Here is a 115,343-nt window from a genome sequence, read left to right on the forward strand (position 1 = left end):
GAGGCCGGCCGGCGGGAAGGCGCACGCGCACTTTGGTGAGGACGGGGACGAACTGCGGGCTGTCGCCGGCCTGTCCCGCGGTCAGGACGAGCACCGGTGGACGGCACCTGCGGTCGGCGGCGAGATGGACCTTGCTGGTCAGCCCACCCCGTGACCTGCCGAGCAGGGCCTGCTTCAGACGAAGCTTGCGTCGCAATCGGACCCGTCTGCGTTCGCCCTGTCCGTTCTGTTCCTGCGACTCGCCCCCTTTTGCCGGGCCGCCTCCTGCTCGCGCGCGGCCTCCTCCAGGGCCTGCATGAGCTCCTCGTCCACGAGCATCCCGGCGGCGTCGTGGTGGGCGCGGACGGTCGTGGAGTCGACGCTGACCAGCGACAGGTCAGTCTTTCCCTCGCGCTCGGCCTCGGCGATCAGGCCTTCGAGCAGGGCGCTGAACACGCCGGCGTCCCGCCAGACCCGAAACCGGCCGAACACCGTGGACCAGGGACCCTCCCCGAGGACACCCATGCGCCCTGCCCGTTTCCAGCGGCTGCTCCTCGACGCGGCGGCCGGTGCCTGGTGCGGCGGCTCGGGCTCACTGCCGAAGGTTCCTCGACCAGTCACCCCGAAAGCGATAGGCACGGCCGTCATCGACCTGCTTGATCGCGCCGGGAACGACGTCCCCGTGGTAGGGATACTGTTCCGTCACCGCCGCCAGCAGGAACTCCAGGAACCCGCCCTCGAAGAGGTCCCACTCCCGCATCGAGTGGAACTTGGCGGCGACCGGCCACCGGTCCGGGTCCGGGCCCCGCATCAGCCAGAAGAAGTGGTCGGAGTTGTAGTTGTTGCCCCACTTCAGCAACCCTCCCTCGGCCGGGAACAGCGGATACGGGCACTCGTCGTAGTCCCCCTCCCGGTAGGCCTGGGCCAGCCAGGCACAGTAGCCGTAGGGGTCCGTCGTGCCGTACAGGAATCCGGCGAAGCCGGGTGGCTCCCCGGTCTTGGGACTGGGCGCTGCCGATGGCGTGTAGATGTGCAGCTCGTCGCTGATGCTGATCATCCCGTACCGGTCAGCGAACGCCCGGTAGTCCGCGGGCAGTTGAAAACCGAGCACCTCGGGTCCGAGCTCCCACGGGACGGGGACCACCCCGTCCGGAGGCGGCCCGATCACCGAGCCGAGCCGGTCCAGCATCTTCTCAATGCTCACGTCCACTCCCATCAGTCGTCCGTGCTCGCCCGAGGCTAGTTGCCCAGGTACACCAATCCGTTCGGGCCGTACCTGCGGTTGTCCACGAATGTCCGGGCGGAGTCCGTGGTCGACCCGGTGGTGGCGTCCCAGGCGTAGAGCGACATCGCCCACCCGTTCGGAACAGTGCTGCTGAGGCCGTTGTACTGCGGAAACACGTTGTACAGCACAGGGCCCCGGCCCATGACCTTCTCGGCTCTGGTCTCGAAGGTCCGCATGCTGTTGGTGATCGTGCCGCCGGTTCGCTGGTTGGTGTTGGCCCCCTGCTGGAAGCACGGCGTCAGGTTCCGCTGATCCGCTGTTCCGCCGGCCATGCGCGGTACGGAGTGGCAGCGGGCGATGTCAGAATCCGAAGTGAACCCGAGGGCGGCCGCCCGCGCCTTGGCATCGTTCCAGCCCGGGATGTCGCCTGCCGCGGCTTGCCCCCTGCTGGAGGCGGGCGTGCCTTTGAGACAGGCGTTGACTCCCTGGTTGCGGCCCTGACCGTCCGCCGGCACGTAGCTGACCCACCCGCCGCCGCTCAGGGATACAGCCCCCGGCGGCTCCAGATCCTCGCAGGTGGGGACGCGCCGGTTGGCGTCCTCCCCGGAGCCCGGGTTGCTGGGTACCGGAGCGGGCTCCGGGGAGGCGGGTACTTCCTGAACCGTCGTGATCCCGTCGAGGGTGACCGGTTCACCGTCGCGGTACGCGACGACCCCGCCGGATTCGAAGACCTCCGGGGCCAGAACGGGAGCCGGTACCGGGGCGGGAGCCGGAGCCGGAGCGGGAGCCGGGGCCGGTGCCGGGGTCGGTGCCGGGGATGCGGTAGTGGTGGGTGCCGGTGCCGGTGCCGGTGCCGGGGGTGCGGGCGCCTGGACCCGTAGTGCCGTGTAGTGCCCGCTGGGCTTGCGGGCCAGCCCGTCGAAGGTGACTGCGGGGCTCGTGAGCATGGCCGCCTGCGCGGCCGGCAGCCGCCTGACGGCTTCGGGCGTCAGGTACGCCGTCCCCGGCCGCGTGTCGACGGTCGTACCGGTCTGCCGGCCGTACTGCTTCATGGCGGAGGTCTGCGGCTGCCGATAGGGGCTGTCGGCAATGTCAGTACCCAGGCCCCGGGCCTCGTCATTGCGCTCCAGCGGCGCGGGCGCGTCGCCGCCCTGATCCATCGCCACCGCCGGATCGGGCGGGGTCCGGGCCAAGCTCTGGAAGACCTCCGCCATTTCCTGGAGCAGTTGCTGGGTCTGGAGCTGGAGCTGCTGGGTCCTGGCCCTGGCCGTGGAGGCCTTCTCTGCGTTGGTCCTGGAAGCGGCGTTGACCTGGGACTTACGCGAGTTGAGCTGCTCCTCCTGCTGCCTGACCTCGCCCTCCTGGCCCTGTAACTTGGCCTCCTCGGCCTGCACCTGGCTCTGTTCGGCCTCCAGCTGGGCAGCTTCGGCGTTGTAGCGGCCGACCGCAGCAGCCTGATCGGCAGGAGGCTTGGCCGCGTTGTGGGCGTCGATCTTGCCGCTCAGCGTCCTCGCGCGCGCGTTGTGGGCGTCGATCTCCCTGTTCACCGCAGCGGCCTTGGCCGAGAGCGCGGCATCGGCGCTCTCCACCTCGGCGGATTCCTTGGTGATCCGCTCGGCCTCGGCAACCACCTCCCTCACCATCTGCTCGATTTCGGCTTCCGTCCGCTTCTGTGCCTCGACCTTCTGGGCGAGTGCCGGGGCGACGGCCGCGACGTCCCTGGACTGGGACAGGGCGGCCACGGTGTCGGGCGGGGCCATGACCGGCGTGTCGGCGGCAGCCCTCGTCGCTGCCGCCGTGCCGACGACCGGCAGCAGGAGCGCCAGCACCAGGGCGACGGCACGCCCCACAGCCCGCCGGGGGCGGGCAGCCGGCCTGAACGGGTGCGCGGTCATCCGGTCACCTTCTTGGTGAGCTCGTCGGCCACCTTCCAACTGGTCGCCTCGCCGTCACCCGCCTGGCACACGGAGACCTGCACCAGGCTCGTGCCTTTCACCCACGCCTGGTGATAGCAGGCCCAGCCCGCGCTACCGTCCTGCGCCGCGGTCCACGCCACGGCGACCTCAGTGGTGGGGCGCACCGTGTAGACCCACTTCGAGCTGCGGCCGGCCTGACCGGTGACCGTGGCCGACGGGCACTTGGCCAGGCCCTCGGTGAGCGTCTGGAAAGCGGCGCCGGCCTTCTCAGCCTCCGGGAAGACGCCGAGCACCTGGTTCACGGTGTACCCGCCGGTGCGCGCGGAGTCCTGGTCGGTCGCCGACAGGAACGCCTTCCACGCCTGCCCGTAGACCGCCTGCGTCGTCGGCCCCGCCGCGACGGCGCACTCCGACGGCGCCGCGTCGAGCGGGGCGTGGGGCCGGTCCGACCGGGGGCCGGCGACCACCGTCGTCCCGGCCAGCCGGCTGACGCTGTCAGCGCTGAGGAGCTGCGCCTGGACCGTCCCAGCGGCCACGTGCGGCGCAAGTCCCGTGGGCTGCTGCGGCCACACCCACCACCCGATGCCGGCCAGCACGAGGCAGGGGAGGAACGCGGCCACGAGCAGCGGCCAGTGGCGCAGCACCCCGCCTCCCCGACGTGCTGCCCGCACCCCGGACGGCGCCGCCGCCCCCGATGGAGGCTGCGCGCCCGGCCCGGCACCCGGTTGCGCAGCAGCCGACGGGGGTTGCGGTGTGCCCCGGCCCGGCGGTTGCGCCGGCGGCGCGAGGGCGGACGGCGCCACGGCAGAGGACGTGGCGGACGCCGATCCGACCGGGGCTGATGGCGCGGCACCGCTGTGGCCGGGCCGTGGCGGCACCGCGCGTGGCGTCTGCGACCAGTCGGGCGGTGTCGGCGTAGCGGGGTCCTGGTTCCCGTCGTGGTCCGTCATGGTGTCCTTTTCGTCACGGGGTTCGGGTCGGCGCTGTTCATCGGTGGCACGAGACGGGGAGGGGAGCACCGCGACCATCACGGCGGTAGCGCTCGGACCGGATGCCCGGCACGGCCGGCCGGAGCTCGGCCGCGACCATCGGCTCCGCCCGCGGTCCCTCGCACAGCGACGCCACCTTGTCCCCCAGCTGTCGCCGGTCCGGCGCAAGCCCGACTCGTCGGCCACCACGTCGCCCGGCAGCAGGACCGCCATCGGACTTCCCCTCCCTCACGTCCGCGCACGGAGGTCGCGAACGGGGCAGCCCGGCCGACCGCGCACAGCGACGCCGGGGCTGCGGAACCGGTCGTCCGCTGTCGATGCTGACGTGCCGCGGGACAACTGCACAGGTCAGAGCACCGGCCATGTATGGCCGGTTGTCAGGGCGTGGTCGCCGCCTTTCACGGGCACGACCACCGGCTAGCCCTCCGCGACTGCCGCGCGCAGGGCGACGGCCCTGCACCGCGCCGTGCAGGCCGTCGACCATCTGCACGACCTCACCCGAGCGACGCGAACCGGCAGGTCGGACCAGACTCCGGCCTGCCCACCCACAAGGCCTCCTGCGCGTGCTTCAGGCCCGGATCCTCCCCGCCAGGGGAAGGTGGTCGCTGGCCGTGGCAGGCAGGGTCCAGGTGGTGGCGGACAGATCGCGGGTCAGGACGTGGTCGATGCGGGCGAGCGGGAGGGCAGCGGGCCAGGTGAAGCCGAAGCCGCCGCGGGCAAGGGTCAGCCGGTCGGTGAGCGGGGCCAGGGCGTGGTCGTCGGTGGCGGCGTTGAGGTCTCCCAGCAGCAGCACCCGGCGCAGGGGCTCCGCGTCCAGGGCACTGCCGAGCGCCGCGAGGTTGCGGTCGCGGTGGGAGGTGGCGAAACCCGTGAAGGTCGGCCGGACCGACCCGAGGTGGGCCACGTAGACCGCCAACGGGCCGATCGGGGAGAGGACTTCGGCCCGCAGTGAGCGGTTCCAGCCCGGGTCGATGACCAGCCGCCCGGCCTCCGCCAGCGGGTAGCGGCTCCACAGGCCGACGGTGCCGGAGCGGATGTGGTGGGGCAGCTCGGCGCCGAGCACGTCCTGGTACGCGGACCACGCCGTCGTGCTCACCTCCTCCAGCGCGACCAGGTCCGGGTGGGCGGCCAGCAGGGCGCGGGCGGTACCGGCCGGATCCCGGTTGTCGGCGTGCACGTTGTGGGTCACCACCGTCAGGCCGTCCCCGGCCTGCCGGCCCTCACCCGCCATCAGCAGCGGGCCGAACAGTACCGCCCAGACCGCCACCAGCACCCCGCCGGCGCAGGCCGCCACCGGGGCCCGGCGCACGGCCGACCAGAGCAGCAGGCCCGCCGCCGGCACCGCGCTCCACGGCAGCAGGCTCTCCCACAGGCTCCGCAGGCCGATGCCCAGGTCGGGCAGCTGCCGGTGCCCGGCGAGGGCGAGCGCGGCCAGGAGTCCGAGCCCGGCCGGACCCCGTCCCCGCCGCCAACCGGCCTTCGGCGTCGTGGGTTTGGGCATGCCGGCCTCAGGGGCGTCGGTGTCAGGGGCGTCGGTGTCAGGGGCGTCGGCCTCAGGGGCGTCGGCGTCAGGGGCTCCAGCCCCGGAGACGTCGGCCTCAGGGACGTCGACCCCAGGGGCGTCGACCCCGGGGACGTCGGCCGTCCGGGTGAGCACCGGGACCGGGTCCGCCGTCATCCGGCCGCGTCCGGCAGCTGCGCCGGGCAGGTCCCGCCCGGGGTGGTGAGCAGCTCGTAGTGCCAGACCTCGTTGGAGTACACCTGACACAGCCCGTACCGGGGGCCGTACTGAGCCATCCAGTACGCCGCGTCCGTCGGGCCTACGTCCACCGCCTTGCCCGCCACGTGGGTGGAGGCGTCCGGCACGTTGACGAACCGCCGGGCCCGCTCCAGAGTCCCGTGCTCGACCACCGCGCGGTCCAGCAGCTCCTGTTGGTAGTCCCGGCTGCGCCAGCCGGAGGTGACGGTGATCTCGATGCCCTTGGCGCGGGCGTCGACGGTGGCCTGCTGCAGGGCCGCCAGAAGCTGAGCGTCGAGCTTGCGGACGGCCGGGGCGTCGGTGTCGAAGGGGCTCAGCCTCGTCCCCCCGGGGATCGCCCCGTCCTCCGCCCCCGGCCCCTCACCGTTGATCATCGCCGTGATCCCGCGCAGACCGGCCGTCCCCGAGCCGGCCGCCCACACCGCCGCCGGGACCAGCACCGCGACCGCGACGGCGCCCGTGACCAGCCGCCCGCGGCGCCGCCGCCGGCCGACCGCCGGCCCCTCCGTGCGCTCCGCCAGCTCCCTGAGCTCCCTGAGCTCCGCGTCCATCCCAGCCTCCCGTTGTCGTCGGTGCGTTGCCGGGAGCCATTCGAAGGGGGGCGATGTTGCGAGCGTGTTCGCGCGGGCCGATACGTTTTCGATACGCCCGATGGGGTCCAATGGGGGACGAACGACCGCCGTCGGCGGACGTGAGGGGGCACAGACGGGAGAACGGCACGTGCGGGTCCTGGTGGTGGAGGACGAGATCTACCTCGCCGAGGCGGTCCAGGCCGGACTGCGGCTGGAGGCGATCGCCGCCGACGTGGTGGGCGACGGCGATGCCGCGCTCGAGCGGCTCGCCGTCCACACGTACGACGTCGTCGTCCTCGACCGGGACATCCCCGGCACGCACGGGGACGAGGTCTGCCGGACCATCGTCGAGCGCGGGCTCGGCTGCCGGGTCCTGATGCTCACCGCCGCCGCCCGCCTGGGCGACAAGGTCGACGGCTTCGAGCTCGGCGCCGACGACTACCTGACCAAGCCCTTCGACCTCGCCGAACTCGTCGTCCGGCTGCGCGCCCTGGCCCGCCGCCCGGCGCAGTCCGCCCCGCCGGTCCTGGAGCAGGCCGGCCTGCGACTGGACCCGTTCCGCCGCGAGGTCTACCGCGACGGGCGCTACGTGGCGCTCTCCCGCAAGCAGTTCGCCGTCCTGGAGGTCCTGATGGCCGCGCGCGGCGGCGTCATCAGCGCCGAGGAGCTGCTGGAACGGGCCTGGGACGAGAACGCCGACCCCTTCACCAACGCCGTCCGGATCACCATCTCCAGCCTGCGCAAACGCCTCGGCGACCCGTGGGTCATCCACACCGTCCCCGGCGTCGGCTACCGCTTCGGCGAGCCGGCCCCCGAAGACGGGGGCACCCGGTGAACCCGCCCGCCGGCGGCCGGCCCCGGCCGCGGCGCCTGACGGCCCGGATGCGGCTGACGCTCAGCTACACGCTCTTCACGCTGGCCGCCGGGGCGCTGTCGCTGGCCGTGATCTACGTCGCCATGAAATACGTCCCCAACTACCCGCTGACCTCCTCCAACCCGCGCTACCGCTCGGACGCACCGTCGCGCCAGGAGATCCTCGACTCCCTCCTCCGGGCGGGTGGCTTCGCCCTGGCCCTGATGACGGCCGTCGGCCTCACCGGCGGCTGGTTCATCGCCGGGCGCGTCCTGCAGCCGCTCCAGGACCTCACCGGTGCCGCGCGGCGGGCCGCCGACGGGGCCCTGGAGCACCGGGTCGCGCTGCGCGGGCCCCGGGACGAGTTCACCGAGCTCTCCGACGCCTTCGACGACATGCTGGAACGCCTCCAGCGCTCCTTCGAGGCGCAGCAGCGGTTCGCCGCCAACGCCTCCCACGAGCTGCGCACCCCGCTGGCCATCACCCGCACCATGCTCCAGGTCGCCGCCGCCGACCCGGCCGGCCAGGACTGGGGCCGCCTGGTCACCCGCCTCCAGGACACCAACCAGCGCGGCATCGAGATCAGCGAGGCCCTGCTCCAACTCGCCGCCCTCGACCAGACCCCGCCCGAGCTCGTCCCGACCGACCTGGCCGCCGCCACCCGGGAGGCCCTGGCCACCGTCCGGGACGAGGCCCGCACCCACGGCACCACCGTCACCGCCTCGCTCGGCCCCGCGCCCACCACCGGCAATCCGGTCCTCCTCCGCCAGGCCGCGCTCAACCTCCTCCACAACGCCCTCCGCCACAACCACCCCACCGGCGGCACCGTCACCGTCACCACCGGCCCCCACCCCGACCGCCCCGACCGCGTCCGGCTCACCGTCACCAACACCGGCCCCCTGCTCACCCCCGGGACCGTCGCCACCCTCACCGAGCCCTTCCTCCGCGCCCGGGGCCGCACCGCCAGCACCGACCCCACCCGCCGCGGCCACGGTCTCGGCCTCACCATCGTCACCGCCGTCACCACCGCCCACCACGGCGAACTCCGGCTCTCCCCCGGCCCGGACGGCGGCCTCACCGTGACCCTCGACCTCCCCGGAGGCCGGAGCGTGACACCACAGACCCGCACCCGGTGAGGTGATCCGACACCGTGTCGCCGACCTGCGGAGCCTGCGGGGCCTGCGGAAGCCGACCTCCGGCTCCTGCTCGCTATCGGCGGCCGGGCGCCACGGCGCGGGCGGATGCGCCCGCACCCCGTCGCCCGCACCCCGTTGACCACCCCCAGCTCGGCACGCGGCCGTGGTCACCGCCCGCCCGGCGGGGGTGCGCCCCTGACGGCAACTGAACTCGTCCGCCTGCCGGTGGCGCGGGCACTCCTCGGCCGCCACTCCGAGGCCCGCCGGCCGCGCTCCGCACGCGGGTGCCTGTGCGGCCTGTTCCCGTATCCGCTCGGCGCGCGGGCGGGTCCGCGTACCCTCGCGTCCGCGGACCCTCGCGCCTGCGGACCCTCGCGCCTGCGGGCCCGGGTCACCGCGCGGTGGCCCGGGCCCGGGTGCCTGCGTCAGGTGCCGGCCGGCTCAGCCCTCCCAGGGGCCGTCGGAACCCTCCCCGTGCTGCGGGTCGCAGTCGATGAGGATCTCCAGGCAGTGCTCCTGCTCAACGTTCTGGGCGTGGTCGTCCGAGCGGTACCCGACCTCGTGGCGGCCGTCGCCGCTGACCGTGAACGGCCCGGTGTAGCGGGTCCATTCGCCGCCGTCGACGCGGTAGTCGGTCATCGCGACACCGCTGATGTCGTCGGTGGCGTCGAGGGTGACCAGGACGTCCGAGTGGTAGACGCCGTGCCGGTCGGGGCGCGGTCGGGTGCTCGCGGTGGTGACCGGCGGCAGGACGTCGAGCGGCAGTTCCATCTCGGCCTCCTCGGCGGTGATCTCGTTCTCCTCGGTGGGCGCCGGAACCCCGGCCGCGCCCGAGTGGGCGATCGAGCCGCCGCGCAGCTGGATGCTGCCCCAGTCGTCGTGGCCGTTCAGCGCGGTCTGCAGCCCGTCGTTGTTGGTGTCGAACGCGACGTTGTTCGGGGCGATCATGCCGTCACAGTTCCAGTCGACCTGGCCGGCGCCCGCCTGGACGGTGACGAAGCGGGATCCCTGCTTGGTGTTCGGGCACCAGTGCATGACGTCGTAGCCGGCGCTGCTGGCCGGGAACCGGCGCTCGTTCAGCGCCGGCTCGTTCAGCGAGCCCGCCGCCCGCGAGTAGTCCAGGACTCCGGTGGTGGTGCCGATCGACAGACCGCCGAGCTGGTAGGAGTAGTTCATCACGCTGAAGTACTGGGGCTGGTGGTTGGGCGTGTCGGCGTTGCCGGCGTGCTTCAGCCCCAGGTCGTGCCCCAGCTCGTGCATCAGCGTGCCGGCCTGCTGGTTGGTGTTGCCGACCCGGTTGTCGAAGCTCCCCAGGCTGATGATGAAGTCGCTGCCCGGCACCCCGGCCGCGATGCCGCTGTACGTGACGCCGGGCTGGAGGTTGTGCGCCGCGATCGCGTAGTGGAAGATCGAGCTCCGCCCGGTGCTGACGAAGCCGCCCTTGGCCGTCTTGATCTTGTTGAAGTCGTTCCACAGGTAGCGCCCGGCGGCGTCCACCGTGCCGAGGTTGGCGGCCTCGGTCTGCTTCTTCGCCTTGCTGAGCGCCCCCCAAGTGGTGTTCTTGGTGAAGTCGAGGAGGCTGTCCGGCCCGGCGTCGACGTGCAGGTTGATGCCGGTGGTGGGGCTGTGGCGGTTGAACGGGGAGTTCTTGAAGGCGTCGACGACCTTCCTGATCGCGTCGTTGGTGATCGCGTGGCTGTGGGTGTCGTCGGCCATCCAGTCGACCTGGACGAAGATGTCCGGCTTGTTCACGTCGGCGCCCATCGCCTTGAGGTCGATGAACTGGTCGGGGCTGCCGTCGCCGGGCTTGATCGTGACGCCGTTGCGCTTCCAGTCGTCCGGAATCCCGTCGCAGGTGGTGGAGTTGCAGTCGACCGTGAAGGTGACGGGGTCGAAGCTGCTGGCGCCGCCGGTGTGGCTCGCCACATAGCCGGTGGGCGCGGTCTCGGTGAAGGTGTTCGGCTGGTCGAGCGGGGCCGGGACGTTCCAGCCGAACGTGATCACGGTGCCCTGGCTCTCACCCCCCACCTGGTAGCTGACGGTTCCCGACGCGCCGTTGGATCCCTCGCACACGCCGACGTTGAACTGTCCGGTCCCGCCGAGGGCGCCGAGCCTGGTCGGCGGATCGGTGTAGGCACACCCGTCGGTGACCTGGAGCCCATTCAAGGTCAGGTCACGGTCGCTGCTGTTGACGAGGTTCACTCCGAGCAGGCCACCTGCCCGGCGCGCGGCCGCGGCGGGGGTGATGGCGGCGACGAGGGTGAGCAGGGCGAGGGCCAGCACGAACAGTGGCGCCAGGCCGCGGTGCCGGTCGAGCCGCGGGGGCGCGGCGACATCGGGAGAACGATGTGTGGTCATCCGATCACGCTACGTGTCGCCTCGCCGCGAACCTGTCATGACCCGTCGAACAGTCACCCCGTCGGAGGCGCGCCACTGGAGCCACACCGCCGGAGCAGCACCGTATCGGGGGGTCCTGTCCTGGATCCGCCGTCGGCACCGGACGGGGGCGGCCGCGACGGACTGTTGCAGGCCGAGGGAACCGGTCCGATGCGGATCACCCCGCGGGTGTCCGGGGCGAGGCCTGCGCGATCACCGAGCGCACCGTGGCGACGCGGTGCGCCAGGTCGCCGGCAGGGATGTCGATGAGCTCGTAGGTGCGGATCCGCTGGTCGGCAGCGCGATTGGTGGCGCCGAGCAGCGGCGGGATCCGCTGCCACCCCTGACACCGGCCGCCCTGCCCAATGGCCCGCCCCTGACCGGGTGTCTGCCCGCGGCTCCCGTCCGGGGCCGCGGGCAGACCCGTGGTGCGTCAGGTCAGACGGCGACCGCGATGGCCTCCATCGGGCGAGCCTGGCCCGTGGTGCCGACCTGGATGTACGAGCTGGTCACCGTGCCCTGCCAACCGATGTCGCGCAGGTGCGCGTTGGCCGACACCGTGCCGGTACCGATCTTGATCTCGATCGCCTCGATCGGCGCGTTCCGGCCGGTGGTGCCGATGTACACGTCGACGCCGTCCGGCTTGCAGTCCCAGCCCATCCAGCCGATGTTCCGCACATGGGCACGGGCGCACAGGCCGCCCGTGCCGGAAGTCGCGAGGTTCAGCGCTTCGAGGTTCTTCGCCAGACCGGTGGTCCCGGCGACCCCGCCGTTGCAGGCCACGAAGTTCTGCCAGCCGATGTCCTGGACATGGGCCCGGTAACAGATCGAGCGGCCGCTCACGCTCTGCGCGGCCCGTGCGACGTCGGTGCCGGAGGTGGTGGCGGCGGCCGCCGAGCCCACGCCGGCCAGCGATCCGCCGACGGCCAGCGCCGTAGCGGCCAGGGTCATGGACAGTGCCTTGCGCATGAAGAGTTCCCCTCCCGGATCGACCAAGGTCCCCCGCCCGCACGGACGGGCCGCGCGGGCGGTTCATCGTGCGGACCCGGCTCCGGGAGCGTCAACAGCCCGTGCACCGCTCCGCACCGGGCCGGTACGGACATCTCCCGGTAAATCCGGGTGCCCGGCCGCCCGTCTCGGCCACCCCCGACACGGGATTGGCCCGATCGGACCGGGGTCACGCACCGGCGGGCAGCCGCGGCTCTGTGAGCGCGTGCCCGCTGCCGGGCCGGTGGGGCTCGGGCCTCGGTCCATTTCGCCCCCCTGGTCGGTCTGGCCGGCGGTGGGCCGGGCCGGGCCCGCGCGCGTGGGCCCGGCGCGGGGTGCCGGTGGGGCGATGTGTGTGCCGGCCGTTCGGGTGTCGGGCGGTCGGACGGTCGGGCCGTAGGTCACTCCCGGTACATGACGGCCGCCAGGGCGCGCTCGCGGACGTCCGCCGAGGGGTGGCGGCGCAGGTCGCGCAGGAGGGACCGCCACTCCTGGGGCCAGCCGAGGCGGTCCCCGAACGCCTCCGTCAGCGCCGTGGCGAACAGCCCGGCGGCCGGGCCGGTGTCACCGTCCCGGCGGGCAGTGCGCGCCAGCGCGTCAGGCGTCCCCGGTGGCGGCAGCGGGCCGGAGGCGTGCTCGTGCAGCAGTGCGAGCGCGGTGAGCGCGGCGGCCGCCGGCCGGCCCCGGTGGACGTCGGCGAGCGCGCCGAGCGCGGCCGTCAGTGCCTGGGGCCCGGCCGTCGGGTCCACCAGCCGGCGCAGTGCGGCCGTCCTGATGCCCGCCAGGTCGGGTTCGTCCGCGAGCAGGTCGGCGGCGGCGGCGAGCAGCGGCCGGTGGCGGTCGTCGGCGGGGAGGTCGGTGAGGTGGGCCAGCCTGCGGCGGGCGGGCAGGTCCCGGTCGGGCCCGGCGTCGGGGTCGTCCGTCCTTGTGGCGGCGGCGAGTTCGGCGAGGGTGCGGTGCAGCAGGCTGCCGGGGGCGGCGCCGCCGAGCGGGTGCGCCAGCCCGGAGGCGGCGAGGGCGCGGACGGCGTCCGCGGCCTCCCGCCAGGCGCCGCGGTTCGCCGGGTCGGTGACGGCCCGTCGGGCCACGTCGGCGGTCTCCGGGGCCCAGGCGGCCCACCGCGGCAACGCGGCGAGGGCGGGCGCGGCGACCTCCGGGTCCGGCGAGGCGGCGACGGTGGCCACCAGGTGGGCGTAGCGGGCCCGGTGGGCCTTGGGAAGGTGCACCGGGTCGGCCCGCAGTACGGCGCGGCGTACGGAGGGCGGAGCCTCCCCGGCGGCCTCGGTGAGCAGGTCCCAGACGGGTTCGGCGTCCAGCAGGGCGGTCGCGGAGGCGACGACCGCGGCGCGTACGTCGTGGTGCTGGCCTTCGACGCGGTACGCGGCGACCAGCAGGTCGGCGGCGGTCCGCGGCGGCAGGTGCTCGGCGGCCAGCCGGACGGCCTCCTTGCGGCTGGTCACCTTGCTGCCCTGTGCGCGGGACAGCAGCTCGCCGAGCCGTTCGGCGAGCTCGTCCGGCGGGGCGAACCGGGCGGCGCGGGTGGCCGCGTACACCGCGACGCGGGCGCGGTCGCCGCCCGCGTGGGCCAGCAGGTCGCCCAGCGCGTCGGCGGGCCGGTCCGTCCGGGCCGAGGCGGCGAGCGCCGCCTCGGCGAGCACCACCTCGGCGCAGTCCAGCTGGGCGCGGACGACCGCCCGGCCGTGCTCCGGGATCGCGGCGGCGGCGTGGACGGCCGCGGCACGCCCGTGCAGCGGCAGGGTGGGGTCGCTCGCCGTCGCGGCGGCCAGGCGGGCGGCGGCCCGCCACTGGCGCGGCGTCCAGCGGCTCGCCGACCAGGTGGGCGGCAGGGGCGCGCGCTGCGGCCGCTTGAGGAACCGTCCGTAGGGCGGGGTGGGGGCGAGCAGCGGGTCGAGCAGGTCGGTGCGCCGCTCGGCCAGGACGGCCCGCACCGGCACCAGGACGGCGGCGGAGGGTTCGAGTTCGAGGATCTCGGCGACCCGGGCGCCGCGGGTGCGCGGGTCGTCCAGCCACAGGGCGGCGGCCGTCGTGAACGCGTCGTCCGGTCCGAACCGGAGGGCGTGCAGGAGGAGTTCCTGCAGTTCGGGGACGCCGCGGGCCCGTCGGCCGAGCGAACGGGCGAGGGTGAACAGCAGCCAGTACTGCGCGGTGTCGGCCATGGTGTCCAGCCACGGCCGCAGGGTCGCGAACACGGCGTGCTCCTGGCCCCGCCGCAGCCGGTGCTCCAGCCCGCCGAGCTCGACCGTGCCGGTCTGCCCGGCGATCTTCCGCAGGCTCCGCAGTGCCCACTCGACCAGGTCGGCGCCGCCGGCGACGGCGTGCTCGCGCAGCACCTCGGCGACCAGCCGCTGGAGGGCGGCGCGGGTCGCGTACGAGCAGTCCCGGGCGTCGACCGCGTCCTGCACGGCGGCGTCCAGGACGGGCACCGCCGCCGGGGTCAGCAGCCGGGCGGGCACCTGGGCGAGCGCGGTCAGCGCCGCGAAGCGGACCGGGTCCTGCTCGTTGCGCAGCCTCGGCAGCAGCGCGAGCGCGTCCTGGACGGCGGCCCGGTCGTCGGAGGCGGCCGCGTTGGCGAACAGGGCCGCCCAGGCGGCGCAGCGGTCGTCGGTGTCCGGGCGGGCGAGCGCGGCCCGCAGCTGCGGCTGGGCCTCCTCGGTCGGCAGGTACGCCAGGGCGGGGGCGGTCTGCACCCAGGGGCGGCCCTCCGCCCGGCGTGCGGCGACCAGGCGCCGGGCCTCGCCGTGGCGGCGCGCGTGCGGGAACAGCGGCAACAGGAGAGACAGTTCGCCCTCTCTCGGGAGGGCGTCGGCGTACACGAGGTCGAGGAACGCGTGGCGCCGACCGGGAGGAAGGGCGCGCAGCAGGGCGGCGAGGCAGCGGGGCGCGGCCAGCCAGTGACGGCCGAGGGCGGGGAGCGAGGGCGGGTCGGCGTGCACCAGCCGGCGCAGCGTGCCGCCGGTGGGCGGCACGGTGTACGGCCCTGCCGCGCCGCGTCGCGGGTCGGCGAGGAGGCGGACGGTGCGTTCGGCGTCCGCGGCGGCCAGCGACGGCAGCTGATCACGGCGCAGCGGGAGGTCCGGGCCGAATCGCTCCAGCAGGTCGAGGACCCGTTCGGGGCGGGTCCGCGCGAGGGTGCCGAGGGCGTCGGCGAGGGCGGGCCACTGCCCGAGCCGCAGCGTCTCGGGGTGCTTGGCGAGGACCCGCTCCAGGTGGTCCAGGACCTCGTCCGGGAAGCGCGCGGCGAGGGGTGCGAGCGGCGCGGCGTGCGCGAGGTCGGGCAGGGGCCGGCCGACGAACGCGGGGCTGCAGGCGGACAGCAGCCGGGCGGCCTCGGCGTCGCCCCATTCGGCGCGCAGACGGCCCACCAGTCGCTCGGCGAGCCGCTGCCGGCGGCCGTGCCGGACGACCCGGGCGAGCTGTCGGCGCAGGGTGCAGGAGGCGCCGGTGAAGGCCGCCTCGATCGCCTCGTCCGGGAAGCCCTGGGTGCGGGCGGCGCGCAGGGCGTACCCGCGGACCACCGGGTCGGGGTCGGTCAGCCGCTCGGTGAGGTAGCCGGTGGCGCGGCCGACCGAGGCGGCGAGCGCGGCCAGCCGTCGGCCGTACACACCGGAGCGCTCCAGATCGACCAGGAGCCCGGGGAGCCCGCCGTCGACGGCACGTTCCCGGGCCCGGCGGGCGACGAACCGTAGCCGCTCCGGGTGGGAGAGCGGGTCGAGGTCGGCGAGCAACTGATCGGCTTCGTGTGGCATGCGGCCATTGTGGCCGGGCGCAGCGGGTGCCTCCCACTGGATTTCCGCCGGCGGGCGTGGGGCTCCCGGTCGGAAGGCGCATGCCACCGGGACACCGTCCCCGGTGGCATGCGCCGACGGCACGTACTCCGCGCCGTTGCCCCGAAACCGCTCCGGGCCGTTGCCCGGGGTCAGCGAGGGCTGAGGAGGCAGAACTCGTTGCCCTCCGGGTCGGCCAGGATCGTCCAGGAGATCGCGGACTGGTCGATACCGGGGTCCGTGGCGCCCAGGGCGCGCAGTCGGGCTTCCTCTTCCGCCGGGTCGTCACCGCGGTAGGGACTGACGTCGAGGTGGACGCGGTTCCACACGCTCTTGGTGTCGGGCGTGCGGAGGAACTTCAGGTAGGGGCCGACGCCCTTGGCGGACCGCATGGTCGCGTGGTCGTCGGTGACCTCGTGCAGCGTCCAGTCCATCGCCTCGTCCCAGAACCGGGCCATCTCCCGTGGGTCGGTGCAGTCGACCACCACCGCGGCGATCGGCCCGGTGTCCTGGTGGACCGGACGGGGCTCCAGGACGCAGAACTCGTTGCCCTCCGGGTCGGCCATGACCGTCCAGGGGACGTCACCCTGACCCACGTCGGCGAGCGTCGCGCCGAGGTCCTTCAGGCGCGCGACCAACTCCGCCTGATGGGCGGTCGAGGTGGTGGCCAGATCGATGTGCACCCGGTTCTTCACCGTTTTGGGTTCCGGGCGGGTGATGATGTCGATGCAGACGGCCACGGGGTCGGGGTAGGAGAAGCCCACGGGTTCGAGGTTGGTGACGCCCGGTCCCTCGCTGTCGATACCCCAGCCGAGCACCTCCGCCCAGAACCGGCCGAGCACGGAGTCGTCCTGGGCCTTCATATTGATCTGCACAAGTCGTGTTGCCATACCGCACATCCTAGAAGCCGCCGCCGACCCGTCCCACCCCGATCCGACATGCGCTCACCGGCCCTGACCACGGCCGCAGTGGAACGGAGTCCTGGCTCCGACGTCTCGCTGACGCCCGCTCACCGGTCGAATCCCGCTCAAGCCCCGTGCCGGCCGCCTCGGCCCGCGACTTCGGTCGTGCAGGAGTACTTGGACAGGATCCCTCCGGAAGGATCGGACACCTGGTGGTCATGGCCCGAAGGGGTTGTGCCGTCCTGCTCTTCGAGCCCAACGCGATCAGCGGCCAGGACGTGTCCAGGGCGTGGTTCGTCGACGCAGGCAGCCTCGCCGAGTGGCTCGGGACGTGGCTGGACGGCCGAGGCTGGTACGAAGAAGACGCCGTCAATGGAGGCTTTCCCCGGGCCCGCTGGGCGGGCGTGGCCTCGCGACTGCAGTCGGCCCGGCTCAGGGACGGGTGAGGATCCGGATCCTCAGCAGCCGGCACGAGGCGCGACCGTACCCGGCTCGCCTGGGCGCCCTGACGCGGTTGGCGTGGCTTCGACGATGCCGGAGCTCCGTTCGAGGGTGAGGCCGGCGGCAACCGCGTCGAGGTCCTGGCGGCGGAGGCCGGCAGAGCTGCGGACCCGACAGGGCCACCGGCCCTGATCTGCTTGGATACCCTGGTGACCAACCTGACCGCGACCTCTCCGTGCCCCTGTCTGCTCTGCGATCCCGCCGCCTCCGCGACCCTCCGCGCCCGGCGGCAACGGACGAAGCACTGGGCCTCCGAGATGGCGCACGTCCGCGAGCACGGCTGGCACGTGGTGGGCGTGGGTGGCGGCGGGGAAGTCCCCGACTGGGCCTTCACCGTCGGCCTGTGGCACTCGTACCGGATTCCGGAGGTCGCCATGTTCGGCCTGGAGGTACACGGGCTGATGCACTGGATCGGCGCTGCCGCCGCCCGGCTGCGCGACGGCGCGTCCACGGAACCGGGCACCCTGCTCCCCGACGTCATCGAGGGGTACGAGCTCCGGCTCCAGCCGGTGGACGCCGGCTGGCACCGTCCCCTGTTCGGTACGGCGGTCGGCTTCTACCGGCAGACCCCGGTCCCGTTCGTCCAGTTGGTCTGGCCCGACCGGGAGCACCGCTGGCCCTCGGACGAGCGGGCCAGCCCGGGCTGCCGCGCCCAGCCCAGCCTGCGACTCTCCGTCGACGAGCACCCGAAGGGCATCTGGACCGAGGAAGCCGCCGCCTGAGTGGCGGACACCGGAGCGTTCGGGATCCGTCGCCCGGCGCGGCTTGTCGTGCGTGATCTCCGACGGAGGGTGCTGTGTTCCCGTCCCCGCCGGGCGTCCCGGGGATGACGGTGCGTGGGTTGTGACGCCCGGCTCCGGGTGTGGTGGGAAGACGTGTGGGGCTGTGCGGGACGGGATCGTCGGAGGGCGACGAGGCCCGTCGACCGGCCGGGAGCACAGGAGGGTGTGCCGTCCGGCCGGCCCCCGCCGGCCGGACGGCGTCGCCGCCGTGGTGCCGCCCGAGGCGCCGCGGCACAGGCCCGGCACGCCCGGCCGCCACCTCCTCGGCGAGTCGGGGGCGGGCCGCCCTACCCTGCGGCGACGGGCCCGGAAGCCGCAGCCGCGCTCGGCGCGTGGGTGAGGTCGTAGGCGCTCTCCGCGTGCAGGTGGACGTCGACGCCCTCCTGCTCCACCTCGGGGCGGACCCGCAGGCCCATCGTCTTGTCGAGGGCCTTGGCGATCAGCCAGGTCACGCCGAAGGAGTACGCCAGTACGGCCAGGGCTCCGACCGCCTGCTTCCCGAGGAGTCCGAGGCCGCCGCCGTAGAGCAGGCCGTCGACGGCGTTGGGGGCGTCGGCCGTGGCCAGGACGCCGACCAGCAGGGTGCCGGTGAGACCGCCGACGAGGTGGATGCCGACGACGTCGAGCGAGTCGTCGTAGCCGAACGTGTACTTCAGGCCCACCGCGAGGGCGCACACCGCGCCGCCGACGGCGCCGAGGGCGAGGGCGCCGAGCGGGGAGACCGCGCCGCAGGACGGTGTGATCGCGACGAGGCCGGCGATCGCTCCGGACGCGGCGCCGAGGCTGGTGGGGTGGCCGTAGCGGAGCTTCTCGACGAGGAGCCAGCCGAGCATCGCGGAGCAGGTGGCGATGAAGGTGTTCAGCACGGCGACGGAGGCGGTGTTGCCGGAGGTCAGCGCGGAGCCGCCGTTGAAGCCGAACCAGCCGAACCACAGCAGGCCCGCGCCGAGCATCACCAGGGGGAGGTTGTGCGGCCGCGTCTGACCTCCCTTCTTCTGCCAGCCGATGCGTCTACCGAGGACGAGGATCACGGCCAGGGCCGCGGCGCCCGAATTGATGTGGACGGCCGTACCGCCCGCGAAGTCGACGGCGCCGAGCCTGTTGACGATCCAGCCGCCCACGACGTCCTTCCCGTCGAAGGCGAAGACCCAGTGGGCGACGGGCAGGTAGACCAGCGTCACCCAGATGCCGGCGAAGACCATCCAGGCGCCGAACTTGATGCGGTCGGCGATCGCGCCGCAGATCAGGGCGGCGGTGAGGGCCGCGAAGAGGGCCTGGAAGGCGGCGAAGACCGACAGCGGGACGGCGGCGTCCGGGTCGTCCGCCGTCACTCCGCTCAGGCCGGCGTACTCGGTGACGTCGCCGAGGATCCCGGCGCCGGCGACCGAGTCGCCGAAGGAGGCCGAGAAGCCGTAGAGCACCCAGATGCAGCCCACCAGGGCGACGGACCCGAAGGTCATCATGATCATGTTCAGGATGCTCTTGGCGGCGACCATGCCCCCGTAGAAGAGCGCGAGGCCAGGCACCATCAGACAGACGAGTGCCGTGCTCGCGAGCATCCAGGCGGTACTTCCGGTGTCCATGCGCACGCTCCCCAGAGAGGTCCAGCGGAAAGAAACTATGTTTCACCGCAGTAGACACACCGTGCGTTACGAATCCCCCCGCGGCCGATTAAGGCCGGGTTTCAGTGCTGGGGGCTGTCCCCGAAGGCCGTCACCGTCAGGAACCGGATCGGGAGCTCGACCAGCCGTTCCGGGCCGTGCGGGGCCTCGCCGTCGAACTGGAGGGCGTCGCCGGGGCGCAGGGTGTAGCTGGACTTCCCGTGGCCGTAGACCATGACGCCTTCGAGCATGTAGATGATCTCGGTCCCGGCGTGCTGGAAGAGCGGGAAGACCTCGCTGGACTCCGTGAGGGTGACCAGCAGGGCGTCCATCCGCTTGTGCGCGCCCCGCAGGGAGCCGAGTTGGGCGTACTCGTGGCCGATGCGGGTGCCGCGCCGGACGATGCGGGCTCCGTGCCCGGCGGGGACGAAGACGGCCTCGCGTTCGTCGTCCATGCCGCGGAAGAGGGCGGTGACCGGGACGTCGAGACCGCGCGCGAGCCGGGAGAGGGTGGTGAGGCTGCACGCGGTCTGAGCGTTCTCGATCTTCGACAGCATGGCCTTGGAGATGCCGACCCGCTGCGCCATCTCGGCGACCGACAGCCCGGCCGCCTGCCGGTACCCGCGGGCCCGGACCGCGATGATGCGTTCCAGGGCCGTGTCGTCGGAGTCCGCTGCGGGTTCGGAGTCCGCTGCGGGTTCGGCGTGTTCGGGGTGTTCGGGGTGTTCGGGGTGTTCGGCGCGCTCGGTCACCGAGGCATCCTATGCCGCGCGGTCCATCCGGAAGCGGGGGTGGGGCCGGGTGCGGCCGGTGGCCAGGTCGGCGGCCATCGCGCCGATCAGCGGGGCGAACTTCGCGCCGTGACCGGAGCACGCGGAGACGATGACGAGGGGGCCGTGCCGGTCCAGCACGAAGTCCTCGTCCTCGGTGGTGGTGTAGAGGCAGGTCGCCCCGGCCACCGGCTCGGGGTCCAGCCCGGGCAGCCGGTCACGGACGAACCCGCTCACCCGGGCGCGCGAGGACCGGTCGACGACGCCGGTGCGGGTGGTCGCCGTGGTGCGGGTGCCGCGGTCGTGCTCGGCGACCTTGAACGCGGGCACCGGTCCGCCGTCGCCACCGGAGGGCAGGCCGAACACCTGCATCGACGCGTCCTTGGCGACCAGGACCGGCCAGGCCGCGGACGGCTCCCGCTGCCGGAAGTGGAAGACCTGCTGCTGGGTCACCTTGAGCGGCGGCAGCCTGACGGGCAGTCCGAGGCCGGGCAGCCACGCACCGGCGGCGATCACGGCGGTGTCGGCGGTGAGTTCACGTCCGTCGTCCGTGTGCAGCACCACCGCGTCCCGTACGTCGACGCCCGTGACGCGCACACCGGGCCGGATGTCCGCGCCGTGCTCGCCCGCCCTGCGCACACAGGCCGCGACGCTCCGGTCGGCGTCGATGACCCCCGCGTCCGGGTGGTGGAGCACCGGACCCGTGAAGCGGATGTGGGGCCAGCGCTCGGCTGCGGCCGGCGCGCCGAGGAGTTCGCAGCGCACCCCGGCCGCGCCCAGCACGGCGGCCAGGCCCTGCGGGTCACGCCCCGGCCCGAAGTCGAGACCGCCCGTGCGGCGCAGCAGCGCGGTCGCGCTGTCGTGTTCCAGTTCGCGCCACTGGTCGGCCGCCCTGCCGGTCAGGCCGACGTAGAAGGGGTCGGCGTAGGCGCGTCGGAAGATCCGGGAAGTGCCGTGCGAACTGCCGTGCTGGTGGCCGATGTGGTAGGCCTCGATCAGGGTGACCCGGTGGCCGCGGCGGGCCAGGTGCCAGGCCGTGGCGGCGCCCATCAGGCCCGCGCCGACGACGGCGATCACAGGCCCTCCCCGGGGATCCACCCGGTGCCCGCGAGTGGCACGCGGGCCATTGCGGCGGCTTCGACGGTGAGGGCGACCAGGTCCTCGGGTTCGAGGTGGAGCAGGTGTGACTTGCCGCAGGCGCGGGCGAGGACCTGGGCCTCCATCGTCATCACGCGCAGGTAGTTGGCGAGTCGGCGGCCGGCCTCCACCGGGTCCAGGCGGGCGGCGAGTTCCTCGTCCTGGGTGGAGATGCCGGCGGGGTCGCGACCGTCCTGGTAGTCGTCGTAGTAGCCGGCGGCGGAGCCGAGCCGGCGGTACTCGGCGTCGTACTTCGGATGGTTGTCGCCCAGGGCGATCAGGGCGGCCGTGCCGATGGCGACGGCGTCCGCGCCCAGGGCGAGCGCCTTGGCGAGGTCGGCGCCGCTGCGGATGCCGCCGGAGACGATCAGCTGGACCTCGCGGTGCACGCCCATCTCCTGGAGGGCCCGGACGGCTTGGGGCAGGGCGGCCAGGACGGGGATGCCGACGTGTTCGATGAAGACGTCCTGGGTGGCGGCCGTGCCGCCCTGCATGCCGTCGACGACCACCACGTCGGCGCCGGCCTGGACGGCGAGCCTGACGTCGTAGTACGTCCGGGTCGCGCCGATCTTCACATAGACCGGCTTCTCCCAGTCGGTGATCTCGCGCAGTTCGAGGATCTTGATGGCGAGGTCGTCGGGGCCGGTCCAGTCGGGGTGGCGGCAGGCGCTGCGCTGGTCGACGCCGACGGGCAGCGTCCGCATGCCGGCGACCCGTTCGGTGATCTTCTGGCCGAGCAGCATGCCCCCGCCGCCGGGCTTGGCGCCCTGGCCGAGGACGACCTCGATGGCGTCGGCGGCGCGCAGGTCGTCGGGGTTCATGCCGTAGCGGGAGGGCAGGTACTGGTACACCAGGTGTTCGGAGTGGCCGCGTTCCTCCGGGGTCATGCCGCCGTCGCCGGTGGTCGTCGAGGTGCCCACCTCGCTGGCACCGCGGCCGAGGGCCTCCTTGGCCTGGGCGGACAACGCCCCGAAGCTCATGCCGGCGATGGTGACGGGCGTCCTCAGTCGCAACGGGGACGCGGCGTGCCGGCCGCCGAGGGCGACGTCCGTGCCACAGCGTTCGCGGTATCCCTCCAGCGGATAGCGGGACATGGACGCGCCGAGCAGCAGCAGGTCGTCGAAGTGCGGGAGCCTGCGCTTGGCGCCCCCGCCGCGGATGTCGTAGACGCCGGTCTCGGCGGCTCGCTGGATGGCGTGGATGGTGGCGCGGTCGAAGGTCGCGGACTCGCGCAGGGCGTGCGGTGCGGGTTCCATGATTCCTCGAACTCCCTCAGTACGCTGCCGTGTTGTCGACCTTGAAGTGGTACAGCTCGCGGGCCGACCCGTAGCGGCGGAAGTCGGCCGGGTCCTCCTCCCGCTCGGCCGCGATGAGCAACTCGGCCAGTTCGGCGTGGTGTTCGGGCCGCATCTCCTTCTCCCGGCAGTCCGCGCCCAGCGACTTGACCGTCCCGCGGACGTAGATGCGCGCCTCGTAGAGGGAGTCCCCCAGGGAGTCGCCCGCGTCGCCGCAGACCACCAACCGCCCGGCCTGGCCCATGAACGCGCTCATGTGGCCGACGTTTCCGCCCACCACGATGTCCACGCCCTTCATGGAGATCCCGCACCGGGCGGCGGCGTCCTGGTCGATCACCAGGAGGCCCCCGTGGGCGGTCGCGCCGGCGGACTGGGAGGCGTTGCCGCGCACGCGCACCGTGCCGGACATCATGTTCTCGGCGACTCCGGTCCCGGCGTTCCCGTGGACGGTGACCCTGGCACGCTGGTTCATTCCCGCGCAGTAGTAGCCGACGTGGCCTTCGACGTCCACGCCGAGCTCCTCCCGGATGCCGCAGGCCACGGCGTGGGCGCCACGCGGGTTGAGGATGCGCCAGGCCGTGGTCGTGGGGGTGTGCAGGGCCCGGTTGAGCTCGCGCACCGGGGTCTCGGCCAGGTCGATCAGCGTCGCCACAGGTACACCTCTTCCGGTTCGGGTTCGAAGATGCGGGCGTTCTCGATACCGGGAAGGACGTCCAGCGCCCGGTACTCGGAGGCCATCGCGACCCACCCGTCGGTCTCGGCGACGAGGGCCGGCTTGCAGGCGATGGCGTCACGGACGACGGCGAAGGAGTCGCTCGTGGACACCAGCAGGGTGTAGAAGCCGTCGAACCGCTCGCACAGCCGCCGCAGCGCCCGCTCCAGGTCGACGCCTTCGGAGAGCTGGTGCGCGATGAAGCGGGCACCCACCTCGGAGTCGTTCTCGCTGTCGAACACCATGCCGTGGGCGCGCAGTTCACGGCGGATGGTGGCGTGGTTGGCGAACGAGCCGTTGTGCACCAGGCACTGGCCGGGGCCGACCGAGAACGGGAGCGCGCCCTCGGGCGTCACGGCGGACTCGGTGGCCATCCGGGTGTGACCGACGCCCTGCCGGCCGGTGACCGACGCGAGCCCGAAGGACTCGGCCAGCCGCACCGGATCCCCGGTGCCCTTGAGCACGGCCATGCCGGTGCCGGAGCCGATGACGGTCGCCCGCGGCAGCGCGTCCGCGACGGACGCGAGCAGCCCGGCGACGGAGAGGTCCGCGTGGACCACCGTGGTGGCGTCGGCCGCGAGGGCCACCGCGTCCGGCAGCGCGGCCCGTGCCTCGGCCGGTGTGACACCGAGCAGCGAGACGACGGCCCGCCCGGGCGGGGACAGGCGCGGGTCACCGTAGACCGCGACACCGGCCGAGTCCGGCCCGCGCTCGACGACCTGCCCCAGCATCGCGGTCAGCAGCTCGCCGAGCCGGGGTTCGAGTGAGGGCTCGCGCAGATGGAGCCCCACGATTCCGCACATCTCAGGTCCCTTCAGGGGGCGGCAGAAACGGAGGACGGACAGAAGACGGACAGAAGACGGTTCGAACGCGGTCAGAAGGCGGTCAGGTAGCGGTCGAGCTCCCAGGGGCCGACCGTGGCGTGCCAGTCGAAGAACTCCTCCCGCTTGAGATCGGCGAAGTACCGGCTCACCCCGGCGCCGGCCGCGTCCAGGGCGCCGCTCACCACGTCGTCCGCCTGCAGGGCCTCCACGGCGTGCAGCAGGGTCGGCGGGAGCTCGGGCCCCTTCGCGGCCGCTCCCGGCTCGCCCGGCTCGCCGGGGTCGAGGCCGCGCTCGATGCCGTCGAGGCCGGCGGCCAGGGCGACGGCGGCGGCGAGGTACGGGTTGGCGGCGCCGTCCCCGCCGCGCAGCTCGATGCGGTTGCCGTCGGGCACGCGGACGAAGCGGGTCCGGTCGTTGCCGCCGTACCCCGCCAGGCGCGGTGTCCAGGTGGCGCCGGAACGGCTGGACAGCGCACCGGTGCGCTTGTAGGAGTTGACCGTCGGCGCGATGACGGCCTGGAGCGCCCGCGCGTGCTCGACGATCCCGGCGACGAAGGAGTAGGCGAGCGGGGAGAGGCCGAGGCCGCGCCGGTCGGTGGCGTCGGGGAACGCGGGGTCCCCGCCCCGCCACAGCGACAGGTGCAGGTGCATGCCGGTGCCGGTGCGGTCGGCGAAGGGCTTCGGCATGAACGTGGCGGTCATGCCGCGCCGTTCGGCCAGGACCGACACCAGGTACCGCAGGGTGACGACCCGGTCGGCGGTGACGAGGGCGTCGGCATGGCGGAAGTTCTGCTCGAACTGGCCGTTGCCGTCCTCGTGGTCGTTGGCATAGTTGCCCCAGCCGAGGGCGTTCATGGCCGTGGACACCGCGGTGAGATGGTCGTACATCCGGGTCAGCCCGTGTGCGTCGTAGCAGGGCCGGGTGGCCGTGTCCCGCGCATCGGCGACGTGCAGCACGCCGTGCGCGTCCCGGTTCACCAGGAAGTACTCGACCTCCGCACCCACCGAGAGGGTCAGCCCCCGCCCCGCGGCCCGCTCCAGCAGCCTGCGCAGAATGACCCGCGGAGCGTACGGCCAGGGCTCCCCCTCCACATGGGGATCGCAGTGGACCAGCGCGAGACCGGGCTTCACGAACGGAATCGGCGTGTACGAGGAGGCGTCCGGCCGCGCGACGACGTCCGGATCACCGGGCTGCTGGCCGAGCGCACCGGCCGCGTACCCGGCGAAGCCGACACCCACGTCACGCAGTTCCTCCACGGCCTGGGCCGGGACGAGTTTGGCGCACGGCTTCCCGGTCAGGTCGACGAAGACGGCGAGCACGAATTCGACGCCGTCGGCGCGGACACGCTCGGCGAGATCGGGGGCGGCGGGCGCCATGGGTCCTCCCGGGGGGTCTACTGCGGTGAATCACCGTTGCCTGCTAGTAGACGCCCTTGGTATTACGGGGGGATTTCCCCCAGGAAAGCTCCCGGTAAGCCCGAAGCCGGGCGTTGCGGCCCTGCGCGGGCGGCCGTCCCGGTCACCAGACGGCCGACGCTGCGGTCCTCGTTCAGAGCACCTCGGCCAGGAAGGCCCGGGTGCACTCGTACTGCGGGTCGGTCAGCACCTCACGCGGGTCACCGGACTCGACGGCCACGCCGTCGTCCATGAAGACCAGCGCGTCGCCGACCTCGCGGGCGAAGCCCATCTCGTGAGTGACCACGACCATGGTCATGCCGTCCTCGGCCAGGCCGCGCATGACGTCGAGAACGTCACCGACCAGCTCCGGGTCGAGCGCCGAGATCGGCTCGTCGAAGAGCATCGGCTTCGGCTCCATCGCCAGCGCGCGGGCGATCGCCACCCGCTGCTGCCGGCCGCCGGAGAGCTGCGAGGGGCAGGTGCCGGCCTTCCCCTGGTGGCCGACCGGCTCGCCGTCGACGTACAGACGCCCGGCGTCGATCTTCCTCAGGTGGTTGATGCGGCGCGGGACGGTCGACCAGCACCGAGACGGTCCCGTTGCCCGGCGTTCGGGGCGGTTTCGGCCGTGCCGGTGACCCGGGGGTCCGGTCACGGGAGGGTCCTCATCCGGTGGGGGTGACTACGCGCAGGTTCCGCACCTGGGGGTCGCAGGCTCCGCGGACGTGACCGCCGGGGGTACGGGCGGTGTTCTGCAGGAAGGAGACGAGCTCGGCGGTGATGACCTCGCCGGGCAGGACGTTGGGGATGCCGGGCGGGTAGGCGGCCAAGGTACTCGCCGACACCCGGCCGACGGCCTCGTCGGCCGGGATGCTGCGGCTGGGAGCGAAGAAGGCCTCCCGCGCCGTCATCCGCACCTCGCCCGGGGCGGGGAGCTTGGGACGCCCGGGGTCCGGGCCCGGTGACACCGTGACGGGGAGGGCGTGCAGGGCGTCCACGAAGCGTGCCACGTCCGGGGCGGAGCCCGCGCCGACGACCGCGACGACGGCCGAGTCCGTCGCGACCTCGACCAGCACCTGATGATCGGCCATCAGCCGCCGGCGGGCCTCGTGGCCGCTGATGCCGCCGGCGCGGGTGTCGACGGGGATCCTCAGCGGGTCGGCGGCGACGATGTCGGGGAACTCCCCGAACCCGTCGCCGACCACGGCGAAGCGTCCACGGGCGCGGATCCGTTCGCGCATCAGGTCGGCCGCGCGCAGCGAGTGCCCGAGGGCGTCCGCCCCGGTGGCCAGGCGACGCCGGGTGAGGTCGAGGGAGCCGAGCAGCAGCGCGCTCTCGCTGGTGGACTGGGTGAGCTGGAACACCCGCTCCACCACGGGTTCGAGCCGGTCGGCGAAGGGTCCGTCGCCGAGGTGCAGCATGGCCGACTGGGTGAGGCTGCCCCCCAGCTTGTGCGTACTGGAGACCACCACGTCCGCACCGAGTGCGAGGGCGTTCCGCGGGAGCCCGGGATGGAAGCCGAAGTGGGCGCCCCACGCCTCGTCCACGACCAGCGGGACCCCGGCGGCGTGGGCGGTGTCGGCCAGGGCCCGGACGTCGGCGACCGCGCCGAAGTAGCTGGGCGTCACCACGTAGGCGGCTGCGGCGTCCGGGTTCTCGGCCAGGGCGACGGCGAGGTCGTGGGCGGTGACACCGTGCGCGATCCCGAGCGTGTAGTCCACACCCGGCTGCACGAACGCGGCCCGCAGACCGGACAGCACCAGGCCGTCGACCACGCTGGAGTGCACACTGCGCTGCACGACCAGGCACTCGCCCAGCGACCGCAGCGCCATCACGGCGAGGCGGTTGCCCTGGGACGCGCCGTTGGTGAGGAACCACGTGCGCCGCGCGCCCCACGCCTCGGCGGCGAGCCGCAGCGCCGTCGCCCGCGCACTGTCCGGCCCCAGGTCGATGCCGTCGAGCAGCGGCGGGACGTCCAGGCGCAGCTGGGCGTCGCCGGTGAAGGCAGCCAGGTCGGCGAAGGCGTCCGGGTCCGCGGCGTGGCCGGGAACGTTCAGCCGCAGCCAGGGTTCCCGCGCGTGGGCGGCCAGCGCGTCGGCGTAGGGGGCACAGGACTGGGACAGGGAGGGGTTTCGAGTGAGCACGGTTCGAGGATGACGCCGGGCGATGACAAGAGGAATACTGGAATCCTCTTGTGGTCTCCATAGAAAGTATGGTGATGGGCGTGCTGGAGCTCCGCCAGTTCCAGGTGCTGCGGGCAATCGCCCGCGAGGGCTCGCTGGCGGCGGCCGCACGGTCGCTGCACCACAGCCAGCCGACCATCGCGCACCACCTCGCCGCGATCGAGTCGCACTTCGGCGCGCCCCTGGTGCACCGCGGGCCGCGCGGCGTCCACCTCACCGAGGTCGGGCGGCTGGTGCTGCCCCACGCCGAAGCCGTCCTGGGCCGGGTGGGCCTGGTCGAGCAGGAGGTCCGCGCTCTGATCGAACAGGGCGCCAAATCACTTCGCGCCGCCACGTTCCCCACCGCCGGCGCGCTCCTGCTCCCGCCGGCCCTGCGGCAGTTGGCCCGGGAGGGAGTCAAGGTCTCGCTCGTGGAGGGCGAGCTTCCCACCGTGGTGGAGGCCCTCCGCACCGGGAGCGTGCAGATCGCCCTGGTCTACTCCCAGCCGGGAGAACCCCTCGACCTGGACGAGGAGTTCGTCCTGCACCCCCTGCTCGACGACCCGCTGCTCCTCGCGCTCCCCGCCGACCACCCGCTGGCCGGCCTGGACCGCGTCCCCCTCGGCCGGCTCCGTGACGCCGGCTGGATCATGGGCGCCAGCGACTGGGACCCCTGCGACCGCGTGCTCACCTGGGCCTGCGCGCGGGAGGGCTTCGAACCCGTCCGGGTCATGCGCACCGACGACTACGGCATGCTCAAGGGTTTCGTGGCCGCCGGCATCGCGGTCGCGCTCATCCCGCGCCTCGCCCTCACCGGCCACGAGTCCGAACTCGACATCGCCGTCCGCCCCGTCGACGGCCCTCCCCTGGCCCGGCGGATCAGCGTGGCCACGCTCCGCTCCACCGTCTCCGACTCCGCCGACACCCTGCGCGAAGCGCTCGCTGCGCAGGCGCGGAGGATCACCGAGGCCTGGAGCGAAAGCCCCTCCTGAGGACGCCCCGGGCGCCGCGGGCCCGACTGCCGCGAGATCGCCATACCCGGTATGGACACCGGCAGAGGATCTCGGCATTCCTCTTCGCCGGGACCGCTGCCACGCTGTGGACATGAACCCGCGCTCCTCCTCCCTCACCGTCTACCGCGGCCCCGCCGGGGACCACAACGACCGCGCCATGAGCGCCGTCGCCCTGCTCGGCGAGGCACTCACCCGTCGTCTCGGCATCTCCCCGGTCTCCGTCGGCTCCCCGGAGCCGGCGCGGCCGACCGGCTGGGACGGGGAGTTGCGTCGCGCCCTGCCCACCCTGCGGCGCATGGCCGGGCGCGTAGACCAGGTCATGTCCGCCGGACAGCGTCCGATCAGCGCCATCACCCGGTGCGCCGTCGCCCTGGCCACCCAGCCGGTCGTGCTCCGTCACCGTCCCGACGCGGTCGTGGTGTGGTTCGACGCCCACGGGGACATCAACGTCCCCGCCGACACCACCACCGGATACCTCGGCGGCCTGGCCCTCGCCGGCCCGCTGGGCTGGTGGGACTCCGGTCTCGGCGCCGGCCTCCCCGAGCAGCAGGCCGTCCTGGTCGGCGCCCGCGACCTCGACCCCGCCGAGGTCCGGCACGTCACCGCCGGCCGGGTGGCCCTCGTGCCCCCGGGCCACGGCCTCGCCGAGCGCCTCGCGGACGTCCTCCAGGGCCGCCCCGCCTACCTGCACATCGACTGCGACGTCATGGAACCGGGGCTGTTCACGACCGACTACAGCGTCCCGGGCGGCCTCGGCCTGGAAGACCTCCACGCCTGCGCGAAGGTCCTCGCCGCCAGCGCGCCCGTCGGCGCCGAGATCGCCGAGTTCGAGGGCGACGGCTCCGCGACGGCCGACGACCTCGTCGCCGCGCTCGAACCCCTCCTCACCGAACTCCACCGCTGAGCGCGGCCATACGTCCACCCCGGTTGACGCTCTGCGCCACCCCGTGCCCCAGCAGGCGCTGACAAGCCTCTGCCGGCCCGAACAGAGCGGTCCGCGCCCCGCAGCCGTGAGGACACCGACCCCACGGCTGGGGTGTGGAGGCCGACGCGGGCAAGGAGCGGCCAGGAGGTGGGGTACGAGGGACGACGGCGTTGGGGCATCGGTGCCGCCGTGCGTACCGGATGAGGCCCGGGGCGACACGAACGACGGCATCGGGGTCGCGGACCTTGCGGCGCCCCAGCCCGGTCGTCAGCCGCTTGACGCCGATCCTCCGCAGGGCGGCCGGGGTCTGGTACTCGGTCAGCATGACGACAGGCCCTTGGCCGTGGAGTGGTCGAAGGCCCGCTCCCGGGGCCGGGCAGCTGCCGACCAGCAGGTCAGGCAGCCGGTTGATCAACGGGACCCGGTCGGCGATCAAGTCGGCCCGGTCGTCGGTCAGGATCCGGGGTGTGCTGACCAGCGCGGGTGGAGTGTCCAGCCGGCGATGAACCCGAAGAAGCAGGCCGCACAACCCTTGCGAGCCAGTTCGTATATCAGATACGTTCACCTCATCGCTGAAGCCCTTTCGGCGGCGCTCCCACCCGCGCCGCCGGCCAGCCGCGCGAGCACCGGAACGCCGAGCCGCGGCATGTCGCGCTCACCCCTTCACATCGCCGTCGCCGGCCGACGCCGGCCCCAGGACCGAACCCGCCCGGCAACGGCGCGCATCCGCTCCCGTGCCGACGGACCGACCGGGTGCCGCCCCACCCGAACGTCGTCCCGCCACCCCCGGGCCCGATCACTCCCCCGGTGATCCCGGAGCCGGACGCGGGTTCGGCTCCGACCACCTCCAGCCCCACCGCCGCCCCCACGGAGGCAGAACATGACCAGACCCGAGCCGCACGGCATCAGCCGCCGCGCCATCCTGCGCGGCGCGGCCGTCGCGGGCGCCGGAGCGGCGATCTCGCCGCTGCTCAACCTCTCCACCGCCCGTGCCGCCACCACCGGCAACTACACCATCCGCTTCGACAAGGCCGCCAAGCAGACCATCCTCGGCCTCGGCTTCGAGATCCAGTCCGACTCGATCGGCTCGGGCAACAACGGCCTGCCCGCCACGGTCTCCGGCGTGCCCTACGACCTGACGCCCGCCGAACGGACCCGCTTCTACCAGCAGATGCTCATGGGCGGCCGCAGCGACCGGGGCTTCCGCTACTGCCGGCTCGCACTCGGCCTCTACCACCGCGGCCTGGACTCCACCCGCAAGCACGTCATCGACCGCTACGACGGGCAGACCGCCCTGCTCGCCGACATGATCCAGCGGGCCCGCATCGAGGGCGTGTCGGCCGAGTACTGGTCTCCCGCCCCGGGCTGGAAGAGCAACAACTCCTACATCGCGGGCAAGCTCGCGTCCTTCGAGCCCGCCTTCCTCGACCAGCTGGGCGACGCCATGGTCGGCGACCTCGACTACCTCGCCACACGCGGCGTCCCGATCTCCATGTGGGGCCTGCAGAACGAGCCGTCCGAGAAGACCTCGTACTCCTCCTGCCAGTACACGGCCGACGAGTACCTCAAGACCTTCAAGGCGGTGGCGCCCAAGGTCAAGGCCCGCTACCCGGGCACCATGATCCACGCCGACAGCCTGGACGGCTGGAGGGGTGTCTGGGGCCAGGCCATCACCGCCGACCCGACGGCCCTGTCCTACGTGGACGCCTGGACCTTCCACCGTGTCGGAAAGACCAGCAACGAGCAGATCAACACGAACTTCCGTGCCGGCGCATCGGGAAAGCCCGTCTTCAACAACGAGTTCGAGTACCTCGACAACTCGACCAGCGACCTGAAGACGCTCAACACCGCCCAGTCCATCATGAACTGGATGACGTTCCAGGACTCCCCCACCTGGTTCTGGCTGCACGCCCTCAAGCCCACCACCAACGCCGAGTCCCCCGGCTACTCCCTCGGCTTCTGGCGGCCCCCGAGCGACACCGACTTCAGCCCCAACCACTTCCCCAACCTCCCGGTCGGCCACTGGACCTGGAACCCCCAGAACTGGAACGCCATCGCCGGCTTCGTCAAGTACCTGCCGTGGAACTCCGTGCGCTACCACGTCGACGAGTCCGCGGTCCAGAACGACCAGCGGATCATGGCGTGGAAGACCCCGGACGGCAAGCCCATCTTCGCCATCACCAACCGCTCCACCACCGAATCGTTCACCTACACCATCGACACCCAGACAACCGCCTCCTTCCAGGGCCACCGCTACGGACCGGCCACCACCAACCAGAGCATCGCCGCCCGCACCGGACCCGCCCTCACCCTCACCGTCCCACCGCTGTCGATCGAGTTCTGGGTCCGCACGCCCTGAGCCCGCCGTATCACGGAAGGCACACCCGGGAACGTCTCCCGACTCGCAGGCCGACGGACCGCGGGCCCGACCGGGATACGTTCACGAATCCAGCGGTGCCGTCCGGGCGGGTGGCGATCCGCGCCAACTGAACCGCCGCGACACGAACCGGCCGGTCGCCCTCCTCCCCTCCCGGCGGGATGAGGGCGACCCGCCGCGCGACCAAGGCCTTCAGCACAACAGCGCCCCCGCGGGTGACGGACCCGGCGGCAAGGCCACCGGCCCAGGGAGGATCCACCGCCCTCGGGCGGGTGTCCGCTCAGCGCCGGGGTACGACGGCGGGCCGGGGTACGACGGCGGGCCGGGGTACGGCGGCGGCCACCGCCACCGCCAGCGCGCCGGCGAGAGCGGCGTCCCGGGCCACCGTGGCCACCACCCAGGGCGGCGCGTGCGGCCGGGACCCCTTCTGCGGCCGGACCTCGTTCACGGGGTCGACGGTGAGGGTCACCGGTGCGCCGACGGCCGGCCGCTGTTCGGCGGCCGCCGTCCAGAAGTCCCAGCGCGAGCCGTCGGGCCCGACCACGTCGTAGTAGTAGAACGGCCCCGGATCGAGGCCGGCGCCGTCCCCGACCCGCCAGTGCCGACCCACGGCGCCGGCCACCGTCACCCCCCGGTCGTGAAGCACCTGCTGGTCCCACCAGACCAAGGTCAGCACGCCGAAGGTCGGACCGCCGAGGAGCACCGCGGCCCCTGCGAGATTCAGGGCCATGCCCACCGTGGCCGGCATCACCACGTCGCGAACGGCCCAGACCACGCTCCAGAGGAGCGCGCCCAGGAACGCCACCGTGACCATGAACAGCACCGGCGGGTTCCCGCCGCTCAGCCGGTCGGCCTCCACCAGCGCCCACGCCCCGCCCAGCACCAACCCGACCTGCACGCCAAGGCTCAGCACGAAGCGAACCACGGTGCCGAGCACTCCGCCGCCCCGGACATCGAACTCCCCCGCCATGGCACCAACGGTGACCAGAACACCACGAACGGTCAAGACCTCCGCGGCCTTGACTAATGGTCAAGAAGTGTTGACCATTAGCGGCATGCCTACCGACGATCTTCCCGAGACGTTCCACGTCACCACGGACGAGCAGCTGCGCGCCGTTTCCAATCTCACGCGTCACCGGATCATGGCCGTGCTCCGCTTCGAGCCCGCGACGATCACGCAGATCGCCGAGCGGGTCGGCCTCGCGAAGGGGAGTTCCAGCTACCACGTGCGACTGCTGGAGCGGGCGGGCCTGGTGACGGTGGTACGAACGCGGAAGGTCCGGGGGGTCACCGAGCGGTACTACGCCATGGCCGCGCAAGCGATCGTGCTGCCGGATCCCGGCGAGGGAGGTCCCGACGTGCTGATGCGGCACGCGGTGGCCGACCTGGAGGCCTCACCGGCGGACGGCGAACGGCACGTACGGATGGCGCACCTGCGGCTCACCGACGAGCAGTTCGCGGAGCTCGGGGCGCGGCTGCAGGCGCTGGCGGACGAGTACCGGGAGCTGTCCGATCCGTCGCTGCCGGACGCGTCACTCGTCTTCGCACTGTTCCACCCGACCCAGCGCGCGCAGGCCGAAGGGGATGCCAAGTGACCTCGGACGTTCGGAAGTTGCCGACCGGGTTCGGACGGCTGTGGACCGCGCAGACGGTCTCCTCGCTCGGTGACGGGGTGTCGCACGCCGCGCTGCCCCTGCTGGCGCTGACGTTGACGCGGGATCCGATGGCGCTCGCCGTCGTCACGGCCACCGGAACGCTGCCGTGGCTGCTCTTCGGCGTGCTCGGCGGTGCGCTGGTGGACCGCTGGGACCGTCGGCGCACGATGTGGGTCACGGACGCGGCACGGGCGGTGCTGCTCGCGATACCTGCGGCGGCGGCCGCGCTCGACCTGCTGAGCATCCCCCTGCTCGCGACCGTCGCCTTCCTGCTCGGCCTCGGCGGACTCTTCTTCGACACGGCCGCCACGGCCTACCTGCCGGATCTGCTCGGCCGCGACCCCGCGCTCCTGGAGCGCGCCAACTCCCGCCTGCGCGGCGCCCAGACCGCCGCGTCCGGCTTCGCGGGGCCGCCCGCCGGCAGCGCCCTGCTCGCGCTCGGACGGGCGGTTCCGCTGCTCGCCGACGCGGTGTCGTTCGCGCTCTCCGCACTGCTCGTACGGTCGCTGCCCGCCGCGCCCAAGCCCGTACCGCAGGCCCGTGAGTCACTGCTGCGACAGGCGCGGGCCGGCGCCTCGTACGTATTCCGGGACCGGTTGCTGCTCGGGCTCGCGCTGCGGCCGGCGGTCGGGAACATCGCCTTCCTCGCCGTGGAGACCGTCCTCGCCCTCTTCGCGCACGACCGCCTCGGCACCGGCACCTACGGCTTCGGCCTGCTCCTCACGGCGGAGGCCACCGGCGGTCTGCTCGGCGCGGGCATCGCCTCCTTCCTCGGCCGACGACTCGGCACCGGCACCGCGCTGACCTGCACGGCCGCCGTCGAGGGACTCGCCGTCCTCGGTCTTGCCGCAGCCCCGAACGCGTATCTCGCCGGCCTCGCGCTCGCCGTCTGCGGAGCGGGCATGGGCGCCACGATGGTGCTCGGCCCCTCCCTCCGACAGGCGATCGTCCCCGCCCACCTGATGGGCCGGGTCGCCTCCACCTCCCGCATGCTCTCCATGTGCGCTGCCCCGTTCGGCGCCTTCCTCGGCGGCTGGCTGGCCACCACCTACGACGTCCGCGCCCCCCTCTACGCCGCCGCCGGCCTGCTCCTGACCATGACGGCCGTCACCGCGACCATGACCAGCAACCGCCGCGTCGAGGCGGCGCTGCTCGCCGCCGCCCCGGCCTTCGAACCGGAGCACCCCGAATCCCGGGACCTCGTTCAGGAAGGTGCCCGGTAGGCGCTGAGGGCTTCGCCGCGGGCGGGCTCCTGGTGACGGCGCGACTCGGCAGGCCGCTGGGTGCCGACGGTGTCCTGACCCGGAGCCTGTTCGACCACCACGGTGTGGCCGTTGCCGACCATCGAGAGCGAGAGCGGCGACGCTCCGACATCCGTGCCACCCTGCGCGTGCGACCACGTCCGAACGGCGCCGCAGTCGTCGACGGCGGGAAGTTCCGCCGGCTTGACGGCGCTGGGGATGACCGCGGTGGCGCCCGGATCTCCACGCTCGGGGTCGTAGCGGGCGCTGAGTTCCGGCCCGCCGCTCCCCCCTGCCCCCTGCAGTGCCCAGTACGTGGTGCCGGCGCCCACCAGGGCCATCACGCACACCACGGCCACCAGCAGGCGCAGAGGCCGTTTCGGCCCCGCCAGGAGCGAGACGATGCCCCCGTGATCACGTTGCCGTAGACGGTGCTGTCGATGATCTCGTTCTGCGTATCGCGCTGATCGCCCGAACCACCCACCCCGCCTGACGGATCCGCGCCGACCACAGTGCGGCTCCGCACCGGAAAAGGGAAGCCCTCCGGGTCGCCGGAGGGCAAGGATCACCGCCTCTCCGGGTAACCCTGCGGTCGGGTCACGGATCGCGACGGCCCGGTTGTTCAGCGGCGTGGCGGACGCGGGTGGGTGGGTCCCCGCAGGCGCAGCGGTCAGCCGGGGCTCGCGCTCGACCGTGCGGGGTGGGGACAGCCCCCGTGTCACCGCGGGCGCCAGCAGGATGGGCAGCCGGTCTGGCGGCCCGGCAGGCTGGGACTCGAACAGCACAGGCATCAGAGAACAGGAGTACCCGGGTGAAGGCACGCATGGGGGCCGCAGCAGTGTGGGTGGGGATCTGCGCGGTGGCGGTATCAGGGATCGTCCCGGCGGCCGCGGCGGAGCGGGCGCCGGCCTCGCCGCCCGCCGGCCTCAGGGAGGCGATCGAGCAGACGGTCGCGGACGGATTCCCGGGTGTCGTGGCGTACGCCAGGCGCGGGGAGCGGGAGTCACGGCTGGCGGCCGGGGTCGCCGACACCGCGACCGGGGAGCGGGCCCGGCCGGACCACCGGTTCCGGATTGCCAGTAACACCAAGTCGTTCGTGTCGACGGTGCTGCTGCAGTTGGAGGGCGAAGGACGGCTCTCGCTCGACGACAGTGTGGAGAAGTGGCTGCCCGGCGTGGTCCAGGGCGACGGCAACGACGGCAGCGCCGTCACCGTCCGGCAACTCCTCAACCACACCTCGGGCATCTACGACCCCACCAACGAGCCGGAGTTCTTCGCCCCCTACCTGGAGCGCCACGACTGGGCCTACGTCTACACCCCGCGGGAGGTGATCGCCCGCGCCGTCCGGCACCGGCCGCTGTTCGCGCCCGGCACCGGCTGGAACTACTCCAACACCAACTACCTCCTCGCCGGCCTGGTCATCGAAGCGGCCACCCATCGCAGCGCGCCCTCCGAGATCCAACGGCGCATCCTCACTCCCCTCGGGCTCAAGGACACCTCCTTTCCGGTGACCGACCCGGCCGTCCACGGTCCCCACCTGCACGGCTACGACCTCACGGGACGCGACGTGACCCGATTCAGCCCGTCCTACGACTGGACTGCCGGCGCCATGATCTCCACCGTCGACGACCTCGCCCGATTCCACCGCGCCCTGTTCACCGGCGAACTGCTGCGCCCCGCCCAGCAGCGCGAACTCCTGACCACGGTGCAGTTCCCCGACGAGCCGGCCTACGGACTCGGCGTGCAGCGCGAGGACGTGTCCTGCGGCTCGGGGCCGGACGCCGGCCGGATCAGTACCTGGTCGACCGACGGGGCCGGACCCGGGTACACCAGCGTGTCCCTCACCACCGCCGACGGTGAGCGGCAGCTGGTCCTCGCCGTCAACGTCTACGACCTCGGCGCGGAACTGAGGAAGGAGAGGCCCGTCCCTCGCAGCACCGGGCTGTCGAAGGCACAGACGGCAGCCCTGTGCGGCTGATCCGCGCGCCGCGCTGTCCGAGCGAGCCGCCGAGACCGGACAGGAACAGCCCGCCGCCGGTGCGGTAGCGGCGGCGGGCTGACTTCGCGCCGTGGTCCGGCGACCTCGCAGCAGGGGAAGGCCGCCATCAGTCGGCAGCACGCCGGAAGGTGGCGCGGTAGTCCCTCGGGCGCCGTCCGGTGTGCTTGGCGAAGAGAGCGGCGAAGGTTCCGGAGTCCGTGTACCCGACCGCGGTGGAGATGCTGGCGACGGTTCGGTCCGTGGTCTCAAGGAGGTGGCGGGCGCGACGGACACGCGACGACTGCAGGTACTCCAGCGGACTCTGCCCGGTCTCGTCCGCGAAGCGCCGCAGCAGCGTCCGAGTGCTCACCCTGAAGGCGTCCGCCAACGCGGCGAGGTCGTACCGGGCGGCGAGGTTCTGGTCGAGGCGCCGCATGACCCTGCGGGAGAACCCGTTTCCGGGCTGCGGAAGAAGTCGCACGTCGACGTAGGGACTCTGGGACGACCGGGCATCGTCGACGAGCGCCATCCTCGCGGTTGTCCGCGCCACGGCGGCACTGCTGTGTCGGCGGATCAGTTCCAGCGCGAAGTCGTACATGGCACTGAAGGCCGCCGTCGTCGTGACCCCCTTGTCGGTGACGACCAGACATTCGGGTCGGACCTCGGTCTCCGGACAGCGTCGAGCCAGTTCGTCGGCGAAGAGCCAGGCCGTCGTAGCCCGGCGTCGATTGAGAAGCCCTGCCTCGGCGAGCAGGAACGCACCGACACAGATCGAGACGACGGCGCCACCCGCAACGGCGTGTGAGCGGATCGCCGCAATCTCAGGGGCGAGGGCCGCAAGCCTCGCGTCCACGTCGAGGCCCGGCACAAGCTCGAACCCCGGCACGACAAGAACGTCGACCTCGCGCAGCGGGGACACGGCCAACACCACGCCACCCGATGCGGCGACGCGACGACGGGGCGAGACAACCGACACCTCGTAGCCGGCGCGGTCCGGACCGGCAACGTGCGTGGCCATCGTCAACAGATCGGGTACGCCGAACACCTCGGACGCGAAGCAGCCCGGATAGGCCAGGACACCGACCCGCAGTGCGCTCACGCTCGCCTCCTGAGCACCCATGCCCATGGCGACATCACCCCTCTACATGGCGATCCAGCCTATCGCCTCGTGCGGGTGCATCAGGCCACTCTGTCGTCATGAGCACTCCCAGCGGACGTCTTGACGACCCGATCACGGACTTCTCCCGCCGGCTGGTGGAGGTGGACGGGGTGGTGAAGACGGTGCATGTCGCGGGTTCCGGGCCGGCCGTCGTGTTGATGCCGGAGATGCCCGGCATCAGTCCTGACGTCCTTCGGCTGGCGCGGTGGGTGCGGGATGCGGGCTTCACCGTCCACGTCCCCTCACTCTTCGGTGTCGACGGCGCCTGTCCGACGGTCGAGGGCGGTGAGGAGGTCATCCGTCGGGTGTGTGTCAGTGCCGAGTTTCGCGCCCTCGCCGGGGGCGGTACCAGCCCCGTCGTGGCGTGGCTGCGCGGACTGGCACGCCAAGCCCACGCCGAGTGCGGCGGTCCGGGAGTCGGTGCGATCGGCCTGTGCTTCACCGGCAACTTCGCACTCACCATGGCGATCGAGCCGGCTGTCATCGCGCCAGTGGTCAACCACCCGTCACTGCCGCTGGACGATCCCGCCGGACTCGAGATGGGCGAGGAGGACGCGCTCGCGGTCCGGAACCGCATCGCGCGCGACGGGCTGAAGATCCTCGCCTACCGCTTCGACAACGACCGCTGGTGCACCGGGCAGCGCTTCGCCGCGTACCGGGCACTCCTCGGCGACGCCTTCGACGGCCGCGTCCTTTCGGGCGGTTCCGCGAACACGAACCCGCCCCCGTTCTTCCGCGACCTGGTCGGGTCGCCGCACAGCGTTGTCACCGCCCACCTCATCGACGAGGACGGACATCCCACGCTCAAGGCCAAGGACGAGATCCTCGCCTTCCTGACCGACCGCTTGAGCCGGTCCGGCCCCGGTGGGGGCAGTTGCACCAACGACCCGGCCCGGTGAGACGCCACCGGACGACACGACGGTGCGAGCGGTGACCCGCGGACCAGCTGATGAACTCCCAGGCGAGCCCACCATTCAATCGTGCACGGCCGGATCTGGTGGGCGAACAATGGTTCGGTCACCATCGGAGTTTCGGCCGCTGACGTTCGCCGTCGAACAAGCCGCCACTCCGGCCGACCCCTGGCGCCCCATCCAAACCATCGCTCCGGCCAGGACCGGTCCGCTCGAATTCCTGCGCGGACCCCGACCGGGGTGCACTGTTCCACCGACTCGCCCCGCGCGGTGGCCCAGGCGCCTGTTTCCGCCATTTCTTCGCATGCACAACTATTCACGGTTATCGCGGGTAATTCTGAGACGGTACCCGCCGAGTGACGGGTATCGACCGGACCGGAGCGTCAAGGCGCGCTCTCGCTGTCCCCCACCCGTTCCCCCGGACGCGTTCCGATCGAAGGAGACCTCATGCCCATCGTCCGCAGGGTGCTGCTCACGACCGCGGTCGTCGCCGCCACCGTGGTCGTCGCCCCCTCCTCCTCCGCCCAGTCCCTCGCCCCCACGGCCTCCCCCGCCAGCGGCACCGTGGCCCGCCAGCCCAGCTTCCACGCCTTCACCGGCACCCACTTCTCGGGCGCGGACACCTGGTTCTACGGCAACCAGGGCCAGTGCACGTACGTCGGCGACAACTGGAACGACCGGATCCGGTCCGCCCGCACCGAGGGCGGCGACCGGGTCGAACTGTGGGACAACTACGACTGCACCGGAGGCTCGATCACCATCGACGCCTCCGGCTACAGCAGCATCGGCGGCTGGGTCAGCGCCTACCGCGCCTACCTGGGCTAGGGCGTCCATTCGATTCTGATCGACGGGCGGGGCCGGTCGGGTAGGTGATCCGGATCGTCGCGCCCCGATGGCGGAGGCCGGCGAGGGGCTCGCAGGGGTCGTGTCGCAGCGGGCGGCGACACCTCGCCAGGCCTTCACTCTGATGGTTGGACAGGCCGCTGGGACGCCACGGGACCGCAAGGCCTGGGGGGTACTCGGGCGCAGCCTTGTAAGGTCGGTGCCCATGACGCTGAAGAGGTGGACCTCCCGTGTCCTTCTGATCGACGAGCGTGATCGCCTTCTTCTGCTGTGCGGCCGGGATCCCCGCAGGCCGGGCGGCCGGTGGTGGTTCACCGTCGGCGGCGGGGTCGAGGACGGCGAGGACTACGTCCAGGCCGCGGTGCGCGAGGTACGGGAGGAGACCGCGTTGTCCCTGCCCGCCGAGCGGCTGAGTGCGGTTCTCTGGACGCGGCAGTCACTCCTCACCGTCGACGGCCAGCGCTTCGACCAGTACGAGGAGTACCGCCTGGCCCGCATCACCGCCGCAGAGGCGAGCGCGATCAGGATCGACACGGCCGAGGCGCGCTACGGGCACCGCTGGTGGGCGGCGGAGGAACTGGCAGCCACCTCCGAAACGATCCGCCCCAAAGGCATGGCCACCCATCTGACCAGGGCGTTGACGGCAGCCGGCGGGCCCCACCAGGAGCCCGTGCTGCAGCTGGGAATCTTCGACGAGGACACCGACCCCGAGTAGGAGCCGGGCCCGCCCGCCCCGGACGCCGGCGGGCCGCTGCAGAAGGCAGACGGCGCGGGCGGCGTGGGCGGCGTTGCGGGCGCCGACCCCGGCCCGAACTCCGCTCTCACCGAGGCGATCTGGCGGTCCGTCAGAGGCAGATGTAATGTCACACTTCATGACGATCACCCGCTACGCCCTGGTCACGAGCCTTGTCGGCGCGCTCGCCGTACCCCTGTTCCCGGCAGTAGCGACGGCCCAGGGCCGGCCCGCCTGCCGCACCGCCCCCGCCGCACAGCCCGACGCCGAGCAGGCCCGCCTGGCGGACCCGAGGACGGCCGCCTTCACCGAACGGGCCGACCTCGGTGACTTCGTCACCCGCTTCCCCGCCGCGTTGTGCTCCGCCCGCAACGCCGCCGAGGCCCGGGCCCTGGTGGACACCTGGGGCCGGGCGCTCTGGCGGGCCGCGGTGGACCGCGCGCAGGAGCGGCGCCCCGGCGGCGACCTGCCCGCCCGGGACGACCGCCCCCTCTACTGGACCCGGCTCGCCATGACCGTCCGCCTCGCCCAGTGGCGGCCCGCGTTCCCCGCCGACACCGACGCCCTCCGGGCCCGGTTCGAGGACGCCTCCCGCGGGCTGCTGGACAACGAGTTCAGCGGGACGCCAGGCCTGCGGCGGGTGTTCGTCAGCGGCTTCGACCCCTTCGGCCTCGACGGCGAGCTCCGCCGCGCCAATCCCTCCGGCGCCGCGGCCCTGCGGCTGAACGGTCTGCGGATCACCCTGGCCGACGGCACCCGGGCCGAGATCAGGGCCGTCCTGCTCCCCGTCCGCTACGCCGACTTCGACCACGGCATCGTCGAGCGCGCCTTCGGCCCGCGCCTGTCCCCCGGCCCCCGTTCCGCCGACCAGATCACCACCATCAGCCAGGGCTACCCCGGGCTGTTCACCGTGGAGGCCTGGGCCGGCCGTGCCCGCTCCGCCGACCCGTACCCCGACAACACCGGTGCGCTCTCCGGCGGCACCCGGGAGCACCCGGTGACCGCTCCGGGTCTCGGCCCCGGCCCCGAGTTCATCCCGACCACCCTGCCCGCCTCGGCCATGACCGCCGTTCAACAGCCGTACCCCGTGGCGCTCAACACCGCCGTCACCGAGATCCCCGCCGGCGCGGACGCGCCGGTCGACCGCGAGGACGGGCCCACCCCCGGCTCCCGGGCCGTCGAAGGCGGTGGCGGCGGGTACCTGTCCAACGAGGTGGCCTACCGCTCCAACCGGCTGCGGCTCGAACTCGCCCCGCAGCTGCCCGGCGGACACCTCCACACTCCCGTTCTCACCGGTCTCCCCGCGAGCTCCGACCAGCTCACCGGCCCGGATCTGGAGCGGAACGAGGCCGCGATCACCGATGAGGTCCTCGACGTCCTCCGCCACGCCACTCCCTGAGGCCCCGCCCGCGCGGCGCGGCGGCGGCCTGGGACCGCTCCGGCACACGGACCACCGGCCGGAACACCCGCGCTCCGCTCGACGACACCGCCGTGATCAGAGCCCCCCGTTGATCGCGGCCGCCTGGGCCGCGCCCGCGCTGACATCCCACTTCGCGAGGATCGTGTCGTACGCGCCGTTGCGCATCAGCTCGTCCAGGCCCTTCACCAGCGCGTCGCGCAGCGCCGTGTCGCTCTTGTTCACCGCGATCCCGTACGGGCTGGACTGCGACTGCGTGCCCGCCACCTCGAAGCGGTTGCCGCCGTCGGTGGTCCTGGCCGCGTACGCCGCCGCCGGAAGGTCGTTGAGATCGGCGACCGCCGTACCGGCCGCCACCTCGGCGAGGGCCTGGGCGTCGTCGTCGAAGCGGTGCACCTGCAGTGACTTGCCCTGCCGGACGCAGGCGGGGACCTGGTGGCTGACGATGTCGTCCTGGGTGGTGGCGCGCTGCACCGCGATCGTCTGGCCGCAGAGGTCGTCCAGCGTCCGGATCCCCTTCGGGTTGCCCTTCCGCACGATGATCGAGGTGCCGGCCATGAAGTAGTCCACGAAGTCCACGCCGGGCCCACCGGTCGGTAGGCCACTCTCACCGAGCGCGTTGCGACGCTTGGGCGTGTCGCTGATCGCCGACATCGCCACGTCGAACCGCCCGGCGTTGAGATCCGGTATCAGCTTGTCGAACGGCGTGTCGACGATCTCGATCCGCAGACCGAGGACCTTCCCCAGCGCATCGGCCAGGTCGGGGTCGAGGCCGTCCGGCCTGCCGTCCGCACCGCGGAACTCCATCGGCGGATAGTTCAGGTCGGAGCCGATCCGCAGCACCCCCGCGGCCCGCTGCGCCTCCGGCACGGCCGCCCGGGCCTTGTCGTCGGCACTCTTCGGGGAGTTGTTCGAGGCGGCGCAGGCGGTGAGCAGCAGGGCCGACGCGGCGGTGAGGGCCGCGGCCGGCAGGGCCCGGCGACGGGGAGACGGACAGGACAGATGGCGCATGGGGGCGCTCCTCGGTGGGGCAAGGCGGTGCGACCGACGACCGCGGCCGGGACCGGAAGCGACCGGGAACGGGATCCTCCCATCAGGCTCCGGTGTCACGGGGCTACGGGCGTGTCACGATCCGCTATCGGTTGACCCGTGCTCGCGGCACCGCGCCCCGCCGTGGGAGACCGACGGCCGGTGCGCGAGGCGGCGACGGGCGGCGCGGGAGCGAACACGGCGGCGCCCGACACACGATCACGGGCCCGCGCTCCGGTGCCCCGTTCGACCGCGCAGCAGCCCCGGCGGGGCTGCCGGGCCGGTGGGCCTGCGACTGCCCGGCCGCCGCACCAGCCGCACCGGGTGGAGCGGCGGAATTGTCGAGCGGCTCACGCGGTCATGACGGCGACCCACCGCACGATCACCGGGCGGGCCCGTCCAGGTCTGCGCGGCCGAGGAGCCCGGGTCCGTACGCCGACACCCAGGTCTCCAGCGCGGTCCGGCAGGTGTGGTCGAGGTGGCGCACTCGCCGTCACCACAGCCCTGCTGGTGACCGACGCCCCGATGGTCGCCGCCCAGGAAGCGCCCCCGCACCTGCGGCGGGGCCCTCCTGGCCCGGGAGGCGGGCCTCCTGGCTTCCTGCGGGCCGGCAGCGATCCACCGCTCGGCGTCGTTGCCACGACGCGCGGGGCTGTGGTGGCCGATGGCCTTCGGTGATGCCGCCGCCCGCTTGAGCACCACCCGGGCCGTCGCGTCCGACCGCAGCGGCCCGCACCGCCGCGTCGTCCACCGCACGACCCACCGGGTCCGACCCCGCGGCGGCGGACCCGCGCGGGTGAACACCGCGCCCGTGGCGCAGCGGTGACCGGGCGGACCGGTGCCGGCCTGCTAGAAGCGGATCATGAACTGCCGACAGCGATGCGCGCCGGGCCCGGAAGGGCGGCGGGAATGATCGTCGAGGACGTCCGGTGCGAACCGGTCGCCGCCGGCCGGCGGTTGTCGGCAGCGGTCCGGGCCGGGGCGGAACTCCCCTCGGCCCGGCTCCACTTCACCGTGCCCGACGGCGAGGGCGACTGGCTGCCCGAGCGCGGCGACGCCTTCCTCGCCGTGCTGCTGATGCCGGCGATGAGCCTCGGCGAGGAGCTGGTGGTCGACGCCCCCGTCTCCGGCCGGCTGCTGCGCTCGGCGCGGACCGTGATGGAGATCTACGCGGCCTGGTGGGCCCGGCTGCGCGAGGTCCGGGTGACGGCGGGCGAACTCGTCGGGGCCGAGCGCGGACAGGACGGCGCGGGGCTGTTCTTCACCCTGGGCGTGGACTCCTTCTACAGTCTGCTCAGGGACCGCGAGCACCGTTCGGACCCCGCCCACCGGCCGGTCTCCGAGCTGCTGTTCGTGAACTTCGAGCAGCACGCCGGGCCGGAGTACGACCGCCTGCTCGACCGGGTCCGGCTGGTGGCCGAACGCAGCGGCTGCCGGGCCGTCCCGGTGGAGACCAACGTGCGCGCCTTCACGGCCCCGCTGGTCCGCTGGGAGGACTTCCACGGAGCGGCGCTCGCCGGTACCGCGCTGGCGCTGCAGGGCCTGCTCGGCCGCTGCCTGATCGCGGCCAGCTTCGAGTACCGCCACCTGCCCCCGTACGGCTCGCACCCGGTGCTGGACCACCTGTGGTCCACCGAGGCGCTGGACGTCGTGCACGACGGCGCCGAGGCCACCAGGGCGCAGAAGGTGGCACGCCGGATCGCCCGCTCCGACCTCGCCCTCCAGCACCTGGCGGTGTGCTGGCGCGGCCGCCCCGGGCAGAACTGCGGGGCGTGCGAGAAGTGCCTGCGGACCATGGTCACCCTTGAGCTGGCCGGGGTGCTCGGGCGCTGCGCGACGCTGCCCGGCGTGCTCGACCTCGACCGGCTGCGCACCGTCCCGATGAGTTCGGCGGAGGCCCGCGAGGCCATGCGCGAGGTCGGGTTCGACGCCCGGGCCGGCGGCCGTCCCGACCTCGCGGAGGCGGCCGAGCTGGCGGCGGACCGCTACGGGCCCGTCCCCCCGCCGACGGTGACGCGGTGACCGGGTTGGGGCGGTGGGCCGGCCTCGGACGCCGGCTCGGCGACGTGCTCGGTGCCCTGCTCGCGCCGTCGAGCCGCTGCGCGCTGCTGGGCTTCCCCGACTACGGCAACGTCGGCGACAGCGCCATCTGGCTGGGGGCGCGCACGTTGCTGACCGAGCTGGGCGCCGAGGTCGTCTACACCGCCGGTCACCACGACTTCCACCCGGCGGCCCTGGCCGAGCGGCTGCCGAGCGGCACCATCCTGCTCACCGGCGGCGGCAATCTGGGTGACCTGTGGCCGAGCCACCAGCGCATGCGCGAGGACGTGATCGGCGCCTTCCCTGGGCACCGGATCATCCAGCTGCCGCAGTCCGTCCACTTCGGCGACCCGGCCGCCCTCGCCCGGGCCCGGGCGGTCTTCGACGCGCACCCCGATCTGATCCTGCTGCTGCGCGACGGCCCGAGCCTGCGCGCGGCCCGCCGGGCCTTCCGCGCCCCGTCCCTGCTCGCCCCGGACTGCGCCTTCGCGATGAACGGGATGCCCCGTCTCGGCCGGCCCGAACGGGGGATCCTGTGGCTGCGGCGCGCCGACCACGAGTCGGCCGCCCAGGCGGAGCCGGACCCGGACGGCGGGGTGTACCGGACCGACTGGGTCGGCCAGGAGGGCGCCGACGCGGCCTGGGCCGCGGCGGCCCTGGCCGTCCGGCAGCGGATCGCGGCGGCCTCGTCGGACGTCCGCCGCACGGCGGGCGGCGGGGCGGTCGCCGAGCTCGCCGAGGCCCAGGACCGCCATGCCGAGCTCCAGCTCCGGCGCGGCTGCCGGCTGCTCGGCAGCGCCGAGGCGGTGGTCACCGACCGGCTGCACGGCCACCTGCTGAGCCTGCTGCTCGGCCTGCCGCACGTCGTCATCGACGACCGGCACGGCAAGGTCGGCGGCTACTGGCGGACCTGGGGGCACGACCGGCACCGGTCCGTCACCCGGCGGGCGCCGGACGTCGACCGGGCGCTTCGGACGGCCGCCGCCCTGCTCGCCGACCCTGACACGCCCCGGCCGGACCGGGGCGGCTGAGCGGCGGCGAGGGCGACGGCGAGAGCGACGGCCCGGCGCTGCTCAGCGCGACCGGTCGAGCGCCAGCAGCGCCGCGCCGATCGCGCCGGCGAGGTCGGCGAAGCCCGCCGCCAGCACGGGCACCGGCGGGCGGTCGCCGGGCGCGTAGAGTCGGCGGGCGAACTCGGCGCGCGCCGGAGCGAGCAGCAGGTCACCGGCGGAGACCGGACCGCCTCCGACGATCACGACGGCGGGGTCGAACAGGTTGGCGAGGGCGGCCAGGCCGACGCCGGTGAGCGTACCGATCCGGTCCAGGATCTCCAGTGCCCGGCCGTCGCCGCCGCGCGCGGCCTCGGTGACGGCCGTTCCGGCGTCCGGCCGGCCCGCGCCGATCAGGCGGCCGAGCGGCGAGGCCGGGAGGTCCGTCGCGGCCTGTCGGCCGAGTTTCTCGATGGCGGCTCCGGACGCCGCCACACCCCAGCACCCGCGCTGTCCGCACTCGCACCACGGTCCCCCGGGATCGACGGTCAGGTGGCTGGCCTCGGTGGCGAAGCCGTGCGCGCCGTGCAGCAGTCGCCCGCCGACGACCACCCCGCACCCCAGCCCCGTGCCCAGCGTCACCAGCACCAGGTGCTCGTGCCCGCGCCCGGCACCGAGCCGGTACTCGGCCCACGCGGCGACGTTGGCGTCGTTGTCCGTCACCACCGGCAGTCCCACCGCGTCCGCGATCAGCTCCCGCAGCGGTGCCCGCGCGAACTCCAGGCCCGGCGCGAAGGCCAGCGCCCCGGTCCGGGCGTCGACCATCCCCGGCAGCCCGACGCCGACGGCGGCGACCCGCTCGCCGCGCACCCGCGCCACCAGGCCGGCGACGGCGGCGACCAGCTCCGCCGCCGTCCGGCGCGGCGTGGCGCAGCGGGCCCGCGCCGACACCGCGCCGTCGGCCGCCACGCGCACCGCCGCGATCTTGGTGGCGCCGACGTCGACGCCGACCGCCTCGGCCGGGGAGCCGTTCATACCGCCTCCTGCAGGGTCACGCGGGCCTCGCCGGGCCCCGCGGCGGTTCGCACCTCGAAGCCGCCGGCTCCGCGTAGGGCGGACAGGTCGCACGGCCGGTCGGAGGTCAGCAGATCACCGCCCACCCGGACCCGGACCGGCAGCCGGGCAGCGGTCCTCTCGTTCAGTCCCTTCACGTAGCACGCGCCGAGCCGTCCGTGCGACACCTGGACGACGGCGCAGCCGCCGCCGACCAGGTCGGTGGTGACGAGGTGCTCGCCGCACGCGGTGCGGGCCCGCAGGGGGGAGCCGGTGCGGTTGAAGAGGAAGACGAACACCTCCTCGGGGTCGGCGGCGCTCGTGCGCAGTTCGAGCCACGGCCCCGGTCTCGCCCGCACGCGGACGTCGTGGCTCCCACCGAGCCAGTCCTCGACGGCCGTTGCGAGTAGCCGCTCGTCGAGGGCCACCGTGCGCACCCGGCCGCCGCCGTGCCGGCGAACCGCGTCGGCCAGTTCGGTGCAGGGCCGCAAGTCCTCGTCCAGCAGGGGAAGTTCACCCATCAGGAGGAGCGAGCCGCCCTGCTCGGCGAACCGTGCGAGCCGTCGTTGCACGGCCCGTTCCAGGAACCGGCCCGACGCGGTGACCATCGGCCCTGACGCGGGATCGAGTTCCGCCCGGCCGGTGAGTTCCGCCAGCCGGAAGGGCAGGTTCTGCCCCAGGCAGTGGGCGACGAAGGGCACCAGGGTGCGGGCGGCCGAGGGCACGGGGCGCTCGCCGTCGGCCGTCCCCGCCCAGGCGCCGATCGCCGCGTACGGCGGATGGACGCCCCAGCACACGCCGGGCTCCGGGCGGGAGAGGGCCAGCGGCTCCTGCCGTCCGGCCAGGAAGTGGGTCAGCACCCGCAGCGCGGCGAAGGCGCGGCCGGGGCCGGCGTCGAGCCGGATCGGGGCGGCGTCCCCGTACGGCGGGTCGAACTGCGCGGGGTCGCCTGCCGGTTCGGGGAGCCGGGCGCGGTCCACCGCGAGGTGCGGGCCCCAGCCGTCGGTGGCGCAGGCCGGGTAGACGCTGATGCCGGTCGCCCCGCAGGCGACGCCCAGCAGGGTGTGGTGGATCGGCACCACCGGGAAGGCGCAGCCGGGTTCCGCCCAGCGCAGCCCCCAGTTCTCCTCGATGTTGGGGCCGGGCCCGCCTTTGGCCGCCAGGACGTAGTTGACCAGGGCCTCGTCGTCGGAGAGCACCGGGCCGGTCCAGCTGGTGTAGGCGCGGGGCAGCGCGGGGGGTGCGCCGATCCGGTTCCTGGCCAGCCAGGCGTCGTGGCGTCCGGCGGCACGGGCGGGGACGCGATCCGCCCTGGCCGGTGGCGCGTAGGTGGTGAAGACGGGGAGGTCCGTGCCGAACGCCTCGGCCAGTCGCGTCATCCCCTTGGTGAGTGACTCGGCCGACCATCGGCCCCAGGTCACCAGGGAGCGCAGTCCTTCGGCGGACGGCCGGTCCTGCGCGCCGGTGGGTGCGGCCACGCCGGGGGCGAAGGCGGCGAAAGCGTCGGCCGCCGGCTGCGAGTAGTCGAGCGCGTCGAGCGGCAGCGCGCTCTCCCCGTAGTGCCCCTCGTTGCCGATCTGGGCGGCGACGAGGGGCCCGTGCGGGTGCGCGAACGGCCGCAGGAAGAGGCCGACGGCGCGCAGCCAGTCCGTCGCGTCGGTGAGGAACCGCGGGTCCAGGGCCGAGGGCAGCGTGAACCGGTGACAGGGCAGCGGTCGGCCGTCGGCGGACCGGGCGGCGGTCCGCCCGGGGTCGAGCGTCGGGCTGAGTCGGTCGGGCAGCCCGCCGAAGGGCAGTTCGGCGTGCACGTAGGGGCCGGGCTTGAGCACCGCGAGCAGGCCGGTCGCCGCGACCAGGTCCAGGAAGCCGGCCAGATCGCGGTTGCCGTCGCCGTCGAAGCACCATTGTCGGCCGTCGTCCCGGGTGATCTCGTGGTGGCGCCAGGGGACGTAGCTGGTCACCACCTCGAGGCCGGCCTCGCGCATGGCCCGCAGCTTGGCCGCCCAACGTCCGGGGTGGTCCCGGTAGTAGGGGTACTCGCCGGTGATCAGGAACCGGGGCCGGCCGTCCAGCCAGAGCGTTCCGTCCAGGAAGCGGGGTCTCATGGGGCGGGGCTCCCGTCCGTGGCGAGCAGGACCTTCATGGCGCGGTACCCGTCGGTCTCCGGTCGGGCCGGCCCGGCCGGTGCGACGGCCAGCAGGGCGAGGGCCTCGGCGTACCGTTCGAGTGGCAGGACATGGGTCACCAGGGCTTCGAGTGGCAGCTCCCGGGCGAGGGCCACCGCCCGGGCGAAGTCCGCGGGCCGGTAGGGTCCCGCTCCCACCAGGCGGATTCCCCTGGTCACCAGGGCCCTCAGCGGGACGGTGGCGACGCCGGTCTCCTTCTCGCCCATCACCACGACGGTGCCGCCGGCCGCCACCGTGCCGAGCACGTCCCCGGGCAGCGACCCGGTGGTGTCGATGGCGATGTCGGGCGCGCCGGCTCCGGCCGCCTCCTGTGCGGCCAGGACCCGGACCGTGCGCGGCAGCAGGAGACGGGCGAGTTCCACCCGGGCCGGATCGCGCTCGGCCAGTGTGACCCTGGTGCCGCGGCCGGCCAGGACCAGCGCGCACAGCGCGCCGATGGGGCCGGCGCCGACCACGAGCACCCGGTCGTCCCAACGCGGCCGGGCCGCCGCCAGGTTGTTGAGCACGCAGGCGAGCGGTTCCACCAGCGCCCCGCGTCGGTAGGGCACCGAGTCGGGCAGCCGGTGGACGAAGCGCTCGGGTACGACGGCGAAGCCCGCCATCGTGCCGTCCCGGTCGACGCCGATCTCCCGGCCCGCCTTGGCCCCGCAGTGGGCCGGCATCCCGCGCCGGCAGGGGCGGCACCGGTCGCAGTGGTAGGTCGGGTTGATCACCACCCGGTCGCCCGGCGCCACGGCGGCGACGCCGGCGCCGACCGCGGCCACCGCGCCGACCGCCTCGTGCCCCAGCACCACACCCCGGCGTGCGGGGAACTCGCCCAGCAGGATCGCCCGGTCCGTTCCGCAGATGCCGGTGACCGCCACCTTGACCAGGACCTCGTCCGCCTCGAAGGAGGGGACCGCACGATCGTGGATGCCGGGCAGGCCCACGCCCTCGAACACGACGGCCTTCATCGCAGCCTCCCAGCGGTTCGTGTCCCAACAGTGTCATAGGGTGTCCGGTATGAACCGCTATGGGCGTCCGGACGGGTGGGAAGCGCCTCGGGAACCACCTGCCGACTCCCGCCCGAGGATCCTGCTGCTCGGTGCGTCGGGGTTCGTGGGCGGCGGCCTCTGGCACCGGTGGGCCCCCCGTCACGCGGTGGTCGGCACGTACGCCACCCGGCCGGCCCCAGGCCTGGTCCGGCTGGACCTGCGCGACGAGGCCCGGCTCGCGGCGCTCGCGGCCGACGGCTTCGACCTCGTCGTCCACGCGGCCGGCCTGGTTCCCCTGGAGGCGGCCGAGGCCGACCCCGCCCTGGCCCACCGCCTCAACGTCCGCCCGGTCGAGGTGCTGCTGGACGCCCTGCGCGGCTCGGCCGCGAAGCTGGTCCTGCTCTCCAGCGACAACGTCTTCGACGGCACCCGCCCCCGGTACACCGAGGCCGACCCGCGCTCCCCGGTCAACGTCTACGGGCGGACCAAGGTGGCGGCCGAGGACCTGCTGCTCGCCGAGGGCGGGCACCTGATCGTCCGGATCCCCCTCGTCTTCGGGCGCGGCCCCTGGGCGAACACCTTCCTGTCCCGCCTCGCCGCGCCGACCACGCCCGCCCGCACCGACCTGGTCTGCGCCCCGGTCTACCTGCCCAGCATCGCCCCGGCCCTGGCCCGACTCTGGCACCACACGGGTGTCGTGCACTACGGCGGCGCCGACGTGGTGACCCGCTTCGAGCTGATGTCCCGGGTCCAGCAGGCCCTGGACCTGCCCACCCGGGTGGTGCCCACCCAGGGGACGGCGGCCGGTTCCGGTTGCCGCCGCCCGCCGCGGCTGGTGCTGCGCAGCACCCGGCACCGCCTGCTGGGCCCCACCCTGGACTCCGCGCTCGCGCACCTGGCGGCCACGTTCTAGGGCAGGTGGTCGGCCACCAGGGCGAGGTGGCTCGTGGGGTCCACGCCGCCGGGGCGGGCGAGTTGGGCGGCGAGGTCGTTGATCAGCAGGGTGCCGAGGAGGTAGTGGCCGAGGGCGAGTTCGACGGGGGTGGAGTTGCGGCCCCGCAGGTCGGGCTTGGGCTTGCGGTCGGAGAGGCGGCAGGGTGCCTCCGCCAGGACGTGCAGGTCGTGGGTCAGCAGCAGCCGCTCCCACCAGCGGGGATCGTCGTGGAACAGCCCCGACAGGCCCTCGTGGGCGGCCAGCCGGGGCAGGAAGGCGTGGATCGCCGCGCGGTAGCCCGGGAACACCGGCTGCCGGAAGCCCACCTGGTAGGCGTGCCCCGGCCCGCCGGACACCGCGAAGCCCGTGCGCAGCGCGGGATCCCACACGCTGAGGCTGAACAGGGTCTTGGCCAGGTCGTAGACCGGGTCCCAGGGCTCGACGCAGCCGCGCGGGTCGATGAGGCGGAAGTCCGCGGCGGCCGCGCCGGGGCGGGTGGACACCAGGACGTTGCGGGTGTTCGCGTCGCCGTGGGCGGGGGCCATCAGGCGGGCGGGAGCCAGGCGGGCCAACCGGCCGGCCAGCCGTTCCAGGACCAGCTGCGGGGCCTCGCACGGCACGCCGTTGACGGTCAGGCGTTCGGCGCCCATCAGGTCTTGCGGCAGGGCCCGGCGCAGCACCGGCAGCCGCCGCAGGAAGCGGCCCACCACGACGTCCGCCAGGTGGGCGGCCGGGGCGGGGTGGGAACGCGCGGCGTAGCCGTCCAGCACCAGGGCCTGGAGGAGGGCCGGGTAGCGGCGGAAGAACTCCCGGGTGCCCTGCGGCGACTCCCGCAGGGGCGCCGCCAGGTCCGCCGAGGCGTAGAACGGCGTCGTGCAGGCCGCCCAGCCGTCGCCGTCGAGGACGTGCGCGACCGGCAGGTAGTGCGCCGCCAACCGCGGGGCCACGGCGCGCAGCAGCTCGATCTGGCGCAGCTTGTGACGGAAGGACACCAGGTCGTGCCCGTCGACGGCGCCCGGTGCGGGCACCAGGACCTTGACCACCAGCTCCTCACCGGCCCGGCCGGTGGCCCGGTGGACCCGGGCCGGTGAGCCGCCCTCCAGGATCTCGGCCCCGACCGTGAGGCCGAGGGTGTCGGCGACGGCCGCCAGGGCCGCCTCGTCGGTCCACCCGCCGGGCGGGCGGGCACGGGTCACGTGCCGGTGTTCGGTCACCGCAGCGGCCTCCTCGGTGTCTCCTACCAGCGGATCGAGTCGATCAGGGCCGCGTGCAGCCGGGGGGTGCAGGCGGCGATGCACGAGCGCTGGTTCAGCGGATCGATGTCCAGCAGCAGGGTGTCGTGCAGCGACTTGCCGTAGGCGTCAGTGATGGTGACCCCGGCGCGTTCCGCGAGGTACACCGAGGCCGCGATGTCGTACGGGAACAGGTGCAGGATGCTCCCGTGCCCGACCCGTCGGAAGTCCGCCTCGGTGGCGGGGCGGTCGCGCAGCAGCCGGTTGCCGATGTCGACGTAGGCGTCCATCTGGCCGGTGATGATGCGGGAGATGGAGAAGGAGGCGCTGTTGAACACGTACACGCCGCCGGTGTTGGCCGAGGCGTCGATCAGGTGGCCGTAGGCCCCGGTCATCAGCTCCGCCGGGTGGCCGTTGAACTCCAGCGACCAGAACATCCGCTCGGGCTCGGTGGTGGCGGACAAGTGGGGTACCGGCACGGGGTAGCCGCAGGACTCGATCCCGGTGCCGTGGGCGTCGGCGTACAGCCAGTGGCCGGTCTTGATCTCCTGGAGCATCGCGTACCGGATGTCGCCGATGGTGGGCTCCTCGCCGAAGGGGGCCGCGGCGATGGAGACGCAGGCCATCTCCAGGTCGGCGGCGGCGCCGCGGGTGCCGTCGATCGGGTCGATGATCAGCACGTGCTCGGGCGCCCGGCCGATCGTGCGCAGCCCCTCGCTCTCGGTGTAGACGGCCACGGGCTCGCCGCGCTCCCGCAGGAAGTCCCAGGCGGCCCGTTCCGCGAGCACGTCGACCGGGAACTCGGCGTCCCCGCCCTTCGCCGTCCCCGCCACGTAGCGGCTTCCGACCTCGTGCAGACCCTCGCGCACGGCCGTCCGGATCCGATCGGACAGGTCCTGGACGAGGCCCCTCATGAGAGGGCCGAGAGGAAGAGTCGTTCCAGCAGATCGCACATCTCGTCCGCCTCCTGACGGGTCATGACCAGCGCCGGACGGACCTTCAGCACGTTGCCGTGTCCGTACAGCGAGGTCCGCAGCAGCAGTCCGCAGTCCAGGCCGCGTTCGGCGAGGTGGTTGGTGAGCGCGGGGTCGGGGCGGCCGTCGCGGTCCACGATGTCGATGCCGATCATCAGTCCGACGCCGCGGACCTCCTGGACGAACGGCACCTTGGTGGCGAGGTCGCGCAGCCGGTCGAGCACGTGGGCGCCGACGTCGCGCACGTTCTCCAGGAAGCCGGGGCGGCCGATGACCTCGACGGTCTTCAGGGCGGCCGCGGCGGCCAGCACGTTGCCGCCGAAGGTCGAGTTGATGTGGTGTCCTTCCACCCCGGTCAGCCGCTCCTCGGTCAGGATCCCGGCGATGGGCATCCCCGCGCCGCCGAGTCCCTTGCCGAAGGTCATCATGTGCGGGGCGACGCCGAAGTGGTCGGCGGCGAACATCCGGCCGGTGCGCCCGAAGCCGGTCTGGATCTCGTCGAAGACCAGCAGGATGCCGCGCTCCTCGCAGAGGTCCTTGAGCGCCTGCAGATAGCCGTCCGGCGGCACGACGTTGCCGCCGTTGCCGCTGATCGGCTCCAGCACCACGCAGGCCACCCGGCCGGTGCTCGCGTAGTCGATGAAGTCGTTGATCCGCTCGACGCACAGCAGGCCGCAGGTGGCCCGCTCCTGACGGTAGAAGCAGCGCAGGCAGTGCGGGTCGGGGACGTGCACGACACCGGGCAGGTGCGAGGGGAAGGGGGTGCGCCGGAAGGCGGCGCCGGAGGCACCGATCATGCCGAGGGTCTGGCCGAGGTGGCCGCGGAAGAGCGTGATCACGTCGGACTTCCCGGTGTGCACCTGGGCGATCTTGACGGCGCTCTCGTTGGCGTCGGACCCGCTCGCCGACTTCAGGTGCACCCGGGTGAGGTTCGGCGGCGAGACCTCGGCCAGCTTCGACACCAGGGCGTTCAGCGGCTCCGTCTGGAACTTGGAGGTGACGTGGATCAGCCGGCCGGCCTGTTCGCGGACCACCTCCACGATCTCGGGGTGGGCGTAGCCCAGGCTCAGGTTGAACGTCCCCGAGGAGCAGTCGAGATAGCGCCGGCCGTCGTCGGCGTAGAGGTACACGCCCTCTCCCCCGACCACCCGGAGGTCGTCCGGCAGGCAGTAGTAGTGCTGGAGCGCCGGTCCGGCCGCCCCGCCGGACGGAGCCTTCGGTGCGGCGGTGCGGGCCGCGGTCCTCGCCTGTTGCATCGGCTTTCCTCCGATAATTCCTGGCAGATCGATCTGCTCGAACGATTCGAACCGTAGATCCGCCTCATCGAGATCGAGCGCGGCGGTCATCGCGTTCGGAATTGCCACACATCGGATTCCGGCCCTTTTCGCGGCGCGTACGCCGCTGGGGGAATCCTCGAACGCCACCGCCCGCTCGGCGGGAATTCCCAGCGAGGCCAGCGCCGCGACGTAGAGACCCGGCTCCGGTTTCGCGCTCGCCCGGTCCCCGTCGGCGCACTGTATGGTGCTCCATCCGTCGGCCAGACCGCACTGCCGCGCATATCTGGTGACCCATTCCCGGGTGGAGTTGCTGACGATCCCCCGGGAGATCCCCAGGGCGTCGACCGCCCCGAGGACCCGGTGCACGCCGGGCCTGCCGACCAGTGTGCCGAGCAGCTCGCGCTGCCGCCAGCGGACCCGTTCCTGCAGTTCACGGCGGTCCGCCGTGCATCCGGTGGCCCGTTCGAGCCGCGTCCACAGGTCGGAGCCGATGGTGCCGACGAGCGACGACCACACCTCGACCGGGAGCCGGTGGCCGAATTCCAGGAAGACCTCCGCGTGCGCGCGGAATATCTCGGACTCCGGGTCCCACAGTGTCCCGTCGAAATCGAAGAAAAACGCGTCCACGTCCTTCATTCGCGTACACCTCCGTCGAGCGGCGGACGGCCGCGCGGCCAGTGGTTTGATACCGGGAGCCAAGGCCCCAAGCGTCCATCATCGCCGAGCCCGGCCGGTCCCGCCATTCATAGTTCGTCGACGCACCCACGATCGGCGGACAGAACAGTGCGTACACGAGAAGGTGCTGATCGCCTTGGAGTGGCACCGGCGAAGGGCCGGTGCGAGAGTCGAGGGACGATGGACGAGAACACCCGCCCCGCCGGTACGGCGGCTCCCCCGGGCGGACCGAAGGTCGCCGTGGTGGGACACGTCGAATGGACCACGATCGCCGGTCTCGACGCGGTCCCCGCCGCCGGCGAGGTGACCCACGCCGACCGGCTCTGGCAGGGCCCGGCCGGCGGTGGCGCGGTCGCGGCCGTCCGGCTCGCCGAACTGGCCGGCACCTGCACCTTCTTCACCGCCCTCGGCGACGACCACGCCGGGCGGCGCTCCCGCGCCGAACTCGAACACCGCGGCGTACGGGTCCTGGCCGCGGCCAGGACCGGCCCCACCCGCACGGCGGTGAGCATGGTCGACCGCTGCGGTGAGCGCACCACCGTCACCCTCGGCGAACGCCTGCAGCCGGCCGCGGCCGATCCCGTCGACTGGGGACAATTGGCCTCCTACGACGCGGTGTTCTTCACCGCCGGGGACGCCGCCCTGCTGCGCCGGGCGCGCCGGGCCGGAGTACTCGTGGTGACCGCGCGGGAGTTCGGCACCGTGCGGGAATCCGGCGTCAGGGTCGACGCGCTGGTCGGCAGCGGCTGCGACCCGGCCGAGCGCTGCGACCCGGCGCTGCTGCGCCGGCCGCCGGACCTGGTGGTCAGCACCGAAGGCCGGCGCGGCGGCGTGTTCACCCGCTGCGACCGTCCCCCTCGGCGCTACCGGCCCGCCCGCGCACCGGGCCCCGTGGTCGACACCTACGGAGTCGGGGACAACTTCGCGGCCGTCCTCACCTACGCGCTCGCCACCGGCGCGACCGCGGCCGACGCACTCGACCTCGCCGCCCGGCACGGCGCGGCCTGCACCACGCAACGGGGCCCGTTCACCGCCCGGCCCACCGCCCGGCGACCGGCGGTCAGGGTATGACCCGCGATCAGCCCGCGAGGACGGGCGACCGGGGCGAGCCGGCGGAACTCCGGGGCGGGGCGCGGATCCTCCTGCTGTGGGACATCGACGGCACGCTGATCGACGGCGGTCACGTCGTCGAGTCGATCTACCCGCTCGCCTTCGAACGGCTCACCGGCCGGCCCGCCCGCCACCGCGTCAGCATCGCGGGCCGGACCGAACTCGACATCATGGACGAGCTGTTCGCCCGGCACGACGTCGGCGCCATCGAACCGGACCGGGTCACCGCCGAGCTCACCGCCGAGCTGCGCCGGCGGGCCGGCGACCTGCGGAGCGCCGGCCGGGCGCTGCCCGGCGCCGCCGAGGCCCTTCGAGTGCTGGGAAACCGGGACGACGTGGCCCAGTCCGTGCTGACCGGGAACCTGCGGGACAACGCCGCGCTCAAGCTGGGGCTGTTCGCACTGGCGGAGTTCCTGGACCCCGCCATCGGCGCGTACGGCGACGACGCCCGTGAGCGCGCCGCGCTCCTCCCGGTCGCCCGGCGGCGCGCGGCGGCCGCCCACGGGTCCGACTTCGCCGCCGGGGCCACCGTCCTGATCGGCGACACCCCGCGCGACGTGCACACGGGGCGCAGCGGCGGAGCGCGGGTGGTCGCCGTCGCCACCGGCGCGAGCAGCGCCGAGGTGCTGCGGAAGGCGGGCGCGGACGTGGTGCTGGCGGACCTGCGCGACACCGCCGCCGTGGTCCGTGCCGTCCGGGCGCCGGGGTCGCTCACCCGGGACCCGGAATGAACGGGACCCGCCGCCCCGTCGGCCTGGTCTCGGTCGTCATACCCGCGCGCAACGCCGAGACGACGCTGCCCGCGCAGCTGGAGGCCCTGTGCGCGCAGACCTATCCGGATCCGTGGGAGGTCATCGTCGTCGAGAACGGATCCAGCGACGGCACCCGCGCGCTGCTGCGGCGCTGGGAAGGGCGGATGCCGCGGCTGCGGGTGACCGTCACCGACGCGCCCGGCGTCAACCACGCCCGCAACCTCGGCTGCCGGCGGGCCGGTGGTGAGTTCGTGCTGCTCTGCGACGCGGACGACGTGGCGGCTCCCGGATGGGTGACCGGCCTGGTCGACGCCCTGCGCACCGACCCGGCCGTGGGCGGCGCCCTGGAGCGCCGCCTGCTCAACGGCACGGTCGCACTCGCCGCGCGCCCGCCGAAGAAGTCCGCCGCCCTGCTCGACACCTTCGGCTTCCTGCCCTACCCGGCGGGCGCCAACTGCGGCTTCCACAAAGAGCTCTGGCACCAGCTGGGCGGCTTCGACGAGAGTTACCAGGGCGGCGGCGACGACACCGAGTTCTTCTGGCGCGCCCAACTGGCCGGCTACCGGCTGGCCTTCGCGCCCCACGCCGTCATGCACTACCGGCACCGCGGCGACACGCGGACCATCGCCCGGCAGTCCTACGGCTACGGGCGCTCACACCCCAGGCTCTACCGCGACTTCGCCGCCCACGGCATGCCGCCCGCACGACCGGGCGACGCCGCCCGCGCCTGGTGGGCACTCCTGCTCCACTCCCCCGACCTGCTCGGCCCCACCGACCGACGCGCCGCCCTCCTGGCACAACTCGCCCTGCGCACGGGCCGCGTCGTCGGCAGCGCCCGACACCGACGCTGCTACCTGTGACCCACCGCGAACCCGTCGACCCGGGAAGCGCCCAGGGACTCGGGCACCGACCGCGATGGTGTGCGCGGTGCGGGCCGGCCACTCGGGGCGCGGCCGTGCTGCTCCGCAGCCCTTCCAAGGGGGTGGTGGGGCTGCTGCGACCGGAATGCCGGCCCCGCCGGACCGCAGCGAGAAGGCCTGTGACCTGCTGTCTTTCGGGCGCGAGCATGCCAGCCGGCGGCCACGGCCGGCCCCCGTCGACCGGCGGCCACGGCCGGCCGCCGCCACGGACGCGTCATCGCGGCGGCTACGTGCACCAGAACAGGAACGGGGTGCAGGTGGCTGTCGGCTTCGGGCCGGCGGTGCCCGAGGGCCGCGGGGAGGCCGTCGGGGGTTGCCCGGTGGTGGGCGCGGCCGTGGTCGGCGCGGACGGGGCCGGCGCCGCCGACTCCGGGGCGCGGCTGTTCGTCGCCGTGGCGGGGACGGTGCTCCTGGTCGGGACGGTGGCGGAGGTGGAGGCAGCGACCGACCCGCTGGGGGTCGGGCCGGTGCGCTGCGAGGTCGTCCTGACCGGGGCCGTGGTCACGCCCGTTGCGGTGGCCTGCGCGGCGGGGGGCGTGGCGCTCGGCGACGGCGTCGCGGCCGGTCCGTCGGCGACGGGTGGGGGCGGCGCGCCCTCCGTACCGTTGGCGGCCAGCGCCGCGACGCCGAGCCCCGCGACGACCAGGCCGGCGACGGAGAGCACGAACACGCCCGGCCGCCGTGCGGACCGGCGCCCGGCCCGCCGGGAGCCGACCGGCGGGGCGGACCAGCTCGGCAGCGGAATCGGCGAGCCGACGGCCGACGGCGGCGGCACGGCGGCCTCCGGCGGCGGCGCGGCGGCCTCCGGCGGCGTCTCCCGGGTGTCCGCGAGTGCCCCGCAGCCGGGGCAGGTCATCGCGCCGTTCAGGTGACGGCGGCAGGGCGTGCAGTAGTCCATGTGATCTTCCCGTGCTGCCGGGGTCGCCGGCACACACCGGTCGTCGTCGGCCGGCTCCGCGCGCGTCGTCGCGCACGTGCGGAGCCTAGGCGGCTCGACTGTGAGGGTTCCAGACCTCGCCGTGGCGCTTTCGCGAAGATTGCGCACCCTTCTGAGCCACCGGAACGCACTGGTGGTGGGCCGCACAACCGGCGGCCCACCATCGTTCGACGAGCTGGAGAAAGCCGATCGAGGAGTCGAGAGCCGATCCAGGAGGCGAGGGCCTCGATCTCCCGGCCGCGCGGCGGTAGCCGCTGATCCGACTTCGCCGCTCCTCCTTCCGTCCACCGCCTGCATGATGCCGAGGTCTCGGTCGGCCCGAGCGAGCGGGAGCCGGACGCGGTGGAGGCGCGGGTTCGGCTTCCGGTTCGTGGCCGACCACCGGGTCCTCCTGACTGCCGGGCCGCCCCTGGGTAGTTGCCGGCCGGCCCGCGTCTTCTCCGTGCGGCATCGTCACTCCCCCTGGTGACCCGCGGGCACAGCCCGCTGGCGCCCGTCCGGGCGGACGGCCAGGATGGGTGGATGCGACGAGATCTCGTTGTGGTGGGCGCGCCGACCAGTGCGGGCAGCTACGCACCCGGCCAGGAGGCCGCACCAAGCGTGTTGCGCGAGCTGGGCCTGATCGACGGCCTCAGAGCGACGGGCCGCCGGGTACGAGATGCAGGGAACGGACCGCTGCAGGTGTGGGCTCCTGACCCGCAGCACCCGCGGGCCCAGAACCTCACGGCAGTGGTCCAAGCCGTCAGGGCGGTCGCCGACCACGTCGCCGCAGCGTTGGAGGAGGACGCGGACGTTCTGGTCATCGGCGGCAACTGCACCGTCGCACTGGGCGTGATGGCAGCTCTCACGGATCGCGACCCGGACGCAGGCCTCCTCTACATCGACCGGCACTTCGACCTCAACACACCCGCGAGCACCCGCGAGGGCGCCCTCGACTGGATGGGGCTCGCCCACGGACTGGACCTGCCCGGAGCCGCGGAGCCGCTGGCGGCCGCCTTCGCCCACCGCCCGCTGCTCACCCCGGACCGGCTCCACCTCCTCGGCATCGATCCCGAGGCCGCCACCTCCTGGGAACGCGAGCAGGCAAGAGGCCTGGGCCTGCGATGGGGCTCGCACACCGACCTCGCCACCACGCCGGGACCCGAGGTGACACGGGCCCTCGGTGGGCTCCCGTCCGGTCCCCTGGCCGTGCACGTCGATGTCGACGTCCTGGACTTCACCGACGCGCCGCTCGCCGAAAGCACGGACGGCCGCAACAGCGGCCCCACGCTCGACGCCCTGTCCGAGGCACTGGACACCGCGTGCCGGGACCCGCGCTTCCGAGCACTCTCGATCTGCGAGCTCAACCCTGCCCGCGCCGCCGGAAACCCCGCCGTTCTGCATCGGTTCATCGCAAGCCTTCAACACGCCCTGCGCGCAGCCCCGTGACCTGCGGCCGGGGTACCGGCGGCGTTGAACAAGCCGGCCCGCCGGTAGGGCAAGGCCTCGCACGGGCGTCCTGCACCCGGCCGGCCGTGCCGGTCCGCCTCCAGAAGACCCCGGCGCCGTAAGGTCCTCTCCGAGGAGACCAGGCTGACCGGTCGCACGGACCGGGGCGCCGGAAGGCGTCGGGCCACGGGAAGAACGAGACGAAGGGCTGGCACGACAGATGCAACAGCGCAGTCTGCGGGACCTCCAGGTATCGGCCATCGGCCTCGGCTGTATGGGGATGTCCGCCTTCTACGGCACGGCCGACCAGGACGAGGGCGTCGCGACCATCCGGCGCGCCCTGGACCTCGGCATCACCTTCCTCGACACGGCGCAGGTCTACGGACCGCTCACCAACGAGTCCCTGGTCGGCGAGGCCGTCCGGGGACACCGTGACGAGTACGTGATCGCCACGAAGTTCAACTACCGCATGGACAGCGCCGTTCCGGGCGACATGTCGACCGTGGGCCGCCAGGACGGCTCGGCCGAGCACGTCCGCAGCTCCGTCCACGGCTCACTCGCGCGGCTCCGCACCGACTTCATCGATCTGTACTACCAGCACCGGGTCGATCCGACCGTGCCCATCGAGGAAACCGTCGGCGCGCTCGGCGAACTGGTCGCCGAGGGAAAGGTGCGGTACATCGGGCTGAGCGAGGCGGGCGCCGAGACCATCCGCCGCGCCCACGCCGTCCACCCGGTCACCGCCGTCCAGAGCGAGTACTCGCTCTGGACGCGGGACGTGGAGGCCGAGGTGCTCCCCACGTGCCGGGAGCTCGGAATCGGCTTCGTGCCGTACTCCCCACTCGGCCGCGGCTTCCTCGCGGGCCGCTTCAGCTCCCCGGACGAGCTCGACAAGGACGACTTCCGCCGCACCAATCCGCGCTTCGCCGAGGCCAACCTGGCCGCCAACCTCCGGCTCGCCGAGAAGGTGAAGGAGATCGCCGCGGAGAAGCACGTCACCCCGGCCCAACTGGCGATCGCCTGGGTACTGGCCCGCGGCGAGGACCTCGTGCCGATCCCGGGCACCAAACGCCGCACCTACCTGGAGCAGAACGCGGACGCGGTCGACGTCGGGTTGACCGATGAGGACCTGGCCCGCATCGAGGCCGAGTTGCCCGCGGTGGAGGGCGAGCGCTACGACGAGGACGGAATGCGCACGGTGAACCGCTGAACGACCTTCCGCTGACCGGACGGGTGGCGGCCCCGGCAGCAGGCGGGCCTGTAGCGGATCGTGCTGACCAAGGGCAGCGCCTGCCGCGCGACATCCCGGTCGGCGGACGGTGTGGAGTGGCCGGGACACCGGTCCGGTGGCCCGCCGTACACGTCGCGAGGCGTTCCCTGGTGCGCTCGATGCCGGAGGCATCGGCGCAGTCCGTCAACCGCTCGACGACCTCGCCGACCAACGCGTCCTCGGCCACCACGGCGACCGGCTTCTTGTCCGCCGTGACTCCTCCGCCCCGCCTGGCCAGTCGACCTACGGATCACGGCGATCCGGACGAAGGCGTCCACCGACACCGAGGTGCAGCCCGGGCCCGGCCCGGCTCCCTGCCACCGCGGTCATTCCGTGTGCGCGCCGGCCCGGCTGCGGTGGCGGCCGCCGCCTCGGCGAACTCCTCTGTGCGGTCGGGCGATTGTCCGTGGCCGGTGGCAGGACCCCGCGGACAATCGCGGGGTCGGCCGGGGCCCGGGCCGGATGCCGGCCGTGTGCGCGCGGTTCACGATGTCGCGGTAGCCGTCGATCAGTGCCTGGGAGCTCGGCACGTCGTTGTTGATGTCGTTGACGCCTTCGAGGAGGACGACCGTGCGCAGTCCCCGCTGTGAGAGCACGTCGCGCTCCAGTCGCTTGACCGCGCTCTCGCCGCGGCCGCGGGACGCGACGGCGGTGGTCACGGCCCGCCGGGGCGGGCGCGGCCGTCAGTACGGCTGGACCGTGGTCGCCACCCCGAGGAGTTCGCCCAACCGACGCACCGTGGCGGGTGATTCGCGGTGCAGGCCGACGACGTCGAGCCCCTCGTCGCCCAGGATCACCAGCAGGGCCTGCTCCCCGATGGCCAGCACCACGACGTAACCGCCGCCGCACCGGGCCACCACGTCGCGCAGGCCCCCCACACCGAACTCGGCCGCGGTGCGCCGGCCGAGGCCGAGCATGGCGGCCGCGAGCGCGGCGGCCGACTCGGGGTGGACGGTGGCCGTGTCGGCGGCCACCAGTATCCCGTCCGCGGTGGAGATGACACTCTCACCCACGCCCATGACCCGCTCACGGAGGGCGTGCAACTCGTCGACCAGGACGGTGATCGGTATCCGGCTGCTCATGATGTGCTCTTCTCAATCGTCTCTGTCGCCCCGGTGCACCGGGTACGGTGAGTGCGTCGGGTTCGGTCGGGTCAGTGGCTCTGGTGACTTCATCGGTCCGTGGGAGGGGGTCGCGGTACCCCCGGGCAACGCGAGTCGACCCCCGGTGCCGCGCACCCCGGGGACGCGGCGCGGCAGCGGCGCGGTCGCGGCGGGCAGCGGCCCGGCCGACGGCATGCGCGGGGCGACGCTCGGTGCCAGGGCACCGCGATGACCCCCTTCCCGGTGGAGCAGGCGCCTCGCGTCCATCCGGGCGATGTCGAGAAGCACGGCGAACACCCCGCGCCCCAGGACGAAGCTGATGTCGCGCGCCGTGCGGCGTCCGGTCGCGGCATCCAGGATCCGGCGGTACCGGACCGGGGCCCGCGCGACGCCGGACCCGAACGACACGGCCGGCTTGATCCGGATGCGGGCCAACTCGGCGGGCGAACCCCAGAGACGCTCCAGCAGGGCCAGTCTCCGGGCAGCCTCCTCGAAGAGCTCCTGCGGTGCGATCCCCGGGCGCAATGCGATCCGCGCGGGCGGGAGAGGTTCCTCGACGGTTCGCCAATCGTCGGGCGGGCTCAGCACCAGGGCGAAGGCACCGTCAAAAACGGCGGCGGCGCAGACGACTTCGAGCTCCCCGGCGCCGATCGCACCCTGCGCGAGCAGCGCGGCGCCGAGGTCGGTGCCCCCGACCGTCGAGGCATCACCCGGGCACGTCGCCGACACGACCGACTCGACGGCCCGCCAGTCGGTCTCGCTGACCCGTCGCGACTTCAGCAGCAAGGTCTCGGCGGTCGGGGCCGCGGGCGTCTCGACGGCGGTGACCAAACCGTCCTCCAGGTGGATCGCGCCGCCCGGCGCGCCGGAGGCGGTGACGGAGCCGGTGAACCCCTCTCCGCCCAGCTCCCGCAACCGGGCGGCCACCCTGCGGGCCGCCGGGGGCAAGGACGGCACCGGTCGGGGCGGATCCCCGGCGGGTCCGGTCATCGCAGCAGGTCCTTCGTGCGGTCGGCGGTCCACTGGACCGCCAGCGCCAGATTGATCCGCTCCCGGTCCAGAACGGTGGCCAGCAGCAGCGGGTCTCCCTGCCGGGGAACGACCTGGACGATCTCGTAACGACGAGTGCTGGTGACCGCCACGCTCTCCAGGTCGCCCTCGGCACCGGCCTCGTGGAGCCGCGCACCGATCATGTCGACCAGTTCGGCGAGCTCGGTCCCGGATCCGAGCAGCCGGTGCTCCCCGGCGGACCGGTAGGTGAGGCCCGTGACGGCGTCGACGAGGGCGACGCCGACCACGCTGGGCCGGCCGAGCACATCGGAGAGAGAAGCTTCGAGTGCGCGCACCGGGCCCCTTTCGCGTTCTGAATTCCCGTCAGTGTAGTGCATTCTGCAGCCCCCGCAAGGCGACCATCGCATGTTTGTTCTTGCTATTTTGGTCTACCACACGGGGGTTCTCCCGAAAGACGGACGAAGGACGGACAACGCATGAAGATAGACGAAGCCCTCAAGAGCGCGATGACCATTGACGGTGCCATCGGCGTGGCCCTGGCCGACTACGAGAGCGGCTTGTCGCTCGGATTCCTCGGCGGGGGGCAACAACTCGACCTGGAGGTCGCGGCAGCCGCCAACACCGAGGTCGTCCGGGCGAAGGTGCGCGCCCTGGCCGCGCTGTCGATCGACGACGCCATCGAGGACATCCTGATCACCCTCGGCACCCAGTACCACCTGATCCGCCCGCTGACCAGGAGCTATGGCTCCCTGTTCCTCTACCTGGCACTGGACCGCTCACGCGCCAACCTCGCACTCGCCCGCCACGGCCTCAAGCGCATCGAGGCCGCACTCGACATCTAGCCCCGCGGCCGGTCCGCGACCCCGACCGGGATTCCTGCACCGGCCGGGGCCGCGGCGGGGGCCCTGGCGGGACGTTTCCCGCGGGCATCCGATGTCGCGTGGAGAGAGTCACCAGAAGCCGCCCCCTGCGATATGCATGAACACGTCAATCGAGCGGGCATAGAACCGCACGGAAAGCCGTGTACGGATTTCCCATTTAATCCCGGAGCGCGCCGGATAGAGGGACCCGAAACAATGCACACGAGGAATTCTGGACGGCACGCCCCGACATCCGGCCGCCACCCCTCGCGGTGGGCCGAAGACGCCGCGAGCCTTGCGGGCTCGCTGAACTCCTACAGAAGACTCCCGGGCTTCCGCTCGGTCCCGGCGCGTTATGCGAATGAGACCTCCCGCGCCGGGACCGACCCGGGCAACAGGTCCGGCAAGGCCGCGCCCCCGGAACGCCTCCCACCGGCGGGGAGTCCCCAGACCGCCGGCCGCCACAGTGGCCGCACCGGGGGGCTGCGGATCCCGCCGCTGCCCCCGGCAAGCGCCACCACCGCCGACAGCCGGAGGGGCTCCGCAGAGACAGGTTGCTCGGGCAGGGGGGCGCCGTTCAGGGGATCTGCCCGACTTGATTCCGGTTCAGGTGGCGGACGTGACTGTGGCGTTCGCGGACGAGGCGCGAGCGGAGGCAGGCATGGCCTCCAGGTGATCATGAGGTGTCGAAGCCCTGATCACCACGACGGAGGACCGTGTCCGCCCGCTCCTCACCGCCCGTCCCCGCCGGCCTGGACCAGCTCGCCGCCACCCGGCCTGCCGAGCCCGGGGAACACCCGCAGCTGCTGGGCCGCCTCGCGGCGGTACCCGATCCGCGCCGGGCCAAGGGCCGCCGCCACCCCCTCGCCTTCGTCCTCGCGCTCGCCGCGTGCGCGGTGCTGGCCGGCGCGAAGTCCCTGGCCGTGATTACGGAGTGGGCCGCCGACGCGCCGCCCGCTTCCTGGTGGAAGACAAGAAGGCCCACTACATCGCCGTGGTCAAGGGGAATCAGCCGCTGCTGCACCAGCACCTGAAGCAGCTGCCCCGGCGGGGCGTGCCGCTGCTGGACAAGACCCGCGCCACCGCACACGGCCGCGACGAGATCCGCCGCGACAAGACCGCCACCGTCACCTGTGGTCTCGACTTCCCCCACGCCGCCCAGGCCGTGCAGATCGTGCGCCGCCGCCGGATCGTCACCACCGGCAAGGTCGCCCTGGAACGCGTCCACGCAGTCACCGACCTGACGGCGGAGCAGGCCGACGCCCCCGAGATCGCGCACCACGTCCGCGAACACCGGGGCATCGAGGACAAGATTCACCACATCCGCGACACCACCTTCGCCGAGGACGCCTCGCGCGTGCGCACCGGAACCGCACCCCGGACCATGGCCGCACTGCGCAACCTCGCCATCGGCGCCCTCCGCCTCACCGGCTACGACAACATCGCCGCCGGCCTGCGCAAACACGGCCGAGACGCCACCCGGCCACTCGATACCCTCGGCATCACGTGATCAAACCGGACAGACCCCCTGACGACGCCGCCCTGGGGCGGACGCGACCGCCGGGAGAGTGCACATGATCGACGCGGGCACGGCCGCGGGGGCCGGGGGCGGTGGAGTCTGCTCAGGAAGTCACTGCGGGAACGAGGTGGTCGAGTCCCTGCGCACTGCTCGTCGCGGCCTCGATCGAGCGCGGCAGCATGATGCTCTCGTAGGCGCGGACGGCGTCGTCGATGCTGGATTCGGCGACGAGGGCGTGGGCGAGGTCGGAGCCGTCGAGCATCGCGAGATTGGCGCCCAGCCCGGCCGGGGGCATCAGGTGCGCGGCATCGCCGAGCAGCGTGACGCCGGCAACGTGCTGCCAGGTGTGCGGGGCGGGCAGGACAAACAGGGGCCGGTTGATGAACCCGCTGTCGTTGTTGCGCAGGATGTAGCGCAGGCTCTCGTCCCAGTCGTCGAACATCCTCAACAGGTGCGCGCGTACGGCCCGCTGGTCGCCGAGGTCGACACCGGCGGCCATGTGCCAGTCCTGCGGCGTGCGGAGCGCGATGTAGGCGCGGATGTGGCCGTTGCTGTTGCGCTGGGCGACCAGGGACCTGCCGGCGCCCTTCGCCAGCATCGATCCGTTGCCGACCAGCCGCGCGAGGTCGGGATGGCGGGTGTCGCAGTGGTCGAATCCGGTCTCGACGAAGGTGACGCCGGTGTAGCGGGGTGCGGCGTGCGACAGGGCCGGGCGGACGCGCGACCAGGCGCCGTCGGCGCCGACCACCAGGTCGAAGTCCTCGGCGGCGCCGTCAGCGAAGAGCAGTCGGCAGGTGCCGTCCGCGAGCCGGGTGACCCTGCTGACGGCGCGGTCCCACCGCACCGTGCCCTCGGTGAGTGAGTCCAGAAGCAGTTCGCGCAGTTGGCCACGGTCGATCTCCGGCCGGCCGCCGGCGGCGGAAGGCCCCTGATGCGCCAGGAGGGCGGCGTCGGTGAAATCGAGCACGCGCCACTCCTCTCCTTCGGGGCGGGCAAGGGCGTGGAACGGGTCGAGGAGCCCCGCCGCCCGCAGGGCGGTCTGGCCGGTATCGGCGTGCAGGTCGAGGGTGCCGCCCTGCGGGCGGGCGTCGGCGGAGGCCTCGCGTTCGAAGACGGTGGCGGAGCGGCCGTGTTGCTGCAGGACTCGGGCGCAGGCGAGGCCGCCCAGGCCGGCGCCGACGATCGCGATACGGGGATCACGAGCAGAGTTCATGGGAGTGTCCCTCGGGAGGTGGGTGAGCCGCCGGGAGGCCCGGCATCATCAAGAAAGCACACTCACAAAATAAGTGCAATGACTAAACTTTCGAAGTCGCTGTATCTTGGGATACCATGGGCGAGTGACCGAACCGACCGGGCGCCGCGAGCGCAAGAAGGCCCAGACACGCCAGTCCCTGGCCGACGCCGCACTCGAACTCTTCCTCGACCGCGGCTACGACCAGGTCGGCGTCAAGGACGTCGCCGACGCCGCGGACGTCTCGGTAACCACCCTGTTCAAGCACTTCCCCAGCAAGGAAGCCCTGGTCTTCGACCAGGACGACGACCTTGAAGCAGCGCTCGTCGCCGCCGTGCGCGACCGCACCCCAGGCCAGTCGATCCCCCAGGCGCTGCGCGAGCACATCCTGCTGAAACAGACCCAGTTCGCCGTCCACACCACGGACCCGCGGTTCGCCGACTTCACGCGCATGGTGCAGGAGACCCCCGCGCTGCGCGACTACGCCCACCGCATGTGGACGCGCCACGAAGCGGCCCTGGCGCGAGCCATTACCGAGGCTGTCGGTGCCCCCGAGGACGACATCAGCTGCGCCGCACTGGCCCGTTTCGCCCTTGAGGCCCGCGGCCTCATCCTGCGGCACGCCGAGCCGAACCGCGCCGCCGACGAGGCCTTCGCATTGCTCGAACACGGCTGGGCGGCCTCCCACCCGGGCAGCTGACCCGCTCTGCGCGGAGCCCTGGTGTGCGTGGACGCGTTGCGCGCCTCACAGGTTCAACCTGAGTAACTCCGCTGCCACGCAAGCTGATCAACCCCAAGGCGCGCGACGTCAACCACGTCGCCGCACACTGGAAGGAAGCCCTGAACCGGTTCTCACTCTTCTTCGAGGACCGGCTCAGCATCCAATGACCACAGGGGACTTACCCGAAGTCCCCTACACGCCCGGGCCTGTCGACTGCCGCTCGGGGGCCGGGCAGGAGGCGGGCTGTCTGCGGTCCGGCTCCTGAGCGGGCTGCCTGCCGGGTGGGCGGTTCTGCGTCAGGGCAGTCAGGGCAGGATGCGGGAGCGCCGTGCCCTATGGCGGGCGTTCCTCCTGCGGAGGCGGTGAGTGGCGAGGAGCCCGGCGGCGAGCAGTGCGCCGCCCGTGGCGAGGACGAGTGGTGAGGGGCCGGAGGAGCCGGTCGCCGCCAGGCGGGGTTCGTCGTTGTCCGTGTCGCCGGTATCCGTTTCGAGCGGGATGTCGTCCGGGGCCGCGGGTGTGGAGGAGGGCGGCGCCGCCGCCGCGATGGTGGCGGATGCCGGTGCCGTCGGCGGCACGGTCACCGGCCCCGCGGTGGAGGGCCGGGCCGGTGGGGGTGATGTCGCGGCTTTGGGGGACGTGCCGGACGGTGGCGCGGAGGGGGCCGGGGAGGTGGGGGGCGGTTCGGCGGCAGCGGAGGACGGCGCGACCGAGGACGGTGCGGTGGTGGTCGTCGGGCTGCCCGCGCCGGGCGGGATGGGGGTGATGGAGATGTCGTCGTAGTAGAGCACCACCGGTGGCAGTCCGCTGCTCACGTGTCCCTTCTTGGTCTGCCAGTTGGGTCGGTACATGCCGATCTTGTGGTACGGGACGGTTTCCTTCTCGAAGTTGTTCTTCCCCTGGTGGGAGCCCACTTCGGTGCCGTCCAGTTTGGCGACGATGGAGCCGGGTGTGGTGGGAGTGGACCAGGTGATGTCGATGGTCCACTGGTTCCAGCGGCCGAGCCGCACGGGGCCGAGGTCGTACTGGGTGCCGCTCACGGTGACGAACAGGATCCACCGGTCCGCCCTGACCATGAGGACGAGCGGAGGTCCGGTGGTCGCCCCGCCGTGCCACTGGGACACGAAGGTCCCGTACCGGTAGGAGACCCAGTCCTGCGGCAGGTAGTTGGAGAAGGAGTAGCGGTAACTGCCGTACGGGAGATGGCTGGTGGCGATCTCGGCGCGGTAGGAGTCCCCCTCGTCGGCGAGGGTGAACCGGCCGGCCCTGCCACTGCGACCGCCGGGTGCCGCGACGACGTCCACCGCGCCCTTGCCGGCGAGACCCTTGCGAGGCCACACGGTGGTGTTGCCGGACTCGAACCCGTCGTTGAAGGGGATGGTGGTGGACGCCGCGGTGGCGGCAGGGCCGACGGACGCGGCTCCCACCGCCACCACGGCGGCCAGAAGCGCGTCGGCCCGACGGCCGCGGCTGTGATGCTGGAACATGAACCATCCTGGAGTGAAGGAGCGAGGGCGGACCTCTCGCCGATGCCGTGGACCACGGCATCGGCAAGAGGGAGGCACCGACCCTCTCGCGCCTGCCGAGCACGACGGGGAGTCGGTTTCGAGAGGTCAAGTCCCCGCACCGCCACTCCGTCCCGGTCCGAGATCCATTCGTTATGGCGTCCGGCAGGGCCGACTGCACCGTGCACGCCGGAAGCCGGGCCCGAAGTGTCGACCGAGCCGCGCTGAGCTGCCTGGCACCCTCACGACGAGCCGGACACGGTGACCCGCGAAGCCGGCGCGGCCCCGTAAACCACGGTGAAGGAATGTTCAAGAGTGCCGCAAGAGGGTGAACTCCGGGCTGCTTCGGTGCTTCCGGCTCCAGCGGCATGGCTAGCATGACGGTCGCCGATACGGGCCATCTTCCCTGGCAACCCCGCGACCCCCGTACGAGGAACAAGTCCCCCGGACGCCCATGTCGCGCTGGAGACCGTTCGGGTTCGCTTTCGCGGCGCGGTCCGGTGCCTTCTCGCCCTGTACCGAAGAGGAGAACTCTCATCAATTCACGACGTAAAAGAGCTCTGGCTGTGGCCTGCGGAACTCTGCCGCTGCTGTTCGTCGGCATGGCCTTCGACGTGGCCCAGGCCCATGGCTCCATGCAGAATCCGGTCAGCCGGGTCTACACCTGTTATCAGGAAGGTGCGGAGCGTCCCAAGTCGGGCGCCTGCCAGGCCGCTGTCGCAGCCAGTGGCACCCAGGGGTTCTACGACTGGATGGGGGTGAGGATCGGTGACGCCGCCGGTCGCCACCGCGAACTCATCCCGGACGGCAAACTGTGCAGCGCGGGCAACGAACAGTCCAAGGGGCTCGACCTGGCCCGCGCGGACTGGCCCGCCACATCCCTGCCCACCGGTGGCAACTTCACGTTCAAGTACCGCGGAACCGCCCCGCACCGGGGGACCTTCGAGCTGTACGTCACCAAGGACGGCTACGACGCCACGCAGCCGCTGAAGTGGTCCGATCTGGAGCCGGGTCCGTTCCTCAAAGCCTCGGACCCGCCCCTGGTGAACGGGTCGTACGAGATGACCGCGCAGCTGCCGAAGAAGCAGGGCCTGCACCTCATCTACGCGATCTGGCAGCGGTCTGACAGCCCGGAGGCCTTCTACTCCTGCTCCGACGTCGTCTTCGGCGGCGCCGGTTCAGGCAGCGTCCCGGGTACGGGTTCCAGTTCGAGCGCCGCGCCGGGAACCGGCGCCACCCCGGCGGCGGGGTCCGGTACGGCTGGCAAGCCGAGCGCGAGTGCGGCCCCGACGGGCAAGCCGAGCACGGGCACTGGCCCGACGGGCAAGCCGAGCACGAGTGCGGCCCCGACGGGCGGCACGGCTACCCACGCGAGTTCCGGCCCCTCGATCGGCGCCATGAACATGGGCAACGGCGCGAGCGGTGGCATGGAGATGGACCATGAGACTGCACCCGTGGCGGACGGCGCGTCCGCCCAGCCGGGAAGCACGCCTCAGGCCGACGTCGCCACGACCGACTCCGGCGAGAACCTGGCCCAGACCGGCACCTCGAACGTCGCACCGCTGGCTGTCGGCGCGGCAGCGGTCCTCGGAGTGGGCGGCACGGCGGTGTTCCTGGCCCGGCGCCGGCGCAGCCATCGCCGGGTGTGAGCCGGACTCCCGGGCACCGTGCTGAGGTACCCGGGAGTTCCGCCCGTGGCAGGGCCGGCGCGGAATCCGGCCCTGCCACGGGCACGGCACGGCACCGCCACGCCGACCCGACCGGACCCGACCCGAGCCGACCGGAGCGGGCGCTCGGCCGCTGTCGCGATGGGAAGACCGGTCCGCACTTTCGCCCCGCCGAGCGGGGAGCGGTCGAGCCGCATGCCCCCGCCGACTCCCTGAGCCATTCGACACACGATGTCGAGGCCCAGTCCGGGGCGAGCCCTCCCGCCGGGCCCCCTGACCGCGGCGCGGTACTCCGCCGCTTCCCGCCCCGCGCTGCCCGCCCGGGCCGTGGTCATCACCAGGTCCACTTCCTGCTCCGGTCGGGCCACCACCTACCGCGTCCGGTCCGCGACCGAACCACCGTGGAGTGCCAGGGCGTTGAGGCAGAGTGTGGTCGGCGGTGTACGCATCCTGCGCGAGTGGTCCGTCGTGAACTCCCGCTCGGCGGTGATCATCTGCAGCGTTCTCCCCGCCGTGACGTTGAACGCGGTTCCCACCGTCCGCAGTGCTTACGGGCCCTGGGCGTCGACCCGCACTCCGAGGTCTCCGGTGCCGAGTGCGCGCGGCGCCGGTCAGACGACGGGTCGTACCGACCGGCCGGGCCGCCGGCCGGTCGCCCGCCAGGGACGAGAGCGTGATCAGAACCACGGCCACAGGGCCCAGCACCCGACAGACGGTACCGAGGCCCCGTCGTGGGTCGCCGTCCAGGAGGTGGACCCTCGACCACCGCGACGGTTCCCGGTCGAGTTCCGCGGGCCGGAGCACCGCGTAGCCGCCCGGCACCTGGGCGGTGAAGGCGCTCCCCTGCCGGACGACGGTGGCGAGTTGGTCGCCACCCCCGCACGCGCCGGTCCGACACGGCCGCCCCGGACGACGGGTGCACGGCGATCCGGCCGGCGGCGTCGACCGGTGCGCCGGCCGGAGCGCGGGTCAGCGCCACCTGATCGATGGTCACCACCAGGACCGGTTCGACCGCGACGGCCTGGCGCGCGGCCACGGGGAGGGCACCGTCCCTGCCGACACTCCCGACCCGTCAGCGCCCGACGGGATCAGCGACGCGAGGGCGACCCATGGCTGCGCCGGCGATCGCGAAAGGCGGCCGGCGCGCCTCTCACGACCTCAACGCACGGACGCAGTCCGGCGGTGCCTCCAGCATCACTCCGACCCCCCGCACCGTGTGCAGGTAGCGCGGCGCGGCGGCACGCTCGCCGAACTTCCGCCGCAGCCAGGACAGGTGGACGTCGATGGTCTGGTCCTCGCCATAGGGCTGCTGCCACACCTGCATGAGGAGCTCACGGCGGGTCACGACCTCTCCCGGTCGGGCCGCGAGGCAGGCCAGCAGGTCGAACTCCCGCCGGGCGAGGTCCAGTTTCCTGCCGTCCAGGGCCGCCTCCCGGCGTCGGACATCGACTCTGAGACCGCCCACGACGAGCATCTCGGAGCCCTTGCCACTGCTCGTCCGGCGCAGCAGCGCGGTGAGCCGTGCAATGAGGTACGGCCCGGAGAACGGCTTGGTCACGTAGTCGTCGGCGCCCTCGTGCAGCAGCCGGACGATCTCCGCCTCCTCGGCGCGGGCGGTGGCGATGAGGACCGGCACGTCGGACACGGCCCGCATCATCTTGAGCACCTCGGCGCCGTCCAGATCAGGCAGGCCCAGGTCGAGGATGACGACGTCCGGGGGATTTCGGGAAACCTCGCGGAGCGCCTCCAATGCTGTGCCGACACTGCGGACGGTGTGTGAGGCGTTGGTCAGGTCTCGAATGACAGCCCATTTGACGAATGAATCGTCCTCAACCAGGAGCACACTTGCCATAGTGCCCGTCACCGTACGCCACCCCTGCCGCGGGCCGCCACCGTGGGAAGAAGGCTGTGACGCGGACGTGATCGGGGCCGTGCGTTCCTGGACTCCCGAGGCGCGCGGCTCGTCGCCACCATGGCTGTCGCCCGGTCGACTGGCTCGGCGTCAACAGCGTCCCGGGTCAAGCGATGTCCGGCCCACCCGGACGACGGTACCGGACCGGGGTGCGACCGGCACCACCTCCCCTCCGCTGCCCGACGAAAGCCGACGACGCCACAGCCGAGCCCCGACCGTCGGAAGGCCCCGTCAGTTCTCGCCACCTGGAACGGACAGCCCACGATGGTTCAGACCTATGCGTCCTGACCTGCGAGTCCCGACGGTGCGCGGCGCCCGTTCACGGGACGGCCGGGACGTCCTTTCCGGAACGCTGCGGAGCTTCCCGACCGGCAGGGCCACGAACAATAACCGTTTCTTAGACCTTCCTTAATCCCGATCGCTATTCCTCCGAAGAGGCACCTGGCTAGAGTCGGGCCAGCCGTTTTGCGGGCCCGTGCTTTCTGGAAACCACGCCCGGCGCCACCGTTCGCAACGGCATTCAGCCTCCCGCGGGAGCCTCGCGCCGCCGGCCTGCCTTCTTCGATCCGGCACGCCGCCGGATCCTCCCCAAATGCGGCACATGAATTCAGGACAGGAGAAGCCTTGCAGGTCCGACACGGCACCGAGGTCGCCACACAGACGGCGAGTCTCCTGGAATGGGTGGCTTCGAACACGGCCACGCTCTCCGCCCACGAGGCTCGCCTGCGCCTGGGGGCTCCCCGAGCGGATCGCGGGGCACCCGTTCCGTACCCCGAGCCGGCACGACCGGCTCCGACGGGAGACGACGGCGACCACACGCACCTGCGGCCGGTCGGCGACCGACCCGCGACACCCGAGACGCCTCCCACCCACCAGCACCACCTCGCACGCAGACCTCCCGCGGGCCAGGGGGCCGCGGGGCAGCCCGGGGCCTTCCTGGACGGGATCGGAGAACTGTATCGGGCTCTTGACAGCGCCCGGGCAGACGTGAGGGAGCTGCGCGCCGCCCTTTCCGAGACACGAACGGACTTGGACACGGCACGCCAGGAGGCGGCTCGTGCCGTCCGCCAGAACGACGAGTTGCGCCACGACCTCCGCTCGGCCGAGGCCGAACGACAGCAGGCGTTGTTCCTCGCCGAGCAGGCGGAGACGGTCTGGGCCGCGGCAGAACGCGCCCGGGCCGATGCCGACCACCGGGCGGCGCGGATGTCCGCACACACCGATCAGGCCGAGCAGACGGCCCAGGCGGCCCTCGCCTGGGCCCATCGGACTCGGATCGCCAGGGACGCCGCCTTCGCCGACGCGGCCAGGTGCCAGCAGGAGGCCGCAGCTCTGACGTCCGCGGTCGAGGAACTCCGCGCCGTTCTGGCGGCCGTATCGGCCGAACGCGACGCGGCACGCGCCGAGGCGGCACGGGCGCGCGCCCAGGTCGACCAATGGACCTCGCGCGCCCTGGCGACTCTCCCGGGGCCGCTCCAACTCGACTCCAGCCGGCCCGTCGATCCGGGTCACCACCGGCAGCCCGCGGACGGCCCGGCCGCCCACCCTCTGTGCCCCGCCGGACCTCGCGGATCGGCACCTTCCGACGTCCTGGCCCCGACCTGTTCCGCCCCGCCGGAGCGTTCCGACGCATTCCGGAAGCGGTACACCGCCCGACGAGACACATCGCCGTGACCGTCCGACGCCCTCCGCGTCCAACCCCACCAGAGCTGCCCCCACATGAGCGTTCCCGATGACACCACGTCAATCGCACCTGCCCACCGGTCCGCGACAAGCGCATCCCGTCACGAGGTACGGCACCGGAACCGAGCCCTGAACGCGACCGCCCCGCCACGTCTCCACCCACGGGCGCTGCAGCACGGCATCCTGACCGGCGCCTGCGTCGTGACCGGAGTGTGGGTCGTCCAGGCCGTGCCGTCCGCCCGGCTCGACTCCCTACTGGCCTCCGGCGCCCATCTGAGCGGGCTTCTCGCCGGCTACGGCATGCTCGTGATGATGCTGCTGATGGCGCGGGTGCCCGCCATCGAGCACGGCGTCGGCGCGGACGTGCTGGCCCGCTGGCACGCCCTGGGAGGGCGCTACGTACTCACACTCGTCGGAACGCACGCCCTGCTCGCCCTGTTGGGATTCACGGTCCACACCAGGACCGACGTGCTGTCCGCCGCCAGCGCCATCGTGGACCATCCCGCGCTGGCGGAGGCCACCGCGGGCACCCTCCTGCTGTGCCTCGTCGGCGTGGTATCTGCCAGAGCGGTGCGCCGCCGGGTCCGGCACGAGACCTGGCGAACGGTTCACCTACTGACGTACGCGGCGACCAGCCTCGCCTTCGCCCATCAGGTGGCCGGTCCCGACATCGCCAGCGCCACGCTCCTCGCCTGGCTGTGGTCGCTGATGCACGCCCAAGTCGCGGTCCTGCTGCTGTGGTACCGCTGCGTGGTACCGCTCCGGCAGATACGGCGCCACCGCCTGCGCATCGCGGATGTGCGCAGCGAAGGACCCGGAGTGGTATCGGTGGTCATCGCCGGCGATCGCTTGGACGAACTCCAGGCGCAGGCCGGCCAGTTCTTCCGCTGGCGGTTCCTCACCCGCAGACTCTGGTACACGACGCTCCCGTTCTCCCTGTCCGCCACCCCACGGTCCGGCACTCTGCGCATCACGGTCAAGGCGCTGGGCGACCACACCCGCCGCGTACGACGGCTGCGCCCCGGCGTACGTGTCGTCGCCACCGGCCCGTTCGGGGCCATGACCGCGCACCGGCGCACCCGCAGGAAGGTGCTGCTCGTGGCCGGGGGCGTCGGCATCACCCCGATGCGGGCCCTGTTCGAAACGCTTCCCGGCGAGCCGGGCGACATCGTCCTCCTCTACCGGGCCAACAGTCCGGACCAACTGGTGCTGCGCCACGAACTCGAAGCGATAGCGGCCCGGCGGCAGGCCGGCCTGCACTACCTGCTGGGCCCGTCGCAGGGTGAGCGGAACCCGCTCGCCCCGGCCCTGCTGCGCAGACTCGTACCCGATCTGCCCGAACGCGACGTCTTCCTCTGCGGACCGCCGGGCATGACCGCGGCCGCCGCCACCGCCCTGCAGAACATCGGGGTACCGAAGAGCCGGATCCACTGCGAGACGTTCGCCTTCTGACGGACGCCACCGGCACCACCTCCCCTCGCCCCGTCCCGGGGCGGACCGGGGCCACCACGCACGCATGAGGACACCGATCCGGATGGCGATCACTCCACTTCACGGAACACCTTCCGCTCTTCCCACCCGCCGCCACCGCCTGAACGCCGCGCTCGGCCTGGCCTGCGCGGGCTTACTGGCCGGCACACTGCTGTCCAACGTCAAGCCGACGGCGCCGCCGTCACCGGACCGGACAGCACCCTCCGCGCCTCCCGGGCTTTGCCCTGTGCCGGTGCCGGGTTGACACCCGGCTCGCGCGCCGCTGACGGGGTGCGCCGCCCGCTGGATCGCACCTGCGCGACCGCATCCCGGTTGAACCGACCCGTCACCCTGTTGCCCAGTTCGTGGCGGGGGCTGACGGGGGTGCGATCTGTTGCTCGCGTCGTAGGGCTGCTGGGTGAACTGGCTGCCTGGGTGGTGCCCGCCGGGAGGTAGCGGTCGCTGTGGTGGTCGCGCTGCCCGGCGGCCGCTCGTCGTGCGGCTGCCTGTGGGCGGCCGCCCCGAACGCGCCGAGACCACAGGGACGCCCGTCCGCAACGACCTCGGACCAGCGTTCGGGTGACGGGTGGCGCGGGGAGAGCGCGGCTCGGTCGGCCGAGGCGGCGGCCGCTCGTCGTGCGGCCGGCCCTGGACAGGCGCGTGCTGCACATCGGGGGCAGCCCGGGGCAGGGCCGCGGCGCTGATCCCCCGGCGGCGCGCAGGTGCGTCCTGGTGCACCGCGATCGCCTGGGAGCGTCCCAGGCGATCGACCAGGCCCGGCGACCGGTGTGCTCGGCTCTCACCTGCGGACGGGCGCCTCCTCCTGCCCGTTGAAGGTGGAGGCGGTGGGCCGACCGCGGGCACCGTGGGAGCTCGCGCCGGCCCGGGACCGGGTCAGCCCGGGGAGCCGATGCGGCGGCACGGACCCGGGTGACCCTACGAACCCACCCGAGGAGAACACGCGCGACCCGGACCGTGGCCACCGGGCGCCCTCACCGGAGCCGGCGGCGCTGTCGAGCGGGCTGACATGGTCATGACGGCGACCCACCGCACGACCACCGGGTGGGCCCGTCCAGGTGTGCGCGGCCGAGGAGCCCCGGGCCGGACGCCGACACCCAGGTCTCCAGCGCGGTCCGGCAGACGTGGTCGAGGTGGCGCAGACCGGTCAGGTGTCCAGGTGGACGGTCCGGCCGGCGGGCAGGCGGTCCGCCGCCGCGGCGCGGAACAGGCTCTCGGCCGAGGCGATCCGGGCGAACGCGAGCACGGTGCCGAGGACGGCGCCCTCGCCGAACGCCGCCAGGTCCGCACCATCGGGCAGGTCGATCACCCCGGCCAGGCCGGCGACCTCGACCTTGCCGACGGAGAGGTCGAACAGCGCGGTCGCGGCGGTGGCCGCCGCAACGGCGGCCAGCGGCGCGGACACGATCCGGACCCGGGCTGGCAGCCTGGGCCAGAGCGGAACGGTGGCACTCGCCGCACGCTCGCCGAAGAACTCCGCCGCCCTGCTCGACACCTTCGGCTTCCTGCCCTACCCGGCGGGCGCCAACTGCGGCTTCCACAACGAACTCTGGCACCACCTGGGCGGCTTCGACGAGAGCTACCAAGGCGGCGACGGCACCGAGTTCTTCTGGCACGCCCAACTGGCCGGCTACCGGCCGGCCTTCGCACCCACGCCGTCATGCACGACCACACCCCCACCACCGGGATCCTGTCCATCAGCCTGGCGGAGGACGCGACGGTGCGCGTCAAGCGGCACCACGCCGCCGAGCCGGAGCACGAGAACCAGCAGGACTGGGACTGGGACTGGGACTGGGGCCACGGCAACGCCTGGGGCGGTGTGCTCCCGATGCGCCAGGTCTACGGGCCGGCGGTCCCCGACTCGCACGTCAAGGACAAGGACGCCGACCCGCCGGACTCCGTCCAGCGGGTGATCGGCAGGACCACCTGGGTTCCCTCCTTCGGGTCGCGTCAGATCAGCCGGCGGCGACCGCCTGGCGTGATCCGAAAGCGAGGGTCTGACCTGCGCGTTTCGTCCGGGATCACGTCCAGATCGTGATCGAACGAGCGAAGTGCCTTCAGAGCTGCAACGACGAGGCTTGTCCACGGTCCCACTCGCTCCAGGAGGAAGGCACTTTCTGCTGCGCCCCTCCCACGCTTGTCGTCAGCGCCGACGGGCAGGGGGTGGTCCTTCGGCCGCCTCCCCTCCCGCCGCTTCGCGATCAACCAGGTCCGGTCGGAGCTGTCCCTGACCGCCCTCGACCTGCTCGCCCGGCCCCGAACCCTGCCGCTGGACGGCGAGTTGGCCACCGACGAGCCCAGCAGGCGCCGTCACCGCCTCCTGCACGTGCCGCCCGCATCACCCGCGGAGCCCGCCGCCCACGCCTGCGGATCGCTGCCGGCCGACCCTGGCGCAACGAACTGACCACCGCGTTCAGCCGCCTGACGGCTGCTCCAACTCACGCCTTCCCGAAGGGAATTAGGGGTACTTGAAGGTAACCACCCCGCTTCGCATACCGTGCCTACGTGGCCTTGAGGGGGTATGACACCCCGTCGGATCCGTGGCGATCACTCGTGTCGGATCCGCTGGGACGGGCCACGGCGAACAGTCGAGCGACCGGTCGTCGGGTACCGGTCCCGGCATGGCCGGCGTTCAGTCCGGCGCTTCCCGAGGGCTCTCGGATTCCGGGGAGTGTGCGGCCGCGGCACGGGCACGGGGCACCGCGCCGTCGCGCGGCCGACGGATTCGAAGCGCGGCCCCGTCGCGTTCGGCCACCGGGCAACGCTGCCCGCCCGTGGCCGGCACCTGCGGCCTGCCCGTCCCAAACGGCCATGCACCCCACGCCCGCCACGGTGTCGTGAAATACAGGAGAGGAACATCATGAATCCGCTTTCCCGGAGAACTCGATCCGGTGTCTTAAGACTGCTGCTCATGTCCCTGGCGACAGCCCTCCTTGCCGTCGGTGTTTCCGTCACTCCCGTGGCGAGCGGCACGGCACACGCCGCGGCGTTCCTGGGCAACCCCTGCCCGGCCTCGGAGAGCATGTACTGCACGCGGCTGTACTTGAAGGAGGGCTTCACGCTGAGTGTGGATACCCAGCGAAGCACGTTGAACCAAGTCAGGTTGGCCCGGGTTCACGACGGCCCGAACATGGCCTGGCGCCTGACCCCGAACTGGGATGACGGAACCTTCCGGATCCAGAACGTGTCGCTGGGCACGTGCCTGGCGGCGCGAGGCTTCTGGGACGAGGCACCGGTGTCCTTGCTGTCATGCGGTTCCACCACCTGGCAGGACTGGGTTGCCCATCCCACGCCCACCGGGTTCATGTTCCGAAACGTGGGCACATCGATGTGCCTCGCTCCCTACAACTCAAAGGTTTCCGTCGGGACGCCGACCTGGCTGACCAGCTGTGACGGCAAGGAGGAGAAGTCGTGGAAGATCCCCTTCGGCGACGAGCAGCCTCCCGTGCGCGGACTGCGGGAACTTGCCATCACCTACGCGACCAAGATATGCCAGAAGTACAAGAATGAATGCTCATGGGACATGGAGTCGGAATCTCGCGCGGAAATGCTGCCGGAATCCTGCGCGTCGGACGCCTGGTTCAACAACAACGACCATCCGGATGGCATTACCCATACGTTCTCGGTAGTCAAGACGAACGGATGGTCCCACGAGCTGGGCAGTGAAGTTGAGCTGGGGATGGAGACCGGCGCACTGTCATCACTGGTCGCCAAGGTCACCGTGAAGGTGAAATTCTCCTTCAAGAAGGTCTGGTCCGGCTCGGAGGCCGTGGGAAACCAGGTAACCGCCAAGATTCGTCCCCGGGAATACGGCTGGGTCACGCTCTCCAGGGCTGCCACCAAGATCACCGGGACCTGGACATTCAGCCGCAGTCATCTCCCCTGGACGGCCAGGGACACGATCGTCATGCCCGTGACGACTTCCGACGACGGTCAGCCCACCCTCTACACCGTCCAGTCATCCCCGAACCCGCCCATCTGCAAGTAGGACCGCGGGTACCGGCAGACGCCGGACAGCCCCGGGCTGGCGGGACGGCCTGTGGGCCGTCCCGCCAGCCCGGGGAACACCGGTCTGAGACGTGGCCGGGTCCGGCGGCGGGTGCAGGCGAGCGGGGCCTGGGCGCGGGGCCTGGGGCGGTCGCCAAGACTGTTCGCGGGACCGGGTGCCGCAGGGCGGTTCCCGGGGCAACGCCCGGTTCAGGCGGGTCCGTGGGCGAGGTCGGCGCGGGTGGTGTCGAGCTTGGCCAGGACCTGGGCCACGTGTTTCTCGATGGTGCGGGTCGAGAGGAACAGGGCGGCGGCGATGTCCTTGTTGGTGGCGCCGGAGGCGAGCAGGTCGCGGACCTGTTCCTCGCGCGGGGACAGGTGGTCGCCGAAGCCGGCGCGGCCGCGCGGGTTGAGGGTCTTCTGGCCGCGTTCGCGCAGCAGGCGGTGGCAGCGGGCGGTGTCGGAGGTGGCGCCGAGGCGTTCGAAGGTGGCGATCGGCCCGGCCAGGCGGGCGGCGGCCCCGTCGAGGTCGGTGCGAGTGCGGGCGGCGCGTTCGGCGGCGAGGGCGGCCCGGTAGGGGCGGCCGATGTCGCTCCAGCACGTCGCCGCGAGGTCGAAGGCCGCCATCGCGGCGTCGGGGTCGCCGGCTTGCAGCAGCAGGCCCCGGCAGTGGTGGTGCTCGGCGACGGCGCCGGGCGCGTCCCGGCCCTCGATCTCGGTGGCGTGGCGCGCTGCCAGGGCCTCGGCCTCCTCGGGCCGGTCCAGGGCGAGGAGGGTCTCGACGGCGGCGGGCACGAGGTCCCAGGCCCAGGCCCAGGCCTCCTTGCGGTCGAGGAACCCCAGGAAGTCGAGCGGGTCGGTCAGCGTGCGCCAGGCGGCCTCGGGGTCGTTGCGGGCGAGATGGAGGCGGGCGGTGCCGGCGGCGGCGCCGACCGAGTCCAGGTGCAGGCCGCCACGGGCCAGAACCCGCCCGAACTCGGCGGCGGCCCGGGCGGTGAGGCCGCGGGCGGCGGCGGTCAGGCCCCGCACTGCGGCCGGGACCCCTCCTGCCCCGAACAGGGTGTCCGGGTAGCGCTCCTGGAACACCGCCAGGTCCCGTTCCGCGTCGTCCCAGCGGCCGGCCTGCCAGTCGAGCTCCACCTGGAAGGCGTCCAGGTAGAGCTCCAGCACGGGCAGGCGGGCGCGCGGTGCCATAGCCCGTATCTCGGTCATGCCGGCCGCGGCGCGCTCGTCGTGGCCGACACCGAGCGAGCGGCCGATGTTGACGCCGACGATCAGTGCCGTGCGCTGGAGCACCTGAACGTCGTCGCTCTCGCGGGGCAGCGCCGCCAGCAGCTCCGGGATGGCGGGATCGGCCGCCAGACCCCGCTGCAGGAAACGGGCAAAATCGAGCAGCAGCCGGACCTGGCGGTCCTCATTGTCGATCAGCAGTGCGTAGCCGCGTTCGACCATGGCCCGTAGTTCGGCGGCCGAGAACCGGCCCGTGTCCGACAGTCCCAGCATGGCGAGCAGCCTGGCGGCCACGACCGGATCGCTGTCCCCGACCTCCGCCCGGGCGGTCAGCAGTTCCTCCTCACCGGACAGGTCCCCCACCTGGTACATCAGCAGCACCCCAAGGCTGGTCCTGATCCCGCCGCGAACCGTGGCGGGCAGGCCTGCCACCTGCAGGACCCGGCGCAGGATCCTGGCCGTAGTGGCGGCGCCGGTTCCGGCCGAGGCAGCGTAGACCAGGGCCCAGGCGGCACGGGTGAACTGGTCGGGGGTGAGACCGGGTTGGTCGAGGATCTCCTGGAGAAGCGTGGCGGCACTGCCGTGGTCACCGACCGCGGTGGCCTGGTCGGCCGCGGCCTGGGCCCTGGGCAGCCAGGCCGCCCGGTCCCCCAGGGCACGGGTGTGATGGGCGATCTGCACCAGCGGCGGCGGGTCCAGCGTCTGCAGCACCTGAAGGACCCGCCGGTGGGCGCGGTTGCGGACCGGCCCGGGGATGGCTTCGTACACCGCCTCCTGCGCGAGGACGTGGCCGAATCCGTAGGCGTTCCGGCCGATCTGGCGCAGCACCGCCGCACCGAGCGCCTCCAGCAGCGCCTCGTCTGCCCTGGTGTCGTCCAGTCCGGCCGCTTCGGCCAGCAGTGCCTCCCCGGCCGGGACCGCCAGCACGGCCGCGGTGTCGACCAGCGCCGCAGCGTCCGGGCCCAGCCGTGCCCGGCGTTCGGCCAGCACCTCACCCAGGCTCCGCGGCACCCGCAGCGCGGCCACGTCGGCTCCGCCCGGTGAACGCGCGAGCGTGATCAGGTCCTCCTCGATCACCAGCGGCAGACCCCCGCTGCGCTCCAGCAGGGTCCGCACCAGGGCCGGCGCAGGCTCGCCGCCGAACACGTCGCGTGCCATCGTCCTCAGCTCGGCCTCGCCCAGTGGGCCGAGCCGGATCTCGGCCCCGCCCGTGCCCGGCGAACGCCGGAACGGGGCACCGAGCACCGGCCAGCCACCCGGCAGGTCCTCCGCCCGGTACGTCAGCACCAACGCCACATCGCGCGGCATGTCCCGCGCCAACAGCAGCAGCAGCTCCCGGGTCGCCTCGTCCGCCCAGTGCACGTCCTCCACCACCAGCACCGCCGGCGCCACCGCCTCCAACAGCGTCCGCACCCCCGACACCACCCGGAACCGGCCCGCTCCGGACGCGGACACCTCCGGCGGCAACGCGGGTGGCGGCTCGGGCAGCGCGGCGGCCAGGTCCGGCAGCAACGCCGACAGCGACCCCGCCGAAGCACCCAGCTGCCCCGGCGGCGGCAACCACGGCCCCACCAGGCGCAGCGCGTCGATCACCGGCCCGTACGCCAACGGCTCACGCAACGGATGGCACCCACCCGACAACACCCGCAGCCCCTGGGCGCTCAGCACCGACGACGCCTCCGCGACCAGCCGCGACTTGCCGATCCCCGCCTCCCCCTCCACCAGCACCACCGCCGGGCGCGCCTCCGACACCGCACCCAGCAGCGCCCGCAGCTCCACGGCGCGTCCCGCGAAGGAGCACCCCCGCGTCCCGCCGAGGACCGCTCCACCACCGACGTCGCCCACGCTCAGCTCCCATCGGGCTCGTCGCGCCCATGACCCGACCTCCACCGTAGTCCGGCCGGAAACAGGCCGCCGGACCACTCCGTCCGGCAACCTCGCGCAGGGCGGGCACCGCGGCGTGGATACGCTCCAGCCTGTCGAACACCTGGCACGGCACGACCGCATCGTCGCGGGACGTGGGCGCGCACGCTGTCGAGGGCGAGCCGGCCGACGGCGGGGTCGGCCTCGATCCGGGTGGGGTGCAGGTCGACCCGCGGCCGCTCGCGGCACCCACCGGGTCGTGTCACCGCCCACCCCGTCCGCATGCCCCACCACCCGGTCGGCACGGCGGCCGGATCCGGGCGGTGGGCGGGTTCGGGCTCTCCCTTCTTCCTTCTTCTCCCGTCGGAGGGCTCTCGTCGGAGGGCGTCGAGGTGCCGGGCGCCATCCGGTGCGTCGCACGGTGACGGTCGAAGGCCCGTTGCCCGGGGACAACCTGCGGAGGCGGGCCCTACCTGCGGTACCTCTCCAGGTCGTCCACGGTCAGGCCGTGGGTGCCGTGCATGGCGAACGTGCTGTAGGCGGAGCGGGCGGCCCGCAGCCGGGCCCTGAGTTCCTGCTCGGCCAGCAGCCCTTCGACGGTCTCGGTGCGGTTGTGGGGCCGCCGGTGCAGGTAGACCGCGAGGCCGGTCACGATCACGGCAAGGCCCGCGAACAGGGCGATCAGAGTGGCCATGGCCACCCCCTCGGGTAGGAGTCGAGTAATCGATATGTACCCGCACGATCGCGCGGTCGAACGTTCGATGTCTCACTCCGTGGCGCTTCGAGCACGGTAGGTGTCGCGGGAGCCCTGCATCCGACGCCCGGGGCCGCCCCCGATGCGCAGGAACCGCCCGCCCGGATCACCCAGCCCCGGCGGCGACGGGCGGCGGCGCGCTACAGGTGCGGGCCGATCAGCAGCACGGTCAGCATGAACCGCCCCGACCCCACAGCGGGCCCGAGCGGGAGGACATCCGGCAGGTCGGAAGGGTCCGCCCTAGGCCCCGCGGCGGCCGTCGGCACCGGCCCGATGCGGCGGCAGCGCTGCAACGTTCCCGTTCCGGGGGCGTGGCTTCCGATGGTCCACCGGCGGGCCGGCGCCGACAAGACCCGACGTGCTGATGGGGCGGATAACAGAATCGCATGGGCGGAACACCTTGCCCGCACCCCCGTCGCACGCGAGGAGAACTCCCGGGTGCGACTCCCGGATTCCGGTGCCGAAATCTGGTCTCCCGAGCCGCGAAGAACTTCGACCGGACCCCGGACTACGTCGCCGGGACCCCGAACACCCCGACCTCGACCCCGGCCGGCTACGACCTGTGGGAGTACGTCCTCAGCCCCCTGCACGGCAGGACGCTCGGCACCCTGTTCGACGTGAGCACCGCCGTGACGAGTTCGACGTAAGCACCGCCGCGAGGACCGGGGCCACGCACCCTACGAGATGGAACGAGGCCACCCCCGCGCAGAAGCAACGGGACCCGGTGAGGTGGAGCAAGGACGAGCCCTACACCTTCCTCAAGCTGGAGTCGGACACCACGGTGCCGGTGGCCACGCTCACCGCCACCTGGATCAACCGGGACGGTGCGGTGCTGCACACCCAGAGGCGCACCATCACCGAGCTCACCCCGCCCCCGGCCTGACGGCCCGGTCGGCGCGCCGGAGCTCAGCGTCGGCGGCGTCGGCGTCGGCGGCGTGGCAGGGACCCCGTAGGACGAGAGCGGCCAACCCGTCTGCATCGAGGCGCTGCGCCGTCTCCCAGCCGGTTGCCAGCACGGTGAGTTCGTCCTCGTCCAGGGCGATGCCACGCTTCTCGGGCGGGGTGTCCTCGGCCGTCGGCGTGATCACCACCACGGCACCACCGGGGCGCAGCCGCTGCCCGAGCGTGTGCAGGACCCGGGTACGGTCCTGGAGGAAGGCGACGGCCAGGCGTAGCGTGATGAGGTCGTAGCCGGTGTCGTCGAGTTCGGCGGGGTCGTCGTGTTCGATGTTCAGGCGTAGCCAGCGCACCGCCGTCTCATCGCCGTGTTCGGTGCGGGCCCGTTCCAGCGCGGCGGTGGCGAGGTCGAGCGCGTCGACCGTGTAGCCGGTGGTGGCGAGGTGGGCGGCCAGCTCGCCGGTGCCGCAGCCCACGTCCAGTGCCCGGCCACCACCGTCGGGCGCGGGGGCGTGCTCGGCGAGCAGCGCCCGCTCCGCATCGCCGAGCGGCTGGAACGCCTGGCCGTCGGCGTAGTGCTGCTCCCACACTTCCTGTGGAACGCTTCCCACGATGCTCCTCGTCTCGTCCGGTCGATGGTGGTGGTCAGGGCCGGCGAGGTGCCGACACGGGCAGCCGGAGCGGCCATGTCGGCGGTGAACCGGCCGGCGAGGTCGATCCCGGTCTCGTCCGCGACGACGAGCAGGGAGAACAGGCAGTCGGACAGCTCATGGCCCGATCCGCTCCCGGCCGGCCGAGACGTCGGCGCGATGGCCCTCGTGGCGCCATAACGAGCTTGGCAAGGTCCCCGACGTCACCGATGAGTCCGAGGGCGAAGTCCGCCAGGTCCCAGGTACGGCCCAGCGCAAGGCGGTTGGCCTCGTCGTAGAGGCGGCGCACCGTGCGGGCGGCCGCGGTCATCTCGTCCCAGTCGGACACGGTCCTGCGCTCCTTGCTGTCGGGTGCCCGGGCTCCTCCACCGCCCTCGGGCCGGACGGCATCCACCGGCTCATGGGCGTGAACTCAAGCTCCCGGAAGCCGAGTTGGCGCATGTGCCTACCTTGGCCACCTCATCCTGCCGCCGTTCGAATCCCTCGATCAACCCGGGAGGTTCCGTGCCGGCAGGGGTGAAGCATCGCGTTTCGATGCATGACCGGCGTGCCGTTCACAGCCCGTCCTGGTCGTGCCAGTGCTGCTGCCAGCGCGGGTCGACCGGTTCGGCGGCGGGCTGGTAGCGGATGTCGGTGGACAGGCGGAACCGTCCGCCGGGGTCCTGGTTGTCCAGGGCCGCGTGCACGAGGTGGGCACTGTGGACCATCAGGTCGCCTGCGGCGAAGTCGGTCACCAGCCAACGGGCGTCGTAGGTCTCGGCGAGGGCGGGCAGGTCGGCGGTGATCGACGCGGCGGGGCGTCGCAGCGTGCCGGCGGCCTCCTCGGCCATGACTCGGTGGTGGCTGCCCTCCAGGTAGATCAGCGGGCCCCGGGCGATCGGGCAGTCGCCCAGCGGGATCCACGAGGAGACGACGCGGTCCGTGCCCTCGCGGAGGTAGACCAGGTCGTAGTGCGCCTGGGTCGCCGTGCCGATGCCGGACTCGCCGGGGCCCACGTGCCGGATGATCCTGCGGCGGTGCAGGTGGAGTTCGTCGGTGTCGAGGAAGTGCCGGTAGAACGCGAGGAGTGCGGGGTGCCGGCAGATCGCGTCGTACTCGCGGCCGGGAACGATCCTGTCGTACAGCAGGCTCCGGAACCGCTCGCGGTCGAGATCGGCGGCGGTGGCCGCCAGGCCCTCCACCGGGTCGGAGCCCGGGCGGATCAGGCCGCTCGGCGCCAGCGTGGCGAAGTAGTGGCGGCGGAACGCCAGGATCGTGTCGCGGTCGAAGAAGCCCGGCAGGTACAGGTAGCCGTCCCGGGCGAAGCGGGTTCGCAACGCGTCGAAGTCCCGGCGCTCCGCGGGCGGGACGGGTTCGAGCCCGCCGAGGCGCCGCGGGCCGGTGTCCAGGCGGTGGCCGTTGGACGTCAGGACTGTTGCCGGGGCGCGCCCGGGCCGCCGTGAATCGCTCATGCCGACATGCTGGTCGCGTTCGAGGCGTGGAACAATGCACGGATTCCGAAGGTACTTGGACGATTGTCGACGGACGCGGACATGCCGGACTCCACAGCGCACTACCGCACTCCCCCGGACGCCGTGCGGGCCCTGGGGCTGGCCGTCACCGGCGCCGGGAGGATCGTCGGCCAGACGTCGGCCCGGGTCCGGCGCACGCTGAGCGGTTACGCCGGGGTCCTGGTCACGGCCGGCGCCGGGTGTCTGGAACTGCACGGGCGCCCCGGGACGCACCCGGTCCGGCCTGGCTCGTTCTTCTGGCTGCCCCCGGGCGTTCCGCACTCCTACGGTCCGACCGGGGGCGGCTGGGACGAGTACTGGATCCTGTTCGAGGGTCCGGCGACAGGACGCTACGAGGATCTCGGCTACCTCGGCGGCGCGCCCGTCGCCGCCCGACCGGCCGATCTCGGCGAGGTGCGCGCGCTGTTCCTGCGCGTCCTGGACCTTCTCGCCCGGCCGGAGTCGCTGGCCGACCACGTGACGGCGTCGGCGCTCGCCCACATGCTGATCGGCCTGGTGGGCACGGGCCGCGCCGAGGCTCCCGAGTCGTCGCCCGCGCGCCAGGACATCGGCCACCGGGCCGTCGAACTGCTGGCCCGTACCGACGCGCCGGTGCGGATCGGCGCGGTGGCGAAGGAGCTGGCCGTCTCCCGCGACACCCTGGCCACGGCCGTTCGACGCCTCACCGGTTCCACGCCGACGGAGTACCTGATGCGCCGCCGGCTCGACCGCGCGAAGGTCCTGCTCGCCGGCACCGATCGCCCGGTCGCCCACATCGCCAGGGAGGTCGGGTACCCGGATCCCGCGTACTTCACCCGGGTCTTCACCCGCTACGTGGGCGACCCACCGACGGTCTTCCGCCGTCAGCAGTCCTGACCCGGTACGGCCGCTCGCCGGAAACGGCCGGCGTCGGACAGCTGCGGACCCCGCGGAGACGGCTCCCGGATCGGAGCCGCCATCCGACAACGTCGGGGGCCCGCCCTGCACACACCACGCATCCACGGCATGCGGTAGAACTCACAACCTGCCACCTCCGAACAGCATGACGAATCCTCAACGGCCGTGTCCTTGAACGAAATCCGCTTCCCCGAGCAAGAGTGCGGAACGACCGTCGAAGCCCGGCGCGTTGCCGAAACGTGACCCAGGCGGACCAATCCGCAGCAGCGAAGGCCCGACCCCGCCGGTCGTCACGTGCCACGCCCCTCCCGGCATCCCGGGCGGAGACGGATGGAGACGGACGGAGACGGACAGGGAGCGCGGGATCGGCGAAAGCTACGGCCGGGTAGGACTTGACGCCTCGCCCCGTCGGCTGAAACCTTCGTGGTTGAAAGTGCTCGAAATGCTCGAAGTTGAAGCAAAAACGAGCGCAATCCCTGCTCTGTCGCGCTGTGGATCTCAAGTGTCGATGCCTCGGCGCGAACAACCCGCAGCGTCGCAGGTCCCCGGCGGGGAGTGCGGGTCGACGTCGTCGGCCGGAACGAACCCCTCGGTCCGGTGCCCGGCGCACGAGCCCCGCGCATCCCCTCGCCGCCGGCGCGATTCGCGCCTTCCGGTCGCCCGTTCACCGGGCGGCTCCGTTGCCTTCCCCCACAGAAGGAGTCCACCATGCGCTGGTCGTACCGACGAGGCAGACGCCTCGTCGCACTTGCCTCGGTCGCCGTCACCCTCCCGCTCACGGCCGTACTCTCCCCGGCCGTGGCCGCCCCCGCCGCTCCCGCCGCTCCCGTCGCCTCCACCTCCACCCCCGCCGCGGCCGTGGTGCCGCAGCCGGTCTCCCAACAGGCCCTGCCCGGAACCGAGTTCACCCTCACCGCCAAGACCCGGATCGCCGTCCTCTCCAAGGACCCGGCGGCGATGGGCGTCGGCACCTACCTGTCCGAGCTGCTCGCCCCCGCGACGGGCTTCGACCTCCGGGTGGTGAGGAACACCAAGGCGCCGGACAAGGCCGTCGTCCTCGACCCCAACGGCCCCAAGGAGCTGGGCGCCGAGGGGTACACGATCTCGTCCGACAAGAACGGCGTCCTCGTGACGGCGTACGGCGCCCAGGGCCTGTTCCGGGGCGTGCAGACCCTGCGCCAACTGCTCCCCGCCGCGGTGGAGTCCCGCACCAGGCAGTCCCGGGCGTGGACCATCGCGCCCACGAAGATCTCCGACTCGCCCCGGTACGAGTACCGCGGTGTGATGCTGGACGTCGCCCGCCGCTTCTTCACCGTCGCCGAGGTCAAGCGCTACATCGACGAGGCCGCGGCTTACAAGATCAACAAGTTGCAGCTGCACCTGACCGACGACCAGGGCTGGCGCATCGCCATCGACGCCCTGCCGAACCTGACCAAGGTCGGCGCGAGCACGCAGAGCGGCTTCACCGGCGGCACCGACTGGTACTACACGGCGGCGGACTACAAGGAGATCGTCTCCTACGCCGGCTCCCGCTTCATGACCGTCGTGCCCGAGATCGACGGGCCCGGCCACACCTGGGCCGCCCAGACCTCGGTGCCCGAACTGCGCTGTGACGACAAGTACGCGCAGCCCTACTCCGGCTTCGACGTCAAGATCAGCCTCTTCTGCCTGGGCGAGCAGAAGCAGAAGGACGCGACGAAGAGCTTCCTGCAGACCGTCATCAAGACCGTGGCCGCGCTGACCCCCGGCCCCTACATCCACCTCGGTGGTGACGAGGTCCCGGCGGCCACGACCTCGGAGCAGTACGACTCCTACGTCAAGACGGTCAGCGACGCGACCACCGCGGAGAAGAAGACCGTGATGGGCTGGCACCAACTCGGCCAGTCCCCCCTCCCCGCCGGCAGCCTCCTCCAGTACTGGGGCGAGGACAGCGACCGGGAGACCATCGGCACGGCGAAGGAGGCGTTGGGCATCCGCCACCTCCGCGACGGAGCCGCCCAGGACGTCAAGTTCATCATGTCCCCGTCCGACCACGCCTACCTGGACATGAAGTACGACGCCGCCACCCCCTACGGCCTGGAATGGTCCGGCTTCGTGCCCGTGCAGCGGTCCTACGAGTGGGACCCGGAGACGGTCACCGGCAAGCTGGACGGAACCGGCGTCATCGTCCCCGCCCAGAAGGTCGCCGGCGTCGCGGCCGCTCTCTGGGCCGACCGCGCCTACCGGGGCAGCAGCAACCTGCCCAACGCCGGCACCCACTGGCCCGAGCCCCACGAGTACGCCGACTTCATGAGCTTCCCCCGGCTGCCCGCCCTCGCCGAGGTCGGCTGGAGCCTCCAGTCCGCCCGTGACTGGAACGACTTCCGCCAGCGCCTGGGCCAGCACGGCCCGCGCTGGACCGCCGCCGGGATCGGGTTCTACGCGGCCCCCGACGTCGCCTGGTCCAGCACGGCCGGAAGCGGCCTGGAGGGTGTCCACACCCTCACCACCGGCGGCAAGGCCCTGAGCGTCCCGGGTGCCTCCACGGCTTCCCGTACCCAGCTCACCACCTCGGGCACGGGCGGCGGTTCCGAGCAGAAGTGGTCGTTCACCCGCTACAGCGACGGGACCTACGCGCTCGTCAACCAGGCCTCCGGGCTCTGCGCCGACGTGAACCGCGGATTCACCAGCGCCGGCGCAAAGATCATCCAGTGGACCTGCACCGGCAACACCAACCAGCGCTGGACCGTCACCCCGGTGAGCGGCGGGTACACCCTCGCCTCGGCCAAGACCAAGCTGCTGCTCACCACGGCCTCGACCGCCGACGGCGCCCTGGTCACCCAGCGGGCCGCCTCGGGCACCGCACTCCAGAAGTGGACCATCGACTGACCCGGTAGCAGCGAGCGTCGTTCCCACCTGCCGAGGTACGGGCCGGTCCGCTCCGGTCCGTACCTCGGCCGCTTCGGCCGGCTCCGCCAGGGCGGTCGGGCCCCGACCGGAGCGGGCCGCCCCACCCGCTCCGGCACCGGCCGGGCACGGGAACCTTCCCGTACCCGGCACACACCTGACGGGAGCCGACGGGCCGTGAGGGAGACTGCGGTCCGTAGCCGTCAGCAGATGTGCACTGCCGTCACCCGAGCCGTCTGAGCTCTGGTGTCGGACCGCGCGCCTGCTGGTCGGCCGGGAAGCCTGACGGCTGATGGGATGGCGTGCCCGCCGGGACGGCCGGGCGTGGGCACCGGACCCATCAGGGCGCGAGCCCGTGCCTTCCGCACAGGCCGTCATGACCGGACGGGAGCAAAGGGGCGGGTGCCGGTGCTGTTCATCGGCGACGACCGGGCCGAAGATCACCATGCCGTCGAGGCGCAGGATGCGACCGGCCGCGGACACGGTCCTTCGCCGCGGCCCGACGAGTAGGAGTGCCCGGTGGCAGGACAGCCCCGTCCGCGGTCCGTGCAGGCGACCGTACCGTCGTCCGTCGAGGGCCCGGGCGCGGTGGAGCACTCCGCTCGTCCCGACCGGCCCGTCCGGGTCAGGACCCCCGGCGGGCGGGTCGCTGAAAGCCTGACCCGATCCGGATCCGGTGCGGCCCGGGGACCGGTAGGTGACTCGGGCTACTTGCGCTGGAGCTTGACGGCATCGTCGCGGACCCAGTCGTAGTGGCCGCCCTGGCCCTGCGGGGTCTCGTAGAAGGTGTGGCCGTCCCACTTGGTCGCGCTGCCGGTGATCTTGACGCACTGGTCCATGCGCCAGCGAGTGCCCAGGTTGGTGAAGCCGCTGACCTCGTTCCAGGTCCGGATCCAGCCGGTCAGCTGGCGGTTGGGCTCGCCGTAGACGCGGATGTCCGCCCGCCAGGCGTCCGCCAGGTCCTTGGTGACCCTGGCGTCGCAGTTCACGTTCTCCGCGACGTCGCGCAGCTGGTCCAGGTCCACGAGGTAGGACTCCACGTAGCCGCCCTCGCCCCTCCTGACCACCGCCTTGGCGAACTGCTTGTACACCGCGCCCTTGTCGTTCTCCTTCGCGATGCTCCAGTAACCGTCCCAGCCGGTGTACCAGCCGGGGGCGTACTTGTTCTCGTCCAGCTCGATGAAGCAGGTGTCCTTCGCGACGCTCCGCACCGTGCCCTGGGCCCGGCGGAAGCTGCCGTCGGAGTGGCTCAGGTAGGAAACCGCCTCCACCTTCGTCCAGCCCGCGCACGCCTGGGCGGCCCGGGCCTGGGGCCGCGCGACGGCCTGCGTGCCGCCGCCCAGCACGAGCGCCGCGGCGACGACCACGGCAGCGGCGATCGGGGCCTTGGGATTCATCACAGGGACTCCTTGCATCTGATGAGTTGTCAGAAACCGTAGCAACCGGCAGCGGGCCGAGGAGCCACGCCGGTGACGTGACTCGCGGGCGGGCGGCCCCCCCGCCGGCGCGGTGCGTGAGCTGCTCCGGCCTCCGGGGAGCCCTTGGTGTCCGGATCCATGACGATCCGGAAGAGTGAACCCGGCCACCCCGACGAGGAACGCCTTCTCGCACCCGACGACGTCACCCAGGCGCCCCCCGGTGATCAGGACGACCGCGACCGCCAGGGCGCGGCCGCCCACGACCCCACCTGCCGCCGGACCGGCGGGCGCGGGCGGCGTTCACCGGCAGGGCCGGCACGGCAAGGTGGGCCCGCGGCGCCGGACCGGGCGTCGCGGGCGGTTCAGAGCGGCCGGGAGGGGTCGTCGAGCCAGGCGTGCCAGCCGCCGGGAGTGACGGTCAGCCCGAGGCGCCCGATGGCGGGTTCGCCCGCGTCGTGCCACCAGGCGAGGGTCTGCTCGAAGTCCTCCCACAGGCGGCGCCCGCCGTACTGGCGGACCGGGTGGGCGCCTTCGCCGTCGCGGAACGTCGCGGCGGCCCAGGCCGGGGTGGTCAGGGAGTAGAGCCACAGGGTGCGGGCGCCGTCCTGGTGCGGCTGCACGGCGTGGACGACGTCGCGCAGGCGCAGACCGGCGGCGAGCGGGAACGGGTCGAACTTGCCGTGCGGCGGCAGGGTGGCGGTGGTGGTGCTCTCGGCGACGGTGCCACCGCCGGCGGGGTTCTGCGGCCACCGGAGGCGCTGGGAGCGCATCTTCATGAACTCCACCGGCTGGAGGAACGGACCGCCGGCGGTGCCGTCGCCGTGGACGGTGAGGCGGACCAGGGCGTCGGCGTTGGAGTAGCGGGTGCCGAAGGGCGCCAGGATCAGGCCGCCCGGGCGGGTCTGCCCGATCCACGCCGGCGGGACGGCGCGCAGCCCGTACGTCGCGATGATCCGGTCGTACGGAGCGCCGGGCGAGTGGCCGAGCGCGCCGTCCCCGCACACGACCTGCGGCCGGTGGCCGGCGCGGTCGAGTGCGGCACGGGCCCGGGCGGACACCTGCGGGTCGATCTCGACCGTGGTCACGTTCGCGTCGCCGAGCCGGTGGCTCAGCAGGGCGGCATTCCAGCCGGTGCCGGTGCCCTGCTCCATCACCCGCATCCCCGGCTCGGCCTGGAGGTCGGCCAGCATGGAGGCGACCAGCGAGGGCATCGAGGCGGAGCTGGTCGCCACCGTGCCGGGTTCGGCGCCCTGATGCTCGCCGTCGTCCCACTGGGTGACGATCGGGATGTCCGCGGCGACCGCTGCTCGCCACCCGGGTTCGTCCTCGGTCCGGTCGACGGGCCGGCTCGTCCCGGTGGCCATGTCGTGGGCCCAGAGCAGGTCCGGCAGGAAGAGGGAGCGCGGGAGCGCGTCGAAGGCCGGGGCCCACGCGTCGGCGACGGGGAAGGACCGCCCCGACGCGGGGCGGTCCTTCCGCTCGGGTGCGAGCGTCACTTCCTGTGTCCCCCGTCCCCGGGCGGGGTGGTGCCGTCCGGGGACGGCGGGTCGGACGGTGGCGTCCACGGGGTGCCGGGGTGCCCGTCTCCCCCGTCGCCGCCCGAGCCCCCGCCGCCGTGTCCTCCGTCGATGTCCATGCCGACCTCCTTGTCGTCGCTGTGATGGCCACCCCCTGAGCCGGGAGGAGTGGCCGGCCCACCCCGGCACGCCGCACTGCACCGGCCTCGACCGGGCTGTGCCACGTGGTCGTCGAGCACGTGGAGGGTCTCGGCGGGCCACGGCACGCGCTGTGCGGTGATCGGCGAGCCGCCCGACGTGGTGTCCGGGTCCGTCCCGGAGAAATCCAGCGCCATGGTGATCCCCTGCGTCCAGTCCGTTGCGCGGAGTTGCAGACACTCACCGTTGCCCGGACATGACGGACCGTCAAGAGCGCACGGGCGCAGCAGGGCGTGCACGCGGCCGCACGAGGCGAAGTCCGGCGGAGGAACCGGCCTCGGACGTGTCCGCGGTTCGGGGTGAAGCCCGGAGCGAGCCGTGGGCCCTACTCGCCGACGGAGGTGGAGAAGCGGACGGTACGGGGGTCCCGCTCGTCGCCGCGGCGTTCGAGGAGGACGCCGTAGAGCTCCGGCCGCCGGCCGCGGAGCCAGCGCTGTCCTGTGGACATCGGCAGCAGGCCGAGGTCGAGGTCGGCCGTGACCATGGCGTCGGCCGCCACCCAGGTTTCGCTCAGCACGCGGCCGTACGGGTCGATGATCATCGCGTTGCCGGTCCGGACCTCGTTGTCGTCGCGCCCCACACCGTTGCTGAAGACCACGAACACTCCGTTGTCGTGGGCCCGGGCCGGCAACCACCGCATCAGCCAGCCGCGACCGTGCGGCCCCCGGAACGCGGCCTCGATCGACTCCGGATCCTGGTGCCGGTTCTCCCACAGCTCCATCGGGATCGGCTTCATGCCGTGCGGGCTGCGGGAGTCGGTCCCGCCGGTCTGGTGCGGCGCGACCAGGACCTGCGCACCCAGCAGGGCGGTGGCCCGGACGTTCTCGACGAGATTGTTGTCCCAGCAGATCAGCACACCGACCCGCACGCCCCAGGGAGTGTCGAAGACCGTGTAGCGGTCCCCGCTGGCGATTGCCTCGTGCTCGAACGCGTGCAGCTTTCGATGGACATGGACCGCCCCGTCAGGAAGGCAGATCGCGTACGCGTTGAACAGCTGCCCGTCCTCGGCACGCTCCAGGAAGCCGATGCCGATTCCCAGCCCCAGATCGCACGCGAGCCGGGCGACCGCGCTCACCGACGGACCGTCCGACGCCTCGGCCACCTCCTCCAGGTAGGCCACCGGGCTCTTGGTCAGGTGCCAGTAGCCGAGCAGGCACATCTCCGGCAGCGCGACCAGCTGCACCCCGTCGGCGGCAGCGGCCCTCGCGTAGTGCTCCACCCGCGAGATGTTGAACGCCTTGTCGCCAGGCCGGGACTCGAACTGCACGGTCGCGGTGCGCAGAACAGTGGATTGCGACATCAGAACCCCCTCAAAGGTCGATCGGCCTTCAGTACACCGCCCTCCCTTCCATTCGTCCAATGAATCCTTGGAGCGATGCCATAGACTGAAGGAATGGAAGTACGTCTGCTACGTGCCTTCGTCACCCTTGACGACCATCGGACCTTCGGTGCCACCGCCGAGGTGTTGTCGATCACTCAGCCCGCCCTGACCAAGCAGATCCAGGCTCTGGAGGCGCAGGTCGGCGGTCTGCTGTTCAAGCGCGGCCGGCACGGCGCCGAACCGACCGAGCTGGGCCGGGCCCTCCTCCCCGACGCCCGGGAGATCGTCGAGCGCGCCGACGCCTTGGCACTGCGGGCCCGCCGGATCGCCGACGGCGGCACCGGCCACCTGTCCATCGGCTTCGGAATGTCCAGCATCGATCTCGCGCCACGTCACGTGGCCGAGTTCCGCCGCCGCCACCCCGGCATCGGCGTCACGCTGGACGACATGTCGTCCAGCGTGCAGGTGGAACGGGTACGCCGAGGCGAACTGGACGCGGGATACATCCGGCTGCCGGCCGCGGACGGCCTGAAGGTGCTCGAACTCAGCAGTGACACCCTGGCCCTGGCCTGCCCGCCCGACAGGGATCGACGCCCGCCGGTCGACCCCACCGACGTCGGCGCGGCGATGGAGGAGTACGGGCTGGTTCAGCTGACGCGAGCGAGAGGACCGGGCCTCGCCGGACAGGTGGACGCCTACCTGGCCGCGTGCGGCCTTCATCCGGACGTGGTCCAGCACGCCGACGACCTGCAGACCGTGCTCGCCCTGGTGGCGGCCGGGGTGGGGGCCGCGTTGGTACCCGAGAGGGTGCGCGGCATCGCACCGGCCCACGTCTCGATCACCCCGATCGACCACCCGGCCGCGCGCTGGCAGGTCGGAGTGGTGTGGGATCCCGACCGTCCGCCGCGGGCGCTCACCACATTCCTCGAGGTGGTGCGGGCACTGGCACGACCGTAGGAGCAAGCCGCGGCCTGCGGTGCGCCACGGCCGTTCCCAGCCTGCCGTTCCGTGGCCGCAGCGGGTCGTTCCTGACCGCAGGATGCGGGCCTGACCCCGGGGCGCGCACCGCGGTGGCAGCGGCACCACCCGCGGGACCGTTTCTGTTCGAGACCGCGAGCCCACCGGCCACGGCCCTGATCCTCGGCAGTACCAGTGATGTGCCGCCGGCGAGGCCCGGTCATGCCGGGGTCGGTGCTCGGCTCGTCCCGCTCCGGCCGTCGGAGGGAGCGGTGGCCGGTCGCTGCACCGCGAGCGCGGTGGCCCCGACCGGTTCGACGGCCGGCTCTACGGCCGGTTCGACGTCCGGGAAGGGGTCCGGCCCGGCGTCGGTACGGGGTTCGTCCTCGTGCAGGGCGCGGGTCTCGGCCTTGAGGATGCGCATGGAGCGACCGAGGCCGCGGGCGAGGTCGGGGAGCTTCTTCGAACCGAACAGCAGGGCGACCACAGCGACGACGAGAAGGAGGTGCCAGGGTTCGAGGGCGTTACGGAGCATGGTCTGCCGCCGGATCCTTCCGGGTGGGGGTATGGGCAACGGATCAGTGTCAGGCTCGGGCGCTGACAGGGGCCGGGTGCCGACGGACCCACCCGTCCGTCGGCACCCGGAGTCTTCAGAAGGCCCGCAGTCCTCGGCCGGAGCGGCCGACCTTGAACGCCTGCGGGAGGAAACGGGCTCGCCCACCGGCGGTGCGGCTGTAGCGGACGCCGCTGACGGACGGAGAGCATGCCCTGGTGATGGCCGGACCCGGTGGAACCGGACCGGAGTCGGAGGCCGAGTCCGGCGGTGGTCCGCCTCGCAGCTCGTCGAGGCCGATACCGCAGCGACCGGCGGTGATCCCGGCATCACGGGCGCCGACGGCGCGCAGACCGCGCGGCGGCTCCGTGGCCGACAGGCTGGGGCATTCCGCTGGCGGACGCCTCCAGGAACGGGAGAAGGACAGGTGCGGCGTCGCCCCACCGGCCCGAGATCGGGAGGTCCGGCGACGTGGGAGGAACATATCTGATATACGAAGCCTTGACCATGGCTTGCCGTAACTTTCCCCGAACGGACCTTCCGGTCGGATTTCCGATCCGCGCACTCTCGCCCCATGAAGAAAGCAACCGGGACCGCGCACAGGGCCGACCCTGCCGACAGGGATCCGGGTTCACCGGAAAATCAAAGCACCACATCTGGCGCCCATTTCGTATATCGCATATGTTACGCCCACGGTTCCGGTCGTTGCACCGACGTTGACACCACACCGCTTCGGAGCCAGAGCTCGGCCCTGATCACAACCGGCCCTCCCTGCCCCCGCACGTACCGGGAGGCCGGACCAGCCGCAGCCCGTCGCACAAGGAGACCCACGCCGTGGCACCCCCGCGCTTATACTCGCCGCCCTCTCCCTGACGTCCGTGTTCGGACGCGCCGCCCCGGCCTGATCCCCGGCGGCGGGCCCCGGACTCGGCCGGACCGACCACCGTCGAGCCCCGACGCCCCTGCGGTGCGGACCCCGATCCGCACGCGGTGTCCACCATCGCGAAGCACCCAGGCACCCAGGCACCGAGGCACTGAGGCACCGAGCCCCAGGGCCGCACCGACTCGCCGGGCAACCCTGTGCTGCCCCGCCCGGGCACCGCACCGGCCAACCGGTCGCATGCCCAGCGCGCCAGAACATCCCTCCCGTCCGGAAGCCGGCCCCGCCCCTGCGGTCGGCGCCGACCACCCCAAGCCCCCACACCCGTCCCCCACGGAGGCAGAACATGTCCAGACCCGAGCCGCACGGCATCAGCCGCCGCTCCGTCCTGCGCGGCGCGGCCGTCGCAGGCGCCGGAGCGGCGATCTCGCCGCTGCTCAACCTCTCCACTGCCACGGCGGCCGCCACGTCCGGCAGCTACACCATCCGCTTCGACCAGGCCGCCAAGCAGACCATCCTCGGCCTCGGCTTCGAGATCCAGTCCGACTCCATCGGATCCGGCAACGCCGCCCCCACCGGCCTGGTCAGCGCCGTACCCTACGACCTCACCCCGAGCGAGCGTGCCCGCTTCTACCAGCAGATCCTCAAGGCCGGCCGCACCGACCGCGGCTTCCGCTACTGCCGCCTCGCAATGGGCCTCTACCACCGGGGCCTCACCCCCGACAGGACGCGTTTCGTCGACCGCTACGAAGGCCAGACCGCACTGCTCGCCGAGATGGTCAGCGAAGCAGGCATCGAGGGCCTCGGCGTCGAGTACTGGTCACCCGCGCCCGCCTGGAAGGACAACGGACAACTCGGCCGCGGCCGCCTCGCCGCAGACGTCAACCTCGCCGCCATGGGCGACGCCATGGTCGACGACCTGAAGTACCTGTCCCGGAGCGGCCTGAACATCTCCTGGTGGGGCCTGCAGAACGAGCCCAGGCAGGATGCCCCGTACGGTTCCTGCTTGTACACCCCCGCCCAGTACCTGGCCGCTTTCAAGGCCATCGCCCCCAAGATCCGCGCGGCCTTCCCCACCGCGAAGATCCACGCCGACAGCCAGGACGGCTGGGCGGGGGGCATCGGCACCGCACTGCGCGGCTCCCCCGAGGCCCTGGCCCTCGTCGACGCCTGGACCTACCACTTCATCGGCGCGGACAGTACGGGACAGATCATCAAGAACTACAACACCGCCGGCGCCGCCGGAAAGCCCGTCTTCAACAACGAGTTCGAGTACCTCAGCGGCGCGATGACGGACTGGCGCTGCATCAACACCGCCCAGTCGATCATGAACTGGATGACCTTCGAGGACTCCCCCACCTGGTGGTGGCTGCACGCCCTCAAGCCCACCACCAACGCCGAGTCCGCGGGCTACTCCCTCGGCTTCTGGCGCCCCCCGCACGACACCGACTTCAGCCACCACCCCCAGATCAAGAGCGGCCACTGGGACTTCAACCGCCACAACTGGAACGCCATCGCCGGCTTCGTCAGGTACATGCCCTGGAACTCCGTGCGCTACCACGTCGACGAGCCCCACCCGAGCGACGGCAAACTCAACCCGAAGCAGCAGACCACGTTCAACCCCGACCAGCGGATCATGGCCTGGCGCACCCCCCAGGGCAAACCCGTCTTCGCCGTCACCAACCGCTCCGACACCGAGTCCTACACCTACACCGTCGACACCCAGACCCCCGCCGCCACCTTCCAGGGCTACCGCTACGGAGCCGCCACCAACCAGCAGAACGTCGGCGTCAAGAACGGGCCCACCCTGGAGATCACCGTCCCGCCCCTCTCCATCGAGTTCTGGATCCGCACCCCCTGACCTCGAACGTCCGTGACGGTCCGTCGGCTCCGGCGGGCCGTTTCGGCCTTCGAGGCGCTGGAGGGCAGGTCGGTGACCGGCCGCCGCGCAGCTCATGGACCGCCTCCGGGCTTCGCGTCGTCCTTCGCCTACCTCGGTGAGCGTCTGCGCGCGGCGGCCGGCATCCCGATTCAGCACCCCACCGGAGGCCACGCGGTCTTCGTCGACGATGGTCGGGAAGCCACGGTGCCCGCGCGTGTCCCTCCTCACCGACCGCCACCCACCACGCCGTTCACCTTCACGATCACCATCCGGACCGCGACGGCCTTGCTCAGGAGCCGGTTGCGGGGTGCCCCGGTCCGGGTGCCACCGGAGGAGTCCTCACGGCAGGGATCGGCTCAGGCCTGTCCATGGGCCAGGTCGGCGCGGGTGGTACCGAGTTTGGCCAGGACGCCGGCGACATGGTGTTCGACGGTGCGCGGTGAAAGGAACAGGGCGGCGGCGATGTCCTTGTTGGTGGCACCGGAGGCGAGCAGGTCGCGGACCTGCTCCTCGCGCGGTGACAGCCGGTCACCGTAGCCGGCCCGGCCACGCGGGTTCGGGGCGGTCCAGCCGAGTTCGCGCAGCAGGCGGTGGCCGCGGGCGGCGTCGGACCTCGCGCCGAGCCGTTCGAAGGTGGCGATCGGCTCGGCCAGGCGGGCAGCGGTCTCGACGGGGTCGGTCCGGGTACGGGCGGCGTGCTCCGCGGCGAGCGCGGCATGGTACGGGCGGCCGATGACGCGCCACTGCGCCGCCGCGAGGTCGAAGGCCGCCATCGCACCGTCGGGGTCGCCGGCGCGCAGCACCAGGCCCCGGCACAGATCCTGTTCGGCGACGGCACCGGGCGCGTCCCGGCCCTCGGTGGCGGCGGCGTGACGCTCGGTCAGTTCGCGGGCCTCCTCGGCGCGGTCCAGGGCGAGCAACGATTCGACGGCGGCGGGCACGACGTCCCACGCCCAGCCCCAGGCCTCCTTGCGGTCGAGGAAGGCGAGGAAGTCGAGCGGGTCGGTCAGGGCACGCCAGGCGGCCTGCGGGTCGTTGCGGGCGAGCTGGAGGCGGGCGGCGCCGGCGGCGGCACCGAGCGACTCCAGGTGCACGCCGCCACGGGCCAGCACCCGTTCGAACTCGGCGGAAGCCCGGGCGGACAGGCCACGGGCGGCGGCGATGAGACCCCGCACGGTGGCCAGCATTCCGCCGGACCCCTTCGGGCTGTCCGGGTAGCGTTCCTGGAAGGCGGCCAGGCCCCGTCCGGCGTCGTCCCAGCGGCCGGCCTGCCAGTCGAGCACGACCTCGTACTCGTCCAGGTAGAGCTCCAGGACGGGCAGGCGGATGCGCGGTGCCAAGGCCCGGGTGTCCGCGAGGCCGACCACGGCGCGCCCGTCGTGCCCCACACCGAAGGAGCAGCCGATGCTGCCGCAGACGATCAGCGCCGTGACCTGGAGCACCTGAACGTCGTCACCCTCCCGGGGCAGCGCCGCCAACAGCTCCGGGACCGCGGGATCGGCCACCCAGCACCGCTGCAGGAAGCGGGCGAGGTCGAGCAGCGACCGGACCTGGAGATCCTCGTTCTCGGCCAGCAGGGCGTAGCCGCGCTCGACCATGCTCCTCTGCTCGGCGAGCGAGAACCGGCCCGTGTCCGACAGGCCCAGATAGGCGAGCAGCCTGGCGGCGGCCACCGGATCGCTGTCCCCGACCTCCGACAGGGCGGTCAGCAACTCCTCCTCGCCCGACAGGTCGCCGGCCTGGTAGACAAGCAACGCCCCGAGGCTTGCCCTGATCCCGCCGCGCACCGCGGTGGGCAGGCCGGCCACCCGCACGATCCGGCGCAGGATCCTGACCGTGGTGGCGGCCTCGGTGCCGGCCGCAGCGGCGTAGGACAGGGCATAGGCGGCGTGGCTGAGCTGCTCGGGGGTGAGACCGGGCTGGTCGAGGATCTCGTTCAGCAGGGCAGCGGCGGTGCCGTGGTCGCCGACCTCGGTGGCCTGGTCGGCGGCGGCCTGGGCCCGGGGCAGCCACGCGGCCCGGTCGCCCAGGGCGCGGGTGTGGTGGGCGATCTGCACCAGCGGCGGCGGATCCTGCGCCTGCAGGACCTCCAGGACGCGGCGGTGGGCGCGGGTGCGCACCGGACCCGGGACGGCGTCGTAGACCGCTTCCTGGGCGAGGGCGTGCGCGAATCCGTAGGTGTCCGGGCCCACCTGCCGCAGCACGGCGGCATCCAGCGCCTCCAGCAGAGCGTCGTAGCCGTGGGGGTCGTCCAAGCCGGCCGCTTCGGCGAGCAGGCTCTGGGTGGCCGGGACGGCGAGCACCGCCGCGGCGTTGACCAGTGCGGTCGCGTCCGGGCTCAGCCGTCCGGTCCGCTCGGCCAGCACCTCGCCCAGGCTGCGGGGCACCCGCAGCGCGGCCACGTCGGCTCCGCCCGGTGAACGCGCGAGGGTGATCAGGTCCTCCTCGATCACCAGCGGCAGACCCCCGCTGCGCTCCAGCAGGGTCCGCACCAGGCCGGGTGCCGGATCGCCGCCCAGCACGTCCCGTGCCATCGACCGAAGCTCGGCCTCGCCCAGCGGCCCCAGCACGATCTCGGCCCCGCTGGTGGACGGCGGACGCCGGTACGGCATCCCCAGCACCGGCACGCCGGCCGGCAGGTCCTCCGCCCGGTAAGTCAGCACCAACGCCGCATCGCGCGGCATGTCCCGCGCCAGCAACAACAGCAGCTCCCGGGTCGCCTCGTCCGCCCAGTGCACGTCCTCCACCACCAGTACGGCCGGTGCCACCGCCTCCAGCAGGGTCCGCACCCCCGACACCACCCGGAACCGACCCGCGCCCGGCCCGTCGGGTACCGCCGACGGCGCCTCGGGCAGGGCCGCGACCAGGTCCGGCAGCAACGGCGCCAGCGCCCCCGCGGAGACGCCCAGCTGCCCCGGCGGCGGCAGCCACGGGCCGACCCGGCGCAGCGCGTCGATCACCGGCCCGTACGCCAACGGCTCACGCAACGGATGGCACCCGCCCGCCAGCACCCGCAACCCCTGGGCGCTCAGCACCGCCGACGCCTCCGCGACCAGCCGCGACTTGCCGATCCCCGCCTCCCCCTCCACCAGCACCACCGCCGGACGCGCCTCCGACACCGCACCCAGCAACAGCCGCATCTCCCCCGCGCGCCCCGCGAACACACTCCCCCGCACTCCGCCGAAGGCCGTTCCGTCACCGAGGTCGTCCACGCCCAGCTCCCATCGGGCCCGCGGATTCCACGGCCCAGGCATCCACGGTAGCCCGGACGGAGACCGGCCGCCGCCGGTCGGCCCGTGCACCGCGGTGGCGGAGCGTGCTTGCGCCTGCCGGTCCACGACCGGCCCGGGAGGGGGTGACCGCGTAGTCCGCAGGCCACGAGCACGCCGGTGGTGGCGAGGGAGCGACACCCGCCGCCCAGGTGCACCGGAGCGCCCTCGGCCACCCTCCTGGCGATGCCGGCGTCAGCGCGCCATGCGGTTGTACCAGCGGCGGAAGAGTTCCTCCGGATCGTCCGAGTAGGCCCAGGGGACCCGGGTCGGGCGGTTGCCGAGAAGCGAGAAGGCGTACCGGGCCTGGTCGGTCATCCCTGCCATCACCAGCCCGTGCGCGAGGTAGTTGAGGTCCGCGACATCCTGGGCGAACTCGAAGGCGCGATGCCGCAGCCACTGCTCGCAGCTCTGGTCGAGATCTCGGACGGCGACCTCGCTCCGCCAGTGCTGGGACAGCACCAGGCCGGTGGTCCCGCCACCGGCGGCCAGACTGCGGTAGTGCTCGGCACGGGCAGCCTGGGTGAGCACCACGAGGGGCGAGCCGACGGGCGCGAAGGAGGCCGTGTCGCAGGCGAAGTCGTACATCTTGCCGTGCGATCCGTGCCAGCGGGCGGAGAAGTGGCGCAGCACCTGGTGGTGGCCCTCCCGGTTGTCGCGGTCGCGGGCCTGCAGTTCGTGCCACCACCGCCTGGTCTGCGGGTGGCCGCCCGCGTACAGCCGGGCCAGGGTGATCAGCGAGACCCAGGGCACCGGGTCGTCCGGGCTGCCGTCGGCGGCCAGCAGGCAGGTCCGCATGGCACGGTCGAGCCGCTCGCGGTCGGTGGCGTCCGCCCGGGGCACCGGTGGGGGGCCCGCTGCGACGGAGTTGAACAGGCGCATCACATCGGTCTCGGCTCGCAGCACCATGGCGTCGCGGTTGCCCGGGTCCGCGGCCTGCCAGGTCTCGACGGTCCGGTTGCCCGCGGCCGCGTCGGCGAGCAGGCGCATCCGGTGGGTACGGCGGTCCCAGTCCCGTCCGGTGGCGCGCAGCAGGTCGCGCGCGCCCTGCCAGCGTCCCACCAGCAGGTCCTGACGTGCCTCGGCGAGTGGTCGGTCACGGAAGGTCGGGTCGAAGGCGGACGGTGCGGGGCGACTGCGCGCTCTGGCCATGGGCTCGCTCTCCGGTCGTGGACGACGGGGGGATGCACGGTGGCCGCCCGGCCGGGCGGCCACCGCCGGGTCACAGATCTGTGGCGAGGCCGTCCCGGCTCCCGGCGGCGAGGCTCAACTCGCTCTGCCCGTAACGGGCTTCGACGTCGTCGGCGTCGGTCGCGTCGAGCCTGGCCGGCCTGTAGTAGGAGCTGCCCCGGGCCCAGTACCACACCATCGGGACGATGCCGAGGGCCAGGGTGCCGAGCCCGAGGGCGAGTTGGAGGTCGGTGAAGTCGAAGAGGGCGTGGACGAAGACGAACGTCATGAACAGTGCGCCGGCCAGTGGCCAGAGTCCGATGAACACGGCGTTGGAGAGCGACTTGAACAGCAGCCTGCGGTACGCGACCACGACCGCGAGGCCGGCGAGCGCGTAGTAGAGGGCGATCTGCAGTCCGATGGCGTTGACCGCGGCGGTCAGGACGGTGTTGACCGAGCCGAGCGCGTTGGAGGCCACCAGGAGCATCAACGAGACGACGGCGACGGCGGCGAGAGCCACCCACGGGGTCTGCCAGCGCTGGTGGGACCGGCCGAAGGCGGCGGGGACGGTACGGTCGCGGCCCATCGCGAACAGTGAGCGGGATACCTGGATCAGGGTGGTCTCCAAGGTGGCGACGGTCGACAGCACCACCGCGACGACCAGCACCTTGCCGCCCCAGCCGGGCCAGACGGCCTCACCCAGGTCGGCGAGCAGGGTACTGCTGTCGGCCTGGATGTCCTCCTGGCTGATGATCAGGTTGACGGAGATGGTCACCATCTCGAAGACCGCGAAGGTGGTCACGACGCCGAGCAGGCCGCCGAGGCCCGCGTTGCGGCGACTGTCGGTCGTCTCCTCGCTCAGGTTGGCGGTGACGTCCCAGCCCCAGAAGTAGAAGGCGGCGATCAGTGCCGCGGCGGCGAATCCGCTCACCCCGCCGAAATGTCCGAGGCCCCAGATCCAGGACCAGGAGAAGACCGCCGCGGTACCGCCGCGGACGAGTGCGGCCACGCCGAAGACGACGAGGATCGCGACCTCGATGCCGGTCATGATCCATTGGGCGCGGGCGGTGATCCGGGCGCCCATCAGGACCAGCCCGGCCATCAGCAGGAACCAGCCGGCCCCGACCGTGGTGGCCAGCGCGGTGTTCTCGGCGAGCTCCGCCGAGAACAGCGAGAGGGTGTACGCCCCGGCGGGCAGCGAACCGGCCACCATGAAGAGCGTGGCGGCGACCACCAGGGCCCAACCACTCATGAAGCCCAGGGCCGGGTGCAACGCCCGGCCGACCCAGGAGTAGCTCGCACCGGCGTTGACGTCGATCCGGCCCAGGTGGTTGAAGGCCCAGGCGATGCCGAGCATCGGTATCGCGCACCACAACAGCGCGGCGGGCGAGTACAGCCCCGCGACACCCGCGAGGGTGGCGGTGGTGGCCGCGAGCGAGTAGGCCGGGGCACTGCCGGCCACCGCCATCACGATCGTGTCGAAGGTCCCGAGGACGTTCGAGCGCAGACGCGAACCGCTTCCGGAGGAGTGGGGAGTGGTCATCGGTGGCACCTTTCCTGGTGACACGGTGGCGCTGCCGCGCCGGCGAGCCCTGATGCGTCCCGGGCGGCCGCACCGTGTCCGGAACCCGCGCCCCGAGGGGGCACGGCCCGCAGGGTGCGGCGAGGAGTGGGATCCGTGCGGGAGCCTGGCGGGGGTCCTGGCGCGAGCCGTACCGCGTGCTCCGCACCGGTGGCCGAGCTGCCCCGAAGGGCCGGGCGCCGCGTCGTCGCGGCGGGCTGGACGTGCCCCCTCACAACGGGCAGTTCCCGCTGTCAGGTTGGCCGAGAGTATTTCCGCCGGCCGGAACGCTGTCAAGGCACCTCATCGGTCCACCCCCGTGCAACGGCACCCCGCCGACCCGCGGTCGGCTTCGATCCGCGGCGGGTGACCTGGGATCCCGCCCGTCCGCCCCTCCGGGCCGCGGGACATGGATCGAGTTGTCCCACCCGTGCTCCCACCCGGCCCGGTACTGCCGGTGGTAGAAATCCTCGGGCGCCCGGCCGAGTTGTCCGACCTGGTCGCCGAGCACCTGCCCCGGCCCGTACCCAGGCCGGCGGAACACGGCTCGTACCGGGCATGGTCGGCACGGCGGTCGCAGCGGCGGTCGACGAGCGGTGCGAGCGGCCGGACGTGGCAACCACCGGCATCCGGCCGAGGCCGAGATGCAGCGCTTCGCCCGCTCCCGCTCGCCGTGATCTCAAGGCTCCGTGGCCGTCCCGACTGCCTGACGGGCCACGGACGGGCAGAGGTGACCGGGGACCCGAGGAGGGGGGGCGTTCCGCGGGACCCCGGCCGGTAGGGGTCCAGCCACGACCGGGGTTGGCGCGGCTGCTCTACCCGGCGGCCCGGTGTGCTGCATGTGGTGGGGCCGCCGTGCCGGGAATGCTAAACCAGCGCATCGGCGGTGACCAGGGCTTTGAGCTGCAATATTTCGGGCGCGAACATGCCACCCGGCAGGCGGTCGGACGGACCGCCACCCGGTGGCCGACGGCGGCCGAATCCGTCGTCCCGTCCGGGCGGCTGGACCGAAGTAGTGGTCGACGTTGCAGCGGGGGCGGTCGTGAGCCCCCGGTCGTAGCAGCCTCGCTGCATGGCTCGCATGCTTGGAAGGAAGCGACCCAACCGGGGACCGGCCCGGGTGGCCACCCGGGCTTCCGCTGAGAGACAGGCCTCGATCTGACTGTTGTGCAGCCGGGCCCCCGTTCGGTCGCGACGAGCGGACCGGACGGAGCGGACCGGAGACGACCGTGCCCCGCTCAGGCGCGGCGCGCCAGGAAGCTGATCCGGCGGCCCGGCTGATGGTCCGTCTCGACGTCCGCGAAGCCGGCCCCGCGCAGCCGGTCGGGCAGGGTGTGCGGGTCGAGCGTCACCATGGTGTCGCCGACGTGCAGCAGCCGGAACCTGGGGTTGGGCTGGCTGTCCACGCCGCGGAAGACGCCGCCGGGCCGCAGCACCCGGTGCGCCTCGGCGAACAGCGCGTCCTGCTGGGCGGGCGAGGGCACGTGGTGCAGCATCGTGAAGCACACCACCGCGGAGAAGTGCCGGTCGGGGAACGGCATCCGGGCGCCGTCGCCCCGCACGATCTCGACCCGCTCGCCGAACTCGGCGCGCAGCAGACGGACCGACTCCGCGTCGATCTCGACCGCGGTCAGCCGCTCGACGCGGGCGGCCAGCACCCGGGTGGTCGCCCCGAAGCCGGGGCCGATCTCCAGGACGTCGTCCCCGAGTTCGACGCCGTCCAGCATCCCGGGCATGCGCTCCGCCACGTCGGCGGCCCACTTCTTGGAACTGCAGAGCTTGCGGTGCATCAGGTTCATCGGCATGCCAACGACCCTAGGCAGCAGGCGGGGTGGCCGCGAGACGCGCCCGGGCCAGGTGATGTCGCGTAGCGGCCAGGGATCGTAGGATGACCGGATGAGCTCCCGAGTCGCGCCGCCGGGCCCGGCCGTTCCGGCCGTCCGGGTGATCGCCGCGCCCCCACGCGTACCGGCGGAGCCGGTGGGCGCCATCGTGGTCGGCTCGTTCCCGCTCGCCGCCGGCGAGTGGTTCGGACCGCACGAGCATCCGCGTCACCAACTGGCCTGGGCCACCCGGGGCGTACTGGGAGTGGCGGTCGGCGCCGACTCGTGGGTGCTGCCGCCGACCCGCGCGCTCTGGATCCCGGCCGGCACCGTCCACCGCACCGGCGCGCCGCGCGACACCGTGTTCCACAGCCTCTACCTCGCCCCGGACACGTGTCCCGTGGACTGGCACTGCCCGACCGTGGTCGCCGTGGACGACCTGCTGGCCGGGCTGCTGTCCCACCTGGGCCGGGACGACCTCGCGCCGCCCGCCCGGCAGCGCGCCGAGGCCGTCGTCTTCGACCTGCTGCGCCCGCTGCCCAGCACGCCCATCGCCGTCCCCGAGCCGGTCGACGACCGCGCGCGGGCGGTCGCCGCGTTGCTGCTGGCCGACCCCGCCGACTCCCGCACGCTGGAGGCCCTGGCCCGTGCGGTCGGCACCAGCCGGCGCACACTGAGCCGGCTCTTCGCGCAGGAGACCGGGATGAGCTTCGACCGTTGGCGCACCCACCTGCGGCTGCGCGCCGCGCTCCCGCTGCTCGCCGAGGGCCACCCGGTGGCCCGGGTCGCGCATGCGGTCGGCTACGCCACGCCCAGCGCCTTCCTCGTCGCCTTCCGCCGTACCGTGGGCACCACACCGCAGCGCTATCTGCGCGGTCCGTCGTCCGGCTGATCCGGCGCGGGTGAAGGGCGGGGTGGATGGGGCGGCGCGGGTGACGGGGGCGGCGGCGTCGACACGAACGCCGACCGCCGTCCGGAGCGTCGAGCACGACGGCCGACGTGGGGACGGCCGGTAGGAGGAGTGCGTGGTGACGTCGTCGACGGGCCGACAGACCCTTTGCAGGACAGTCGAAGCCTCCGCCGCTCGATGGGTCGGACCGTCCGACGACGTCACCACGAGCATCGTCGGCGTCAGCCGATGGTCCACCGCTGGAGCGCACTGCCCGAGGCGGCCTGCTGGGTGACCAGGGCGTCGTCGGCGGTCGAGGCCGTGGTGAGCAGGAGTCCGCTCTTGGCCGAGGCGAGGGTGTACCCGCCGCTCACCGGGGTGGCGGTCCAGCGCTGGTTGGTGTTGCCGGTGCAGGTCCATTGGGCGACGGCCGCGCCGGCCGAGGTCGACCCGCCGCTCACGTCGGCGCAGAGCCCGGAGGCCTGGTTGACGAGCGTGTAGGTGCCGTCGCTCTGGCGGGTGAAGGACCACTTCTGGTTGGCACCGCCATGTGCGGTCCAGGTGACGAGCCGGGTACCGGGAACGGTGGAGGAACCTGGCACGTCCAGGGCCTTGCCGCCGGTGGTGAGGGTGTGGACACCGTCCAGGCCGGTACCCGACGGTCCGGGCCAGGCGATGTCGGGGGCCGCGTAGAACCCGATGCCGGCGGCGGTCCAGCGCGGGCCGTGCTGGGCGAGGCGCTGGCGGAAGTCGTTCCAGTCACGGGCGGACTGGGGGCTCCAGCCGACCTCGGCGAGGGCGGGCAGCCGGGGGAAGCTCATGAAGTCGGCGTACTCCTGCGGCGCGGGCCAGTAGGTGCTGGAATTCGGCAGCGCGCTGCTGCCCCGGTAGGCGCGGTCGGCCCAGAGGGCGGCCTCGACGCCGGCGATCTTCTGGGCCGGGACGATGGCGCCGGTGCCGTCGAGCTTGCCGGTGACGGTCGCCGGGTCCCACTCGTAGGACCGCTGCACGGGCACGTAGCCGGACCAGCTCAGGCCGTACGGCGTGGAAGCGTCGTACTTCATGTCCAGGTAGGCGTGGTCGGACGGGGACATGATGAACCCGGCGCCCTGCGCGACACCCTTGCGGACCTCGCCGACGCTCGTGGTCTCCGTCGTGGTGCCGATGCTCCGGCGGTCGCTGTCCTCTCCCCAGTACTGCAGGAGGCTGCCGGCGGGGAGGGGGGACTGGCCGAGCTGGTGCCAGCCCATCACCGTCTTCTTCTCCGCGGCGGTCGCGTCGGCCGCCGCCTTGACGTAGGAGTCGTACTGCTCCGAGGTGGCCTGCGGAGTCTCGTCGCCGCCGAGGTGGATGTAGGGGCCGGGGGTCAGCGCGGCCACGGCCTTGATGACGGTCTGCAGGAAGCTCCGGGTCGCGTCCTTGTGCTTCTGGTCGCTCAGACAGTAGAGGCTGATGCCGACGTCGAAGCCGGAGTACGGCGCTTTCGCCCTGTCGTCACAGTTCAGTTCGGGCACCGAGGCCAGGGCCGACCGGGTGTGGCCGGGTCCGTCGATCTCGGGCACCACGGTCATGAACCGGGACGCGGCGTAGGAAACGATCTCCCGGTAGTCCGCCGCCGTGTAGTACCAGTCGGTGCCGCCGGTGAAGCCGCTCTGCGTGCTGGCGCCGACCTTGGTCAGGTTCGGCAGGGCGTCGACGGCGATCCGCCAGCCCTGGTCGTCCGTCAGGTGCAGGTGCAACTTGTTGATCTTGTATGCCGCGGCCTCGTCGATGTAGCGCTTGACCTGCGCGACGGGGAAGAACCGACGGGCGACGTCCAGCATCACACCGCGGTACTCGTACCGCGGGGAGTCGGAGATCTCCGTGGGCGCGACGGTCCACGAAGCGGACTGCCTGGTGCGGGACTCCACTGCGGCGGGGAGCAGTTGGCGCAGGGTCTGCACACCCCGGAACAGGCCCTGGGCGCCGCGCGCCCTGACGACGACCCCGCTGCCGCCGGACGAGAGGGTGTATCCCTCCGCGCCCAGCGACTCGGGTCCCCCGGGGTCGAGGACGACGGCGTTCGCCGGCGCCGAGGTTCCGCCGACGACCTGAAGGGTGTAACCCGTCGCGGGAGCGAGCAGGTCGGCGAGGTAGGTGCCGACGCCGACCGACGCCGAGTCCCCGGAGAGCACGGCGATCCGGGTCGCGGCGGTGAGGGTGAACCCCGGTCCCTGGCCAGCCAGTTGGGAGACCGGCTGCGGCACCACGGCCGCGGCGGGGGCGGGAGCGGCGGACGCCGGAGAGGGCACGGCCGTGAGCGGGAGGGTGACGGCGACCGAGGCGAGTACGACGAGGCGTCGGCCTCGTCGGAACGACCAGTGCATGACTGACTCCTTCTGTGGGGGAAGGCGATGAAGCCGCCCGGCGAGCGGGCGACCGGGGGCGCGAAGCGCGCAGGCGGCGGCGGGGGGGGAACGCGGGCTCGTGCGCCCAGCACCGGACTGAAGGGGTTCGTTCCGACCGGCGATGTCGACCCGCTCCCCCACCGAGAACCTGCCACGTTGCGGGTTGCTCGTGCCGTGACGGCGGGACACGCGGCCGGCAGCACGACGATGCAGAGAGTGAGCTCATATTTGCTTCAACCGCGAGCATTTCAAGCACTTTCAACCACGAAGGTGGCAGTGGGTGAGCCGAGGCGTCAAGACCTACTCGGCCGTAGCTTCTGCCCGTTCGTACGCTCCCCCGCCGCCCGCCCGCGGTCAGCCTCCAGAAGGCACAGCAACCGATGACCGATCAGGTCGGGCCACACCACGCGCATGCGGTCCACCGGTGCGCCGGATCCCGTCCGGCGGGATCACGATTGCACAACACCCCTGGCTCCGGCGCTCGTTGCCCACTCTCTCCCGGTGAGGAAACCACCGCTCACGCGGATCGTGACCGGTCGACCCGTCGTGCCACCGAGCTGGCTGGTGGTGACGGGGGTGATGACGGCAGCGCCGGCGGCCCTGGCGGTCACCCGGCCGGAGGAGTCGACGGTGGCGACGGCCGGGTCGCTGCTGGTGTAGGTGAGGGGCGGCAGCAGGGGCAGGATCCGGTCGGTGCCGTTGGTGGTGACCTCGTCGGTGGTGACCTGGGCGGCGTCGGTGGCGTTCAGGTCGGCGCGCAGATTCAGTCCGTTGTCGAGGTCGTTGTCCTCGATGACGGCGCCGGACGAGGCGCGGTGGGCGAACAGCGGCGTCGCGTACGGTGCCGCGCCGGCGACCGTACGGACGCCGGCGCGGTGGTGGTGCGTCAGCTACAGGTGACGCCACTGGCCTTGAAGGTGGCGGCGTCGACCATGGTCGTGGGGGCGAACGCCTCTGCCGGCATCTCCTTGCCGCTCTTCAGCCTGTCGTAGAGGGTCTGGACGGCCAGCGCCCCGACGTCCTTGCCGTTGATGAACAGGGCTGCCCGCAGGCCGGAGGGCTTGCCGGAGCCCCAGTTCTTGCAGGCGAGGTAGGCGCCCAGGCCCACACCGATGACGTGGTCGGCCTTGAAGCCGGCGTTCTCCAGAGCCGTGACGCCGCCCTGGACGTTCTCGTCGTTGCAGCCCCAGACCACCCAGTGCTTCACGTTCGGGTTCGCGGTGACGACGGCGGCGACCCTGTCCTGGGCACCGGTGGGGGTGTTGTCGGTGGCGACGTCGATGTTCTGCACGCCGGTGCCGCCGCCGTTCAGGAAGGCGGCCTTGGCCGCCTTGACCCGGGAGGTGCAGACGGTGACGTCCTGCTTCCAGGCGGAGATGCTCCGGGTCTCGGCCGGGTTCCAGCCGGACCTGCCGAACTCCTCGGCGGCGCGCTTGCCGACCTCGATGCCCATCTGCTCGCCGTTGAAGCCGATCCGGGGCACCATGCTCCCCGGTGCGCAGCCCGCCGGGTCGGGGCCGGTGGCACAGATCTGGTCGTCCGAGGTCAGCAGCGCGACCTTGGCGTCCCTGGCCGCCTGCACGATCTGCGGGCCGACCGCCGGATCAGGAACGACGACGATCAGTCCGTCGGTCTTCTGCGCGATCGCGGACCGGACCTCGCTGACGGTCTTGTTCACGTCGTTGCCCAGGTTGACGACCTTGAGGTCGACGCCGAGCTCGGCGGCCTTGGCCGTCGCCCCGGCCGCCTCTCCGATGAAGTACTCCTGGTCGCCCTGCTTCTGCAGGTAGGTCATCGCGATCCTGCCGCTCACCGGAGCGACCGGGGCACCCGGCGCGGAGGACGAGGAGGACTCCTGGCCGGTGGAACAGGCGGTACTCACGGCGAGCGTGAGCAGGAGACCTGAGGCGGTGCAGGCGGTACGACGGTGCGGGGTGGTGGACATGAACGCTCCGGGGTGACGCGCGACGCTGCGCGGGAAGGGGCGACGACGACGGTGCGGGGGTAACGCGTGCTCACCGGCGCGGGCCGGTCGACGTGCTGGTGACCCGGGTACCTCCACGGACGGCCGTCGGTGCGGCCCGCGCGGATGCCGGAGGGTCCGATCGAGGCCTCGGCCGTCGGCAAGGTCCTGCCCTGAGGTGGGCGCCTCGACGACGCGTCGCGTGTTCCGGGGCGTCCGGGAACCCGTCGGAGTACGGCGGCGCGGTGTCCGCCCCCTGTCCGATGCCCTGAACGCCGATCCTGTGGCTGTGGTTCCCCCGTGTCAAGATGTTTGCAAATCAAGGGTCTCGGAATCAGCAGGACCGTCCTGCGTGTGCGCGGGTGCTGTTCGCGCCGGACCCGATCGGCCCGTCCGCCGAGCCCCTTGCGTCGTGCGCGCGCGTTCCTCCCGCGCCGGTGGGCCGGACGGCGTGCGTCCGGCCCACCGACGAGCCCGGTCAGGCCGGGTCGCCCACCCGTCCCAGCGCCTCGACCTGCTCCTCGGGCACGTACGCGGGCGGGACCTCGCGCCCTCGTCCGAGGTGGTTGAACAGCAGGTTCAGCGTGACCGCGAGCAGGCAGCCGACCGAGATCCCGGAGTTCAGCACGGTCGCGATCTGCTCGGGGAACGCGTGGTAGAAGCCGGGGAAGGCGATCGGGAAGATGCCGAAGGCGAGGCTGACCGCGACGATGATCGCGTTCGACCCGGCGCTCAGGTCCGCCTTGCCGAGGGTGCGGATCCCCGCCACCGCCACCGACCCGAACAGCACCACACCCGCGCCGCCCAGCACCGGCTGCGGCACCAGGGACACCAGCCCGCCGACGACCGGCACCAGGCCCATCACGACGAGGAAGACCCCGGCCAGCGCGACCACGAAGCGGCTGCGGATCCGGGTCAGTGCCACCAGTCCGATGTTCTGCGCGAACGCCGAGCAGATGAAACCGTTGAACACGCCGCCGAACGCCGTCGCCAGACCGTCCGCACGCAGTCCGCCCGCGATCGTACGGTCGTCCGCCGGCCGCTCCACCACCTCGCCCAGCGCGATCATGTCCGCGGTGGACTCGGTCATCGAGACCAGCATCACCACCAGCATCGAAATGATCGCGGCGGCCTCGAACTGCGGTGCGCCGAACGCGAACGGGTGCGGCAGCTCGAAGACCGGCAGGCTGCCGAGGGCGCCCGCGTCGACCTTGCCGAGCGGGATCGCCACCAGGGTGCCCACCAGCATCCCGAGCAGGATCGAGATCCGCTGCAGGAACCCCTGCAGGAAACGGTTGAAGAGCAGCACCGAGAGCAGGGTCAGCCCCGCCAGTCCCAGGTTGCCCAGGGAGCCGAAGTCCGACGCGCGGGAGTCGCCGCCCTGGGACCAGTTCCCCGCCACGGGGAGCAGCGAGAGGCCGATCAGCGTGATGACCGTCCCGCTGACGACCGGCGGGAAGAATCTGACGAGCCGGCAGAAGACCGGTGCCAACAGGAAGCAGAACAGACCCGCGATCAGGGTCGAGCCGAAGATCAGCGGCAGTGCCGCGCCCTTCTTCGCTTCGACCACGGCGAGGATCGGCGACACGGTGGCGAAGGACACGCCGTTGACGAACGGCAGTCGCGAACCGATCCGCCAGAACCCCAGGGTCTGGAGCAGCGTGGCGATGCCGGCGATGAACAGGCTCGCGGCGAGCAGGGTGGTGAGCTCGGCGGCGGAGAGGCCGGCCGCTGCGCCGATGATCAGGGGCGGCGCCGCGACCCCCGCGTACATGCTGGCCACGTGCTGGAGCGCCACGGTCGCCATCCGCCCGGGCGGCAGCACCTCGTCGACGGGGTGCGGGGCCGGTCCGGACTCCAGGAGCGCTGTCTGACGTCGCATGCGCGTGTTCCCTCCACATCATGGGCGGCTTCGGGTCCGGGAACGGCGCCTGGAACGGGACGTGGCGACGTTGGGACGACCCTGGTGGGCAGCGGTGCCGCCGCCCACCTGCCGGGCCCTGCGGCGAACAGGCCCGACCCATTGATTGGATCCGCGATGCGGAATCAGGATTCCGCACTCCGGTTTCCACAGAATGTAGAAACCGGAGCCGGGTTGGTCAATAGCTCTTGCTCGATTGCCCTCCCCGGCTACCGATCTGTGACTTCCTCCAACCGCGGGCACGCATCACCGTCATCGGCCCGGTGGGGGACCGTGCGGCCTGCGGCCACGGTGAGCACCGGGGCGGCTGCTCCGAGCGGGTCTCGGCCTCGGGGGACAGCTACGACGGTGGCGGTGACTGGGCCGGCCACCGGAACGAGACGAGACGTACTGCGACTGCGGCGAGTACCGCACCGAGCCCTGGCCGCCCTGCACCGTCTGCGACCACGGCCGCGGCGAGCACTACATGCTCCTCAGGTGCAGACACAGCGAGGACCAGGGCGATCGCGAAGAGAGCGCCTGCCCCTGCGGCCACTACCGTGCCGAGCCCGGGTCGAAGCCGTCGTACGACCTGGAGAGGCCGCGCGCGGAGAG

Annotated in this window: 92 protein-coding genes and 2 pseudogenes; 39 read left to right on the top strand and 55 right to left on the bottom strand. The window is 72.8% G+C overall.

Annotated elements, in window-relative coordinates; genetic code table 11:
• The 6 genes and pseudogenes from ACWDRR_RS19600 to ACWDRR_RS19625 all read right to left on the bottom strand — a co-directional run.
• Nucleotides 1–486, bottom strand: a pseudogene (locus ACWDRR_RS19600) (hypothetical protein); the annotation flags it as partial.
• 85 nt (nt 487–571) lie between these two features.
• Nucleotides 572–1,183, bottom strand: a complete 612-nt coding sequence (locus tag ACWDRR_RS19605; RefSeq protein WP_449773451.1) for a hypothetical protein — start codon at nt 1,181–1,183, stop codon at nt 572–574.
• Nucleotides 1,184–1,218: 35 nt separating this feature from the next.
• A complete protein-coding gene (locus ACWDRR_RS19610) occupies nt 1,219–3,099 on the bottom strand; it encodes a hypothetical protein (RefSeq protein WP_449773452.1) in 1,881 nt (626 codons plus the stop codon).
• Nucleotides 3,096–3,764, bottom strand: coding sequence for a sensor domain-containing protein (locus ACWDRR_RS19615; RefSeq protein ID WP_449773453.1), 669 nt, complete (start codon nt 3,762–3,764; stop codon nt 3,096–3,098). The genes ACWDRR_RS19610 and ACWDRR_RS19615 overlap by 4 nt, the downstream gene beginning before the upstream one ends.
• Before the next feature lie 913 nt (nt 3,765–4,677).
• Nucleotides 4,678–5,610, bottom strand: coding sequence for an endonuclease/exonuclease/phosphatase family protein (locus tag ACWDRR_RS19620; protein ID WP_449773454.1), 933 nt, complete (start codon nt 5,608–5,610; stop codon nt 4,678–4,680).
• A gap of 173 nt (nt 5,611–5,783) precedes the next feature.
• Nucleotides 5,784–6,419, bottom strand: a complete 636-nt coding sequence (locus tag ACWDRR_RS19625) for a M15 family metallopeptidase (protein ID WP_449773455.1) — start codon at nt 6,417–6,419, stop codon at nt 5,784–5,786.
• 169 nt (nt 6,420–6,588) lie between these two features.
• Here ACWDRR_RS19625 and ACWDRR_RS19630 point away from each other — a divergent pair, with 169 nt between their 5' ends.
• Together ACWDRR_RS19630 and ACWDRR_RS19635 are read left to right on the top strand one after the other, a co-directional pair.
• Nucleotides 6,589–7,275, top strand: coding sequence for a response regulator transcription factor (locus ACWDRR_RS19630; protein WP_449773456.1), 687 nt, complete (start codon nt 6,589–6,591; stop codon nt 7,273–7,275).
• Entirely contained in the window at nt 7,272–8,429 is a 1,158-nt protein-coding gene (locus tag ACWDRR_RS19635; RefSeq protein ID WP_449773457.1) for a sensor histidine kinase, read from the top strand. The genes ACWDRR_RS19630 and ACWDRR_RS19635 overlap by 4 nt, the downstream gene beginning before the upstream one ends.
• 441 nt (nt 8,430–8,870) lie before the next feature.
• Here the strand turns inward: ACWDRR_RS19635 and ACWDRR_RS19640 are convergent, their stop codons facing one another.
• The 4 genes from ACWDRR_RS19640 to ACWDRR_RS19655 all read right to left on the bottom strand — a co-directional run bounded on the left by ACWDRR_RS19640 (nt 8,871) and on the right by ACWDRR_RS19655 (nt 16,467).
• Nucleotides 8,871–10,787, bottom strand: a complete 1,917-nt coding sequence (locus ACWDRR_RS19640) for an OmpL47-type beta-barrel domain-containing protein (RefSeq protein WP_449773458.1) — start codon at nt 10,785–10,787, stop codon at nt 8,871–8,873.
• Between the two features lie 456 nt (nt 10,788–11,243).
• Nucleotides 11,244–11,774 (bottom strand): hypothetical protein, encoded by a 531-nt coding sequence (locus ACWDRR_RS19645; RefSeq protein ID WP_449773459.1) that lies wholly within the window; start codon nt 11,772–11,774, stop codon nt 11,244–11,246.
• 419 nt (nt 11,775–12,193) lie between these two features.
• On the bottom strand, nt 12,194–15,559 hold the full coding sequence (locus ACWDRR_RS19650) for a hypothetical protein (protein WP_449773460.1): 3,366 nt from the start codon (nt 15,557–15,559) through the stop codon (nt 12,194–12,196).
• A gap of 170 nt (nt 15,560–15,729) precedes the next feature.
• Nucleotides 15,730–16,467, bottom strand: a complete 738-nt coding sequence (locus ACWDRR_RS19655; protein WP_449773461.1) for a VOC family protein — start codon at nt 16,465–16,467, stop codon at nt 15,730–15,732.
• A gap of 224 nt (nt 16,468–16,691) precedes the next feature.
• On the opposite strand from ACWDRR_RS19655, the gene ACWDRR_RS19660 reads away from it, so the two are divergent.
• Nucleotides 16,692–16,925: a hypothetical protein gene (locus ACWDRR_RS19660; RefSeq protein ID WP_449773462.1), complete on the top strand. Its 234-nt coding sequence runs from the start codon at nt 16,692–16,694 to the stop codon at nt 16,923–16,925.
• Nucleotides 16,926–17,129: 204 nt separating this feature from the next.
• Nucleotides 17,130–17,702, top strand: coding sequence for a DUF4262 domain-containing protein (locus ACWDRR_RS19665; RefSeq protein WP_449773463.1), 573 nt, complete (start codon nt 17,130–17,132; stop codon nt 17,700–17,702).
• Between the two features lie 347 nt (nt 17,703–18,049).
• Here ACWDRR_RS19665 and ACWDRR_RS19670 read toward each other — a convergent pair whose 3' ends face one another.
• The 9 genes from ACWDRR_RS19670 to ACWDRR_RS19710 all read right to left on the bottom strand — a co-directional run bounded on the left by ACWDRR_RS19670 (nt 18,050) and on the right by ACWDRR_RS19710 (nt 27,639).
• Nucleotides 18,050–19,345 (bottom strand): ammonium transporter, encoded by a 1,296-nt coding sequence (locus tag ACWDRR_RS19670; RefSeq protein ID WP_449773464.1) that lies wholly within the window; start codon nt 19,343–19,345, stop codon nt 18,050–18,052.
• A gap of 101 nt (nt 19,346–19,446) precedes the next feature.
• Nucleotides 19,447–20,115 carry a helix-turn-helix domain-containing protein gene (locus tag ACWDRR_RS19675; protein WP_449773465.1) on the bottom strand — a complete coding sequence of 223 codons (669 nt, stop codon included), beginning with the start codon at nt 20,113–20,115 and terminating at the stop codon, nt 19,447–19,449.
• A gap of 9 nt (nt 20,116–20,124) precedes the next feature.
• Nucleotides 20,125–21,210 (bottom strand): FAD-dependent oxidoreductase, encoded by a 1,086-nt coding sequence (locus tag ACWDRR_RS19680; RefSeq protein WP_449773466.1) that lies wholly within the window; start codon nt 21,208–21,210, stop codon nt 20,125–20,127.
• Nucleotides 21,207–22,526, bottom strand: coding sequence for an FMN-binding glutamate synthase family protein (locus ACWDRR_RS19685; protein WP_449773467.1), 1,320 nt, complete (start codon nt 22,524–22,526; stop codon nt 21,207–21,209). The genes ACWDRR_RS19680 and ACWDRR_RS19685 overlap by 4 nt, the downstream gene beginning before the upstream one ends.
• 16 nt (nt 22,527–22,542) lie before the next feature.
• Entirely contained in the window at nt 22,543–23,217 is a 675-nt protein-coding gene (locus ACWDRR_RS19690) for a GltB/FmdC/FwdC-like GXGXG domain-containing protein (RefSeq protein WP_449773468.1), read from the bottom strand.
• Nucleotides 23,205–24,080 (bottom strand): glutamine amidotransferase, encoded by an 876-nt coding sequence (locus ACWDRR_RS19695; protein ID WP_449773469.1) that lies wholly within the window; start codon nt 24,078–24,080, stop codon nt 23,205–23,207. Before ACWDRR_RS19695 ends, ACWDRR_RS19690 begins: the two co-directional genes overlap by 13 nt.
• A 71-nt stretch (nt 24,081–24,151) precedes the next feature.
• Nucleotides 24,152–25,477 carry a type III glutamate--ammonia ligase gene (gene glnT, locus ACWDRR_RS19700; RefSeq protein WP_449773470.1) on the bottom strand — a complete coding sequence of 442 codons (1,326 nt, stop codon included), beginning with the start codon at nt 25,475–25,477 and terminating at the stop codon, nt 24,152–24,154.
• 172 nt (nt 25,478–25,649) lie between these two features.
• The gene (locus ACWDRR_RS19705; protein ID WP_449773471.1) at nt 25,650–26,150 is read right to left on the bottom strand and encodes an ATP-binding cassette domain-containing protein; all 501 of its coding nucleotides are present in this window, start codon (nt 26,148–26,150) and stop codon (nt 25,650–25,652) included.
• Nucleotides 26,151–26,160: 10 nt separating this feature from the next.
• Nucleotides 26,161–27,639 (bottom strand): aminotransferase class I/II-fold pyridoxal phosphate-dependent enzyme, encoded by a 1,479-nt coding sequence (locus ACWDRR_RS19710; protein ID WP_449773472.1) that lies wholly within the window; start codon nt 27,637–27,639, stop codon nt 26,161–26,163.
• Between the two features lie 80 nt (nt 27,640–27,719).
• On the opposite strand from ACWDRR_RS19710, the gene ACWDRR_RS19715 reads away from it, so the two are divergent.
• Both ACWDRR_RS19715 and ACWDRR_RS19720 read left to right on the top strand, forming a co-directional pair.
• Nucleotides 27,720–28,649 carry a LysR family transcriptional regulator gene (locus tag ACWDRR_RS19715; RefSeq protein ID WP_449773473.1) on the top strand — a complete coding sequence of 310 codons (930 nt, stop codon included), beginning with the start codon at nt 27,720–27,722 and terminating at the stop codon, nt 28,647–28,649.
• A gap of 112 nt (nt 28,650–28,761) precedes the next feature.
• Nucleotides 28,762–29,574, top strand: a complete 813-nt coding sequence (locus ACWDRR_RS19720; protein WP_449773474.1) for an arginase family protein — start codon at nt 28,762–28,764, stop codon at nt 29,572–29,574.
• Between the two features lie 232 nt (nt 29,575–29,806).
• On the opposite strand, the pseudogene ACWDRR_RS19725 reads toward ACWDRR_RS19720, so the two are convergent.
• Nucleotides 29,807–30,091, bottom strand: a pseudogene (locus ACWDRR_RS19725) (IS110 family transposase); the annotation flags it as partial.
• Between the two features lie 384 nt (nt 30,092–30,475).
• Between ACWDRR_RS19725 and ACWDRR_RS19730 the strand changes: the two are divergent.
• Entirely contained in the window at nt 30,476–31,954 is a 1,479-nt protein-coding gene (locus tag ACWDRR_RS19730; protein WP_449773475.1) for a hypothetical protein, read from the top strand.
• 298 nt (nt 31,955–32,252) lie between these two features.
• On the opposite strand, the gene ACWDRR_RS19735 is transcribed toward ACWDRR_RS19730, so the two are convergent.
• Nucleotides 32,253–32,942 (bottom strand): hypothetical protein, encoded by a 690-nt coding sequence (locus ACWDRR_RS19735; protein WP_449773476.1) that lies wholly within the window; start codon nt 32,940–32,942, stop codon nt 32,253–32,255.
• Nucleotides 32,943–33,027: 85 nt separating this feature from the next.
• Between ACWDRR_RS19735 and ACWDRR_RS19740 the strand changes: the two genes are divergently transcribed.
• Both ACWDRR_RS19740 and ACWDRR_RS19745 read left to right on the top strand, forming a co-directional pair.
• On the top strand, nt 33,028–33,567 hold the full coding sequence (locus ACWDRR_RS19740) for an ArsR/SmtB family transcription factor (RefSeq protein ID WP_449773477.1): 540 nt from the start codon (nt 33,028–33,030) through the stop codon (nt 33,565–33,567).
• Entirely contained in the window at nt 33,564–34,850 is a 1,287-nt protein-coding gene (locus ACWDRR_RS19745) for an MFS transporter (protein WP_449773478.1), read from the top strand. Before ACWDRR_RS19740 ends, ACWDRR_RS19745 begins: the two co-directional genes overlap by 4 nt.
• On the opposite strand, the gene ACWDRR_RS19750 is transcribed toward ACWDRR_RS19745, so the two are convergent.
• A complete protein-coding gene (locus tag ACWDRR_RS19750; protein WP_449773479.1) occupies nt 34,832–35,209 on the bottom strand; it encodes a hypothetical protein in 378 nt (125 codons plus the stop codon). The two genes, ACWDRR_RS19745 and ACWDRR_RS19750, sit on opposite strands and share 19 nt — an antisense overlap.
• A 470-nt stretch (nt 35,210–35,679) precedes the next feature.
• Here ACWDRR_RS19750 and ACWDRR_RS19755 point away from each other — a divergent pair, with 470 nt between their 5' ends.
• On the top strand, nt 35,680–36,846 hold the full coding sequence (locus tag ACWDRR_RS19755) for a serine hydrolase domain-containing protein (protein WP_449773480.1): 1,167 nt from the start codon (nt 35,680–35,682) through the stop codon (nt 36,844–36,846).
• A gap of 127 nt (nt 36,847–36,973) precedes the next feature.
• Here ACWDRR_RS19755 and ACWDRR_RS19760 read toward each other — a convergent pair whose 3' ends face one another.
• The gene (locus ACWDRR_RS19760) at nt 36,974–37,945 is read right to left on the bottom strand and encodes a GlxA family transcriptional regulator (RefSeq protein WP_449773481.1); all 972 of its coding nucleotides are present in this window, start codon (nt 37,943–37,945) and stop codon (nt 36,974–36,976) included.
• 161 nt (nt 37,946–38,106) lie between these two features.
• On the opposite strand from ACWDRR_RS19760, the gene ACWDRR_RS19765 reads away from it, so the two are divergent.
• The 4 genes from ACWDRR_RS19765 (at nt 38,107) to ACWDRR_RS19780 (ending at nt 41,891) form a co-directional block, all read left to right on the top strand.
• Entirely contained in the window at nt 38,107–38,904 is a 798-nt protein-coding gene (locus tag ACWDRR_RS19765; RefSeq protein WP_449773482.1) for a dienelactone hydrolase family protein, read from the top strand.
• Between the two features lie 459 nt (nt 38,905–39,363).
• Entirely contained in the window at nt 39,364–39,741 is a 378-nt protein-coding gene (locus ACWDRR_RS19770) for a peptidase inhibitor family I36 protein (RefSeq protein WP_449773483.1), read from the top strand.
• Nucleotides 39,742–39,964: 223 nt separating this feature from the next.
• The gene (locus ACWDRR_RS19775; protein ID WP_449773484.1) at nt 39,965–40,474 is read left to right on the top strand and encodes an NUDIX hydrolase; all 510 of its coding nucleotides are present in this window, start codon (nt 39,965–39,967) and stop codon (nt 40,472–40,474) included.
• 157 nt (nt 40,475–40,631) lie between these two features.
• Nucleotides 40,632–41,891, top strand: a complete 1,260-nt coding sequence (locus tag ACWDRR_RS19780) for a pyroglutamyl peptidase (RefSeq protein ID WP_449773485.1) — start codon at nt 40,632–40,634, stop codon at nt 41,889–41,891.
• A gap of 96 nt (nt 41,892–41,987) precedes the next feature.
• Here the strand turns inward: ACWDRR_RS19780 and ACWDRR_RS19785 are convergent, their stop codons facing one another.
• A complete protein-coding gene (locus ACWDRR_RS19785; protein WP_449773486.1) occupies nt 41,988–42,920 on the bottom strand; it encodes an ABC transporter substrate-binding protein in 933 nt (310 codons plus the stop codon).
• Nucleotides 42,921–43,847: 927 nt separating this feature from the next.
• On the opposite strand from ACWDRR_RS19785, the gene ACWDRR_RS19790 reads away from it, so the two are divergent.
• Nucleotides 43,848–44,960, top strand: coding sequence for a hypothetical protein (locus tag ACWDRR_RS19790; protein ID WP_449773487.1), 1,113 nt, complete (start codon nt 43,848–43,850; stop codon nt 44,958–44,960).
• Nucleotides 44,957–46,009: a polysaccharide pyruvyl transferase family protein gene (locus ACWDRR_RS19795; RefSeq protein WP_449773488.1), complete on the top strand. Its 1,053-nt coding sequence runs from the start codon at nt 44,957–44,959 to the stop codon at nt 46,007–46,009. The genes ACWDRR_RS19790 and ACWDRR_RS19795 overlap by 4 nt, the downstream gene beginning before the upstream one ends.
• A 42-nt stretch (nt 46,010–46,051) precedes the next feature.
• Here ACWDRR_RS19795 and ACWDRR_RS19800 read toward each other — a convergent pair whose 3' ends face one another.
• From ACWDRR_RS19800 to ACWDRR_RS19810, 3 genes are read right to left on the bottom strand one after another with little or no spacing between them, the layout of a single operon-like run.
• Nucleotides 46,052–47,002 (bottom strand): ROK family protein, encoded by a 951-nt coding sequence (locus ACWDRR_RS19800; RefSeq protein WP_449773489.1) that lies wholly within the window; start codon nt 47,000–47,002, stop codon nt 46,052–46,054.
• Entirely contained in the window at nt 46,999–49,125 is a 2,127-nt protein-coding gene (locus ACWDRR_RS19805; protein WP_449773490.1) for a beta-galactosidase, read from the bottom strand. The genes ACWDRR_RS19800 and ACWDRR_RS19805 overlap by 4 nt, the downstream gene beginning before the upstream one ends.
• On the bottom strand, nt 49,122–50,159 hold the full coding sequence (locus tag ACWDRR_RS19810) for a zinc-dependent alcohol dehydrogenase (protein WP_449773491.1): 1,038 nt from the start codon (nt 50,157–50,159) through the stop codon (nt 49,122–49,124). The genes ACWDRR_RS19805 and ACWDRR_RS19810 overlap by 4 nt, the downstream gene beginning before the upstream one ends.
• 49 nt (nt 50,160–50,208) lie before the next feature.
• On the opposite strand from ACWDRR_RS19810, the gene ACWDRR_RS19815 reads away from it, so the two are divergent.
• Nucleotides 50,209–51,093 carry an SDR family oxidoreductase gene (locus ACWDRR_RS19815; protein WP_449773492.1) on the top strand — a complete coding sequence of 295 codons (885 nt, stop codon included), beginning with the start codon at nt 50,209–50,211 and terminating at the stop codon, nt 51,091–51,093.
• Here the strand turns inward: ACWDRR_RS19815 and ACWDRR_RS19820 are convergent.
• Genes ACWDRR_RS19820 through ACWDRR_RS19830 form a run of 3 tightly spaced genes read right to left on the bottom strand, consistent with a single transcriptional unit; the run spans nt 51,090 to nt 55,233 of the window.
• Nucleotides 51,090–52,328, bottom strand: a complete 1,239-nt coding sequence (locus ACWDRR_RS19820; protein ID WP_449773493.1) for a phosphotransferase family protein — start codon at nt 52,326–52,328, stop codon at nt 51,090–51,092. The genes ACWDRR_RS19815 and ACWDRR_RS19820 overlap by 4 nt on opposite strands.
• 23 nt (nt 52,329–52,351) lie before the next feature.
• Nucleotides 52,352–53,260, bottom strand: a complete 909-nt coding sequence (locus ACWDRR_RS19825; RefSeq protein WP_449773494.1) for an inositol monophosphatase family protein — start codon at nt 53,258–53,260, stop codon at nt 52,352–52,354.
• The gene (locus ACWDRR_RS19830; RefSeq protein ID WP_449773495.1) at nt 53,257–55,233 is read right to left on the bottom strand and encodes an aminotransferase class III-fold pyridoxal phosphate-dependent enzyme; all 1,977 of its coding nucleotides are present in this window, start codon (nt 55,231–55,233) and stop codon (nt 53,257–53,259) included. Before ACWDRR_RS19830 ends, ACWDRR_RS19825 begins: the two co-directional genes overlap by 4 nt.
• A 219-nt stretch (nt 55,234–55,452) precedes the next feature.
• Here ACWDRR_RS19830 and ACWDRR_RS19835 point away from each other — a divergent pair, with 219 nt between their 5' ends.
• The 3 genes from ACWDRR_RS19835 to ACWDRR_RS19845 are packed head-to-tail and all read left to right on the top strand — an operon-like array spanning nt 55,453 to nt 57,994.
• Nucleotides 55,453–56,343, top strand: a complete 891-nt coding sequence (locus ACWDRR_RS19835; RefSeq protein ID WP_449773496.1) for a PfkB family carbohydrate kinase — start codon at nt 55,453–55,455, stop codon at nt 56,341–56,343.
• A complete protein-coding gene (locus ACWDRR_RS19840) occupies nt 56,340–57,113 on the top strand; it encodes an HAD family hydrolase (RefSeq protein WP_449773497.1) in 774 nt (257 codons plus the stop codon). Before ACWDRR_RS19835 ends, ACWDRR_RS19840 begins: the two co-directional genes overlap by 4 nt.
• Complete coding sequence (locus ACWDRR_RS19845) at nt 57,110–57,994, top strand: glycosyltransferase family 2 protein (protein ID WP_449773498.1); 885 nt, start codon at nt 57,110–57,112, stop codon at nt 57,992–57,994. The genes ACWDRR_RS19840 and ACWDRR_RS19845 overlap by 4 nt, the downstream gene beginning before the upstream one ends.
• Before the next feature lie 286 nt (nt 57,995–58,280).
• On the opposite strand, the gene ACWDRR_RS19850 is transcribed toward ACWDRR_RS19845, so the two are convergent.
• Complete coding sequence (locus ACWDRR_RS19850) at nt 58,281–59,288, bottom strand: SCO2400 family protein (RefSeq protein WP_449773499.1); 1,008 nt, start codon at nt 59,286–59,288, stop codon at nt 58,281–58,283.
• Between the two features lie 225 nt (nt 59,289–59,513).
• On the opposite strand from ACWDRR_RS19850, the gene ACWDRR_RS19855 reads away from it, so the two are divergent.
• Entirely contained in the window at nt 59,514–60,419 is a 906-nt protein-coding gene (locus ACWDRR_RS19855) for an arginase family protein (protein WP_449773500.1), read from the top strand.
• Nucleotides 60,420–60,639: 220 nt separating this feature from the next.
• Complete coding sequence (locus ACWDRR_RS19860) at nt 60,640–61,629, top strand: aldo/keto reductase (protein WP_449773501.1); 990 nt, start codon at nt 60,640–60,642, stop codon at nt 61,627–61,629.
• A gap of 743 nt (nt 61,630–62,372) precedes the next feature.
• Here the strand turns inward: ACWDRR_RS19860 and ACWDRR_RS19865 are convergent.
• From ACWDRR_RS19865 to ACWDRR_RS19875, 3 genes are read right to left on the bottom strand one after another with little or no spacing between them, the layout of a single operon-like run.
• On the bottom strand, nt 62,373–62,771 hold the full coding sequence (locus ACWDRR_RS19865; protein ID WP_449773502.1) for a roadblock/LC7 domain-containing protein: 399 nt from the start codon (nt 62,769–62,771) through the stop codon (nt 62,373–62,375).
• Nucleotides 62,772–62,783: 12 nt separating this feature from the next.
• Nucleotides 62,784–63,782 (bottom strand): hypothetical protein, encoded by a 999-nt coding sequence (locus ACWDRR_RS19870; protein WP_449773503.1) that lies wholly within the window; start codon nt 63,780–63,782, stop codon nt 62,784–62,786.
• Nucleotides 63,779–64,138 (bottom strand): hypothetical protein, encoded by a 360-nt coding sequence (locus tag ACWDRR_RS19875; protein ID WP_449773504.1) that lies wholly within the window; start codon nt 64,136–64,138, stop codon nt 63,779–63,781. Before ACWDRR_RS19875 ends, ACWDRR_RS19870 begins: the two co-directional genes overlap by 4 nt.
• A gap of 141 nt (nt 64,139–64,279) precedes the next feature.
• Here ACWDRR_RS19875 and ACWDRR_RS19880 point away from each other — a divergent pair, with 141 nt between their 5' ends.
• Nucleotides 64,280–64,645: a hypothetical protein gene (locus ACWDRR_RS19880; protein WP_449773505.1), complete on the top strand. Its 366-nt coding sequence runs from the start codon at nt 64,280–64,282 to the stop codon at nt 64,643–64,645.
• Between the two features lie 749 nt (nt 64,646–65,394).
• Here ACWDRR_RS19880 and ACWDRR_RS19885 read toward each other — a convergent pair.
• The gene (locus tag ACWDRR_RS19885; RefSeq protein ID WP_449773567.1) at nt 65,395–65,523 is read right to left on the bottom strand and encodes a hypothetical protein; all 129 of its coding nucleotides are present in this window, start codon (nt 65,521–65,523) and stop codon (nt 65,395–65,397) included.
• Here ACWDRR_RS19885 and ACWDRR_RS19890 point away from each other — a divergent pair.
• Both ACWDRR_RS19890 and ACWDRR_RS19895 read left to right on the top strand, forming a co-directional pair.
• Nucleotides 65,470–65,697, top strand: a complete 228-nt coding sequence (locus ACWDRR_RS19890) for a transposase family protein (protein WP_449773564.1) — start codon at nt 65,470–65,472, stop codon at nt 65,695–65,697. The genes ACWDRR_RS19885 and ACWDRR_RS19890 overlap by 54 nt on opposite strands.
• Nucleotides 65,598–66,173, top strand: coding sequence for an ISAs1 family transposase (locus tag ACWDRR_RS19895; protein WP_449773506.1), 576 nt, complete (start codon nt 65,598–65,600; stop codon nt 66,171–66,173). Before ACWDRR_RS19890 ends, ACWDRR_RS19895 begins: the two co-directional genes overlap by 100 nt.
• A gap of 112 nt (nt 66,174–66,285) precedes the next feature.
• Here ACWDRR_RS19895 and ACWDRR_RS19900 read toward each other — a convergent pair whose 3' ends face one another.
• Nucleotides 66,286–67,395 carry an FAD-dependent oxidoreductase gene (locus ACWDRR_RS19900; RefSeq protein ID WP_449773507.1) on the bottom strand — a complete coding sequence of 370 codons (1,110 nt, stop codon included), beginning with the start codon at nt 67,393–67,395 and terminating at the stop codon, nt 66,286–66,288.
• A gap of 124 nt (nt 67,396–67,519) precedes the next feature.
• Between ACWDRR_RS19900 and ACWDRR_RS19905 the strand changes: the two genes are divergently transcribed.
• Nucleotides 67,520–68,113 (top strand): TetR/AcrR family transcriptional regulator, encoded by a 594-nt coding sequence (locus ACWDRR_RS19905; RefSeq protein WP_449773508.1) that lies wholly within the window; start codon nt 67,520–67,522, stop codon nt 68,111–68,113.
• A 326-nt stretch (nt 68,114–68,439) separates the two neighbouring features.
• On the opposite strand, the gene ACWDRR_RS19910 is transcribed toward ACWDRR_RS19905, so the two are convergent.
• Nucleotides 68,440–69,618 (bottom strand): heparin lyase I family protein, encoded by a 1,179-nt coding sequence (locus tag ACWDRR_RS19910; protein WP_449773509.1) that lies wholly within the window; start codon nt 69,616–69,618, stop codon nt 68,440–68,442.
• Nucleotides 69,619–70,202: 584 nt separating this feature from the next.
• On the opposite strand from ACWDRR_RS19910, the gene ACWDRR_RS19915 reads away from it, so the two are divergent.
• The gene (locus ACWDRR_RS19915) at nt 70,203–71,285 is read left to right on the top strand and encodes a lytic polysaccharide monooxygenase (RefSeq protein ID WP_449773510.1); all 1,083 of its coding nucleotides are present in this window, start codon (nt 70,203–70,205) and stop codon (nt 71,283–71,285) included.
• Between the two features lie 1,168 nt (nt 71,286–72,453).
• Here the strand turns inward: ACWDRR_RS19915 and ACWDRR_RS19920 are convergent.
• Complete coding sequence (locus tag ACWDRR_RS19920) at nt 72,454–73,155, bottom strand: response regulator transcription factor (protein ID WP_449773511.1); 702 nt, start codon at nt 73,153–73,155, stop codon at nt 72,454–72,456.
• A 1,089-nt stretch (nt 73,156–74,244) separates the two neighbouring features.
• Here ACWDRR_RS19920 and ACWDRR_RS19925 point away from each other — a divergent pair.
• Nucleotides 74,245–74,889 carry a hypothetical protein gene (locus ACWDRR_RS19925; RefSeq protein WP_449773512.1) on the top strand — a complete coding sequence of 215 codons (645 nt, stop codon included), beginning with the start codon at nt 74,245–74,247 and terminating at the stop codon, nt 74,887–74,889.
• 210 nt (nt 74,890–75,099) lie between these two features.
• Nucleotides 75,100–76,350, top strand: coding sequence for a ferredoxin reductase family protein (locus ACWDRR_RS19930; protein WP_449773513.1), 1,251 nt, complete (start codon nt 75,100–75,102; stop codon nt 76,348–76,350).
• 1,183 nt (nt 76,351–77,533) lie between these two features.
• Here ACWDRR_RS19930 and ACWDRR_RS19935 read toward each other — a convergent pair.
• Nucleotides 77,534–77,881, bottom strand: a complete 348-nt coding sequence (locus tag ACWDRR_RS19935; protein WP_449773514.1) for a hypothetical protein — start codon at nt 77,879–77,881, stop codon at nt 77,534–77,536.
• A gap of 165 nt (nt 77,882–78,046) precedes the next feature.
• Here ACWDRR_RS19935 and ACWDRR_RS19940 point away from each other — a divergent pair, with 165 nt between their 5' ends.
• The 3 genes from ACWDRR_RS19940 to ACWDRR_RS19950 all read left to right on the top strand — a co-directional run bounded on the left by ACWDRR_RS19940 (nt 78,047) and on the right by ACWDRR_RS19950 (nt 80,374).
• Nucleotides 78,047–78,424: a hypothetical protein gene (locus ACWDRR_RS19940; RefSeq protein WP_449773515.1), complete on the top strand. Its 378-nt coding sequence runs from the start codon at nt 78,047–78,049 to the stop codon at nt 78,422–78,424.
• A gap of 99 nt (nt 78,425–78,523) precedes the next feature.
• Nucleotides 78,524–78,790, top strand: coding sequence for a hypothetical protein (locus ACWDRR_RS19945; RefSeq protein ID WP_449773516.1), 267 nt, complete (start codon nt 78,524–78,526; stop codon nt 78,788–78,790).
• 507 nt (nt 78,791–79,297) lie between these two features.
• A complete protein-coding gene (locus ACWDRR_RS19950; protein WP_449773517.1) occupies nt 79,298–80,374 on the top strand; it encodes an RICIN domain-containing protein in 1,077 nt (358 codons plus the stop codon).
• 209 nt (nt 80,375–80,583) lie between these two features.
• On the opposite strand, the gene ACWDRR_RS19955 is transcribed toward ACWDRR_RS19950, so the two are convergent.
• The gene (locus ACWDRR_RS19955; protein WP_449773518.1) at nt 80,584–83,448 is read right to left on the bottom strand and encodes a helix-turn-helix transcriptional regulator; all 2,865 of its coding nucleotides are present in this window, start codon (nt 83,446–83,448) and stop codon (nt 80,584–80,586) included.
• 487 nt (nt 83,449–83,935) lie between these two features.
• Nucleotides 83,936–84,160: a hypothetical protein gene (locus tag ACWDRR_RS19960; RefSeq protein WP_449773519.1), complete on the bottom strand. Its 225-nt coding sequence runs from the start codon at nt 84,158–84,160 to the stop codon at nt 83,936–83,938.
• Between the two features lie 446 nt (nt 84,161–84,606).
• Here ACWDRR_RS19960 and ACWDRR_RS19965 point away from each other — a divergent pair, with 446 nt between their 5' ends.
• Nucleotides 84,607–84,867, top strand: coding sequence for a hypothetical protein (locus ACWDRR_RS19965; protein ID WP_449773520.1), 261 nt, complete (start codon nt 84,607–84,609; stop codon nt 84,865–84,867).
• A 77-nt stretch (nt 84,868–84,944) separates the two neighbouring features.
• Nucleotides 84,945–85,103 carry a hypothetical protein gene (locus ACWDRR_RS19970; protein ID WP_449773521.1) on the top strand — a complete coding sequence of 53 codons (159 nt, stop codon included), beginning with the start codon at nt 84,945–84,947 and terminating at the stop codon, nt 85,101–85,103.
• Here ACWDRR_RS19970 and ACWDRR_RS19975 read toward each other — a convergent pair.
• Together ACWDRR_RS19975 and ACWDRR_RS19980 are read right to left on the bottom strand one after the other, a co-directional pair.
• Nucleotides 85,084–85,728 carry a class I SAM-dependent methyltransferase gene (locus ACWDRR_RS19975; protein ID WP_449773522.1) on the bottom strand — a complete coding sequence of 215 codons (645 nt, stop codon included), beginning with the start codon at nt 85,726–85,728 and terminating at the stop codon, nt 85,084–85,086. The two genes, ACWDRR_RS19970 and ACWDRR_RS19975, sit on opposite strands and share 20 nt — an antisense overlap.
• A gap of 593 nt (nt 85,729–86,321) precedes the next feature.
• Nucleotides 86,322–87,218 carry a phytanoyl-CoA dioxygenase family protein gene (locus ACWDRR_RS19980; RefSeq protein WP_449773523.1) on the bottom strand — a complete coding sequence of 299 codons (897 nt, stop codon included), beginning with the start codon at nt 87,216–87,218 and terminating at the stop codon, nt 86,322–86,324.
• Between the two features lie 81 nt (nt 87,219–87,299).
• Here ACWDRR_RS19980 and ACWDRR_RS19985 point away from each other — a divergent pair, with 81 nt between their 5' ends.
• Together ACWDRR_RS19985 and ACWDRR_RS19990 are read left to right on the top strand one after the other, a co-directional pair.
• Nucleotides 87,300–88,133, top strand: coding sequence for a helix-turn-helix domain-containing protein (locus ACWDRR_RS19985; protein WP_449773524.1), 834 nt, complete (start codon nt 87,300–87,302; stop codon nt 88,131–88,133).
• Nucleotides 88,134–88,862: 729 nt separating this feature from the next.
• Nucleotides 88,863–91,022, top strand: a complete 2,160-nt coding sequence (locus tag ACWDRR_RS19990) for a family 20 glycosylhydrolase (protein WP_449773525.1) — start codon at nt 88,863–88,865, stop codon at nt 91,020–91,022.
• Between the two features lie 725 nt (nt 91,023–91,747).
• On the opposite strand, the gene ACWDRR_RS19995 is transcribed toward ACWDRR_RS19990, so the two are convergent.
• The 3 genes from ACWDRR_RS19995 to ACWDRR_RS20005 form a co-directional block, all read right to left on the bottom strand.
• A complete protein-coding gene (locus ACWDRR_RS19995) occupies nt 91,748–92,437 on the bottom strand; it encodes a hypothetical protein (RefSeq protein WP_449773526.1) in 690 nt (229 codons plus the stop codon).
• Between the two features lie 383 nt (nt 92,438–92,820).
• Nucleotides 92,821–93,954: a methyltransferase domain-containing protein gene (locus ACWDRR_RS20000; protein WP_449773527.1), complete on the bottom strand. Its 1,134-nt coding sequence runs from the start codon at nt 93,952–93,954 to the stop codon at nt 92,821–92,823.
• Between the two features lie 544 nt (nt 93,955–94,498).
• On the bottom strand, nt 94,499–95,473 hold the full coding sequence (locus tag ACWDRR_RS20005; protein WP_449773528.1) for a nitrilase family protein: 975 nt from the start codon (nt 95,471–95,473) through the stop codon (nt 94,499–94,501).
• A 93-nt stretch (nt 95,474–95,566) separates the two neighbouring features.
• Between ACWDRR_RS20005 and ACWDRR_RS20010 the strand changes: the two genes are divergently transcribed.
• Nucleotides 95,567–96,451 carry a LysR substrate-binding domain-containing protein gene (locus ACWDRR_RS20010; protein ID WP_449773529.1) on the top strand — a complete coding sequence of 295 codons (885 nt, stop codon included), beginning with the start codon at nt 95,567–95,569 and terminating at the stop codon, nt 96,449–96,451.
• Nucleotides 96,452–96,671: 220 nt separating this feature from the next.
• On the opposite strand, the gene tatA is transcribed toward ACWDRR_RS20010, so the two are convergent.
• On the bottom strand, nt 96,672–96,986 hold the full coding sequence (tatA, locus tag ACWDRR_RS20015) for a Sec-independent protein translocase subunit TatA (RefSeq protein ID WP_449773530.1): 315 nt from the start codon (nt 96,984–96,986) through the stop codon (nt 96,672–96,674).
• Nucleotides 96,987–98,230: 1,244 nt separating this feature from the next.
• Here tatA and ACWDRR_RS20020 point away from each other — a divergent pair.
• Nucleotides 98,231–99,745 carry a hypothetical protein gene (locus tag ACWDRR_RS20020; RefSeq protein WP_449773531.1) on the top strand — a complete coding sequence of 505 codons (1,515 nt, stop codon included), beginning with the start codon at nt 98,231–98,233 and terminating at the stop codon, nt 99,743–99,745.
• A gap of 377 nt (nt 99,746–100,122) precedes the next feature.
• Here the strand turns inward: ACWDRR_RS20020 and ACWDRR_RS20025 are convergent, their stop codons facing one another.
• The 4 genes from ACWDRR_RS20025 to ACWDRR_RS20040 all read right to left on the bottom strand — a co-directional run bounded on the left by ACWDRR_RS20025 (nt 100,123) and on the right by ACWDRR_RS20040 (nt 107,571).
• Nucleotides 100,123–102,978, bottom strand: a complete 2,856-nt coding sequence (locus ACWDRR_RS20025) for an ATP-binding protein (RefSeq protein ID WP_449773532.1) — start codon at nt 102,976–102,978, stop codon at nt 100,123–100,125.
• 252 nt (nt 102,979–103,230) lie between these two features.
• On the bottom strand, nt 103,231–104,187 hold the full coding sequence (locus ACWDRR_RS20030; protein WP_449773533.1) for a hypothetical protein: 957 nt from the start codon (nt 104,185–104,187) through the stop codon (nt 103,231–103,233).
• A 70-nt stretch (nt 104,188–104,257) separates the two neighbouring features.
• A complete protein-coding gene (locus ACWDRR_RS20035) occupies nt 104,258–105,748 on the bottom strand; it encodes an APC family permease (RefSeq protein WP_449773534.1) in 1,491 nt (496 codons plus the stop codon).
• A gap of 1,256 nt (nt 105,749–107,004) precedes the next feature.
• Nucleotides 107,005–107,571 (bottom strand): class I SAM-dependent methyltransferase, encoded by a 567-nt coding sequence (locus tag ACWDRR_RS20040; protein WP_449773535.1) that lies wholly within the window; start codon nt 107,569–107,571, stop codon nt 107,005–107,007.
• Between the two features lie 91 nt (nt 107,572–107,662).
• On the opposite strand from ACWDRR_RS20040, the gene ACWDRR_RS20045 reads away from it, so the two are divergent.
• Nucleotides 107,663–108,481 carry an AraC family transcriptional regulator gene (locus ACWDRR_RS20045; RefSeq protein WP_449773536.1) on the top strand — a complete coding sequence of 273 codons (819 nt, stop codon included), beginning with the start codon at nt 107,663–107,665 and terminating at the stop codon, nt 108,479–108,481.
• A 239-nt stretch (nt 108,482–108,720) separates the two neighbouring features.
• On the opposite strand, the gene ACWDRR_RS20050 is transcribed toward ACWDRR_RS20045, so the two are convergent.
• The 4 genes from ACWDRR_RS20050 to ACWDRR_RS20065 all read right to left on the bottom strand — a co-directional run bounded on the left by ACWDRR_RS20050 (nt 108,721) and on the right by ACWDRR_RS20065 (nt 114,710).
• Nucleotides 108,721–110,844, bottom strand: a complete 2,124-nt coding sequence (locus ACWDRR_RS20050; RefSeq protein WP_449773537.1) for a family 20 glycosylhydrolase — start codon at nt 110,842–110,844, stop codon at nt 108,721–108,723.
• Nucleotides 110,845–111,314: 470 nt separating this feature from the next.
• Nucleotides 111,315–111,755 carry an Ig-like domain-containing protein gene (locus ACWDRR_RS20055; protein ID WP_449773565.1) on the bottom strand — a complete coding sequence of 147 codons (441 nt, stop codon included), beginning with the start codon at nt 111,753–111,755 and terminating at the stop codon, nt 111,315–111,317.
• Nucleotides 111,752–112,810, bottom strand: coding sequence for a substrate-binding domain-containing protein (locus tag ACWDRR_RS20060; RefSeq protein ID WP_449773538.1), 1,059 nt, complete (start codon nt 112,808–112,810; stop codon nt 111,752–111,754). Before ACWDRR_RS20060 ends, ACWDRR_RS20055 begins: the two co-directional genes overlap by 4 nt.
• Nucleotides 112,811–113,306: 496 nt before the next feature.
• Entirely contained in the window at nt 113,307–114,710 is a 1,404-nt protein-coding gene (locus ACWDRR_RS20065) for a nucleobase:cation symporter-2 family protein (RefSeq protein WP_449773539.1), read from the bottom strand.
• Nucleotides 114,711–115,343: the final 633 nt, after the last annotated feature.

The sequence above is a fragment of the Kitasatospora sp. NPDC003701 genome, from assembly GCF_053587085.1.

Coding starts and splice junctions, on each gene's coding strand:
- ACWDRR_RS19610 (WP_449773452.1), bottom strand. CDS start 3,099: ATGACCGCGCACCCGTTCAGGCCGGCTGCCCGCCCCCGGCGGGCTGTG.
- ACWDRR_RS19620 (WP_449773454.1), bottom strand. CDS start 5,610: ATGCCCAAACCCACGACGCCGAAGGCCGGTTGGCGGCGGGGACGGGGT.
- ACWDRR_RS19625 (WP_449773455.1), bottom strand. CDS start 6,419: ATGGACGCGGAGCTCAGGGAGCTCAGGGAGCTGGCGGAGCGCACGGAG.
- ACWDRR_RS19640 (WP_449773458.1), bottom strand. CDS start 10,787: ATGACCACACATCGTTCTCCCGATGTCGCCGCGCCCCCGCGGCTCGAC.
- ACWDRR_RS19645 (WP_449773459.1), bottom strand. CDS start 11,774: ATGCGCAAGGCACTGTCCATGACCCTGGCCGCTACGGCGCTGGCCGTC.
- ACWDRR_RS19650 (WP_449773460.1), bottom strand. CDS start 15,559: ATGCCACACGAAGCCGATCAGTTGCTCGCCGACCTCGACCCGCTCTCC.
- ACWDRR_RS19655 (WP_449773461.1), bottom strand. CDS start 16,467: ATGGCAACACGACTTGTGCAGATCAATATGAAGGCCCAGGACGACTCC.
- ACWDRR_RS19670 (WP_449773464.1), bottom strand. CDS start 19,345: ATGGACACCGGAAGTACCGCCTGGATGCTCGCGAGCACGGCACTCGTC.
- ACWDRR_RS19685 (WP_449773467.1), bottom strand. CDS start 22,526: ATGGAACCCGCACCGCACGCCCTGCGCGAGTCCGCGACCTTCGACCGC.
- ACWDRR_RS19695 (WP_449773469.1), bottom strand. CDS start 24,080: ATGTGCGGAATCGTGGGGCTCCATCTGCGCGAGCCCTCACTCGAACCC.
- glnT (WP_449773470.1), bottom strand. CDS start 25,477: ATGGCGCCCGCCGCCCCCGATCTCGCCGAGCGTGTCCGCGCCGACGGC.
- ACWDRR_RS19720 (WP_449773474.1), top strand. CDS start 28,762: ATGAACCCGCGCTCCTCCTCCCTCACCGTCTACCGCGGCCCCGCCGGG.
- ACWDRR_RS19730 (WP_449773475.1), top strand. CDS start 30,476: ATGACCAGACCCGAGCCGCACGGCATCAGCCGCCGCGCCATCCTGCGC.
- ACWDRR_RS19735 (WP_449773476.1), bottom strand. CDS start 32,942: ATGGCGGGGGAGTTCGATGTCCGGGGCGGCGGAGTGCTCGGCACCGTG.
- ACWDRR_RS19740 (WP_449773477.1), top strand. CDS start 33,028: ATGCCTACCGACGATCTTCCCGAGACGTTCCACGTCACCACGGACGAG.
- ACWDRR_RS19750 (WP_449773479.1), bottom strand. CDS start 35,209: ATGGCCCTGGTGGGCGCCGGCACCACGTACTGGGCACTGCAGGGGGCA.
- ACWDRR_RS19770 (WP_449773483.1), top strand. CDS start 39,364: ATGCCCATCGTCCGCAGGGTGCTGCTCACGACCGCGGTCGTCGCCGCC.
- ACWDRR_RS19775 (WP_449773484.1), top strand. CDS start 39,965: ATGACGCTGAAGAGGTGGACCTCCCGTGTCCTTCTGATCGACGAGCGT.
- ACWDRR_RS19780 (WP_449773485.1), top strand. CDS start 40,632: ATGACGATCACCCGCTACGCCCTGGTCACGAGCCTTGTCGGCGCGCTC.
- ACWDRR_RS19785 (WP_449773486.1), bottom strand. CDS start 42,920: ATGCGCCATCTGTCCTGTCCGTCTCCCCGTCGCCGGGCCCTGCCGGCC.
- ACWDRR_RS19790 (WP_449773487.1), top strand. CDS start 43,848: ATGATCGTCGAGGACGTCCGGTGCGAACCGGTCGCCGCCGGCCGGCGG.
- ACWDRR_RS19800 (WP_449773489.1), bottom strand. CDS start 47,002: ATGAACGGCTCCCCGGCCGAGGCGGTCGGCGTCGACGTCGGCGCCACC.
- ACWDRR_RS19805 (WP_449773490.1), bottom strand. CDS start 49,125: ATGAGACCCCGCTTCCTGGACGGAACGCTCTGGCTGGACGGCCGGCCC.
- ACWDRR_RS19810 (WP_449773491.1), bottom strand. CDS start 50,159: ATGAAGGCCGTCGTGTTCGAGGGCGTGGGCCTGCCCGGCATCCACGAT.
- ACWDRR_RS19815 (WP_449773492.1), top strand. CDS start 50,209: ATGAACCGCTATGGGCGTCCGGACGGGTGGGAAGCGCCTCGGGAACCA.
- ACWDRR_RS19825 (WP_449773494.1), bottom strand. CDS start 53,260: ATGAGGGGCCTCGTCCAGGACCTGTCCGATCGGATCCGGACGGCCGTG.
- ACWDRR_RS19830 (WP_449773495.1), bottom strand. CDS start 55,233: ATGAAGGACGTGGACGCGTTTTTCTTCGATTTCGACGGGACACTGTGG.
- ACWDRR_RS19835 (WP_449773496.1), top strand. CDS start 55,453: ATGGACGAGAACACCCGCCCCGCCGGTACGGCGGCTCCCCCGGGCGGA.
- ACWDRR_RS19840 (WP_449773497.1), top strand. CDS start 56,340: ATGACCCGCGATCAGCCCGCGAGGACGGGCGACCGGGGCGAGCCGGCG.
- ACWDRR_RS19845 (WP_449773498.1), top strand. CDS start 57,110: ATGAACGGGACCCGCCGCCCCGTCGGCCTGGTCTCGGTCGTCATACCC.
- ACWDRR_RS19850 (WP_449773499.1), bottom strand. CDS start 59,288: ATGCAGGCGGTGGACGGAAGGAGGAGCGGCGAAGTCGGATCAGCGGCT.
- ACWDRR_RS19855 (WP_449773500.1), top strand. CDS start 59,514: ATGCGACGAGATCTCGTTGTGGTGGGCGCGCCGACCAGTGCGGGCAGC.
- ACWDRR_RS19860 (WP_449773501.1), top strand. CDS start 60,640: ATGCAACAGCGCAGTCTGCGGGACCTCCAGGTATCGGCCATCGGCCTC.
- ACWDRR_RS19865 (WP_449773502.1), bottom strand. CDS start 62,771: ATGAGCAGCCGGATACCGATCACCGTCCTGGTCGACGAGTTGCACGCC.
- ACWDRR_RS19870 (WP_449773503.1), bottom strand. CDS start 63,782: ATGACCGGACCCGCCGGGGATCCGCCCCGACCGGTGCCGTCCTTGCCC.
- ACWDRR_RS19880 (WP_449773505.1), top strand. CDS start 64,280: ATGAAGATAGACGAAGCCCTCAAGAGCGCGATGACCATTGACGGTGCC.
- ACWDRR_RS19900 (WP_449773507.1), bottom strand. CDS start 67,395: ATGAACTCTGCTCGTGATCCCCGTATCGCGATCGTCGGCGCCGGCCTG.
- ACWDRR_RS19910 (WP_449773509.1), bottom strand. CDS start 69,618: ATGTTCCAGCATCACAGCCGCGGCCGTCGGGCCGACGCGCTTCTGGCC.
- ACWDRR_RS19920 (WP_449773511.1), bottom strand. CDS start 73,155: ATGGCAAGTGTGCTCCTGGTTGAGGACGATTCATTCGTCAAATGGGCT.
- ACWDRR_RS19940 (WP_449773515.1), top strand. CDS start 78,047: ATGCACGACCACACCCCCACCACCGGGATCCTGTCCATCAGCCTGGCG.
- ACWDRR_RS19950 (WP_449773517.1), top strand. CDS start 79,298: ATGTCCCTGGCGACAGCCCTCCTTGCCGTCGGTGTTTCCGTCACTCCC.
- ACWDRR_RS19960 (WP_449773519.1), bottom strand. CDS start 84,160: ATGGCCACTCTGATCGCCCTGTTCGCGGGCCTTGCCGTGATCGTGACC.
- ACWDRR_RS19965 (WP_449773520.1), top strand. CDS start 84,607: ATGGGCGGAACACCTTGCCCGCACCCCCGTCGCACGCGAGGAGAACTC.
- ACWDRR_RS19980 (WP_449773523.1), bottom strand. CDS start 87,218: ATGAGCGATTCACGGCGGCCCGGGCGCGCCCCGGCAACAGTCCTGACG.
- ACWDRR_RS19985 (WP_449773524.1), top strand. CDS start 87,300: ATGCCGGACTCCACAGCGCACTACCGCACTCCCCCGGACGCCGTGCGG.
- ACWDRR_RS19990 (WP_449773525.1), top strand. CDS start 88,863: ATGCGCTGGTCGTACCGACGAGGCAGACGCCTCGTCGCACTTGCCTCG.
- ACWDRR_RS19995 (WP_449773526.1), bottom strand. CDS start 92,437: ATGAATCCCAAGGCCCCGATCGCCGCTGCCGTGGTCGTCGCCGCGGCG.
- ACWDRR_RS20005 (WP_449773528.1), bottom strand. CDS start 95,473: ATGTCGCAATCCACTGTTCTGCGCACCGCGACCGTGCAGTTCGAGTCC.
- ACWDRR_RS20010 (WP_449773529.1), top strand. CDS start 95,567: ATGGAAGTACGTCTGCTACGTGCCTTCGTCACCCTTGACGACCATCGG.
- tatA (WP_449773530.1), bottom strand. CDS start 96,986: ATGCTCCGTAACGCCCTCGAACCCTGGCACCTCCTTCTCGTCGTCGCT.
- ACWDRR_RS20020 (WP_449773531.1), top strand. CDS start 98,231: ATGTCCAGACCCGAGCCGCACGGCATCAGCCGCCGCTCCGTCCTGCGC.
- ACWDRR_RS20030 (WP_449773533.1), bottom strand. CDS start 104,187: ATGGCCAGAGCGCGCAGTCGCCCCGCACCGTCCGCCTTCGACCCGACC.
- ACWDRR_RS20035 (WP_449773534.1), bottom strand. CDS start 105,748: ATGACCACTCCCCACTCCTCCGGAAGCGGTTCGCGTCTGCGCTCGAAC.
- ACWDRR_RS20040 (WP_449773535.1), bottom strand. CDS start 107,571: ATGCCGATGAACCTGATGCACCGCAAGCTCTGCAGTTCCAAGAAGTGG.
- ACWDRR_RS20045 (WP_449773536.1), top strand. CDS start 107,663: ATGAGCTCCCGAGTCGCGCCGCCGGGCCCGGCCGTTCCGGCCGTCCGG.
- ACWDRR_RS20050 (WP_449773537.1), bottom strand. CDS start 110,844: ATGCACTGGTCGTTCCGACGAGGCCGACGCCTCGTCGTACTCGCCTCG.
- ACWDRR_RS20060 (WP_449773538.1), bottom strand. CDS start 112,810: ATGTCCACCACCCCGCACCGTCGTACCGCCTGCACCGCCTCAGGTCTC.
- ACWDRR_RS20065 (WP_449773539.1), bottom strand. CDS start 114,710: ATGCGACGTCAGACAGCGCTCCTGGAGTCCGGACCGGCCCCGCACCCC.